This window comes from Frankia canadensis, from assembly GCF_900197875.1.
GTDB lineage: Bacteria > Actinomycetota > Actinomycetes > Frankiales > Frankiaceae > Frankia > Frankia canadensis.
The window spans coordinates 1-115,343 of record NZ_FZMO01000223.1 but is presented as its reverse complement, the minus strand read 5'-3'; the positions used below and the strand labels follow the sequence as shown (position 1 = coordinate 115,343).

General features: G+C 73.8%; 89 protein-coding genes (1 of these 89 running past the window's edge). 55 read left to right on the top strand and 34 right to left on the bottom strand.

The genetic code is table 11. The annotated features are described in order from the left end of the window. The 20 genes from galE to C1A33_RS17960 all read left to right on the top strand — a co-directional run. Window positions 1–754: the 3' portion of a UDP-glucose 4-epimerase GalE gene (gene galE, locus C1A33_RS18055; protein ID WP_101832638.1), read on the top strand. 290 nt of this gene lie to the left of the window's left edge; only the last 754 of its 1,044 coding nucleotides appear in the window; its start codon lies beyond the left edge, outside the window; the stop codon is at window positions 752–754. After that, window positions 754–2,385, top strand: coding sequence for a UDP-glucose dehydrogenase family protein (locus C1A33_RS18050; RefSeq protein WP_243407687.1), 1,632 nt, complete (start codon window positions 754–756; stop codon window positions 2,383–2,385). Before galE ends, C1A33_RS18050 begins: the two co-directional genes overlap by 1 nt. A 250-nt stretch (window positions 2,386–2,635) precedes the next feature. Then, on the top strand, window positions 2,636–3,958 hold the full coding sequence (gene hisS / locus C1A33_RS18045) for a histidine--tRNA ligase (RefSeq protein WP_101832637.1): 1,323 nt from the start codon (window positions 2,636–2,638) through the stop codon (window positions 3,956–3,958). Window positions 3,959–4,655: 697 nt separating this feature from the next. After that, window positions 4,656–5,390, top strand: a complete 735-nt coding sequence (thyX, locus tag C1A33_RS18040; protein ID WP_101832661.1) for an FAD-dependent thymidylate synthase — start codon at window positions 4,656–4,658, stop codon at window positions 5,388–5,390. Between the two features lie 40 nt (window positions 5,391–5,430). After that, entirely contained in the window at window positions 5,431–6,558 is a 1,128-nt protein-coding gene (locus tag C1A33_RS18035; protein ID WP_101832636.1) for an acetate/propionate family kinase, read from the top strand. Window positions 6,559–6,773: 215 nt separating this feature from the next. Then, window positions 6,774–8,297: a hypothetical protein gene (locus C1A33_RS18030; protein WP_243407693.1), complete on the top strand. Its 1,524-nt coding sequence runs from the start codon at window positions 6,774–6,776 to the stop codon at window positions 8,295–8,297. A 21-nt stretch (window positions 8,298–8,318) separates the two neighbouring features. Then, window positions 8,319–8,513, top strand: coding sequence for a hypothetical protein (locus C1A33_RS18025; protein WP_101832635.1), 195 nt, complete (start codon window positions 8,319–8,321; stop codon window positions 8,511–8,513). 479 nt (window positions 8,514–8,992) lie between these two features. Then, the gene (gene dapA / locus C1A33_RS18020) at window positions 8,993–10,000 is read left to right on the top strand and encodes a 4-hydroxy-tetrahydrodipicolinate synthase (RefSeq protein ID WP_101832634.1); all 1,008 of its coding nucleotides are present in this window, start codon (window positions 8,993–8,995) and stop codon (window positions 9,998–10,000) included. Continuing rightward, the gene (locus C1A33_RS18015; RefSeq protein ID WP_101832633.1) at window positions 9,997–11,682 is read left to right on the top strand and encodes a ribonuclease J; all 1,686 of its coding nucleotides are present in this window, start codon (window positions 9,997–9,999) and stop codon (window positions 11,680–11,682) included. Before dapA ends, C1A33_RS18015 begins: the two co-directional genes overlap by 4 nt. A gap of 380 nt (window positions 11,683–12,062) precedes the next feature. Continuing rightward, window positions 12,063–14,741, top strand: a complete 2,679-nt coding sequence (locus tag C1A33_RS18010; protein ID WP_243407685.1) for an FtsK/SpoIIIE family DNA translocase — start codon at window positions 12,063–12,065, stop codon at window positions 14,739–14,741. A gap of 113 nt (window positions 14,742–14,854) precedes the next feature. Further along, window positions 14,855–15,700 carry a helix-turn-helix domain-containing protein gene (locus C1A33_RS18005; RefSeq protein ID WP_101832631.1) on the top strand — a complete coding sequence of 282 codons (846 nt, stop codon included), beginning with the start codon at window positions 14,855–14,857 and terminating at the stop codon, window positions 15,698–15,700. A 38-nt stretch (window positions 15,701–15,738) separates the two neighbouring features. After that, on the top strand, window positions 15,739–17,403 hold the full coding sequence (gene rimO / locus C1A33_RS18000; protein WP_101832630.1) for a 30S ribosomal protein S12 methylthiotransferase RimO: 1,665 nt from the start codon (window positions 15,739–15,741) through the stop codon (window positions 17,401–17,403). Then, complete coding sequence (locus C1A33_RS17995; RefSeq protein WP_243407684.1) at window positions 17,400–18,044, top strand: CDP-alcohol phosphatidyltransferase family protein; 645 nt, start codon at window positions 17,400–17,402, stop codon at window positions 18,042–18,044. The genes rimO and C1A33_RS17995 overlap by 4 nt, the downstream gene beginning before the upstream one ends. Next, window positions 18,034–19,344, top strand: a complete 1,311-nt coding sequence (locus C1A33_RS17990) for a competence/damage-inducible protein A (RefSeq protein WP_101832629.1) — start codon at window positions 18,034–18,036, stop codon at window positions 19,342–19,344. The genes C1A33_RS17995 and C1A33_RS17990 overlap by 11 nt, the downstream gene beginning before the upstream one ends. Before the next feature lie 108 nt (window positions 19,345–19,452). Further along, a complete protein-coding gene (locus C1A33_RS17985; RefSeq protein WP_101832628.1) occupies window positions 19,453–19,767 on the top strand; it encodes a helix-turn-helix domain-containing protein in 315 nt (104 codons plus the stop codon). A 120-nt stretch (window positions 19,768–19,887) separates the two neighbouring features. Then, complete coding sequence (locus C1A33_RS17980) at window positions 19,888–20,355, top strand: Dps family protein (RefSeq protein ID WP_101832627.1); 468 nt, start codon at window positions 19,888–19,890, stop codon at window positions 20,353–20,355. Between the two features lie 194 nt (window positions 20,356–20,549). Beyond that, a complete protein-coding gene (locus tag C1A33_RS17975) occupies window positions 20,550–20,744 on the top strand; it encodes a hypothetical protein (RefSeq protein ID WP_101832626.1) in 195 nt (64 codons plus the stop codon). A gap of 153 nt (window positions 20,745–20,897) precedes the next feature. Then, window positions 20,898–21,860 (top strand): PspA/IM30 family protein, encoded by a 963-nt coding sequence (locus C1A33_RS17970; protein ID WP_101832625.1) that lies wholly within the window; start codon window positions 20,898–20,900, stop codon window positions 21,858–21,860. A 56-nt stretch (window positions 21,861–21,916) separates the two neighbouring features. Beyond that, on the top strand, window positions 21,917–22,741 hold the full coding sequence (gene pspM / locus C1A33_RS17965; RefSeq protein WP_101832624.1) for a phage shock envelope stress response protein PspM: 825 nt from the start codon (window positions 21,917–21,919) through the stop codon (window positions 22,739–22,741). Between the two features lie 542 nt (window positions 22,742–23,283). After that, entirely contained in the window at window positions 23,284–23,781 is a 498-nt protein-coding gene (locus C1A33_RS17960; protein WP_243407683.1) for an RNA polymerase sigma factor, read from the top strand. 5 nt (window positions 23,782–23,786) lie between these two features. On the opposite strand, the gene C1A33_RS17955 is transcribed toward C1A33_RS17960, so the two are convergent. The 3 genes from C1A33_RS17955 to C1A33_RS17945 are packed head-to-tail and all read right to left on the bottom strand — an operon-like array spanning window position 23,787 to window position 31,127. Continuing rightward, window positions 23,787–24,743: a DNA-formamidopyrimidine glycosylase family protein gene (locus C1A33_RS17955; protein ID WP_101832622.1), complete on the bottom strand. Its 957-nt coding sequence runs from the start codon at window positions 24,741–24,743 to the stop codon at window positions 23,787–23,789. Continuing rightward, entirely contained in the window at window positions 24,730–26,367 is a 1,638-nt protein-coding gene (locus tag C1A33_RS17950) for an MFS transporter (protein WP_101832621.1), read from the bottom strand. Before C1A33_RS17950 ends, C1A33_RS17955 begins: the two co-directional genes overlap by 14 nt. Beyond that, window positions 26,364–31,127 carry an ATP-dependent helicase gene (locus C1A33_RS17945; protein ID WP_101832620.1) on the bottom strand — a complete coding sequence of 1,588 codons (4,764 nt, stop codon included), beginning with the start codon at window positions 31,125–31,127 and terminating at the stop codon, window positions 26,364–26,366. Before C1A33_RS17945 ends, C1A33_RS17950 begins: the two co-directional genes overlap by 4 nt. A gap of 211 nt (window positions 31,128–31,338) precedes the next feature. Here C1A33_RS17945 and C1A33_RS17940 point away from each other — a divergent pair, with 211 nt between their 5' ends. The 4 genes from C1A33_RS17940 (at window position 31,339) to rny (ending at window position 35,678) form a co-directional block, all read left to right on the top strand. After that, window positions 31,339–31,533 carry a DUF3046 domain-containing protein gene (locus C1A33_RS17940; RefSeq protein WP_101832658.1) on the top strand — a complete coding sequence of 65 codons (195 nt, stop codon included), beginning with the start codon at window positions 31,339–31,341 and terminating at the stop codon, window positions 31,531–31,533. A 168-nt stretch (window positions 31,534–31,701) separates the two neighbouring features. Continuing rightward, window positions 31,702–32,742: a recombinase RecA gene (recA, locus tag C1A33_RS17935; protein WP_101832619.1), complete on the top strand. Its 1,041-nt coding sequence runs from the start codon at window positions 31,702–31,704 to the stop codon at window positions 32,740–32,742. 3 nt (window positions 32,743–32,745) lie between these two features. Then, complete coding sequence (gene recX, locus C1A33_RS17930; protein ID WP_101832618.1) at window positions 32,746–33,324, top strand: recombination regulator RecX; 579 nt, start codon at window positions 32,746–32,748, stop codon at window positions 33,322–33,324. Between the two features lie 356 nt (window positions 33,325–33,680). Beyond that, on the top strand, window positions 33,681–35,678 hold the full coding sequence (gene rny, locus C1A33_RS17925; protein WP_101832617.1) for a ribonuclease Y: 1,998 nt from the start codon (window positions 33,681–33,683) through the stop codon (window positions 35,676–35,678). A gap of 27 nt (window positions 35,679–35,705) precedes the next feature. On the opposite strand, the gene C1A33_RS17920 is transcribed toward rny, so the two are convergent. The 4 genes from C1A33_RS17920 to C1A33_RS17905 all read right to left on the bottom strand — a co-directional run bounded on the left by C1A33_RS17920 (window position 35,706) and on the right by C1A33_RS17905 (window position 39,381). After that, window positions 35,706–36,593 (bottom strand): amino acid ABC transporter permease, encoded by an 888-nt coding sequence (locus C1A33_RS17920; protein WP_101832616.1) that lies wholly within the window; start codon window positions 36,591–36,593, stop codon window positions 35,706–35,708. After that, entirely contained in the window at window positions 36,590–37,210 is a 621-nt protein-coding gene (locus tag C1A33_RS17915; RefSeq protein ID WP_243407692.1) for an amino acid ABC transporter permease, read from the bottom strand. The genes C1A33_RS17920 and C1A33_RS17915 overlap by 4 nt, the downstream gene beginning before the upstream one ends. A gap of 141 nt (window positions 37,211–37,351) precedes the next feature. Continuing rightward, the gene (locus tag C1A33_RS17910; RefSeq protein WP_165818451.1) at window positions 37,352–38,362 is read right to left on the bottom strand and encodes a glutamate ABC transporter substrate-binding protein; all 1,011 of its coding nucleotides are present in this window, start codon (window positions 38,360–38,362) and stop codon (window positions 37,352–37,354) included. Between the two features lie 284 nt (window positions 38,363–38,646). Next, complete coding sequence (locus tag C1A33_RS17905) at window positions 38,647–39,381, bottom strand: amino acid ABC transporter ATP-binding protein (RefSeq protein ID WP_101832655.1); 735 nt, start codon at window positions 39,379–39,381, stop codon at window positions 38,647–38,649. A gap of 381 nt (window positions 39,382–39,762) precedes the next feature. On the opposite strand from C1A33_RS17905, the gene miaB reads away from it, so the two are divergent. From miaB to C1A33_RS17875, 6 genes are all read left to right on the top strand, one after another. After that, a complete protein-coding gene (gene miaB / locus C1A33_RS17900) occupies window positions 39,763–41,241 on the top strand; it encodes a tRNA (N6-isopentenyl adenosine(37)-C2)-methylthiotransferase MiaB (RefSeq protein WP_243407682.1) in 1,479 nt (492 codons plus the stop codon). Then, window positions 41,238–42,011 (top strand): class III extradiol ring-cleavage dioxygenase family protein, encoded by a 774-nt coding sequence (locus tag C1A33_RS17895; protein ID WP_101832614.1) that lies wholly within the window; start codon window positions 41,238–41,240, stop codon window positions 42,009–42,011. The genes miaB and C1A33_RS17895 overlap by 4 nt, the downstream gene beginning before the upstream one ends. Continuing rightward, the gene (miaA, locus tag C1A33_RS17890; protein WP_101832613.1) at window positions 42,008–42,913 is read left to right on the top strand and encodes a tRNA (adenosine(37)-N6)-dimethylallyltransferase MiaA; all 906 of its coding nucleotides are present in this window, start codon (window positions 42,008–42,010) and stop codon (window positions 42,911–42,913) included. The genes C1A33_RS17895 and miaA overlap by 4 nt, the downstream gene beginning before the upstream one ends. 111 nt (window positions 42,914–43,024) lie before the next feature. Beyond that, the gene (locus tag C1A33_RS17885; protein WP_101832612.1) at window positions 43,025–43,915 is read left to right on the top strand and encodes an EAL domain-containing protein; all 891 of its coding nucleotides are present in this window, start codon (window positions 43,025–43,027) and stop codon (window positions 43,913–43,915) included. A 21-nt stretch (window positions 43,916–43,936) separates the two neighbouring features. Further along, complete coding sequence (gene dapF, locus C1A33_RS17880; RefSeq protein WP_101832611.1) at window positions 43,937–44,965, top strand: diaminopimelate epimerase; 1,029 nt, start codon at window positions 43,937–43,939, stop codon at window positions 44,963–44,965. Window positions 44,966–45,002: 37 nt separating this feature from the next. After that, a complete protein-coding gene (locus C1A33_RS17875) occupies window positions 45,003–45,437 on the top strand; it encodes a VOC family protein (RefSeq protein WP_101832610.1) in 435 nt (144 codons plus the stop codon). Here the strand turns inward: C1A33_RS17875 and C1A33_RS17870 are convergent. Next, window positions 45,338–46,159: an AraC family transcriptional regulator gene (locus C1A33_RS17870; protein ID WP_243407681.1), complete on the bottom strand. Its 822-nt coding sequence runs from the start codon at window positions 46,157–46,159 to the stop codon at window positions 45,338–45,340. The genes C1A33_RS17875 and C1A33_RS17870 overlap by 100 nt on opposite strands. Before the next feature lie 351 nt (window positions 46,160–46,510). Here C1A33_RS17870 and hflX point away from each other — a divergent pair, with 351 nt between their 5' ends. Then, window positions 46,511–47,971 carry a GTPase HflX gene (gene hflX, locus C1A33_RS17865; protein ID WP_101832608.1) on the top strand — a complete coding sequence of 487 codons (1,461 nt, stop codon included), beginning with the start codon at window positions 46,511–46,513 and terminating at the stop codon, window positions 47,969–47,971. A 155-nt stretch (window positions 47,972–48,126) separates the two neighbouring features. Here hflX and lexA read toward each other — a convergent pair whose 3' ends face one another. After that, window positions 48,127–48,882: a transcriptional repressor LexA gene (gene lexA / locus C1A33_RS17860; RefSeq protein ID WP_101832607.1), complete on the bottom strand. Its 756-nt coding sequence runs from the start codon at window positions 48,880–48,882 to the stop codon at window positions 48,127–48,129. 744 nt (window positions 48,883–49,626) lie between these two features. Between lexA and C1A33_RS17855 the strand changes: the two genes are divergently transcribed. The 4 genes from C1A33_RS17855 (at window position 49,627) to C1A33_RS17845 (ending at window position 54,424) form a co-directional block, all read left to right on the top strand. Next, window positions 49,627–49,878 carry a LysM peptidoglycan-binding domain-containing protein gene (locus tag C1A33_RS17855; RefSeq protein ID WP_243407679.1) on the top strand — a complete coding sequence of 84 codons (252 nt, stop codon included), beginning with the start codon at window positions 49,627–49,629 and terminating at the stop codon, window positions 49,876–49,878. 389 nt (window positions 49,879–50,267) lie between these two features. After that, a complete protein-coding gene (gene nrdR / locus C1A33_RS37735; protein WP_480014516.1) occupies window positions 50,268–51,050 on the top strand; it encodes a transcriptional regulator NrdR in 783 nt (260 codons plus the stop codon). Window positions 51,051–51,309: 259 nt separating this feature from the next. Further along, window positions 51,310–51,444 (top strand): hypothetical protein, encoded by a 135-nt coding sequence (locus C1A33_RS37480; protein ID WP_279354648.1) that lies wholly within the window; start codon window positions 51,310–51,312, stop codon window positions 51,442–51,444. Between the two features lie 16 nt (window positions 51,445–51,460). Next, on the top strand, window positions 51,461–54,424 hold the full coding sequence (locus tag C1A33_RS17845; RefSeq protein WP_101832604.1) for a vitamin B12-dependent ribonucleotide reductase: 2,964 nt from the start codon (window positions 51,461–51,463) through the stop codon (window positions 54,422–54,424). A 166-nt stretch (window positions 54,425–54,590) separates the two neighbouring features. Here the strand turns inward: C1A33_RS17845 and C1A33_RS17840 are convergent, their stop codons facing one another. Next, window positions 54,591–54,941, bottom strand: coding sequence for a helix-turn-helix domain-containing protein (locus tag C1A33_RS17840; protein ID WP_243407678.1), 351 nt, complete (start codon window positions 54,939–54,941; stop codon window positions 54,591–54,593). Between the two features lie 7 nt (window positions 54,942–54,948). On the opposite strand from C1A33_RS17840, the gene C1A33_RS17835 reads away from it, so the two are divergent. Both C1A33_RS17835 and C1A33_RS17830 read left to right on the top strand, forming a co-directional pair. Next, window positions 54,949–55,206, top strand: a complete 258-nt coding sequence (locus tag C1A33_RS17835) for a ribbon-helix-helix domain-containing protein (RefSeq protein WP_101832603.1) — start codon at window positions 54,949–54,951, stop codon at window positions 55,204–55,206. After that, complete coding sequence (locus tag C1A33_RS17830; protein ID WP_101832602.1) at window positions 55,194–55,628, top strand: PIN domain-containing protein; 435 nt, start codon at window positions 55,194–55,196, stop codon at window positions 55,626–55,628. The genes C1A33_RS17835 and C1A33_RS17830 overlap by 13 nt, the downstream gene beginning before the upstream one ends. 7 nt (window positions 55,629–55,635) lie before the next feature. Here C1A33_RS17830 and C1A33_RS17825 read toward each other — a convergent pair whose 3' ends face one another. Continuing rightward, window positions 55,636–56,973: an amylo-alpha-1,6-glucosidase gene (locus C1A33_RS17825; protein ID WP_101832601.1), complete on the bottom strand. Its 1,338-nt coding sequence runs from the start codon at window positions 56,971–56,973 to the stop codon at window positions 55,636–55,638. A 586-nt stretch (window positions 56,974–57,559) separates the two neighbouring features. Here C1A33_RS17825 and C1A33_RS17820 point away from each other — a divergent pair. Next, window positions 57,560–58,831: an RNA polymerase sigma factor gene (locus C1A33_RS17820; protein WP_101832600.1), complete on the top strand. Its 1,272-nt coding sequence runs from the start codon at window positions 57,560–57,562 to the stop codon at window positions 58,829–58,831. 101 nt (window positions 58,832–58,932) lie between these two features. Here C1A33_RS17820 and C1A33_RS17815 read toward each other — a convergent pair whose 3' ends face one another. Continuing rightward, the gene (locus tag C1A33_RS17815; RefSeq protein WP_243407691.1) at window positions 58,933–60,999 is read right to left on the bottom strand and encodes an acetoacetate--CoA ligase; all 2,067 of its coding nucleotides are present in this window, start codon (window positions 60,997–60,999) and stop codon (window positions 58,933–58,935) included. A gap of 179 nt (window positions 61,000–61,178) precedes the next feature. Between C1A33_RS17815 and C1A33_RS17810 the strand changes: the two genes are divergently transcribed. The 4 genes from C1A33_RS17810 (at window position 61,179) to C1A33_RS17795 (ending at window position 70,897) form a co-directional block, all read left to right on the top strand. Continuing rightward, on the top strand, window positions 61,179–62,591 hold the full coding sequence (locus tag C1A33_RS17810) for an acetoin utilization protein AcuC (RefSeq protein WP_423748100.1): 1,413 nt from the start codon (window positions 61,179–61,181) through the stop codon (window positions 62,589–62,591). A 10-nt stretch (window positions 62,592–62,601) separates the two neighbouring features. Continuing rightward, window positions 62,602–65,271 (top strand): bifunctional acetate--CoA ligase family protein/GNAT family N-acetyltransferase, encoded by a 2,670-nt coding sequence (locus tag C1A33_RS17805; RefSeq protein WP_101832598.1) that lies wholly within the window; start codon window positions 62,602–62,604, stop codon window positions 65,269–65,271. A gap of 137 nt (window positions 65,272–65,408) precedes the next feature. After that, a complete protein-coding gene (locus C1A33_RS17800; protein ID WP_243407676.1) occupies window positions 65,409–69,941 on the top strand; it encodes a SpoIIE family protein phosphatase in 4,533 nt (1,510 codons plus the stop codon). A 131-nt stretch (window positions 69,942–70,072) separates the two neighbouring features. After that, complete coding sequence (locus tag C1A33_RS17795) at window positions 70,073–70,897, top strand: ABC transporter ATP-binding protein (RefSeq protein ID WP_101832596.1); 825 nt, start codon at window positions 70,073–70,075, stop codon at window positions 70,895–70,897. A 418-nt stretch (window positions 70,898–71,315) separates the two neighbouring features. Here the strand turns inward: C1A33_RS17795 and C1A33_RS17790 are convergent, their stop codons facing one another. Beyond that, the gene (locus C1A33_RS17790) at window positions 71,316–71,759 is read right to left on the bottom strand and encodes a hypothetical protein (RefSeq protein ID WP_243407675.1); all 444 of its coding nucleotides are present in this window, start codon (window positions 71,757–71,759) and stop codon (window positions 71,316–71,318) included. Window positions 71,760–72,280: 521 nt separating this feature from the next. Between C1A33_RS17790 and C1A33_RS17785 the strand changes: the two genes are divergently transcribed. Next, entirely contained in the window at window positions 72,281–72,622 is a 342-nt protein-coding gene (locus C1A33_RS17785) for a histone-like nucleoid-structuring protein Lsr2 (RefSeq protein ID WP_011437876.1), read from the top strand. Between the two features lie 220 nt (window positions 72,623–72,842). Here the strand turns inward: C1A33_RS17785 and C1A33_RS17780 are convergent, their stop codons facing one another. Beyond that, window positions 72,843–74,246, bottom strand: coding sequence for an aminopeptidase P family protein (locus C1A33_RS17780; RefSeq protein WP_101832594.1), 1,404 nt, complete (start codon window positions 74,244–74,246; stop codon window positions 72,843–72,845). Window positions 74,247–75,366: 1,120 nt separating this feature from the next. Between C1A33_RS17780 and C1A33_RS17775 the strand changes: the two genes are divergently transcribed. Continuing rightward, entirely contained in the window at window positions 75,367–76,824 is a 1,458-nt protein-coding gene (locus C1A33_RS17775) for an LCP family protein (protein ID WP_101832593.1), read from the top strand. Between the two features lie 40 nt (window positions 76,825–76,864). Here the strand turns inward: C1A33_RS17775 and C1A33_RS17770 are convergent, their stop codons facing one another. From C1A33_RS17770 to C1A33_RS17755, 4 genes are all read right to left on the bottom strand, one after another. After that, on the bottom strand, window positions 76,865–78,013 hold the full coding sequence (locus tag C1A33_RS17770) for a YihY/virulence factor BrkB family protein (protein WP_243407673.1): 1,149 nt from the start codon (window positions 78,011–78,013) through the stop codon (window positions 76,865–76,867). A gap of 200 nt (window positions 78,014–78,213) precedes the next feature. Further along, window positions 78,214–78,414 (bottom strand): DUF7455 domain-containing protein, encoded by a 201-nt coding sequence (locus C1A33_RS17765; protein WP_009742431.1) that lies wholly within the window; start codon window positions 78,412–78,414, stop codon window positions 78,214–78,216. A gap of 157 nt (window positions 78,415–78,571) precedes the next feature. After that, a complete protein-coding gene (sepH, locus tag C1A33_RS17760) occupies window positions 78,572–80,710 on the bottom strand; it encodes a septation protein SepH (protein ID WP_101832591.1) in 2,139 nt (712 codons plus the stop codon). A gap of 245 nt (window positions 80,711–80,955) precedes the next feature. Next, window positions 80,956–81,825: an ROK family protein gene (locus tag C1A33_RS17755; protein ID WP_101832590.1), complete on the bottom strand. Its 870-nt coding sequence runs from the start codon at window positions 81,823–81,825 to the stop codon at window positions 80,956–80,958. Window positions 81,826–82,117: 292 nt separating this feature from the next. On the opposite strand from C1A33_RS17755, the gene moaA reads away from it, so the two are divergent. Then, window positions 82,118–83,104 carry a GTP 3',8-cyclase MoaA gene (gene moaA / locus C1A33_RS17750; RefSeq protein ID WP_101832589.1) on the top strand — a complete coding sequence of 329 codons (987 nt, stop codon included), beginning with the start codon at window positions 82,118–82,120 and terminating at the stop codon, window positions 83,102–83,104. Beyond that, window positions 83,101–84,264 (top strand): DUF6457 domain-containing protein, encoded by a 1,164-nt coding sequence (locus C1A33_RS36710; RefSeq protein WP_243407672.1) that lies wholly within the window; start codon window positions 83,101–83,103, stop codon window positions 84,262–84,264. Before moaA ends, C1A33_RS36710 begins: the two co-directional genes overlap by 4 nt. On the opposite strand, the gene C1A33_RS17735 is transcribed toward C1A33_RS36710, so the two are convergent. Continuing rightward, window positions 84,228–84,650 (bottom strand): hypothetical protein, encoded by a 423-nt coding sequence (locus C1A33_RS17735; protein ID WP_101832588.1) that lies wholly within the window; start codon window positions 84,648–84,650, stop codon window positions 84,228–84,230. The genes C1A33_RS36710 and C1A33_RS17735 overlap by 37 nt on opposite strands. Before the next feature lie 665 nt (window positions 84,651–85,315). Between C1A33_RS17735 and C1A33_RS17730 the strand changes: the two genes are divergently transcribed. After that, window positions 85,316–85,969 (top strand): hypothetical protein, encoded by a 654-nt coding sequence (locus tag C1A33_RS17730; RefSeq protein ID WP_101832652.1) that lies wholly within the window; start codon window positions 85,316–85,318, stop codon window positions 85,967–85,969. Between the two features lie 11 nt (window positions 85,970–85,980). Next, the gene (locus C1A33_RS17725) at window positions 85,981–88,563 is read left to right on the top strand and encodes an AAA family ATPase (RefSeq protein ID WP_423748098.1); all 2,583 of its coding nucleotides are present in this window, start codon (window positions 85,981–85,983) and stop codon (window positions 88,561–88,563) included. Window positions 88,564–88,791: 228 nt separating this feature from the next. Here the strand turns inward: C1A33_RS17725 and C1A33_RS17720 are convergent, their stop codons facing one another. Beyond that, window positions 88,792–90,126 (bottom strand): MFS transporter, encoded by a 1,335-nt coding sequence (locus C1A33_RS17720; protein ID WP_207770358.1) that lies wholly within the window; start codon window positions 90,124–90,126, stop codon window positions 88,792–88,794. Between the two features lie 191 nt (window positions 90,127–90,317). On the opposite strand from C1A33_RS17720, the gene C1A33_RS17715 reads away from it, so the two are divergent. Next, the gene (locus tag C1A33_RS17715) at window positions 90,318–90,785 is read left to right on the top strand and encodes a DUF222 domain-containing protein (RefSeq protein WP_101832649.1); all 468 of its coding nucleotides are present in this window, start codon (window positions 90,318–90,320) and stop codon (window positions 90,783–90,785) included. A gap of 113 nt (window positions 90,786–90,898) precedes the next feature. On the opposite strand, the gene C1A33_RS17710 is transcribed toward C1A33_RS17715, so the two are convergent. The 6 genes from C1A33_RS17710 to C1A33_RS17685 form a co-directional block, all read right to left on the bottom strand. Beyond that, a complete protein-coding gene (locus C1A33_RS17710; RefSeq protein ID WP_101832587.1) occupies window positions 90,899–92,302 on the bottom strand; it encodes an acyl-CoA carboxylase subunit beta in 1,404 nt (467 codons plus the stop codon). A 351-nt stretch (window positions 92,303–92,653) separates the two neighbouring features. Then, complete coding sequence (gene fabF / locus C1A33_RS17705) at window positions 92,654–93,880, bottom strand: beta-ketoacyl-ACP synthase II (protein ID WP_101832586.1); 1,227 nt, start codon at window positions 93,878–93,880, stop codon at window positions 92,654–92,656. Continuing rightward, window positions 93,877–94,122 carry an acyl carrier protein gene (locus C1A33_RS17700; protein WP_101832585.1) on the bottom strand — a complete coding sequence of 82 codons (246 nt, stop codon included), beginning with the start codon at window positions 94,120–94,122 and terminating at the stop codon, window positions 93,877–93,879. The genes fabF and C1A33_RS17700 overlap by 4 nt, the downstream gene beginning before the upstream one ends. A gap of 109 nt (window positions 94,123–94,231) precedes the next feature. Further along, window positions 94,232–95,176 carry a beta-ketoacyl-ACP synthase III gene (locus C1A33_RS17695; RefSeq protein WP_101832584.1) on the bottom strand — a complete coding sequence of 315 codons (945 nt, stop codon included), beginning with the start codon at window positions 95,174–95,176 and terminating at the stop codon, window positions 94,232–94,234. Then, the gene (locus tag C1A33_RS17690; RefSeq protein WP_101832583.1) at window positions 95,173–96,186 is read right to left on the bottom strand and encodes an ACP S-malonyltransferase; all 1,014 of its coding nucleotides are present in this window, start codon (window positions 96,184–96,186) and stop codon (window positions 95,173–95,175) included. Before C1A33_RS17690 ends, C1A33_RS17695 begins: the two co-directional genes overlap by 4 nt. A gap of 216 nt (window positions 96,187–96,402) precedes the next feature. Next, entirely contained in the window at window positions 96,403–98,025 is a 1,623-nt protein-coding gene (locus C1A33_RS17685) for a PucR family transcriptional regulator (RefSeq protein WP_423748097.1), read from the bottom strand. A 111-nt stretch (window positions 98,026–98,136) separates the two neighbouring features. On the opposite strand from C1A33_RS17685, the gene C1A33_RS17680 reads away from it, so the two are divergent. Continuing rightward, window positions 98,137–98,343 (top strand): RNA-binding S4 domain-containing protein, encoded by a 207-nt coding sequence (locus C1A33_RS17680; protein ID WP_207770357.1) that lies wholly within the window; start codon window positions 98,137–98,139, stop codon window positions 98,341–98,343. A gap of 34 nt (window positions 98,344–98,377) precedes the next feature. On the opposite strand, the gene C1A33_RS17675 is transcribed toward C1A33_RS17680, so the two are convergent. The 3 genes from C1A33_RS17675 to C1A33_RS17665 all read right to left on the bottom strand — a co-directional run bounded on the left by C1A33_RS17675 (window position 98,378) and on the right by C1A33_RS17665 (window position 100,535). Beyond that, a complete protein-coding gene (locus C1A33_RS17675; RefSeq protein ID WP_101832581.1) occupies window positions 98,378–98,902 on the bottom strand; it encodes a lytic transglycosylase domain-containing protein in 525 nt (174 codons plus the stop codon). Window positions 98,903–98,930: 28 nt separating this feature from the next. Then, complete coding sequence (locus tag C1A33_RS17670; RefSeq protein ID WP_423748101.1) at window positions 98,931–99,668, bottom strand: tyrosine-protein phosphatase; 738 nt, start codon at window positions 99,666–99,668, stop codon at window positions 98,931–98,933. Window positions 99,669–99,776: 108 nt separating this feature from the next. Further along, window positions 99,777–100,535: an acetyltransferase gene (locus C1A33_RS17665; RefSeq protein ID WP_101832579.1), complete on the bottom strand. Its 759-nt coding sequence runs from the start codon at window positions 100,533–100,535 to the stop codon at window positions 99,777–99,779. 171 nt (window positions 100,536–100,706) lie between these two features. Between C1A33_RS17665 and C1A33_RS17660 the strand changes: the two genes are divergently transcribed. Next, the gene (locus C1A33_RS17660; RefSeq protein ID WP_101832578.1) at window positions 100,707–101,663 is read left to right on the top strand and encodes an NAD-dependent epimerase/dehydratase family protein; all 957 of its coding nucleotides are present in this window, start codon (window positions 100,707–100,709) and stop codon (window positions 101,661–101,663) included. Here the strand turns inward: C1A33_RS17660 and C1A33_RS17655 are convergent. Next, a complete protein-coding gene (locus C1A33_RS17655; protein ID WP_101832577.1) occupies window positions 101,653–103,584 on the bottom strand; it encodes a polysaccharide biosynthesis protein in 1,932 nt (643 codons plus the stop codon). The two genes, C1A33_RS17660 and C1A33_RS17655, sit on opposite strands and share 11 nt — an antisense overlap. A gap of 117 nt (window positions 103,585–103,701) precedes the next feature. Here C1A33_RS17655 and C1A33_RS17650 point away from each other — a divergent pair, with 117 nt between their 5' ends. The 3 genes from C1A33_RS17650 to C1A33_RS17640 all read left to right on the top strand — a co-directional run bounded on the left by C1A33_RS17650 (window position 103,702) and on the right by C1A33_RS17640 (window position 109,231). After that, entirely contained in the window at window positions 103,702–105,525 is a 1,824-nt protein-coding gene (locus C1A33_RS17650; protein WP_101832576.1) for a tyrosine-protein kinase domain-containing protein, read from the top strand. 23 nt (window positions 105,526–105,548) lie between these two features. After that, window positions 105,549–107,687, top strand: a complete 2,139-nt coding sequence (locus tag C1A33_RS17645) for a DUF4012 domain-containing protein (RefSeq protein ID WP_243407669.1) — start codon at window positions 105,549–105,551, stop codon at window positions 107,685–107,687. A gap of 98 nt (window positions 107,688–107,785) precedes the next feature. Beyond that, complete coding sequence (locus C1A33_RS17640) at window positions 107,786–109,231, top strand: collagen-like domain-containing protein (protein WP_101832575.1); 1,446 nt, start codon at window positions 107,786–107,788, stop codon at window positions 109,229–109,231. A 242-nt stretch (window positions 109,232–109,473) separates the two neighbouring features. Here C1A33_RS17640 and C1A33_RS17635 read toward each other — a convergent pair whose 3' ends face one another. From C1A33_RS17635 to C1A33_RS17620, 4 genes are all read right to left on the bottom strand, one after another. Next, window positions 109,474–110,757: an NAD(P)/FAD-dependent oxidoreductase gene (locus C1A33_RS17635; RefSeq protein WP_243407667.1), complete on the bottom strand. Its 1,284-nt coding sequence runs from the start codon at window positions 110,755–110,757 to the stop codon at window positions 109,474–109,476. Between the two features lie 86 nt (window positions 110,758–110,843). Then, window positions 110,844–111,590: a succinate dehydrogenase/fumarate reductase iron-sulfur subunit gene (locus C1A33_RS17630; RefSeq protein WP_101832573.1), complete on the bottom strand. Its 747-nt coding sequence runs from the start codon at window positions 111,588–111,590 to the stop codon at window positions 110,844–110,846. A gap of 13 nt (window positions 111,591–111,603) precedes the next feature. After that, the gene (locus tag C1A33_RS17625) at window positions 111,604–113,547 is read right to left on the bottom strand and encodes a fumarate reductase/succinate dehydrogenase flavoprotein subunit (protein WP_101832572.1); all 1,944 of its coding nucleotides are present in this window, start codon (window positions 113,545–113,547) and stop codon (window positions 111,604–111,606) included. Window positions 113,548–113,566: 19 nt separating this feature from the next. Continuing rightward, window positions 113,567–114,232, bottom strand: a complete 666-nt coding sequence (locus tag C1A33_RS17620; protein ID WP_101832571.1) for a succinate dehydrogenase cytochrome b subunit — start codon at window positions 114,230–114,232, stop codon at window positions 113,567–113,569. Between the two features lie 167 nt (window positions 114,233–114,399). Between C1A33_RS17620 and C1A33_RS17615 the strand changes: the two genes are divergently transcribed. Beyond that, window positions 114,400–115,343 (top strand): LysR family transcriptional regulator (locus C1A33_RS17615; protein WP_101832570.1); only part of this gene is annotated, 944 nt, incomplete at its 3' end.

Here is a 115,343-nt window from a genome sequence, read left to right as displayed (position 1 = left end):
GATGCCGCTGGAGTACTACGACACGAACGTCAACGCGACGCTCGGCCTGGTGCGCGTGATGGCCGAGCACGACGTCCGGCGGCTGGTCTTCTCCTCGTCCTGCTCCATCTACGGCACGGTCGACAGGGTGCCGATCACCGAGGACACCCCGGCCCGGCCGACGAACCCGTATTCGCGCACCAAGTGGATGTGCGAGCAGATCCTCGCCGACGTCTGCGCGCAGGACCCGGCCTGGCACGCCATCTCGCTGCGGTACTTCAACCCGGTCGGCGCCCACCCGTCGGGGCTGCTCGGTGAGGATCCGCGCGGCGTGCCGAACAACGTGATGCCCTACCTCGCGCAGGTGGCGGTCGGCCGGCGGGCGGAACTGGCCATCTTCGGCGACGACTACCCGACCCCGGACGGCACCGGCGTGCGCGACTACATCCACGTGGTCGACCTGGCCGAGGGGCATCGCCTCGCCCTCGACCACCTCGACGACCAGCCCGGCCACCGGGTCGTCAACCTGGGCACCGGCACGGGCACCTCGGTGCGGGAGCTGCTCGACGCCTTCTCCGCGGCCTGCGGCCGGACGCTGCCCCACCGGGTGGTGCCCCGCCGCCCGGGGGACGTCGCCGCGCTGGTGGCCGACCCGACGCTTGCCCGCGAGGCGCTCGGCTGGACGGCCCGCCACGACATCGCGCGGATGTGCCGGGACGCCTGGGAGTTCCAGCGTCTCAATCCAGCGGGGTACGACGATGAAGAGGGAGCCTGATGAGCACGTCGGACAGCCATGAGGACGCGGCGGACGGGCATCGGCCTCGACTGACGGTCATCGGAACGGGTTATCTCGGCGCCACCCACGCGGTCTGCATGGCCGAGCTGGGCTTCGAGGTGCTCGGCGTGGACGTCGACCAGTCGAAGATCGAGCGGCTGTCCGCCGGCGAGATCCCCTTCTACGAGCCCGACCTCGCCGACCTGCTGCGCGCGAACCTGGCGTCCGGCCGGCTGCGGTTCACGACCTCGTTCGAGGAGATCGCCGAGTTCGGCGACGTGCACTTCGTCTGCGTCGGCACCCCGCAGCGCGCCGACGGCTACGGGGCGGACCTCAGCCACCTCAACTCCGCGGTCGAGCGCCTCGCGCCGCTGCTGCGCCGCCCCTGCCTGGTCGTCGGCAAGTCGACCGTGCCGGCGGGCACCGCGGCCGGGATCGCCCGCACCCTCGCCCGCCTCGCCCCCGCGAACCATCCGACCGGGGCCGCGAGCGCCACGCCCGGCGCCGCCGTGCTGGCCGCGACCGGCACGAACGGGCGCGCCCAGGCCGCCACCCCCGACGCCGCCGGCCAGGGCGGGACCGTCGACGTGGATATCGTCCGCGAGCTCGGCGGCGTCCAGCTCGCCTGGAATCCGGAGTTCCTGCGCGAGGGCTTCGCCGTCGCCGACACCCTGCACCCCGACCGACTCGTGTTCGGAGTGGCCTCCCCGGCCGCGGAGGGCGCGCTGCGGTCGGCGTTCGCCCCGGTGATCGCCCAGGGGGTCCCGGTGATCGTGACAGACTACGCGACCGCCGAGCTTGTCAAGACCGCCGCGAACTCGTTCCTCGCGACGAAGATCTCCTTCATCAACGCGATGGCCGAGGTCTGCGAGGCGGTCGACGCCGACGTGCTCACCCTGGCCGAGGCGCTGTCCCACGACGTGCGCATCGGCGGAAACTTCCTGCGCCCCGGCGTCGGCTTCGGCGGCGGCTGCCTGCCGAAGGACATCCGGGCCTTCCAGGCGCGCGCCGACGAGCTCGGGGTCGGCGCGGCGCTGCGGTTCCTGCGCGAGATCGACGGGATCAACGACCGTCGCCGCGACCGGGTCGTCGAGCTCGTCGCCGCCGCGCTGGACGGCACCCTCGCCCACCGCCGGCTGCTGGTCCTCGGCGCCGCGTTCAAGCCGAACTCCGACGATGTCCGCGACTCGCCCGCGCTGGCTGTCGCCGACCTGCTCACCCGGACCGGCGCCGAGGTGACCGTCGTCGACCCGGTGGCGACGCACAACGCCCGCCGCGCGCTGCCGCAGGTCACCTACAGCGAGTCGGTGGACGAGGTCGCCGCGGGCGCCGACGCGGTCGTGCTGCTCACCGAGTGGCGCCAGTTCGCCGAGCTCGACCCGGTCCGGCTGGGCCAGCTGGTCCGCCGCCGCGTGGTCGTCGACGCCCGGCACGCTCTCGACGGCGACCGCTGGCGCCAGGCCGGCTGGGTCTACCTCGCCCCCGGCCGGCCGACGGGGGTCATCCCCAGCCCGGTGCCGGAGCAGCGGCCGTGGGCGGTCGGGCCCGATGCCGCCGGTTCCGACGGTGTCACGCCCGTGCGCGACCAGTCGATCGCCGGGATCGAGACCTCGGTCGGGCGCCCGTCCTGAGCGGCCGGCAGGCGGTGCTGACGGGCAGCGGCGCCCGGCGGCGCCGCGGGGCTGCAGTGGCGGGCCGGGGCGCCACGCGGTCGGGATCTACGGAGTAGGGTGCACGCATGTCTCCCCTCACGCGCCCCTGGGCGCGGGCCCGCCGTCGGGTGATCAGTCGACATCGGTGAGTACCAGCCCATGGCGCCGCCGTCGGCGTCCGGGCGGCGTGTGCCCACCCGATCGAGATCGATGAGGAGAGCTCCCGGCGATGAGTGACGCGCCGATCGTCCGCCCCCTGCCCGTCAGCGGCTTCCCGGAGTGGTTGCCGGAGGTCCGGATCGTCGAGCAGCGCTGGCTCGACACGATCCGCGTCGTCTTCGAGCGGTATGGGTTCTGCTCCGTGGAGACCCCGTCCGTCGAGGCGCTCGACGTGCTGCTGGCCAAGGGCGAGACCTCCCAGGAGGTCTACACGCTGCGCCGGCTGCAGGCCGACGCCGCCGACGACAGCGCCCGGCTCGGCCTGCACTTCGACCTGACCGTGCCCTTCGCCCGGTACGTGGCCGCGCACTTCAACGAGCTCGTCTTCCCGTTCAAGCGGTACCAGATGCAGCGCGTGTGGCGGGGGGAGCGCCCGCAGGAGGGCCGCTTCCGCGAGTTCACCCAGTGCGACATCGACGTCATCAACGTCGACCGGGTGCCGCTGCACTTCGACGCCGAGCTGCCCCGGATCGTGCACGAGGTGCTCACCACCCTCGGCGTCCCGCCCTGGACCCTCAACATCAACAACCGCAAGGTGCTGCAGGGCTTCTACGAGGGGATCGGGATCGGTGACCCGCTGGAGGTCATCCGGATCGCCGACCGGATGGACAAGATCGGCCCCGCCGGGGTGGCGGATCTGCTCACCACCCGGGCCGGCCTCGACGCCGATCAGGCGCGGGCCTGCCTGGACCTCGCGGCGATCCGCGCCCCGGGTGCCGGCGTCGTCGACGAGGTCCGCCGGCTCGGCGTCAAGGGCGACCTGCTCGACGAGGGCCTGGACGAGCTCGCCACTGTCCTGGACGACCTCGCCGACCTGCCGGCGGGCAGTGTCGTCGCGGACCTGTCGATCGCCCGCGGCCTCGACTACTACACCGGCACCGTCTACGAGGCGAAGTTCGTCGACTGGCCCGACTTCGGCAGCATCTGCTCCGGCGGCCGCTACGAGAACCTGGCCGGCTCGTTCATCCGCCGCAGCCTGCCCGGGGTCGGCATCTCGATCGGCCTGACCCGCATCTTCGCCAAGCTGCTCGCCGAGGGCCTGCTGACGCCCGGGCCGGCGAGCCCCGCCGACGTGCTCGTCGTCGTCCCCACCGCTGAGCGCCGGGCGCAGGCGCTGGCCGCCGCCGCCGCGCTGCGCGCCCGCGGCCTGAAGGTGGAGACCTACCACCAGGCCGACAAGCTGGCCAGGCAGGTCCGCTACGCGGCGCGCAAGGGCATCGGCCACGTGTGGTTCCCGCCGTTCGCGGATGATCGCGATCACGAGGTGAAGGACATGGCCAGCGGCGAGCAGGCCACCGCCGACCTCGACACCTGGTCCCCGCCTCCCGCCTGACGTGACTCGCCCGGATGCGCGCGGCGGGTGGACCGCCGCGCCATCGCGGGAGGGCTGCCCGCCGCGACGTGGCCGGCCGGCCGGGGACTGACGGGGGCGGAGATCCCCGGGCCGGCCGGGCCACGCCGCGAGGGCGGGCGCTGTGACGCCTCGTCGTTGGGGACCGGCGGGGCGTCCATCTCCGGTGTACCACGGGTTCCCGGGGCGCCAATCCCTGTGCGCCGATCGCGTGACCGGACGGGTAAGTGGATGCCGACACCGGCCGCGTTGGGCGATTGCTGGCCCGCTCGGCGGATTGCTGACCGGCTCGACGCATTGCTGGTCCGCTCGCCGGATTGCCGTTCCGCGCGGCGGAATGCGGTCCCGTCCGGCGGGCGCGGTGCGCGGCCGCCGGGGGCCGCTCGGGTGCCCCGCGGCGGGGCCGGTGCGCGGGTGCGCCGCAGCGCGGCGGGTTCGCCGCGTCCGGGCGCATCGCCGGGTCCGGGGTACGCCGCCGGGCCCGGGGCGTCTACCGTGGTCCGGGTCCGCGTCGTGTGCCGGGCCAGCGGGCGCGTCGACGGTGGTGCGCCCAGGGAGGTGCGAGCCGATGGAGGTGGCAGTGTCACAGCCGGCGTCCGATCCGGTGTCCGGGCAGTCCGCGGCGTCCCGGCAGGTGCCCGAGCAGGCGGCGGCGCCCGTGAGGGTCGCGTCGGCCCGGATGCGGGTCCAGGTGATCGCGAAGACGGAGTTCCTGCCGCCGGCGGACGTGCCGTGGAGCACCGACGCCGACGGCGGGCAGGCGCTGGCGGAGTTCGCCGGGCGGGCCTGCTACCAGAGCTGGAACAAGCCGAATCCGGCGACCGCGACGAATTCCGGCTACCTGCGCCACATCCTCGACGTCGGGCACCTGTCCGTCCTCGAGCACGGGACGGTCACGCTCTACATCACCGGCGTGTCCCGCAGCCTGACCCACGAGCTGGTCCGCCACCGGCACTTCTCCTACAGCCAGCTGTCGCAGCGCTACGTGCCCGAACGCGACGCGGCCGTCGTCGAGCCCGAGGTCGTCGCCGCCGACCCGGAGCTGCACGCGCTGTTCCAGGAGGCCGCCGCGGCGTCGCTGGAGGCGTACTCGCGGCTGCTGGAGGGGCTGGAGAAGCGCTTCGCCGACGTCTCCGCGCCCACGTCGCGGCGCAAGCAGGCCCGGCAGGCGGCGCGCAGTGTCCTGCCGAACGCGACCGAGACCCGCATCGTCGTCACCGGCAACTACCGGGCCTGGCGGCACTTCATCGCCATGCGGGCCAGCGAGCACGCCGATGTGGAGATCCGCGGGCTCGCGGTCATGGCTCTGCGGGAGCTGCTCGAGGTGGCACCGAACGTCTTCGCCGACTTCCGCATCTCGACGCTGGACGACGGTACCGAGGTCGCCTCCAGCCCCCTCGTCGGCGAGGGCTGACCGTCCGCCAGGCGAGCTGATCGAGTGCGGGAGTCTGACCGTGCACGTGCTGGTGGTCAACAGCGGGTCGTCGAGCCTGAAGCTGCGCGTCATCGGCCCGGCCGATGACCTGCTCGCCCACGGCGACCTGGACGCGCCGGACGGCCGCCCGCGGCCGGACGAGCTCGACGCCGCCCTGGCCGAGCTCATCCGGGCCGCGGGCGCGCCGCGGGACGGGCTCGCCGCGGTGGGGCATCGGGTCGTGCACGGGGGCACCGAGTTCACCGGGCCGGTGCGCGTCGACGCGGCGGTCGCGGCCCGGCTGCGGGCGCTGACCGCGCTCGCCCCGCTGCACCAGCCCGCCGCGCTCGACGCCTATGACCTGGTCCGCGCCGCGCTGCCGGACCTGCCGCACGTCGCCTGCTTCGACACCGCCTTCCACAGCCGGCTGCCGGCGGCGGCGGCCACCTACGCGCTGCCCGCGGCGTGGCGCGAGCGGCACGGGCTGCGCCGCTTCGGCTTCCACGGCCTGTCGCACGCCCACGCCTCGCGGCGGGCCACCGAGCTCACCGGCGCCCGCCGGGTGGTGACCTGCCATCTGGGCTCGGGGGCGTCGCTCGCCGCCGTCCGCGGCGGGGTGAGCGTCGACACCACGATGGGCTTCACCCCGCTGGAGGGGCTCGTCATGGGCACCCGGTCCGGGACCGTCGACCCGGGCGCGCTGCTGTGGCTGCAGACCGAGGCGGGGATGACGGCGCGCGAGCTCACCGACGGGCTCTTCCATGCCGCCGGGTTACGGGGACTCGCCGGCACCGCCGACATGCGCGCCGTCGAGTCCGGGGCCCGTGCCGGTGACGCGGCCTGCGGGCTGGCGCTCGACGTGTACCTGCACCGCCTGCGCGGGCAGATCGCCGCGATGGCCGCGGCGCTCGGCGGCCTGGACGCCCTGGTGTTCACTGGCGGGGTCGGGGAGAACTCGCCCGGCGTGCGGGCGGGCGCGGCGGCCGGCCTCGGCTTCCTGGGGGTGACGATCGACCCGGAGCGCAACGCGGCGCCGCCGGCCGGCGCGGCGGCCGACCGGGAGATCGGTGCGCCCCGCTCGGCCGTGCGCACGCTGGTCCTGGCCGCCCGGGAGGATCTGGAGATCGCCCGAGGCGTTCGGTCGGTGATTGATCGTCGCGGAGGGTAAGGGGGTGCCTCGGTCTGGCGTCCGGTAATGTCAGGATTTGTGACCGCCGCCTCTCCTCTCGCTGACCACGGTCGGGCGGGGCGGGACGGCGGCGGGTGATCAGCGGGGGCGTCGGTGCCGGGCCTGGCCCGATCGGCCGGCTGCGGCGGTGGACGCGGCGTGACGACGCCGACCACGCGCCCGTCCTCGACCTCACGGACGTCGACGAGGTCACGATGACGCTGCTCGCCCCGCCCGCGCCCTACCAGGGGCTGCGGCGCCGGGTGGTCGACCAGTTCACCATCGTCAGCGCCAACCGGTGCCGGCTCGCCCGATCGGTCAACTGGGGCCCGCTCGACGCCATCCTCAACGAGATCGTCCCGGTCACCGGCACCGGCCGGGTGGACACCGCGGGCCGGCTGCCGCCCGAGGTGCTGGTCCTGCTGCCGGTCTCGACGCTGTCCAAGCGGGCGCTGGTCGCCTTCGACCTGACCGGCCCCGGCGGCTCCGACGCCCATCTGATGCCCTACGGCACCTCCGTCGCCGTCCAGGGCAATCTGATCGCCGGGCTCGCCGATCCGCTCGGCGCGCCGCTGGACGAGACGGCCCGACGCGTCGTCGACGCGATCTCCCGGTTCCGGCCGGGTCGGCTGTCCGGCAACTATCCGCGGCTGGCAGCGACCCGCGGCCGCCCGCTGCGGCTCGGCGCGATCCGCACCTACCTGGAGCGCGAGGCGGACCTGGCGGTCACCGAGGAGCGGTTGCGCCGCTGGCGCGGGCTCGTGGGCGACGCGGAGCGGGCGCTCGCCGCGGCGCTGGGTGAGCCGTTCGACCCGCTCAGCAGCGCCGAGACGCTGCTGCTCGCCGTCGGGGAGCTGTGGCGGGACCCGGACGTGTCCGACGGGCTCGACCCGACGGCGATCGAGGGCTACCTCACCGCCTTCACCAGCTGGATCGACGCGCTGGTCGGCGTGGGCCCGGACGCGGTGCCGGTGCTGTCCACGGTCGCCGAGTACGGCCGGCGCTGGGAGGCCCTGGCCGCCGTCACCGTGGACCCCTACCGGCCGTTCCTGATCAAGTCCAGCGAGGAGCTGCGCACGATCCTGGTCCGCTCGGTGTTCGCCCGCTCGACCTTCGGCGGGTCGGTGCCACTGTGGCGCCAGCTGCTGCACCCGGCGGCGGTGATCGACGTCGACTCGGGCGGCACCGCCAGCCACCACGTCAGCATCGGCACCGACGACACCAGCATCGAGCTCGACACCCCGGTGATGGTCGACCAGTTCGGCGACCCGGTGCGGCGCACCTACATCGAGGACATCCAGCGCAACCGCGAGGTCTACGCCTTCTACACCACCGACGCCCGCAGACCGGCCCGATCCCGGCTGATCGTGGGGCTCAGCGTCTCCGCCGACGTGTCCCGGGTCACCGGCGCCATCAGCGTCCTGATGGCGCTGACGGTCGGGCTGACCGCCCTGCCCGTCAGCCTCGCGCCCGACGCCGTCGCCGTGATCACGCTGCCGTCGTCGTTCGCGGCGACCCTGCTGCTCACCCGGGAGCGCAGCAGCCTCGCGGCCTGGGTCCTCGGACCGGTGAAGACGGTGCTGCTCGCGCTGCTGGTCGCCTTGGCGGTTCTCGCCGGGCTGCGGGCGGCAGGCTGGCACGCCCCGCCTGATTCCGCCCCTGCCAGCACCGTGGGCCGGGGGTGTGCCGTCGTCCCCGTCCCGGACCGGTCCGGTGGCGGTACTCTAAAGGCCGTGTAGCAGCGGACGGGACGGTGGCGGATGCCGAAGAACTACGGCCCGGGTGTTGCCTTCGGCACCCCGCGTGCCGGTGGGCTGCGCTCGCTGGTACGTCTCGGCCGTCGGGAGTTGTGGTTGCGGCTGGACCGCAACATGCTGGTCGCGGGCGATCGCGGGACGACCGCTGGGCTCACCTCGCCCGGCCGGGTGCCCAGGGGGTCCGCTCGCGCGCACTGAGTAGTTCCGTCCCGGGTATCTCGGTCGGCCCGGCTCCCTGCCGGGTGCCGTGGCGTGTCCCGGGCGGGTAGTGGTTGTGTCACCGGGCGGAGGTTCGCCCGGGCAGGTCGGCTCCGCGGGTGTCGGTGCGCGGCCGGAGTGGGCTCGCTCCCGGTGGCGGGCAAGCCCGGTGGTGCCGGTCGCGTGGTGCCGGGCACCGCGATGCCGGCGCTGGCCGTCGGCGTCGCGGTGGCGACGCGGTCGGGCCGTCGGGCGGTGGTGCACCGTCGCGCGGCTCCTCGCGGCGGTACCACGCGGCGCTGACGCGCGAGTGCGGTGAGGTCCGGTCCAGGGCAGCATGTCCACCCGGCGGCTGGTCGACCTGGCCAGGCCGGGCCGCGGGGCGGACGATGGAGTGGCGTGCGTGCACGCGCGGCTCCGGGTGGTGACGGGTGAGTTCGGTTCGATGGCCTGGCGGTAGCCCGCCAGCCGGGAGAGAGATGTCGGAGGTGCGCTCTAGCGTGACCGGTATGTCAGTGTTGCCGCCGGCGCCGTTCGGGCGCATGGCCACGGCGATGATCACGCCATTCCAGGCGGACGGCGCTTTCGACGAGGCGGGCGCGGCGCGCCTCGCCGCGCATCTGGTGGAGGTGGGCAACGACGCGCTCGTGGTCAACGGCACCACCGGGGAGTCGCCGACCACCAGCGACGCGGAGAAGACCCGCCTGGTCCGGGTCGTCGTCGAGGCCGTCGCCGGCCGGGCCCGCGTCGTCGCCGGTGTGGGTACGAACGACACCGCCCACACCGTCGAGCTCGCGCGTGCCGCCGAGGCCGCGGGCGCCGACGGGCTGCTCGTCGTGTCGCCGTACTACAGCAAGCCGCCGCAGGCCGGTCTCGCGCGGCACTTCGCCGCCGTCGCCGACGCCACCGGCCTGCCCGTCATGATCTATGATATTCCGGGTCGTTCGGGGGTGCCGGTCGCCACCGAGACGCTGGTCCGCCTGGCGGAGCACCCGCGCATCGTCGCCGTCAAGGACGCGAAGGACGACCTGGCCGCCTCCTCCTGGGTACTGGCGCGGACCGACCTCGCCTACTACGCCGGCACCGACGTCCTCACGCTGCCCCTGCTGTCGGTCGGCGGCTGCGGGGTCGTGAGCGTCGTCTCGCACGTGGCCACCGGTGCCATGCGGGCGATGATCGAGGCGTTCGCGGCGGGTGATGCCCGGCGGGCGATCGCGCTGCACCGGGGCCTGCTGCCAGCGTTCGAGGGGATCTTCCGCACCCAGGGGGCGATCCTCGCCAAGGCCGCGCTGAAGCTCGCGGGGCTGCCGGCCGGCCCGGTCCGCTCGCCGCTCGTCGACGCGACGCCGGCCGAGATCGCCCAGCTGCGCGCCGACCTCGCGGCGGCGACCCTCGACGTCGTCGATCCACCGGGTCCACCAGGTGGGCCCGCGCACCGGCCCGCCCGGGTCGGGTTCGCCGTCGCCGCGGCGGGGGAGGCCTCATGAGCCACCCGCACCCCGACTACGGACCCCCGCCGCCCCTGCGGGCCGACGGCCTGCGCATCATCCCGCTCGGCGGGGTCGGCGAGATCGGCCGCAACATGACGGTCTTCGAGCACTCCGGCCGGCTGCTGATCGTCGACTGCGGCGTGCTGTTCCCCGAGGATGTCCAACCCGGCATCGACCTGATCCTGCCGGACTTCTCGGCGATCCGGGACCGCCTCGACGACATCGACGCGCTGATCCTCACGCACGCGCACGAGGACCACATCGGCGCCGTGCCCTACCTGCTGCGCGAGCGCCGCGACATCCCGATCGTCGGCACCCGGCTCACCCTCGCCCTGCTGAACGCCAAGCTCACCGAGCACCGGATCAAGGCGGTCACGCAGGAGATCCGGGAGGAGGAGCGGCACACCTACGGCCCGTTCGAGTGCGAGTTCTTCGCGGTCAACCACTCCATCCCGGACGCGGTCGCCGTCGCCATCCGCACCGAGGCCGGCCTGGTGTTGCACACCGGCGACTTCAAGATGGACCAGCTGCCGCTCGACGGCCGGCTCACCGACCTCGGCGGGTTCGCCCGGCTCGGCCGGGAGGGCGTGGACCTGCTGCTGTCCGACTCGACCAACGCCGAGGTCCCCGGGTTCGTCACCTCGGAGCGGGAGATCGCCCCGGTGCTCGACGGGGTGTTCCGGGAGGCGACGCGGCGGATCATCATCGCCTGCTTCGCCAGCCACGTGCACCGCGTGCAGCAGGTGCTCGACTCCGCCGAGGCGCACGGCCGCTCGGTCTGCTTCGTCGGCCGGTCGATGGTGCGCAACATGGGCGTGGCCCGCGATCTGGGTCTGCTGCGGGTGCCGCCGGGCCTCGTCGTCGACGCCCGCGACATCGACTCGCTGCCTGACCGCAACATCTGCCTGATCTCCACCGGATCGCAGGGCGAGCCGCTGTCCGCGCTGTCCCGGATGGCCAACCGCGACCACCAGATCCGCATCCAGGCCGGCGACACCGTGGTGCTCGCCTCCAGCCTCATCCCCGGCAACGAGAACGCGGTCTTCCGCGTGATCAACGGCCTGACCCGCCACGGCGCCAGGGTCGTCCACAAGGGGGTGGCCAAGGTGCACACCTCCGGCCACGCCCCGGCGGGGGAGCTGCTGTACGTCCTCAACGCGACGCGGCCGTCCAACGTCATGCCGGTGCACGGGGAATGGCGTCACCTGCGGGCGCACGCCAAGCTCGCCGAGGCGACCGGCGTGCCCGCCGACCACGTCGTGCTCGCCGAGGACGGTATGGTCATCGACCTGCTCGACGGCCGAGCCCGGATCACCGGGGTGGTCCCGTGCGGCTACGTCTACGTGGACGGCGCCGCGGTCGGGGACGTCGGCGAGCCGAGCCTGAAGGACCGGCGGATCCTCGGCGAGGAGGGCTTCATCACGATCACAGTCGTGGTGGACGCAGCGGCCGGCAAGGTCGTCGTCGGGCCCGATCTGTCCGCGCGCGGGTTCACCGACTCGCCCGGCACCTTCGACGCGGTCGCGAAGCTGGTCAGCGATGCGATGTCCGACGCGATGCGGTCCGGGATGAACGACTCCTCCGCCCTGCAGCAGCTCGTGCGCCGCACGGTCGGCCGCTGGGTCAACGAGAACTACCGCCGCCGACCGATGATCGTCCCGGTGGTCCTGGAGGTCTGAGCCGGTGTCCTACCGCGGCACGCCCGGTTCGTCGGGGTTGCAGCGACTCGGCCCCCGGTCTGTGTAGCGTCTCGATGGTGGCCACACGGACTAGTGGCGCGCGGACGCGTGCGCAGACGGGGACGGCCACGGCCCGGCCGGGGGGCGGTGGACGTCAGGGTGCCGCGCGTGCGCGTGGTGGGTCGAGCGGATCCGGGGGATCCGCCGGCCGGGCAGGTCCCGAGGGCCGTTCGGGCTCGGGTGGCCGGGCCGGCTCGGCCACCAGGACTGGCGCCGGCGGCCGACCCAGGGCTTCGCCGCGCCCGGCGGCACGCGAGCGGCGGGCGCCGCTGTCCCTGCTGATCGGTCAGGCCGTCGTCCGCTCGGTCTACCGGGTGTGGATGGCCGCGGCGACGATGCTCGGCACGGCCCTGCGCCGCACCGGGCGCGGTGCCCGGGATCTGCGCATCGATCCGGCGCACCGCCGCGACGGCCTCGGTCTCGCCGCCCTCGGCGGGGCCCTGCTGTCCGCCGTGGCTGTGTGGTTCTCCGCCGCCGGGCCGGTCGGCTCCTTCATCGCCGCCGCGCTGGAGCTCTGCGTCGGCGCGGGCGCGTGGGTGCTGCCGCTGTTCGGCCTGGGTGCCGCCTGGCGGCTGGTGCGCTCGCCGACCGACCCGGACAGTCGCGGCCGGGTCGTGATCGGCTGGGCGGCGGTCACGGTCGGCCTGCTCGGCGTGGTGCACATCGCCCGCGGGCTGCCGGACTTCAGCGACGGCGCCGGCCGGGTGCGCGGTGCCGGCGGGCTCGTCGGCCTCGTCGGCGGCCTGCCGCTGGCCAGCGCGGTGACGCCCTACCTCGCCGTTCCGCTGTTGCTGCTGCTCTCCGCCTTCGGCCTGCTGGTGATCACGGCGACGCCGATCCGGCAGGTCCCCGAGCGGCTGACCGGCATCCTCGAACGCCTCACCGCCGGGGTCGTGCGCGACTCCACCGCCCGCGACGGCCACGACGACGAGTACGGGTTCGACGAGGACGTGGTCGACGACTACGGCCTCACCGACGACCTGATGGCGGACGAGCGGGCCGGTGGCCGTCCGTCCCGGCGCTCCCGCGGTGCTCGGAACACCGCCGCGGCGGACGACGCCGGGGCGGCCGGGGACCCGGCGGCGCCGGGCGGCCCCGACGTCTACGACGTCGACACGGATGTGGACGAGGGCCGCGGGCGCCGCCGGTCGCGACGCGGGAGAGCCGCCGCGGCCTCGGCGGACAACGCGGCCTCGGCGGACAACGCGGCCTCGGCGGACAACGCGGCCTCGGCGGTCAACGCGGCCTCGGCGGACAACGCGGCGCCCGACGCCGCCGGCGATCTGACCCTCGACCTGTTCGGCGAGGTCGCCGGCCCGGAGGCCGACACCGGCTACGCGGACGACGCGGACGCCGACGAAGCGGCCGCCGGCGCCGCGACGGCTGGGGCGGCCGGGGCCTCGGGGCGCCGCCGCGGCCGGGAGCGGGTGGCGCGGGCGAGCGCCGGTGCCGCCGACACGGCGACCGGCAGCGCCGGCCCGGGCTCCCCGGGCGCCGCCGGCGAGATCGAGCACCTCGTCCCGCCGATCGACGGCGACTACACGCTGCCGTCACCCACACTGCTGCGCTCGGGCACGCCGCCGAAGGTTCGCTCCGCGGCCACCGACGCCGTCATCGCGTCGCTGACCGACGTGTTCAGCCAGTTCAAGGTCGACGCCAAGGTCACCGGCTTCACCCGGGGTCCGACGGTCACCCGCTACGAGGTCGAGCTCGGTGCCGCGGTCAAGGTCGAGCGGATCACGCAGCTCGCGAAGAACATCGCGTACGCGGTGAAGAGCCCCGACGTGCGGATCATCAGCCCGATACCGGGCAAGAGCGCGGTCGGCATCGAGATCCCGAACACCGACCGCGAACTCGTCTCGCTCGGCGACGTGCTGCGCAGCGGCGAGGCGTTCGCGAACGCTCATCCGCTGGTCGTCGGCCTCGGCAAGGACATCGAGGGCGGGTATGTGCTCGCCAACCTGGCGAAGATGCCGCACATCCTCATCGCGGGCGCGACCGGCGCCGGCAAGTCGACGTGCATCAACACCCTGATCACCTCGGTGCTCGCCCGGGCCACCCCGGACCAGGTGCGGATGGTGCTCGTCGACCCCAAGCGGGTGGAGCTGACGAACTACCAGGGCATCCCGCACCTGATCACGCCGATCATCACGAACCCGAAGAAGGCGGCCGACGCGCTGCAGTGGGTCGTGAAGGAGATGGAGAACCGGTACGAGGACCTGGCCGCCTGCGGGGTTCGCCACGTTGACGACTTCAACCGCAAGGTGCGGGCCGGGGAGATCGTCACCCCGCCTGGTTCCGAGCGGGTGTACACGCCGTACCCGTACATCCTGGCGATCGTCGACGAGCTCGCCGACCTGATGATGGTCGCCCCGCGTGACGTGGAGGACGCGATCTGCCGGATCACGGCGATGGCGCGCGCGGTCGGGATCCACCTGGTGCTCGCCACCCAGCGTCCGTCCGTGGATGTCGTGACCGGCCTGATCAAGGCGAACGTGCCGAGCCGGCTGGCGTTCGCGACCGCCTCGCTCGCCGACAGCCGCACGATCCTCGACCAGGCCGGCGCGGAGAAGCTCGTCGGCCTCGGTGACGCGCTGTTCCTCCCGATGGGGGCGAGCAAACCGGCCCGTATTCAGGGTGCGTTCGTCTCCGAGGACGAGATCGCCGCCATCGTCGACCACACGAAGGAACAGTCCCCGCCGGCATTCCGGGAGGACGTGTTCGACGGGGGCGGCGAGGCCAGGAAGGAGATAGACGAGGAGATCGGTGATGATCTGCAGCTTTTCCTGCAGGCGGTCGAGCTCGTCGTGAGCACCCAGTTCGGTTCCACCTCGATGCTGCAGCGCAAGCTGCGGGTCGGGTTCGCCAAGGCCGGCCGGCTGATGGATCTGATGGAAAGCCGCGGCATCGTCGGTGCCAGCGAGGGTTCGAAGGCCCGCGACGTCCTGGTCATGCCGGACGAGCTGGAGGGCCTGCTCACCACTCTGCGCGCGGGATAGGCCGGGCCCCGGACGGGTAGGTCCGCGCTTTCGGGGTCGGGTCGCGGACCGTAAACTTCGGGTGCGTGCCTGCACGGCAGGCAGCGATATATGAACGGGTGCGGAGGTCGGTCATGCAGTCCGTGAACGATCCCCAGCCGGCCAGCGCCGGCGCCCAGCTCGCCGCGGCCCGCCGTGAGCGGGGGCTGACGGTGGACGAGGTCAGCGCGCGCACCAGGGTCCGCGCGAGCCTGATCGAGCAGATCGAGCGGGACGACTACGCGCACTGTGGCGGCACCGTGTACGCGCGGGGTCATCTGCGCAGCATCGCCGGCACCCTCGGGCTCGACCCGGGACCGGTTCTCGCCGCGTATGACGCGTCCCACGAGTCGCTGACCGGGCCGGTCCTCGTCGTGCCGCCGGGCGAGTTCGATCCGCTGCGCGGCGGTGCCGGCGGCGGGGGCGGCCGGGGCGGCTTCCGCTGGGGCACGGCGATGATCGTTTCGCTGGCGGTGGTGTGCGTCGTGGCCGTCGTGCTCCTGCTGCTGCCCGGTGGGTCCGGAAAATCCGGCGACGCGTCCGGTTCGGCCCGCCAGCAGCCGGCGAGCGCGGCGCCGAGCCGCCCGCCGACTCCCGCGTCCGCCGCGCCCACGACGCCGGCCAGCCCCGCCCCGACCGGGGTGAACGTGGTGCTGGCGGCGCGGGACGCACAGAGCTGGCTGGAGGTACGCGACGACGACCGGCACGTCCTGCTCTCCCAGCTGCTGCACACCGGCGACTCGCGGACGGTCACCGCGCCCGGCGCGCTGCACATCCGGATGGGCAACGCCGGCGCGGTCGACGTGTCCTGCAACGGCAGGAGCCTCGGCCCGTCCGGCGGCCCCGGCCAGGTGGTCACGATCACCGTCAGTGTGGGCGCCTCCGGCAGCTGCGAGGTCGGGCCGGATGGGCAGGGCCCGCTGTCCGCCATGTCGGGCTGATGCGGCGCCGCCCAGCGGCGTCCCGGTAGCCTGACCTCGTGTCGACACGCGTCCCCCGCCGGGTAGCCCTGATCACGCTCGGTTGTGCCCGCAACGAGGTGGACTCGGAGGAGCTGGCCGCTCGGCTCGCCACCGAGGGCTTCGAGCTGGTCGACGAGGCCGCCGACGCCGACGCTGTCGTGGTCAACACCTGCGGTTTCGTCGACGCGGCGAAGAAGGACTCCATCGACGCGCTGCTCGCCGCGGACGATCTGCGCGCGCCGTCCGGCGCGGCCGGGGACGACGCCGCGGCTGCTGACGGCGCCGCCGGCCCGCGGGCGGTGGTGGCCGTCGGCTGCCTGGCCGAGCGCTATGGCCGGGACCTGGCGGAGAGCCTGCCCGAGGCGGACGCGGTGCTCGGCTTCGACGCCTACCCGTCCATCGGCGAGCACCTGCGGGCGGTCCTCAGCGGCGCCGCCGTGCCGGCGCACGCCCCGCGCGACCGGCGCACCCTGCTGCCGATCACCCCGGTGGAGCGCGGCGCCGCGGCCGGCGGCCATGCCGGTGCCGGCGTGCACATCCCGGGCCATGGCGCGGCCCCCGCTGCGGCCCCCAGCTCCGGCCCGGGCCCGGGTTCCGTGGCCGGGGCGTCGCCGGTGCGACGGCGGCTGACCACGGGTCCGGTGGCGCCGTTGAAGATCTCCAGCGGCTGCGACCGCCGCTGCGCGTTCTGCGCGATCCCGTCCTTCCGCGGCTCGCACGTCTCCCGACCGGCCGACGACGTGCTCGCCGAGGCCGAGTGGCTGGCCGGCCAGGGCGTGCGCGAGCTGGTGCTCGTCAGCGAGAACTCCACGTCCTACGGCAAGGACCTCGGTGATCTGCGGGCACTGGAGAAGCTGCTGCCGCGGCTCGCCGCCGTGCCCGGCATCGTCCGTGTGCGCACGGTCTACCTCCAGCCGGCCGAGCTGCGGCCCTCCCTGCTGGAGGCGCTGCTGACGACGCCGGGGCTCGCACCCTACCTGGACCTGTCCTTCCAGCACGCGAGCCCGGACGTGCTGCGCCGGATGCGCCGCTTCGGCGGCGCCGAGCACTTCCTCGACCTGCTGCGCCGCGGCCGGCGGCTGCTGCCCGACCTCGGCGCCCGCTCCAACGTCATCGTCGGCTTCCCCGGTGAGACCGCCGCCGACCTCGACATCCTGGCCGACTTCCTGGTCGGCGCCGACCTCGACGCGATCGGCGTGTTCGCCTACTCCGACGAGGAGGGCACCGAGGCCGTCGGGTTGCCCGGCAAGCTCGACGAGGAGGAGGTCGAGCGGCGCCGGGCCCGCATCACCGACCTGGCCGAGCAGCTGACCGCCGCCCGGGCGGAGCAGCGGATCGGCAGCCGCGTCCAGGTGCTCGTCGAGGAGGTCGCGGGCGGGCTGGCCCATGGCCACGCGGGGCACCAGCAGCCCGATGCCGACGGGGCGTGCGTGGTGCGGCTGGGACCCGCCGCGCGCGCCGAGATCGGCGACCTGGTCGAGGCCCGGGTCGTCGCGACAGAGGGGGTGGACCTGATCGCCGAGTTCACCGCGGTGCTCGACCGGGCGCCCCGGCCCGTCGCCGGGCTGGCGGAACCGACCTCCTCGCCGCCGCCCGCGGCGGCCACATCCGCGCCGTCGCCGCGGGGAGTGGGGCGGGTGCTGTCGGCCCTGCCCGCCGGCCGCGGCGCGGCGCGAACGTGACGGCCCCGCCCGCCGGCGCCCCGGGCGACCGGCCGGCCGTGCCGGTGCTCAACGTCGCGAACATCCTGACGATCGCGCGCCTGATCCTGGTACCGGTGTTCGTGGCGTTCCTGTTCGCCGGACCCGACACCGACACATGGCGGTACGCGGCCTTCGGGGCCTACGCCGTGGCCGCGATCACCGACCAGATCGACGGCTCGATCGCCCGCCACTGGCGGCTCGTGACCGACTTCGGGATCCTCGTCGACCCGATCGCCGACAAGGCGCTCACCGGCGCCGCGCTCATCTCGCTGTCGGTGCTCGGCGAGCTGCCCTGGTGGGTGACGGCGCTCATCCTGCTGCGCGAGGTCGGCGTGACGCTGCTGCGGCTGTGGGTGATCCGGTTCGGGGTGATCGCCGCGAGCCGCGGTGGCAAGGCCAAGACGCTGCTGCTGAACGTGGCGATCGGCCTCTACGTCCTGCCGCTGGGCGGTCCCGCCGCGACGTTGCGCGCCGTCATCCTGGCCGCCGGGGTGATCGTGGCCGTCGCCACCGGCATCGACTACATCTACCGGGCGCTCGCGCTGCGCCGGCGGGCGGCCAGTGGCACCGCGGGTGCCGCGACGGCCGACGACGAGGAGGAGTGGGCGGATGCGGGCTGAGTTGCTGGCCGTGGGGGACGAGCTGCTCTACGGCGACATCGTGAACGGGAACGCCGCGTGGCTCGGCCGCCAGCTCGCCGACGTCGGCGTGGACGTCGCGACCTCCACGGTGGTCGGCGACGAGATCGAGACGATCGCCACCGCCATCCGGGCGGCCCTCGCCCGTGCCGACGCCGTCGTCCTCACCGGCGGTCTCGGGCCGACCCAGGACGACCTGACCCGCGAGGGCATCGCCGCGGCGGCGGGTGTGGGGCTGCGCCGCAACGACTTCCTGGAGGCGGAGCTGCGCCGCCGCTTCCAGGCGATGGGCCGCGACGGGTCCGCGCTGCCCGCGATGAACTTCCGCCAGGCGGAGCTGCCGGACGGCGCGCAGCCGCTGCCGAACACGGCCGGGTCCGCCCCGGGCGTGCGGATGGAGATCGGTGCCGGTGTCGTCTACGCGATGCCGGGTGTGCCCTTCGAGATGACGGCGATGTTCACCGCCAGCGTGCTGCCCGATCTGCTGCGCCGCGCCGGGCAGCCGGCGGTGGTCGTGCACCGGGTGCTGCGGACCGCGGGCATGTGGGAGTCGGTGGTCGCCGAGGCGCTCGCGGCCGAGGTCGACCGGCTCGCCCCGATCGGCAACCCGCGCATTGCCTTCCTGGCCAGCGGCGGGCAGACCCGGGTCCGGATCACCGCGCGCGCCCGGGACCGGGCCGAGGCCGAGGCGCTGATCGCCCCGGTGGAGACGGCGGCGCGGGCCGCGCTCGGTGCCGGCGTCTACGGCGGTGACGAGGACTCGCTGGAGAGCGTGGTGCTGGGCCTGCTCGGCGCGCGCGGGGCCACGCTGGCGGTCGCCGAGTCGCTGACCGGTGGGCTGCTCGCCGCGGCGCTGACCGACGTGCCCGGCGCGAGTGCCGTGCTGCGCGGCGGCGTGGTCTCCTACGCGACCGAGGTCAAGGCGTCCGCCCTCGGGGTGGACGCGGACCTGCTCGCCACCGAGGGAGCGGTGTCGGCGCGCACCGCCGCGGCGATGGCCGCCGGCGTGCGTGAGCGGCTCGGCGCCGACTACGGACTGTCGACGACCGGCGTCGCGGGCCCGACCGAGCAGGAGGGCAAGCCGGTCGGCACGGTGCACCTCGGTCTCGCCGGGCCGGACGGCACGATCACCCGATCGGTTCTGCTGCCGGGCGACCGGCCGCGGGTGCGGACGAACGCCGCCGTGGCCGCGCTGGACCTGCTGCGGCGTACCCTGGCGGGACTCCCCGACGGGGATCTCGTCACGGGCGGTGAGCGCACCTCCGGCGGGTCTCGGGACTAATCGCCGGACCCGAGTTGCTTACACAGTTACAGTCCCATCAACGAGGGCCTGTGGGCCGTGGTGGTGGGTATACGGTGAACGCATCCCGCGGACGAAGGAGGAGGCTCGATGGTCCTGCTCCGACGCATGATCGGCGAGGCGTTGCGCCGCCGCCGTCAGGATCAGCACCGCACGCTCCGGGAGGTGTCGTCGGCGGCCAGGGTGTCGCTCGGCTACCTCTCCGAGGTCGAGCGTGGGCAGAAGGAGGCCAGCTCCGAGCTGCTCGCCGCGATCTGCGAGGCTCTGGGAGTACGCCTCGCGGACCTGCTGCGCGAGGTCAGTGAGGACCTGGAGCTCGCCGAGCTCGCGGTGGGAGCGGCGGTCGGTGGCGGCGCCACGGTCGTCGTGCCGGCCCGCCCGACCGTCGTGGAACGCGCGGCCTGAGCTCGTCCGCTCCGGCTGCGGTGTGGCGGCGACGGTGGGAGCGCGCGCCCGGCTTACCGGTCTCATTCCGGGGCACGCCTGTGGAGGCAGGCGGCAATCCGAGAGTGAGAGAGGACGAGCATGAGCGCGATCCGAAGCCCACTGTCCGACGAGGCCCGCACCATCACCGGCGAGGCGCTGCAGGGGGCCCTGATCGATCTGATCGACCTGTCCCTGTTCGCGAAGCAGCTGCACTGGAACGTCACCGGGCGAACCTTCCGCAGCGTCCACCACCAGCTCGACGATGTCGTGGAGCTGGCCCGCCGCTATGCCGACCAGACGGCGGAACGGGCGGTGGCGATCGGGGTGAACCCCGACGGGCAGTCCACGACGGTGGCCCGCGGCACGCACCTGCACGGCGTCGAGGTGGGCTACGTCGCGGACGAGAAGGTGGTCCGACTGGTCACCGAAGTACTCGCGGGCGTCATCACACGGATGCGTACCCGGATGGACGCCACCGAGAAGCCCGATCCGGTCACCCAGGACCTGATCATTGATATCGTCCATGACCTGGAGGAACAGCACTGGATGTTCCAGGCGATGATCTGACGTCTCTCCAAGCCGGGGTGCCATCCGATCGTCGGCGGGTCGACCGCAGCCCGGGAGCCAGGCCCGAACGGGCCAGTTCTGGTGGCGGTGGGCGCGTCGATCTGCCACCCTCGCCGGTTAGCGTTCGTGACGCAGCTTGAGCCCGTCGTCCCGGGCACGGCGCCCGGGTCCGCCCGCAGGGGAAAGAAGGCCACGTGAGCACCGCCTCGCGACCCGAGGAGGATGACGTCACCCCAGGCCAGCTGCCCATCCAGGTATGCAAGGGCTGCAACGGTCTCGGTGAGCAGCTGGTCGTGTTCGCCACCGCCCGCGGTGGCTTCGTCCCGGCCTGCCGGTCGTGCGCGGTATGTGACGGCCGCGGCCGTACCGTCCTGCATCCCCCGGTCTGACCTCGCTGCCGGCCGCCGCCACCAGCCCGTCCTCGCGCCCGCCTGCCGGTCTCGCCTCCGCGAGGGTCGTCCGGGCCCGGTCTGACGTCTTGACGACGCGATTGGGCCGTCCTCGGGCCCACCACCCGGGCCGCGTCGTGCGACGATCGTGGTATGGCGAATGTCGTCCGCAAGATTGCCCGGTATCTTTCGGCGTCGGCGAATCGCAGGTTCGACGAGCGAGCCGATCCGCGCGTGCAGATCGACCAGGCCATCGAGGAGGCCCGCCGTCAGCATGAGGCGCTGGTCCAGCAGGCGGCGCTCGTCGTCGGCAACCAGCGGCAGCTGGAGATGCGCCTGGCCCGGCAGGCGGAGGAGGTCGCGAACCTCACCGAGTCGGCGCGCTCGTCGCTGCTGCTCGCCGACAGCGCCCGGGCCGCCGCAGACCCGGCCCGCGCGGCCGGCTACGAGGAGACGGCGCAGGCCTTCGCCAGCCAGCTGGTCTCCGCCGAGGGTTCCCTGGAGGACCTCAAGAACCTGCACCGCCAGGCGGCGTCCTCGGCGGCCCAGGCGCGCACCGCGGTCGAGGACAACACCGCGCGGATGCAGCGCCACCTGGCCGAACGGGCCCGGCTGCTGACCCAGATCGAGCACGCGGCCATGCAGGAGCAGATGACCCGGGCGATGGAGGGCATGTCCTCGCTCGCGCCGTCCGGTGACACACCGAGCCTTGCCGAGATCCGCGACAAGGTCGAGCAGCGGTACGCCGTCGCGCTCGGCCGCCACGAGCTCGCCTCGCAGGGCATGGATGCGCGGATGGTCGAGGTGCGGCGCGCCACGATGGATGCCCGGGCCCAGAGCCGGCTCGCGGAGCTGCGGGGCGCGCTCGGCACGGACGGTCCGGGTGCTCTGGGCGCTGGTGGCCCCGGTGGCGCGGGCGGCGATCTGGGGGCGCCGGCAGTGACCGGCGGGGCCGATCCGCATCGCCCGTCCCTGGCGAAGGGGCAGGGCGCCGGTGCGAACGGGCATCCCGAGCATGACGCCCAGCAGGGCCTGCCGCCCGGTGCCGGCGGCGCCAGGTCCGCTGGCGCGCCGCCGCCCGGTTCCCCGGCGGGCGGTTCTCCGGTGGCCGGCTGAGCCGGCAGGGACGGGTTTCGCGGCGGCGCCGGCCCGGGACGAGGAGCGACGACGGCATGAGTGGTTCGGGCGGGTGGGACCAGGGACTCGGGCATCTGCGGGCGGTGTTCGACGCCCGCTCAGCGGGTGACGCCAGCATGGCGGCGCGCCGCGCGGCGTCGGCCGCCGGTCCCGCGCTGCCGGACTGGGCTGGTGCCGGCTACGAGCGATGGTCGTTGCGGCGGGCGCAGCGCCGCGCCGGCCGGGGCCGGCGATGGGCGCGCCGTTGGTCGGCGGGCAGCGCCACGCTGTGGGCGGCGGTGGCCGCCCTGTCGACCGTGCCGGCGGTGTTGGACCGGTGGGAGTGGCTGCTGCTCGGCGCGGTGTCCGCGGCCCGCGCGGCTCTCGCCGGGCGCGAGCTGGCCGAGCTCGGCCGGGACGAGGACGCCCTGCCGATGCCGACCGCCGCGGCGCCGGGGCCATGGGAGCTGCGGGGTTCGGCCGCGGCTGAACCTCTGCGGCGCGGCGAGGCGGCGCTGGTCGCCCTCGCCGCGATGACGCGCTCGATCGCCGAGAGTCCCGCCCGCGTGTTGCTGCGGGGTGGGGTCGCCGGTGGCGCCGAGCTGGTCGACGGGCTGCGTGCCGGGGCGGTGCGGGTGGTGGCCTGCGAGTCGGCGGCGCGCGCGGTGGCCCATCCCGATCGGCGGGCCGAGCTGCTGCGGACCCGCGACGGCCTGGTGGCCACGATGACCACGTCGGTGGCGACCTTCGACGATCTGCTCGTGGCGGCGGCCGAGGCGGTCGGCAGTGTGTCGACCGCCGCGCCGGGACTGGAGCGGCTGCGGGCCGACACCGAGGTGCTGCGCGAGTACGCGGCGGCGCTGCGGGCCCTGACCGGCTGAGCCGACCCGCGCGGGTGTTCGGTCCGGTACGAGCGGCCGGGCCGGAGCCATCGTGTCGCCAACGCAACTGGGTGGCACCTTGGGGTGGGAGATCGCCACGTTTACGGTGGGTTCACCGATCACGCTACGTAGTACATGGCGGTTTGGCATGCATGACGGTCGTGCTGATGGCGCGTCTGACGTGGGTTTACTCGTTGTTTGCCACCTTTTGGTGGCTTTAATCCGCCCAGAGATCAACGGCGTAGGGCTTGCCGTGTGTACGGTGCGTACTCGTTGGGCGTTGCGCTCGCGCCGCCGAGTGGGCCGGGGCTGGCCTACCCAGGAGTGGATGTGTAATGTCCGGCTTGTCCAAAGTCCGCTGCTTGGCAGGCAGCGGGCGTACAAGACCAAGGCGTGTCGCGGTTCGACCGGTGCTGGCGCGTACCGGATCCGGCCGTGATGACGCTGGGGGGTGGCGCGGTCCGAGCACGTCTGAGGTGGACTTACCCGTGACCTGCCCTGCCGGGGAAATGCCCCCGGTTGAATCCGCAATCGCACCATCCGTGGCCGAGCTGGACCGGCCCTACAGCGAGCAGCGCTGGTCGCTGATGCTGCCCCACCGGGAGCGGCTGATCCACATCGCCCGCCGTCGGCTGCCCAGCAAGGCGGACGCCGAGGACTGCGTGCACGAGGCGTTCATCCGCGCCGCGGGCTTCCGTGATCTTGATGCGAACCGGGTTGGCCAGTTTCTGACCACCACGGTGCTGCGTCTGTGCGTCGACCATCACCGGGCCCGACAGCGGGCCGAGCGGGCCGTGGTCCGCGGCTACCTGCAGCCGTGGGAGCCGGCGCCGGACGACGCCGTGTGCGACCGGGCGGAGGCTCGCTGGCTGCTGTCCCGGGCGGGAACCCTGCGGGGCCGCGAGCGTCAGGTGATCATGGCTCGTGCCGCCGGGATGAGTACCCGGGAGGCCGCGGCCGACCTGGAGATCAGCCTCAAGGCCGCCGAGGGCGCCTTCACCCGCGGTCGCGCCCGGCTGATCTCCTTCTCCCGAAACTGACCAGCTCAGGCACGACCTCCGCCGGCAGGACGCCGACGGCGGCCGGAGCGGAACTCGCCGCCCCGGCCGGGAGGCTCACGACCGGTGACGGCTCCCGCGGGAGCCGTCGGCCCCGCCTGGCAGCGGGGACACCAGGTGGTACGCCGGCCTTCCTCGCCGATCCGGTCGGTGGTTCGGTCCGGGTCGGCGGTTCGGTTCGGGCCGGCAGGTCGGTGCGGGCCGGGCGAGCGAGCCTGGTCGGCCACGAGGATCCTGCCTGCGCACCGCCGGCAGGTCCGGCCGGCCCTGCCATAGACCCAGTGCTCCTCCCCGGGACGGGTGGAGCCCGTCGTGACCTGATGCCCGCCGTGGGCGCCGGCCTCGATCATCGCCTGGGCTCGACGCACGAGCCCGGCCAGGTCGGGTACGTCGCCCACGGGCGTCCACGGCGAGACACCGGCGAGGAAACACGCCTCGGTCCGCCAGATGTTGCCCAGGCCGGCGAGCAACCGCTGGTCGAGCAGCGCGGCGCCGATCGGCAGGTCAGGCCGCGTGCGCAGCCGGGCGACGGCGGCGGCCAGGTCCCAGTCGGGGCCGAGGACGTCCGGGCCCAGGTGACCGACCGCGTCCTGCTCCCGGCTCGTCGCCAGCAGCTCGACGGTGACCAGCCGGTAGCCGGTCGCTACGCGGGAGCTGGTGGTGAGGATCGCGCGGATCTGCCAGTCGGGACCGCCCGAGGCGGGCGCGCCCGGCCGGTGCAGATACCAGGCGCCCTCCATCCCGAAGTGGGTGTGCAGCGTCAGCCCGCCGTCGAACCTGGTCAGCAGATGTTTGCCGCGCGCCGCCACGGTGCTGATCCGCTGGCCGGACAGGTCGGCCGCAGCCAGCCGGGGCACGCGGAAGTCGCTGCCACGCAGCGTCTCGCCGGCGAGCGCGGCGTTCATGCGCCGGGCCGCCCGCCACACCGTGTCACCCTCCGGCATGGCCGTCCGCCCTCCCGGGCCTGCCCCGCGCGGCGTGCGTGGCGGTCTCGTGCGCCGTGGTGTCGTGCGTGGCGGTCTCGTGCGCGGTGGTGTCGTGGGCGGTGGTCTCGTGCGCGGGCAGCCGGCGCAGGGCCACGAGCGAGCCGAGCAGCCCGAGCAGGACGGTGAGCCCGAACGCGACCGCGAGGCCACCGTCCGGCGCGCCCGTCCGCGCCTGGCTCGCGGCGACCGCCACGCCGCTGACGCCGGCGCCGAACGCGGTGCCCAGATTGTCCGTCAGGGCGACCGCGGTGCTGGCCGCTCCCTGGCGGTGAGGCGGCGTCCGGGCCAGGACCAGCGTGACGATCGTCGAGTACGACATCCCGATGCCGAGCCCGGCGATGCCCCAACCGCCGATCGCCACCGGCAGCGGTACCCGGCCGGGCAGCAGGACGGTGGCGAAGACGGCCGTGCCGAGTGCGACCAGGCCGAGCCCCCAGCCGACCAGGGTGCGCTCCCGGACCCGTTTCGCCAGCCGGGCCTGCGTCCACGCACCCGCGGTCCAGCACAGCGTCGCGCTGGACACGGCGAGCCCGGCCGTCGTCGTCGACGCGTGCCGCACCGCGGTGATCGACAGTGGGACGAAGGTGTCCGCGCCGAAGAAAGCCCAGGTCAACAGGCCTCGGCACGCCACGGCGGCCGGCACGCCCGGGCGCAGCAGCAGGGTGCCGGCGGGCAGCAGGCGGCGCAGTGGGCCCAGGCCGCAGCCGATGCCGGCCGCGACGAGGGGCAGGCCGAGCAACGACCAGCTGGTCAGGCCGGCGAGGATGAGGCCCGCACCGGCACTCACCCGCACCGCGGCCACCACGGGCGCCCGCCCGCCCTCGCGGGGCGCGCCGGCAGCGTCCCTGGGGGCCCGGTCGGCATCGTCCTCGTCGGCATCGTCCCCGTGCAGCCAGCCGGCATTGTCCCCGGGGGCCGCGTCGGGGCCGGTCGCGGGAGGGCCGCCGGGAAGCGCACGCAGGGCCCGCAGCGGGATCAGGCCCGCGACGACCGTCAGCGGCAGCAGGCCGCCGAACACCCAGCGCCAGCCGACATGCGCGGCCACCAGCCCGGACAGCGCCGGACCGCCGAGCCCCGGCACGACCCAGGCCGAGGCGAGAAGCGCGAAGACCCGGGGGCGCAGCGCCGCGGGGTAGACGCGGCCGATCGTCGCGTAGGCGACGGCGGGGATCGCGCCGCCGCCGAGACCCTGCAGGCCACGCGCGGCGACGAGCACCGGCATCGTCGGCGCGACCGTGGCCAGGGCCAGCCCCGCGCCGAACAGCAGCAGTCCGGCGGCGAAGGGCCGAGCCGGGCCCACCCGGTCGGCATCCGACCCGGCGAGCACGATTCCGACCGTCGTGCCCAGGAAGAACGCGCTGGTGGTCCAGCCGTAGAGGCTGACACCGCGCAGCTGCGCGGCCACCTCGGGCAGGACCGTGACCACCGCCAGCGCCTCGAACGCGACCAGCGTGATGATCGTGACCAGGCCGATCGTCAGCGCCCGGATCCGCCGGTCGGTCAGCGTGCTGATCGGCGGATCCGGGCCCCCGACGGCCAGGACGCGGGCCTCGCCCGCCGCCGTCCGCGGACCCTGGCTCATGCCTGCAGCCGCAGGCCGCGGGGCGTGGGACGGAAGCCGGCCCGGGCGAGGGCCGCGCCGACCGCGCTCGACCCGACCGTCGCGCCGTCGGCCTTCTCGACGGTCAGCCGACCCAGCTGACCGTCGACGACCGCCGCCGCCAGCGCGTCCGCGGCGAGCCCGACGACGTGCTCGTCCCCGCTCCACGACAGCAGGGAGCGACCGCCGCGCTCGACGTAGAGGACCAGCTCGCCGCCGACGAGCACGACCAGCGCGCCCGCCTTGCGGCCCGGGCGGTGCCCGGCCGGGTCGGCTCCGGTTCCCGGCTGCGGGCGCGCCGGCCAGGGCAGCGCCGCCCCGAACGGGTTCGCCGGGTCCGTCGCGGCCAACACCACGGCCCCGGCCGGCCCGGCCCCGTCGCCGGTCCTGCCCCGCCGCGAGCCGTCCAGCGGCCCGGCGCCGGGACCAGAGCCGGCGCCGAAACCTGGTCCACCTCGTGGTTCGGCGCCCGGACCGGACCCGGCGACCGAGCCGGGCCGCTCGGCCCAGGCGGGCGTCGCGTGGGCGTCATGCTGGGCCGCGGCGACGGCGCGCAGCCGGTCGACGGCGCCGGGGACGGCGAACTGGGCGGCGCCGAGCGACTCGACGAAGTAACCGCGCCGGGCCCGCCCAGCGTCCTCGAACGCGCTCAGCACCCGGTAGACCGCCGCGAACCCGCCCGGGACGTGCTCGCTGGCCACCGCGCCGCGGGTCACGATGCCGTGCCGATCGAGCAGCGCCTCGGCCTGGGCGTGGCCGCGCCGCGTCGGGTCCTCGTCACGTTCGGGTAGCAGCGACCAGCGTCCGGCCGCGGTCGGCGGGCCGGTCCGGCGGGGCAGCACCGGCCGGCCGGGGCGGGACCGGGCCGATCGGGGCCGCGGGGTGCGCCGCCGCGCCGCGCCGCCGGTCGCGCCGAGCACGACCCGCAGCGGCGCGAGCGTGTCATTGGTGACCAGGCCCGCCCAGACCAGATCCCACAGGAGGGCGGTGAGCGCGGTGTCGTCGTGCGAGCCGACGCGGTCCGACAGCGTGCGGAAGAACAGCGCCGCTCCGTCGGCCAGCGCGTCCAGGACGGACAGATGGGCCGGTCCCGCGGCGGCGTCCGGATCGGGCGGGGGCAGCAGCAGGCCGGCCGCGTCGGCGGTGACCAGGGTGAGCCACCCGTCGCCGCCCGGCAGGCCGCCGGACCCGGCCCAGTGCACCTCGCCGGTCGAGCACAGCTCGTCGAGCATCGCGGGGGAGTAGTCGCCGACCCGCGCCGGCAGCACGAGCGCCTCCCAGGCGCTGGCCGGGATCAGCGCGCCCTGCAGCTGCTCGACCACCCGCAGCACGCCGTCCACCCCGCGGCCACGACCGCTGGTCACCCCCTGCCAGGCCGGCAGGAAGGCGCCGAGCGCGCGGGTCGGGGTGGGCTCGATCTCCCTGCGCAGGGCCGCGAGGCTACGCCGGCGCAGCATCCGCAGGACCTCGGCGTCGCAGAACTGGATGCCGGCGCGGTCGGGATGCAGCTCGCCGCGCACGAGCCGACCTCGCGCGACGAGCGCCTCCAGCACGCCGAGGACCACCGCGGTGCCGAGCCCCAGCCGCCGCGCCGGCTCCTCGGGGTCGAACGGGCCGTGGGTACGGGCGTACCGGGAGATCAGATCGCCGAGCGGATCGCGCACCGGCTCGGTGAAGGCGGCGGGCACGCCCACCGGCAGGGCCACGCCGAGCGCGTCGCGCAGCCGGCCGGCGTCCTCGACCGGCACCCACCGCTGCTGCCCGGCGATGCGCACCCGAAGGATCCGCCGCGCGTGTTCGAGCTCGGCGAGCCACGCCTCGGTGGCGCCGCGGGCGACGGCCTCCTCGGTGGTCAGGTCACCGACGATGCGCAGCAGGTCCGCGACCCCCTCGGCGTCGCGGGCGTGACGATCCGGGGCGAGGCGGGTGAGCTCCGCGCTGACCTGGGCCAGCGCCGCCGGGTCGAGCAGCTCGCGCAGGTCGGCCTCGCCGAGCAGCTCGGCGAGCAGGGAACTGTCCAGCGACAGCACCTGGGCGCGGCGCTCGGCCAGCGGCGCGTCCCCGTCGTAGAGGAAGGCGGCGACATAGCCGAACAGCAGCGCGGAGGCGAACGGCGACGGCGCCGGCGTCTCGACCTCGACGACCCGCAGCGAGCGGGCCGCGATCTCGCGCATCAGGCCGGCGAGCGACGGGGTGTCGAACACGTCCTGCAGGCACTCCCGCATCGTCTCCAGCACGATCGGGAAGTCGTCGAAGGCCGCCGCCACGGACAGCAGCTGGGCGCTGCGCTGGCGCTGCTGCCACAGCGGGGTGCGCCGGCCCGGCGTGCGCCGCGGCAGCAGCAGCGCCCGCCCGGCACACTCACGGAACCTGCTGGCGAACAGGGCACTGCCGCCGATCTCGGCCCGCACGATCGCGTCGACCTCGTCCGGCTCGAACACCGCGAGATCGGCGCCGGGCACCTCGGCCGCGTCCGGGATGCGCGCGACGATGCCGTCGTCGGTGTGCATGACCTGCACCTCTGTGCCGTAGCGGGCGCGCAGGCGGGCGCCGAGCGCGAGCGCCCACGGGGCGTTGACCGGCGCGCCGAACGGCGAGTGCACCGCGAGACGCCAGTCGCCGAGCTCGTCGCGGAAGCGTTCGACCACGAGGGTCCGGTCGTCGCTGAGGTGCCCGACGGCGCCGCGCTGCTCGTCGAGGTAGCGCAACAGGTTCGCGGTGGCCCAGGCGTCGAGCCCGGCGGCCCGCACCCGCTCGCCCGCCGCCGCCGCGTCGAGCCGGCCGAGCTCGCGCAGGAACGCGCCGAGCGCCCGGCCAAGCTCCGCGGGCCTCCCGGGGGCGTCACCGTGCCAGAACGGCAGCCGTCCCGGCCGCCCCGGCGCTGGGGTGACCAGCACCCGGTCGGCCGTGATCTCCTCGATCCGCCAGCTCGACGAGCCGAGCAGCACGACGTCGCCGACCCGCGACTCGTACACCATCTCCTCGTCGAGCTCGCCGACCCGGCTGGCCTTCTCCCCGACGAGGAACACGCCGAACATGCCGCGGTCGGGGATCGTGCCGCCGCTGGTCACCGCGAGCCGCTGCGCGCCGGGACGACCGCGCAGCGCCCCGGTCGCTCGGTCCCAGGTGATGCGGGGACGCAGCTCGGCGAAGGCGTCGGACGGGTAGCGGCCGGCCAGCATGTCGAGCACGCCCTCGAACACGGCCGCCGGCAGCGAGGCGAACGGGGCGGCGCGGCGGACCAGCGCGCCGAGGTCCAGGGCGTCCCAGTCCTCCATCGCCGTCATCGCCACCACCTGCTGGGCGAGCACGTCCAGCGGGTTGCGCGGATAGCGCAGGCCCTCGATCGTGCCGGCCCGCATCCGCTCGGCGACGACCGCGCATTCCAGCAGGTCGGCGCGGTGGCTCGGCAGCACCACGCCCAGGCTCGGCGCGTCCACCTGGTGCCCGGCGCGCCCCACCCGCTGCATGCCGGCGGCGACGCTCGGCGGCGACCCGATCTGTACGACCAGATCCACCGCGCCCATGTCGATGCCCAGCTCCAGGCTGGAGGTCGCCACCACGGCGGGCAGCCGGCCGGCCTTCAGATCCTCCTCGATGAGCTGGCGCTGTTCCCGGCTGACGCTGCCGTGATGCGCGCGGGCCACCTCCGGCCACGCCGGGTCGACGCGCCCCTGGCCGGCCTGGCCCATGGCGGCGGCCGGTGCCGTGCGCGCCGTGCCCCTCTGCGGCGCCGAGTCCCCGCCGTCTGCCTCGAGCAGCGCCGCCAGCCGGTCGGCGTGCAGCTCGTTCAGCCGGGCGCACAGCCGCTCGGCGAGCCGGCGGGAGTTCGCGAACACGATCGTGGACGAGTGCGCCAGCACCAGGCCGAGCACCCGCTCCTCGACCGCCGGCCAGATCGACGCCCTGGGGGTGACCGCCGCGGCGGAGCCGTCGGGGACGTCCTCGGCGCCGGGGCCGGCCAGGTTCGCCATGTCCTCGACCGGGACGACGACCTCCAGCTCCAGGGTCTTGGCCGCGGGCGGGCGCACCACGGTGACCGGGCGCGCACCCCCGAGGAAACGGGCGACCTCCTCGACCGGACGCACCGTCGCCGACAGCCCGACCCGTTGCGCGGGCGCGTCGAGCAGCGCGTCGAGACGCTCCAGGCTCACCGCCAGGTGGGCGCCGCGCTTGGTGCCGGCGACGGCGTGCACCTCGTCGACGATCACCGTGCGCACCCCGCGCAGCGCCTCCCGCGCGGCACTGGTGAGCAGCAGGAACAGCGACTCCGGCGTGGTGATCAGGACGTCGGGCGGTGTGCGGCCGATCTCGCGGCGCTGGGCGGCCGGGGTGTCTCCCGACCGGATGCCGACGGTGACCTCGGGCTGGGGAAGCCCGAGGCGCTGGGCCGCCCCCCGCATTCCCGCCAGCGGCGCCCGCAGGTTGCGCTCGACGTCCACCGCGAGCGCCTTGAGGGGGCTGATGTAGAGCACCCGGCAGCGGCGGGTGGGCTCGGTCGGCGGCTGCGAGCGGGCCAGCGCGTCCAGCGACCAGAGGAAGGCCGCCAGTGTCTTGCCCGATCCGGTGGGCGCGACGACCAGCGCGTTGCCTCCGCCGCGGATGGCCTGCCAGGCCCCGCGCTGGGCCGGCGTCGGCGCGGCGAAGGCCGCGCGGAACCACGCCCGCGTCGGCGCGGAGAACGGCGCGAGCGGATCGGCGGCCTGCTGGTCCGGCTGGTCGGCGGGGCTGTCGGTGGGCACGCAGACCAGTCTGCGTCGCCGCTGCGACAGTTTCCTCCGCTCGCCCGCTTCGTCCCACGCCCGCGCCCCGTGCCTCGGCCTGCTCGTCCCCGTCCTTCGGCCATCGCTGCGCCATGTCACCTCCCTCGCGTCGCGGGGGCTCGCGTCGTGGGGCCTCGCGTCGGTGGGGCGCGTTGGACTCGTCCTCGGCGGCGCGGTGCACACTGGCGGGGTGCGGTTGACCGAGTTCTGGGCAAGGATGAACAGCCAGTTCGGCGCCAGCTACGTGGAGTCGTTCGCGCGGGATCACGTGCTGGCCGGGCTCGGGGGAGCCACGGTGGAGGCGGCGCTGGCCCGGGGCGACGATGCCAAGGCCGTGTGGCGGGCGGTGTGTGAGGAGTTCGACGTGCCCGCGCGGGAGCGCTGAGCGCCCCACTCGGCGTGTCCTGTCGACCGTCGAACGCCTGTTCGGCTAGAGTTGTCCCCATGCGGCTACGTGTCCACAGATCAGCCCCGGCCCTCGAAACTGTCGGACCCACGGCCTAACGTCACCACCGTGGCCAAGAATCGACGACCTCAGCATGGAGTAACTCCAATGGCGGCAGGGCTCGACCGCGAGAAGGCGTTGGAGAACGCCCTCGCTCAGATCGACAAGGCGTTCGGCAAGGGCTCGGTCATGCGGTTGGGGGACGACTCCAGGCCGCCGATCGAGGCCATCCCCACCGGCTCGATCGCGCTCGACGTGGCGCTCGGCATCGGCGGGTACCCACGTGGGCGCATCATCGAGATCTACGGGCCGGAGTCATCCGGAAAGACGACCGTGGCGTTGCACGCCGTCGCGAACGCGCAGGCGGCCGGGGGTATCGCCGCGTTCATCGACGCCGAGCACGCGCTCGACCCGGAGTACGCGGGCAAGCTCGGGGTCGACACCGACAGTCTGCTCGTCTCCCAGCCGGACACCGGCGAACAGGCGCTGGAGATCGCGGACATGCTCGTGCGCTCCGGTGCGCTGAACATCATCGTCATCGACTCGGTCGCGGCCCTCGTCCCGCGCGCCGAGATCGAGGGTGAGATGGGCGACAGCCACGTCGGCCTGCAGGCCCGGCTGATGTCGCAGGCGCTGCGGAAGATGACGGCGGCGCTCGCGAATTCCGGCACGACCGCCATTTTCATCAACCAGCTGCGCGAGAAGATCGGCGTCATGTTCGGCTCGCCGGAGACCACCACCGGTGGAAAGGCACTGAAGTTCTACGCCTCCGTGCGCCTGGACGTGCGTCGTATCGAAACGCTCAAGGACGGCACGGAGGCTGTCGGTAACCGCACCCGGGTCAAGGTCGTGAAGAACAAGATGGCCCCGCCGTTCCGGACCGCCGAATTCGACATCGTCTACGGCGGCGGTATCAGCCGTGAGGGCTCCCTCATCGACATGGGGGTCGAGCACGGCATCATTCGCAAGTCCGGTGCCTGGTACACCTACGATGGCGACCAGCTCGGTCAGGGCAAGGAGAATGCCCGGTCGTTCCTGCGGGACAATCCCGACCTGGCCAACGAGATCGAGAAGAAGATCAAGGAGAAGCTGGGCGTCCTGCCTACTCTCGAGTCCGACGCCGTGGCGCCGGTCCCGGTCGATCTGTAGCCGATGCGGTCCGGTCGGCGTGATGCCGAGCGTCGCCCGGCCGAGGCTCCCGGTGCCGCCGGCGGGTCGGCGGCCGACCCGATCGAGGTCGCCCGCGAGATCTGTCTGCATCAGCTCGCCGCGAGGGCGCGCAGCCGAGCCGAGCTGGCCACGACTCTGCGGCGTCGTGGCGTCGCGGACGAGGTCGCGGAGGTGGTGCTCGATCGGTTGACCGCTGTCGGGCTCGTGGACGACAGTGCCTTCGCCGCTGCCTTCGTGTCGTCCGCGCGCGCCCAGCGCGGGCTGGGGCGGCAGGCCCTCGCCGCGGAGCTGCGCCGCCGTGGTGTGCAGCCCAAGGTCGTCGAGGAGGCCACCGCGGTCGTCGAGGAGTCGGACGAGGAGGAGACCGCCCGTGACCTCGTCCGTCGCCGGCTGGCGTCCATGGGGCGGCTGCCGGTCGAGGTGCGGGCACGGCGCCTGGTCGCGATGCTGGCCCGTCGGGGCTACTCGATCGAGCTCGCGGTCCGGGTCGTGTACGAGCTGGTCGGTGCGACCGACGACGGCGAGGACGAGCCGCCCGAGCTGGACGATCTCGACGGGTAGGGCGTGGCCGGCGGGTAGGGTGAGGGGGATTGCGCCTGCCGTCAATGTGACGAATTTCTTGACCAGGGAATGCGTCCGACCTATTCTTCCTGAAAGGTGACAGGATCCCGCGGTGACGCGGTGCAGATAGCTCGTCCAACTTCACACGGAGGCAGCCGCCGCGCGCGGATGCCCTGGTCGGTGTGTGTGGCAGGTGGTCTCCATTGCCGTCCTGTCCATCGTGCCGGCGTGGGCCTCGTAGCGCCATAGGCCCGTTCACCGCCGCTCTCCACGACTGTTTCGCGCCTGGTCGTGGGTCCTTCGCCGCTCCAAGTCCAGCCCGTTCCGCGGGCCTGGTGACCGCGGAAGGAGCAGCGATGGACAGCGTTCTGGTCATTCTCCTGTCACTCGTTCTCGTCGTGCTCGGCGCTCTTATCCTGATCGTGGCCCGGCTGGCGGGGGTGGACCGGCGTTCCCTGGTCGCGCTGCGCGCGCCGGCTCCGCGGCGGGCCCCGGGCCCCGTCATCGCCGCCGCGGCGGTCGCGACCGGCGGCGACGAGCCCGCGTTGGACGACGATGGCGAGCCCATGGTGCGGGTGCTGCCCGCCGGGACTGCGGGGGCGGCCCCGGCGGCCTCGGACGCTTCGACCGTCGTCGCGGATGCCGGCGGGGCTGAGGCCACGGCGTCCGCGCCGGAGGCGGTCACCGAGCCAGCGCGGGCGTCCGCGCCGGAGGCGGTCCACGAGCCGGATCCGGCGGCACCGGGGGAGGAGGTACGGGCGAAGGAGCGTCCAGGGGTCGCGGCGGAGGCCACGCAGGTGCTGGCCCGCGCCGAGCGGGAGGTGCGGGAGCGGCTCGCCCGGGCCGAGCGGGAGGCCGCCGCGGTCCGCCGTCGCGGCGAGGAGGAGGCCGCCGCGCTGCGCGATCGGGTGCTGGCGCAGGCCAGGGCCGAGGCGGCCCGGGTGGCGTCCGCGGCGCGGGAGGAGCTGGCCGCCGTTCGGGCGCAGGCCGCCGCGTCCCGGGCAGCCGTCGAGGATGATCAGCGGTCCAGGCGTGCTGAGCTGGCGCGCCGTGAGAGCGAGCTTGGCGCCCGGGAGCAGCGGGTCGAGCAGCGCGGCGCCGGGCTGGACGAACAGGCGACCGGACTGGCCGAACGGGAGCGGGAACTGCGGGAGCGGGAGGCCGAGATCGCGCGCCGGGCCGCGGCGGCGGGCGATCTGGAGGCCGCCCGCCAGGCGGCACTGGAGCGGATAGCCGACCTCACCGCGGCCGAGGCGCGCGCCGAGCTGGTCACGGCCATCGAGCACGACGCGAGACGCGAGGCCACGCTGCTGGTCCGCGAGATCGAGGCCCGCGCTGAGGAGGAGGGCGAGCAGCGGGCCCGCCGGATCGTGACCACGGCCATCCAGCGGGTCGCCTCCGAGCAGACCACCGAGTCCGTCGTGACCGTGCTGCACCTGCCGGGCGACGAGATGAAGGGGCGGATCATCGGCCGGGAGGGGCGCAACATCCGGGCCTTCGAGTCGGTCACCGGCGTGAACGTGCTCATCGATGATACGCCGGAGGCCGTGCTGCTCAGCTGCTTCGACCCGGTCCGGCGGGAGATCGGGCGGATCACGCTGGCCGCGCTGGTGTCCGACGGGCGCATCCATCCCCACCGCATCGAGGAGGAGTACGCCCGGGCGCAGGTCGAGGTCGAGGAGCGCTGCGTGCGGGCGGGCGAGGACGCCCTGGTCGAGACCGGGGTCTCCGAGATGCACCCGGAGCTCGTCACCCTGCTCGGCCGGCTGCGTTACCGGACCAGCTACGGCCAGAACGTCCTCGCGCACCTGATCGAGAGCGCGCATCTGGCCGGGATCATGGCCGCCGAACTGCGGATGGCGCTGCCGCTGGCGAAGCGGGCGGCGCTGTTGCACGATCTCGGCAAGGCCCTGACCCACGAGGTGGAGGGCTCGCACGCTCTCATCGGCGCCGACATGGCGCGCCGGCACGGGGAGAGCGAGGAGGTGGTGCACGCCATCGAGGCCCACCACAACGAGGTCGCCCCGCGGTCGCTGTGCGCCGTGCTCACCCAGGCCGCCGACCAGATATCCGGCGGCCGGCCGGGGGCTCGCCGCGACAGCCTGGAGTCGTACGTGAAGCGGCTCGAGCGCATCGAGCAGATCGCCGGCGACCGCCCGGGCGTCGACCGGGTGTTCGCCATGCAGGCCGGCCGCGAGGTGCGGGTCATGGTCGTCCCGGAGCAGGTCGACGACGCGGCCGCCCACCTGCTCGCCCGCGACGTCGCCCGCCAGATCGAGGACGAGCTCACCTACCCCGGCCAGATCCGGGTGACCGTCGTCCGCGAGACCCGCGCGGTCGGAATGGCCCGCTAGGCCCGTCAGGGCCCCAGGCCCGTCAGGTCAGGGCGGCGTCGGTGCCGTCCCGGTCTCCGCCGCCGTGGCCTCGGCCGCGCCCGGTGCGGCCCGTCCGTTGCCGAGGCGGCGGTTCTGCCGGCCCTCCAGCCAGTGCGCGAGAAACGACAGTGCGCCGTTCGTGGCTATGTACAGCACCGCGACGGCGGTGTAGACGGGCACCGCGTAGCGGCTGCCGAGGAACTCGACGGCCCCGCGCCCGGACCGCAGCAGCTCGCTGTAGGCGATCACGAAACCCAGCGAGGTGTCCTTCAGCAGGGTGACGAGCTGGCTCACCAGGGCCGGGCTCATCCGCCGCACCGCCTGGGGAAACAGGACGAGCCGGAAGGTCTGCCCCGGCCGCAGGCCCAGCGCGGCCGCCGCCTCCGACTGGCCTCGGTCGATCGATCCGATGCCCGCCCGGAAGATCTCGCTGAGCACCGCGCCGTTGTAGGCGGTCAGGCCGAGGACGACCGCCCAGAAGGCGGACAGCTTCCAGCCGAGGGCTGGCAGGCCCAGGTAGGCGAACAGCATCAGCATGAGGACCGGCACGCTGCGGAACAGCTCCACCAGGCCGGTCGCCGGAATTCGGACCACCCGCCTGGCCGACATCCGGCCCACCGCCAGCGCGATGCCGACCGCCACGGCGAAGGCCATCGCCGTGAGCGCCGCCCGCAGCGTGGCGAGCAGGCCGTGCCACAGCAGGGTGCGCAGGTCCGGGTGGTCGACGAACACGCTCCACAGCTCGCTGTCGAACTGGCCCCGGTGTGCCAGTCGCAGCGCCGCGAGCGTGACCAGGCCGGCCAGGGCCAGGATCGCGACGAAGCTGGCGATCAGAATTCGCCGCCGTCCCCGCGGCCCCGGCGGATCGGCGAGCACGATCGGTGTGCTGCTCACCGGATCGTCACCGCCCGCCGCTCGGCCAGCGCCAGCGCGCCCGCCAACGCCAGGGTGAGGATCAGGTAGCCGACCATGCCCCCGAGCAGCACGGCGATCACCGAGTCCGGGTTGGCCGTGGTCAGCCGCTGGACGACGCCGGTCAGCTCCTGGACGCCGAAGGCGGCCGCGATGGACGTGTTGCGGATCAGCGCGCTCAGCACACTGCCGAGGGGCTGGAGCACGTTGCGGAACGCCTGCGGCAGCACGATCAGCCGCAGGTTCTGCGAGAAGGTCAGCCCGAGCGCCCGGGCGGCCTCCGCCTGGCCGACGTCGACCCCGTTGATGCCCGACCGCACCGCCTCGCAGACGAGTGCCGCATGGTAGATCGACAGCGCGACCACCGCGAACACGAAGTACGAGAACACGACGCCGACCTGCGGCAGGACGAAGACGACGAAGAAGAACATGACGGTCAGTGGCGTATTGCGCACGGTCTGCACGTAAGCGGTGCCGAACCAGCGCAGCGGCGGGACGGGCGAGACCCGCATCGCCGCCAGCGCGGTGCCGACCAGGAGCGCCGCGACCGCGGCCAGCACGCTCAGCGCGACCGTGCGGCGGAAGCCTTCGGCGAAGATGTCGAGGTTGTCGAGAACGGCGTCGATCGCGGTGCTCCCTTGTCCGGGGTTACGGCCGCTGGGCACCGTCCAGGGCAACGGCTGCGCGGGGCCGGCGGCCGGGGCGTGCGGGCCGGACCCGACCCGCGCGCCCCTGGCCGGTCAGGAGGTGTAGCGGTCGACCGGCGGCGGCGTCGGCGTGTTCGGCACCACCTTGCCGACGGTGGAGGAGAACGCCTTCGCCCAACGGCCGTCCTTGTACGCGGCTTCCAGGGTGTCGTTGATGAACGTCCGGAAAGCGGTGTCACCCTTGTGGATACCGATGCCGTAAGGCTCGCGGGTGAACGTGCCACCGACCAGCTTGAAGGCCTCCGGGTCCTTGTCGATGATGCCGAGGAGGATCACGCTGTCGGTGGTGACCGCGTCCACCTGGCCGTTCTTCAGGGCGTCGGCGCACTTGCTATAGCCGTCGAACAACACCAGCTGCGCGGCGGGGGCCACCTTGCGGATGTTCTCGGCCGGGGTGGAACCGCTGACCGAACATACCTTCTTGCCGGCCAGCGAGTCCTTGCCGGTGATGGTCGTGTTGTTCTTCGCCACCATGATCGACTGCCCGGCGATGAAGTACGGCCCGGCGAAGTCGACAGCCTTCTTGCGCTTGTCGTTGATGGTGTATGTGGCCACCACCATGTCGACGCGGCCCTGCTGGATGAAAGGCTCGCGGTTGGCCGAGACGGTCTCAACGAAGTTCACGTGATCACGCGGGATTCCCAGCCCGTCTGTGATGATCTTGGCGATCTCGACGTCGAAGCCCTCGGGCTTGCCGCTGAGGTTCTTCAGACCGAAGTAGTTCTGGTCGAACTTCGTCCCAATGGTGATCTTTCCTGCGTCGTGTAGGCGGGCCATTGTCGTGCCCGGGGCGAAGCTCGCCGAGTCGCTGGGAGTCGCCGAGTCGCCGTCGTCGCTGCTGCCGCAGGCGGTCAGCCCCAGCGCGGCGAGCATCGCCACGCCGAGCATCAGCGCGCCCCCGCGCCGGCGCGCGTCGCGCCTGGCGCCGCTGCCGAGCCGGGTGCCGCCGGAACGCGCGGAGGGGACCGCCCGGCCGGCAGCCGCGGGCGAGTGGGGGCGAGCTCCGGCGGGCTGCAGCCGGCTGCGGGTAAACGGTACGCGCATGAACATTCCTCTCGGTGCGCTCCGCGTAAGGGGACCGGAGCACGGGTCGGATGACGGTGACGCTGTCCCGGTGGCGCCGATGGTGGTCTTGGTGGTTCCGCTGTTGTCGGTAGACGCGGCCCTGGCGCGGCCGGTGGTCCCGGGGATGAGGACGGATGTCGTGGCACGCCCCCGCCGGCGCGGATCGGTCCGGCCAGGCCGCGGTCGCGTCGGATCACCCGCCTGTGCTGGTGGGGCGTGCCGTGGGTGTGCCGCCCGGACCGTCGGCGCCTGCGCGGGCATGGTCAGTGCCGCAGGATCCGGGCCAGGAAGTCCCTGGCGCGATCCGTCTGGGGGGCGTCGAAAAAGGTGGCGGGCGGGGCGATCTCGAGAATCCGGCCGTCCGCCATGAAGGCGACCCGGTCCGCGGCGGAACGCGCGAAGCCCATTTCGTGCGTCACCACGATCATCGTCATTCCCGACGAGGCCAGCGAGCGCATCACGTCGAGGACCTCGGAAATCATCTCCGGGTCCAGTGCCGAGGTCGGCTCGTCGAAAAGCATCAGGACCGGATCCATGGCGAGCGCGCGGGCGATCGCGGCCCGCTGCTGCTGGCCGCCGGAAAGCTGTCGCGGCAGGCTGTCCGCCTTGTCCGCGATGCCCACGCGCTCCAGGAGTTCCCGAGCCCGGGCCTCGGCCGCCGCCCGTTTCTGCCCCAGTACCTTCACCGGACCCAGGGTCACATTGTCGAGGATCGTGCGATGGGCGAACAGGTTGAAGGACTGGAAGACCATGCCGACCCGGGATCGCATATGGGCGAGTTCCCGGCCTTCGGCCGGAATCGGTCTGTCCTCGAAGAGGATGCGTCCCTCGTCGATCGTCTCGAGCCGGTTGACGCAGCGGCACAGCGTCGACTTGCCCGAGCCGGACGGCCCGATGACGACGACCACCTCGCCCGCGTCGACGGCGAGGTCGATCTCGGTGAGTACTCGATGGTCGCCGAAGGACTTGCTGACACCTTCAAGGGTCACCAGGGGCACGCCGACCTCCGACACGATCGCGAAACAGCGGGGCGATGGGCCGATCATTCCGGCGGAGCGGCGCCGACGCCGCCAGGCGCGCGAGGCAGTCGCCGGCCCGACAGGTCGCGGGGAAGTCTTGTCCGGCGCCGTGCCCGGCGCGTCCCAGGTCGCCGGCCACTCGGCGCATAGTAGCGCGACTGGTGTCATTCAACTGCCAATCTGTATATCTGCTGACATGGGAACCTGGGATGGGTGGGGGCGGCGGGAGGATGACGGAGCCGGCGCCGGGGCGCGGCGGCGGAAGGGTGTCCGTCCACCGCGACCGGCCGGTCCACGCCACGCCGTAGGCTGGGGAGCGTGAAGGGCCGCAGCTACGAGGTACGCACGTTCGGATGCCAGATGAACGTTCATGACTCCGAACGGCTCTCCGGTCTACTCGAGTCCGCCGGCTACGTTCCGGTCGGCCCCGGTGCCGAGGCGGACGTCGTGGTGTTCAACACCTGCGCGGTGCGGGAGAACGCCGACAACCGGCTGTACGGCAACCTCGGCCAGCTCGTCCCGGTCAAGAAGAGCCATCCCGGCATGCAGATCGCCGTCGGCGGCTGCCTCGCGCAGAAGGACCGGTCGACGATCCTCGACCGGGCGCCGTGGGTCGACGTCGTGTTCGGCACGCACAACCTGCACCGGCTGCCGGTACTGCTCGAGCGCGCCCGGCACAACGCCGCCGCGCAGCTCGAGATAGCCGAGGCGCTCGAGGTCTTCCCGAGCTCCCTGCCGACCCGCCGGGCGAGCCACCACGCCGCCTGGGTCAGCATCAGCGTCGGCTGCGACAACACCTGCACCTTCTGCATCGTGCCGAGCCTGCGCGGCCGCGAGCGCGACCGGCGCCCCGGCGACGTGCTCGCCGAGGTCGAGGCGCTGGTCGCGGAGGGCGCGCTGGAGATCACCCTGCTCGGCCAGAACGTGAACTCCTACGGCCGCTCGCTGGGCGACCCGGGCGCGTTCGCCCGCCTGCTCGCCGCCTGTGGCCGCGTCGAGGGCCTGGAGCGGGTGCGCTTCACCTCGCCGCACCCCCGCGACTTCACCGACGACGTCATCGACGCCATGGCGGCGACCTCGAACGTCTGCCACCAGCTGCACATGCCGCTGCAGTCCGGTTCGGACGCGGTGCTGCGCCGGATGCGGCGCTCCTACCGCCAGGAGCGGTACCTCGGCATCATCGATCGGGTGCGGGCCGCGATGCCGGACGCCGCCATCACCACCGACATCATCGTCGGCTTCCCCGGCGAGACCGAGGCCGACTTCGCCGACACCCTAGACGTCGTCCGCCAGGCCCGCTTCTCCGGCGCGTTCACCTTCCAGTACTCGCCGCGGCCGGGTACGCCGGCGGCCACGATGGACGGCCAGATCGACCGCGCGACCGTCGCCGAGCGCTACGCCCGCCTCGTCGCCCTCCAGGACGACATCTCCTGGGAGCAGAACCGCGAGCTGGTCGGGCGTCGGGTCGAGCTGCTGGTCGCGGAGGGCGAGGGCCGCAAGGACGACGCCACCGGTCGGATGACCGGGCGGGCCCGCGACGGCCGGCTGGTCCACTTCCACGCCGGTGCCGGTGGCGACGGTGGTGCGGGGGGACGTCCTCGTCCCGGGGACGTGGTGGAGACGGTGGTGACCCGGGGCGCGCCGCATCACCTGACGGCCGACGGCCCGCTGCTGTCGCATCGGCGCACCCGCGCGGGCGACGCCTGGGAGCACGCCCGCCGCGCCGCCGACGCGGGGCCCGAGCAGCGGCCCGCGGTCGCGCTCGGCATGCCGTCGCTGCGCCCGCCCGAGCCGGCGGCCGAGGCCGGTCCGGTGGTCGCGCTGAGCACCCCCCGATGACCTTCGTCGCCGCGGCGGTCTGCCCGCATCCGCCACTGCTCCTGCCGGAGGTGGGGCGCGGGGAGCCCGTGGCCGCCCGCGCCGTCGCGGTGGACGCCGTGCGCCGCCTGGTCGCCGCGTGCCCGGACCGGATCGTGGTCGTGGGCGAGGCGCCGGCCGAGACCCGGTACGGACCGACGGCGACGGGAACGCTCGCCGGCTTCGGGGTGGATCTGACCGTCCCGCTCGGGCCGCCCACCGCCGCGGCGGCGCGGCCAGGGCCGCCCGAGCTGCCGCTGTCCCTGACGGTGGGCGCCTGGCTGCTCGCCGCCGCCGGGTGGGCGGGCGAGCGCTCGGCGCTCGGCGTACCGGCCGCCCACTCGCCGCGTGAGGCGGCGGATCTCGGTGCCGGGCTGGCCGCGTCGAGCGGGCCGGGGGAGCGGCTCGGGCTGCTGGTGATGGGCGACGGGTCGGCCCGGCGCACGCTGAAGGCGCCCGGCGGTCTCGACGAGCGGGCCGCGGCCTTCGACGCCGCCGCGGCCGCCGCGCTGGCCGGCGCCGACCCGGCCGGCCTGCTCGACCTCGACCCGGGGCTGGCCACCGACCTGCTCGCGGCCGGTCGGGCATCCTGGCAGGTCCTCGCGGGGGCGCTGCGGGCCACGACCCCGTGCGGCGCGCCGCACGTCTCCTGGCAGGGCGACGTGACGTACGACGACGCGCCCTACGGCGTCGGCTACCTGGTCGCCACCTGGACCCGCCGTCCCGCCGAGGGCGGCGCGCCACCGGCATGAGCGGCCGCGGACTGCCCGGGCCGGTGGTGGCCGTGGTCGGGCCGACGGCGGCGGGCAAGAGTGATCTGGGCATCGCCCTCGCCCTCGCGCTCGGCGGCGAGGTCGTCAACGCCGACTCGATGCAGCTCTACCGCGGCATGGACATCGGCACCGCCAAGGTTCCGCTCGACGAGCGCCGGGGGGTGCCCCACCACCTGCTGGACGCCTGGGAGGTGACCCGTGCCGCCGACGTCGCGAGCTACCAGCACGACGCCCGGCGGGTGATCGACGGGCTGCTCGCCGTGGGCCGGGTGCCTGTGCTCGTCGGCGGCTCGGGGCTGTACCTGCGGGCCGCCCTCGACGACCTGACCTTTCCCGGCACCGATCCAGCCGTGCGGGCCCGCTGGGAGGAGGAGCTCGCCCGCCGCGGCGCGCCGGCCCTGCACGAGGAGCTCGCCCGCCGCGCGCCGCGCGCCGCCGCGGCGATCCTGCCGACCAACGGCCGTCGCCTCGTGCGCGCCCTGGAGGTCGTCGATCTGACCGGGACCTTCGAGGCGACCCTGCCCGAGCATCACTACGTGTACGACGTCATCCAGATCGGCGTCGACCGCGACGATCTCGACATCCGCATCGAGCAACGGGTGGAGAGAATGTGGCAGACGGGTTTTCCGGACGAAGTGCGACAGTTGTCGGACAAAGGCCTCCGGGATGGTCGTACGGCATCCCGTGCGCTTGGGTATGCTCAGCTGCTCGCGTGGCTTGACGGCGCAATGGAGTCCGCCGATCAGGCCAAGCTGGCAACAATTACCGCGACCCGCCGCTTCGCGCGGCGGCAAAGATCCTGGTTTCGGCGAGATGAGCGGATAGTCTGGCTTCGCCAACCGGACGTCACCCAGGCGCTACGGCTGGTGGGTTCCCTCTGACGGGTGACCGGTCCTCGGCCGATCGCCGGGGCCACGGTCGGCGCCAGGCCGCGGCGCCGCCGGCACCGGCGCGCCGATGGTCGGTCCCGCTCGGCGTCTGGAGAGATCGATGTGACCGCGCCGCCCGCCGCTGGTGACAGCCCGCCCGACCTCACCCTCGTTCCCGCCCTCTACGCCGCCTTCGACGACGGGTCCCTGCGGCTGCACTTCCAGCCCGAGGTGGACCTGCACAACGGGTCGGTACCCGGCATGGAGGCGCATCCGCGCTGGCAGCATCCCGAGCGCGGGGTGCTCGGCCCGGCCGAGTTCATGCCGATCGCGGCCGCCGCCGGCCTCGTCCACCAGGTCGACCAGTGGGTGCTGCGGATGGCGGTCACCGAGGCCCGCACCTGGCACCGGATGGCCGTCGGCACGCCGACCCGCCCGCCCCGCCTGTGGGTGAACGTCGACGGGCGCCAGCTGACCAGCCCCTCGTTCGTCGCCGAGATCGACCGGCTGCTGTCCGGCCGCCTGCTGCCGGTCGGCGCCCTCGGGCTGGAGTTCAGCGAACGCGCCCTGGTCCTGGCCGCACCGGTCGTGCCGCCGCTGCTCGACCGGTTGCGCGCGCTGGGCGTGGCGATCGCCGTGGAGTCGTTCGGCACCTGGTACGGCTCGCTGACCATGCTGGACCTGTTGCCGCTCGATCTGGTCAAGCTCGACGGGGCGTTCCTGCGCGCGACCATGCGCGACCTGGAGGGCGAGGCGGTGGTGGCGGCGATCGTCCGCCTCGCCCACCAGCGGCGCCTGACCGTCGTCGCCGACGGGGTGGACACCGCCAAGCTCGCCGGCCGGGTGCTCGACCTCGACTGCGACCGGGCGATCGGGCCGGTGTTCTGCCCGCCGGTGCCGGTCGAGGACGCCCGGCTGATCGCGCTCGGCCGCGGCCGTCCCGACCGCTGGTACAAACCCCCGGCCTGGTCCGATGATCGTCTTCGGCCCTGGGTCCAGGCGGCCGCCGGCTGACGCCGCCCGTACGATGAGCGCGTGCGGGACGATCGGGAGCTGCGCTTCGTCAAGGGTCATGGCACGGGCAACGACTTCGTGGTGCTGCCCGATCCGGACGGCGACCTCGAGCTGACCCCGGAACTCGTCCGCGCGCTGTGCGACCGCCGCACCGGCATCGGCGCCGACGGCGTGCTGCGGGTGGTGCTCGCGGCCGCCGCGCCCGAGGCCGCCGCGCCCGCCGGCGCCGGGACAGCCCGCTGGTTCATGGACTACCGCAACGCCGACGGGTCGATCGCCGAGATGTGCGGCAACGGCGCCCGGGTGTTCGCCCGCTACCTGGTCGCGGCGGGCTACGCCCAGCCCGGGCGCTTCCCGATCGCCACCCGGGCCGGGCTGCGGCTGGTGGACGTGCCGGCGGTGGGCGACGTCACCGTCGACATGGGCGTCCCGCGGCCCGGCGCGAGTGCCGGGGCGCCGGTCACCGTCGCCGGGCGCTCGTTCACCGCGGCGCCCGTCTCGATGGGCAACCCGCACGCGGTCTGCTTCGCCGACGACCTCGACGCCGCCGCCCTGGCTCGCCTCGACCTGACCCGCCCCCCCACGTTCTCCCCGGTCGACTTCCCGGACGGCGTGAACGTCGAGATCGTCGTCGACCGGCCGGGCGGCGTGGCCATGCGCGTGTACGAGCGCGGGGTCGGCGAGACCTCCTCCTGCGGCACCGGTGCCTGCGCGGTCGCCGTCGCCTGGGCTCGCCGGCAGGGACTGCGTCCCGACGCTCCTCTCGCCGCGCCCCGGTCCGGCTCCGCTGCCGTATCCGGTCTCGGGCCGGTGGTCGCCGCCGCGGCCGCCGGGTCCGCGGTCGAGGTCGCGGTCGACGTCCCCGGCGGGGGCCTGGTGGTCATCTGGCGGTCGGACACGGTGCTGCTGCGCGGTCCGGCCGAGCTGGTGTTCGACGGCGTGGTGCGCCCGGCGGCGCTCGCGGCGCGCGGTCCGCGGGTGCCGACGGACGCCGCCGGAGTGGCCGACGCCGCCGAGGTCCTCGACGCCGGCGTCGACGTCCGTTTTTGACAAGACCACCCACCACGAGCGGTCCTAGGCTGCGGCCATGCCAGCACCGACCTTCAACCTGATCGGCCTGATCGTCACCGACATGGCCCGCAGCCTGGCCTTCTACCGCGTGCTCGGCCTGGATCCGCCGCCCGGCGCCGACACCGAGCCGCACGTCGAGGTCGCCCTTCCCGGCGGGCTGCGCCTCGCCTTCGACACCGAGGGCACCATCCGCTCCTTCGACCCGGACTGGACGCCGTCCGCCGGCGCCGGCCGGCTGACTCTCGCCTTCGCCTGCGACGATCCGGCCGAGGTCGACGCCCGGTACGCCGAGCTGCTCACCGCCGGCCACCGCGGCCACCTGCCGCCCTGGGACGCCTTCTGGGGCCAGCGCTACGCGACGGTCCTGGACCCCGACGGCAACCACGTCGACCTGTTCGCCGCGCTGGCGGCGGCCGCCGACGTCCCGACACCGCCCGCCGCGGTGTCCTGACCTCCGCCGGACGGGCGCAGCAGATCGGTGAGCGTCACCCCGGTCAGCGCGCGCGTGTCACGGGCGAGATGCGCCTGGTCGGTGTAGCCGGCCTCGAGCGCGACCGTGGCCAGATCGCCGCCGTCGCGCGCCGCCCGCAGGGCGTCCTGCAACCGCAGGATGCGCGCCAGCGTCTTCGGGCCGTAGCCGAACGCCCGGCGCGAGCGGCGCAGCAGCTGGCGCTCGCTGAGCCCGGTCGCGGCGGCGACGCCGGCCATCGACGATCGGCCGCCGATCGCCGCGACGATCGCCGGCACCAGCGGATCCGCGAGCTCCCGGTGACGGGGACGGGCGGCCAGCGCGTCCTCCAACGCCTGGGCGGCCCGCTCGCCGCTCGCCGCGAGCCGGTGCGTGAGGCGGCGCGCGGGGCCGCCGCCCCACAGGTCGGCGAGCTGCGGGCGGGCGTCGCGCAGCTCGCCGGCGTCGACGCCCAGATGGGCCGGCGCGTGCCCGGGGTCGAAGCGCACGCCGACATGGCGCACACCCGGCACCCAGTGGGCCAGCTTCGCGACCGTGTCCGGCCCGGCGACGATCAGCCGCCCGTCGGAGCTCCAGATGACGTCGACGCAGCCGTCCGGCAGGATCCGTCGCACCATCGGGCCCGCTTCCAGCCCACTCGCGCCCGCGAACCAGATCGTCGCCGGCAGGCGGGCGGCCCGGCGCTCGCGATACACCGCGCCCACGCTACGCCCGTCGGCTGATCTCCCGGATCGCCTGCCGTGCCCGGTCACGTGGCGCGGCCGTGAGCGCGTCATGATCCCCGCGGGGATGGCGCCGGGTGCGGCGGAGTCACCACGACGGGCGGGATCGCCGGAACGAGGCGGCTAAACCGTTCGCGATCCTCGTTGGGGCGTGGGACCCTGGCAGGCGACGGGACGATTCCGCCGGGGAACACCGAAGCGGTGCGGCCGGGCTGGCCCGGGCCGGCCCCTTCGATGGCGGGATCGCCCCCGGGTCACCGAGAAGGCGTGTGACCTGGCTAAATGAACCGGCGCGGAATGCCGCGGCAGCGGGCCGCGTTGAGAACGGATGGTATGACACTTCCTGCCGACGCCCTGGACGCGTCCACCCTCGACAGATCCCTCATTGAACTCACCGATGACGATTCGGGCAATCTTTCGGGCTTTTTCGCCGAATCCGGCGACGAGCTCGATCTGGCGGACCGAGCGGCCCTGCGTCGAGTACCGGGCCTTGCCACCGAGCTGGACGACGTCACCGAGGTCGAGTACCGCCAGCTGCGGTTGGAGCGGGTGGTACTGATCGGCGTGTGGACCTCGGGCTCGCTGCGGGCGGCCGAGGCATCGATGGCGGAGCTCGCCGCGCTGTCCACCACCGCCGGCTCGGTCGTCCTCGACGCGCTCGTGCAGCGCCGCGACCGGCCGGACGCGGCGACCTACGTCGGTTCCGGCAAGGCCCGTCAACTCGCCGAGGTCGTCGCCGCGACCGGCGCCGACACGGTGATCTGCGACGGCGAGCTCACCCCCGGCCAGCTGCGCCAGCTGGAGGAGATCGTCAAAGTCAAGGTCATCGACCGGACGGCTCTCATCCTGGACATCTTCGCCCAGCACGCGACCTCCCGAGAGGGTAAGGCGCAGGTCGAGCTGGCCCAGCTCCAGTACATGCTGCCCCGGCTGCGTGGTTGGGGTGAGTCGATGTCGCGCGCCGCGGCCAGTGGTGGCGGGCGCGCTCCCATCGGTACCCGCGGCCCCGGTGAGACGAAGATCGAGACCGATCGGCGCAGGCTGCGCGCCCGGATGGCCCGGCTGCGCCGTGAACTCGCCGGGATGTCCACCGTGCGGGAGACCAAGCGCGCGGCGCGGCGGCGCGGCGAGGTGCCCGCGGTGGCGATCGCCGGCTACACCAACGCCGGCAAGTCCTCGCTGCTCAACCGGCTCACCGGCGCCGGCGTCCTGGTGGAGGACGCGCTGTTCGCCACCCTCGACCCGACGGTGCGCCGGGCGACCCTGCCGGACGGCCGCGCGTTCACCCTGACCGACACGGTGGGTTTCGTACGCCATCTTCCCCACCAGATCGTCGAGGCGTTCCGCTCGACGCTCGAGGAGGTCGCCGACGCGGATCTCCTGCTGCACGTCGTCGACGGCTCCGCGCCCGACCCGGCCGCGCAGATCTCCGCCGTCCGCGAGGTCCTCAACGACATCGACGCGGGCGGCGTGTCCGAACTGATCGTCGTCAACAAGGTCGACGCGGTCGCTCCCACCGTCGTCGCGGAGCTTCGCCAGCTGGCGCCCGAGGCGGTGTTCGTCTCGGCCCGGACGGGGGAGGGGCTCGGCGCGCTCGTTGACGCGCTGTGCCTGCGGGTTCCGCACCCGGACGTCGAGTTGACGGTGCTCGTCCCCTATACCCGGGGTGAGCTCGTCTCGCGGGTCCACGCCCACGGCGAGGTACTCGGGCAGGAGCACACGGCAGACGGAACCCGCCTCACCGCGCGGGTGTCGCCGGCACTCGCCGCCGATCTCGACGCCTTCCGGGCCTGACCCACGCCGCGCCGGGTCCGGACGCCTGACCGGCTCCGCTCTGACCCGGCCGAAGCACGCCCGGATCGGCCTGAGTTCGTCGGACCGCGGATCGCCCAGCGGATCGGGCAGACCACGGATCGGCCGGCCGCCACGCGCGGCCGGCCGTCGCGTGGTCAGACCCTGCGCAGCACGGCGACGATCCGGCCGAGGATCGTCGCCTCCTCGCCCGGGATGTCGTTGAAGGCAGGGTTCTCCGGGTGCAGCCAGATCTTCCCGTCGCGGACGCGTAGGCGCTTCACCGTCGCCTCACCCTCGATCATCGCGGCGACGATCTCGCCGTTGTCCGCGACCGGCTGCTGGCGGACCACCACCCAGTCGCCGTCACAGATCGCGGCGCCCATCATCGACTCGCCGACCACGCGCAGCAGGAACAGCGTGCCCTCGCCGACGATCTCCTTGGGCAGCGGGAAGACATCCTCGATCGCCTGCTCGGCGAGGATCGGGCCGCCGGCCGCGATCCGCCCGAGCACCGGCACGTAGGCCGCTGACGCCTCGCCGCCGGGCGCCGCGGCGGCCTCACCGCCGAACGCGGGAACCACCGCGGCCGGCGCCGCCTGGGCGCGGCGGCGCGGGCGGTCCGGGCTGAGCACCTCCATCGCCCGCGGACGGTTCGGATCCCGCCGCAGGTAGCCCTTCTCCTCCAGCACCTTGAGCTGGTGCGCCACGCTGCTCGTGCTGGTCAGGCCGACCGCCTCACCGATCTCGCGGACGCTTGGCGGGTATCCGCGCCGCTCCACGGCGGCCCGGATGACCTCGAGCACCTTGCGCTGCCGGGGGGTCAGTCCGGCCGCGTCCGCGGGGTTTTCGGGAAAGGCCCGCACGTTGCCGCGGGCCCCGCCCCGGCGTGTACCCCTGCCTTGGGTGGTCATCGCTACCGCTCTCCTCGTCGCGTACGTCGTTCGTCGCGTACGTCGTTCGTCACGTACCTACTCGTCGCGTACGTGGTCACCAGCTGGTCACCCCACGTCCGACGGGTGAGCGCCGCGTCGCGGTCGGGATCGCCCGCGATCCCGACACCCCCACGGCGTGCGTCCGTCCGCGACCCGGAGAATCCACCCGGTGCACACCTGATCGTCTTGACGGTAACCGGACGGTCGCGGAATCTCAAACGCTTGTTCGAGCGTGTCCTCTTGCCAGATCCGCGCCGGGTGCGACAATCGACCAGGAGTTCGATCGAACTGGGGTTCGCCCGCCTGGTGGTCCCGGCCCGCTCGCCACGGGAGGATGTCGTGAGTCCCAGCTGCTCGGCGCAGGTCATCGACCTGGCCGTGGTCCGGGAACGGGTCGCCGGGCGGTCCGCGGGAGCGCCGGCTGGCCGTCCCGGTCCTCGATCGGTGCCCGCCAACGCCGGTCTGTTCCCGTCCCATTCCCGGTCCCGCGAGGCGAGGGCGGCGCCTGGTCGGGTGTCGTCGCCGAGCTGCCAGGGGCCGCGGGGCGGTGCGGCGTCGCGCGGGCCCGTGGCGCGCCGGGACGGTGCGAGGTCGGACGGCACCGCGGCGCCGCACGGGCGGGATCCGATGCCGGCGCCTGGTCGCGGGCCGGCCAGCGGGGTTCCGTCGCGGTCGCGAGTGCGACGGGAGCCGGCGCCTCTTCGGCTGACCAGGCGTGGTCGGGTGGTGGTCACCATGGCCGCGGCGATGCTCATCGCGGCCATGCTGGCGGTGGTGGTGCCACGGGCCTCGCTGGCGTGGTCGGACGAGCCGCCACGCGGCCACCTGGTCGTGGCGGGGGAGTCGCTGTGGGAGATCGCCGCCGTGCTCGAGCCGGACGCCGACACGCGCGTGGTGGTCGATCGGCTGATGCGGATCAACGATCTGTCCTCCGCCCAGCTCACCCCCGGCCAGTTCCTCTTACTGGATGGGTGAGGCCCGGCGGGGGTATGTCGGGAGCCGCCTGATCGGACACCGGCGGTCGCGACGGCGGGTGGTCGATGGTCGCCGCGGTGACGCCTCCGCATCGGGCCGGGTGCGGGCGGTTGAGGCGGCTTCGCCCAGGGTCGTCGGGCCCCCGCGGGCTGATGTCCTCGTGTGGCATGCGGGGGGTCGGTTTTCCCATCCATGGGGTCGTGCGCTAAGTTGGACACAACATCTGGTGCTTACGTAGGTGTAAGTCATCCACAGGTGGATCCACAGGTCTTCCACAGAACGAGGGCCGCTCGTCCACAGGTCCCACCGGATCGGTGCGGCGGTGGGGCCCGCGGTCCGTCCCGGTGCGCCGACGTCGGGACGGTGCGGAAGGGCTGTCGGCCGGCTCGGTGAAGGAGGCGTCTCGCGTGCGGTGCCCGTTCTGCCGGCATCCGGACAGCCGTGTCGTCGACAGCCGAGAGGCCGAGGAAGGCTCAGCGATCCGGCGCCGGCGCTCCTGCCTCTCATGCGGCCGCCGGTTCACCACGATGGAGGAGGCGTCGCTGCGGGTACTCAAGCGCAGCGGTGTGACCGAGCCCTTCAGCCGCGCGAAGGTCATCGCCGGCGTGCGCAAGGCATGCCAGGGCCGCCCGGTGCGCGACGATCATCTCGCCCTGCTCGCGCAGCAGGTCGAGGACGCGGTGCGGTCCGCCGGCTCGGCGGAGATTCCCGCGGAGGCGATCGGCCGGGCGATCCTCGGCCCGCTTCGCGAGCTCGACGAGGTGGCCTATCTCCGGTTCGCCTCGGTGTACCTCGCCTTCGAGTCGCTCGCCGACTTCGAGAGCGCCATCACGGCGCTGCGGTCCGAGACCTCCGGCGCCCGCCGCGGCGCGGAAGCGGCCAGGAACGCCGGCCGCCGCGGTGACGACGACGGCCCGAGCTCGGCGACGGGTGCGTTGGAACGCGCCGGACCTGCCGCGGTGCCGCCGGACGGGGAGCTCGACGGCGAGCCCGCCCCCGCCCGCGGCGGCCGCGCGGCGGACGGTGCCGACTCCGCCGCCCGCCGACGCGCCGGCACCAGCCAGCTGAACGTCGTGGAAGGCGGCCTCGGCCGGGACGGGCTCGTCGCGGGAGAGCACGGTGCGGCCAGGGCGCTCGGCGCGCCTGGCGCCACGCCGGCGCGCCACCCCTGACAGCCCGGCGAGGGCCACAGGCCACGCCCCACCCGGCATCCGGCCCGCCGTTTCCCGTCGAGCCCCACCGTCTCGCCGGCCGGTTCCTCTGATCACCGGGGTGCCCTGCCCGACCGGCGAGCGCCGCCGGTACCGCGCGTCCGCCGCCGGTGCGGCCTGGCCGCGGTGTGCGCGGGCGCGCGCCGCGCTCCGCCGGCGCACACGGGCGAAGCCCTGACCATGCGCTCGCCCACGGCCGGGAACGCTGCGCCCCACCGACATGACACGGCACCACGCGCAGGCACGGCACGGCGCAGAGACACAGCACGACGCGCAGGCACAGCACGACGCGCAGACGCAGGACGACGCGCAGACGCAGGACGACGCGCAGACGCAGGACGACGAGAGATACTGACAGGACGAGGAGCGTCATGACCGAAAGTCGCGGTACCAAGGCGGGCAGGTCGGGGGCCAGGACGGCGACCGGGCTGAAGATCCGCCGCTCGCGCACGACCGCCGGGGTCCACCCCTACGACGAGGTCACCTGGGAGACCCGGGACGTCGTCATGACCAACTGGCGGGATGGCTCGGTCAACTTCGAGCAGCGCGGTGTCGAGTTCCCCGACTTCTGGTCGGTCAACGCCTCGAACATCGTGACCAGCAAGTACTTCCGCGGCGCGCCGGGCACGCCGGCCCGGGAGTCCTCGCTGCGCCAGCTCATCGACCGGGTGGTGCTGACCTACGTCGCCGCCGGCCGCGAGCACGGCTACTTCGCCAGCGACGCCGACGCCGAGGCCTTCGAGCACGAGCTGACCTGGATGCTGCTCCACCAGGTCTTCAGCTTCAACTCCCCGGTCTGGTTCAACGTCGGAACCCCCGCCCCTCAGCAGGTGAGCGCGTGTTTCATTCTTTCAGTTGATGACACCATGGAGTCGATTCTCAACTGGTATCGCGAGGAAGGGCTGATCTTCAAGGGTGGGTCCGGGGCCGGGCTCAACCTGTCGCGGATCCGGTCGTCCAAGGAGCTGCTGTCCTCCGGCGGCACCGCGTCCGGGCCCGTCAGCTTCATGCGCGGCGCCGACGCGTCCGCGGGCACGATCAAGTCCGGCGGTGCCACCCGCCGGGCCGCCAAGATGGTCGTCCTCGACGTCGACCACCCGGACATCGTCGAGTTCGTCGAGACGAAGTCGCGGGAGGAGGAGAAGATCCGCGCCCTGCGTGACGCCGGGTTCGACATGGACCTCGGTGGCCGCGACATCGCCTCCGTGCAGTACCAGAACGCCAACAACTCCGTGCGCGTCACCGACGAGTTCATGACCGCCGTCGTCGACGGCACCGGCTTCGACCTGCGCGCCCGCCTCGACGGCCGGGCGATCGAGACGATCGACGCCAAGGGCCTGTTCCGCACGATCGCCGAGGCCGCCTGGGCCTGCGCCGACCCCGGCATCCAGTACGACGGCACGATCAACGACTGGCACACCTGCCCGGAGAGCGGGCGGATCAGCGCCTCCAATCCGTGCAGCGAGTACGTGCACCTGGACAACTCCAGCTGCAACCTGGCGTCGCTGAACCTGCTGAAGTTCCTGCGCCCGGACCGGACGTTCGACGCCGACGCATTCGTCGCCGCCGTCGAACTGATCATCACCGCGATGGACATCTCGATCTGCTTCGCGGACTTCCCGACCCCGGAGATCACCCGGATCACCCGCGCCTACCGGCAGCTCGGCATCGGCTACGCCAACCTCGGCGCCCTGCTCATGGCCAGCGCCCGCGCCTACGACTCGGATGGCGGCCGGGCACTCGCCGCGGCGATCACTTCGCTGATGAGCGGCACCGCCTACCGCCGTTCCGCCGAACTCGCCGGCATCGTCGGCGCCTACGAGGGCTTCGCGCGCAACGCCGACGCCCACCGCCGGGTCGTGCGCAAGCACGCCGCCGCGAACGACGAGGTGCGCACCGTGGACGCCGAGGACGCCCGCGTCCTGGCCGCCGCCTCGAAGGAATGGTCGAAGGCGCAGGCCGTCGGCGAGAAGCACGGCTGGCGCAACGCCCAGGTCAGCCTGCTCGCCCCCACCGGCACCATCGGCCTCGCGATGGACTGCGACACCACCGGCATCGAGCCGGACCTCGCCCTGGTGAAGATGAAGAAGCTGGTCGGCGGCGCCAGCATGAAGATCGTGAACCAGACGGTCCCGGCGGCGCTGCGCGCGCTCGGCTACCCGGAGGAGACGATGGAGGCGATCGTCGAGTACATCGCCGAGCACGGCCACGTCATCGACGCTCCCGGCCTGCGCCCGGAGCACTACGAGGTGTTCGACTGCGCGATCGGCGAGCGGGCGATCTCGCCGATGGGCCACGTGCGGATGATGGCCGCGGTGCAGCCGTTCCTGTCCGGCGCGATCTCGAAGACGGTGAACATGCCGGCCACGGCGACCGTCGAGGACGTCGAGGAGATCTACCTGGCGGGCTGGCAGCTCGGCCTGAAGGCGCTGGCCATCTACCGGGACAACTGCAAGGTCGGCCAGCCGCTGACCGACGTCAGGGGCGCGAAGCAGGCCGCGGACGCGCGGGCGGCCGCGGCCGCGTCGGCGTCCGCCCCGTCCGCCCCGTCCGCCCCGGTCGCCCCGGTCGCCGTGGCGGCGCTGGCGGAGGTGGAGGTGGAGTACCGTCCGGTCCGCCGGCGACTGCCGAAGACCCGCCCGTCGCAGACGGTGTCGTTCACCGTCGGTGGCGCCGAGGGCTACCTGACCGCCGGCTCCTACCCGGACGATGGTCTCGGCGAGGTCTTCATCAAGATGTCGAAGCAGGGCTCGACCCTGGCCGGCGTCATGGATGCCTTCGCCATCGCCATCTCCATCGGCCTGCAGTACGGGGTGCCGCTGGAGGCGTATGTCAGCAAGTTCATCAACATGCGCTTCGAGCCCGCCGGCATGACCGACGACCCGGACGTCCGGATCGCACAGTCGATCATGGACTACCTGTTCCGCCGGCTCGCCCTCGACTACCTCGACGCCGACCACCGCGCCGAGCTCGGCATCTCCTCCGCGGCCGAGCGCACCCGTGCCGTCGCCAGCCAGTACGCCTCGCCCGCCGACACCACCGCCGCGGTGGACGTGCCGGCGGCCCCGGTGTCGGCGCCAGCCGAGGAAGCAGCGGCGGCGGGCGGCGAGCGGTCCGCGTCACCGGCGGCACCCGCGCCGCGGAGCAACGGCGTGGCGGTTGGTCTCGGCCCGGCGCAGGTCGCCCGCGAGCTACGCTTGGCGCCCCCCGGCGAGACGCTCGTCGCGCAGACCGTGGTGGACGCCCCGCTCTGCTTCACCTGCGGCGTGACGATGCGCCCGGCCGGCAGCTGCTACGTCTGCGAGCAGTGCGGCTCCACCAGCGGCTGCAGCTAGCACTGCGCGTCATTTCCTTAAACGCAAGGCCCTCGAGAGGTGGACGGTCGCCTCTCGAGGGCTGGGGGTGTACTCCGGCAGGCAAAGGTCGGCCTTCGCCAGTCGTGAGTCGGGACAGGTGGTGGCGAAGCGGGTGGCGTCCCGGTGGGGCCGCGAACCGCGGCTGTCAGTCCTGACCGCGTTCGTCCGGGGGGGTGACGGTGGCGCTCAGTTCCATGCCGGTCGCGCGCATGGCGGCGAAGAGTCGGTCCATCAGGATCGATGGCTTGCCGGCCTCCAGCTCCCAGATGTACTTCTGCGTCGTGCCCAGCTGGCGCGCGAGCTCACGCTGGCTCATCCCTGACAGCATTCGCGCCTGCGCCAGGATGCGCCCCAGCGACTCCGCGCTTGTGATCTTACCGGTGTACGCCACGCCCATCCCGCCGATGTCGATATAGCCTTCACGTGTGGTGACTATCATATCGAAGTCAAGCGTCTCGACATCAAGAGCCGCGTCGCGTGGGGTGAGGACTACCATATATGGCATGGCGATGACGCGGACGACCGTGTACCTGTCGCTGGACGCCAAGCGGCGGCTGTCGGCCGCCGCCCACAGGCAGCATCGCAGCGAGGCGGATCTCATCCGGGATGCGATCAACAGGCTGTTGGCGGAGGAGCCCGAGCGCCCCCGGCCGAATCCCCCACGGTTCGATGTGGACCCGTCGTTCGCCGATGATGTGGACGATCATCTGTCCGCCGGGTTCGGAGCCGCGGGGCTGGAGGACGGGCTGTGGGACGCCTGATCGTCGACACGTCGGGCTACCTTGCCGGGACGGCCGCCCGACACCCGTTGTGCGGCGCGATTCAGAGCATCCTGCGTGCGGTCATGGAGCCGCCGGTGATCTCTCCCTTCGTCATTGCCGAGATCGACTACATGGTGTTGGCCAAGGTCGGAGTCGCCCAGGAGTTGGCGGCGATCGATGACCTGACCGGCGGTGCCTACGAGATCGCCGAGGTCGACGCCGACGATGTCCGCTCCGCGCGGAGCCTGGTCGCGCGGCACCGTGATCTGAAGATCGGAATCACCGACGCGTTCAACGCCGTACTGGCGGACCGCTACGACACGAACGAGATCCTGACGACCGACGAGCGTCACTTCCGGGCCATCACTCCGCTGAGCCGGAGATTCGACGCGTTCGCCCTGCTCCCAGCTGATCGCCTCTGAGCGGGGGTCAGCGGGCGGTGGCGAGCAGGTCGAGCAGGAGGGCGGCCGTCCAGGAGAAGCGGTTGCTGCCCGCGCCGGAGCCGTCGAGCGGGGAGTAGTACTCGTACATCGCGCCGGAGGCGGCGATCACGTCGACGGTGTTGCGGCGCAGGTCGTCGGCGGCGTCGAGGCGGCCGTAGCGCTCCAGGCCGTCGGCGATCAGCCAGTTCATGTTCACCCAGACCGGGCCCTGCCAGTAGCAGCGGGGCAGGAAGGCCGGGTCGTCCAGCGGGACGCTCGCGACGCCGAAGCGGGCGCAGTAGCGCGGCGAGGTGAGCGTCTTGACCATGCCGTCGACCCGGTCCTCGGGCACGACGCCCGCGTAGAGCGGCAGCAGGCCGGCGATCGTCTCGTGGCGCAGCAGGGTGCGGGTGCGGAAGTCGCGGCTGTAGTAGACGCCGTCGACGACGAGCTGGCCGATCGCCTCCCGGGAGCGGCGCATCGACCGGCGCAGCCCGGCCGGGATGACCTCGCCGATCTCGGCGGCGATGGCGGTCAGGTGCTCGTTCGCGCGGATGAGGATCGCGTTGAACGCGACGTCCTGCACGAGCGGGACGATGGTGCGCCGGATCTCGCGGAAGTCGTAGTGCGCCCCGCGCAGCTCGCGCACGATCCGGTAGAGCGTGAACAGGTCGCCGGAGGTGAGCCGCTCGTCCGGCGGCACCTCCTTGGAGTCGCGGCGCAGCGCGTCGAGCGCGTCGTCGCCGTTGATCCGCCGCAGCGCCCGCACCGCCAGCGGCGCGGCCGGGCGGGTGATCTCCATCCAGGTCGGGGTGTTGTCCATGCCCGACTCCCAGGAGTGGACCAGGGAGACGAGGCCGTCGTCGTCCGGGTCGCGCTCGGTGTAGAGCCACTGGTGGAAGCGCAGCAGGCCGGGATACAGCTGGCGGTAGAACGCGGCGCGCGCCGAGTCCGTCATCATCTCGCCGACCCGCACCGCCGCCTCGGCGATCATCGGCGGCTGCGTGACGCCCGTGCTCTGCGCGCCACCGGCCGTCGTCGTCACCCGATCGCACCGCCAGCGCTGCGGCCCGGCGTGATAGAAGTCCGTGGTCTCCGCGAAGATCACATGCGGGATCATGCCGCTGGGCCACTGCCCGCGCAGCAGCGAGAGGATCTCGGCCGCGGCCCGCTGCGGGTCGAGGTGGCGCAGCCCGATGGCGATGAAGCAGGAGTCCCACAGCCACTGATGGGGGTACAGCGTCGGCGAGGGGCGGGTGATGTCGCCGAGGTCGTTGCCGCGCAGCACCGAGACCGCGGTCTCGCGAAGCGCCGCCAGCTCTGCGGGGAGGCTGGGGACGGGCATCGTGTGAGAGTAGCGGCGTCCTCGCTCGCGCGCGGGAAGGCCGTGCCGGGTGTGGCCTTCCTAACGGTGCGTGTGTCCCGGAGTCACCCCGCCGCTGCGGCTGGCCCGCGGGTGGGCAGCCGTCGGCCACTGATCGGACACGTACGGTCGCGTCGGGGCGGGTGGTGGCCGTTCAGGTATCGCCGTTCGGGGGCTGCCCGGCACCTCTCGGCGGGCATGCGGCGGGCCCCGGCCCGATGGCGGTAGTGGTCCGACAATGTGGCGCGGATGGCAGTCGACGACAGACTCTTACGCTTGGTAGGCGATCTGACACTCACAGCTGATGGCCGTGGTCGTCGGACGCCGTCTCGCCACGCGAGAAGGTCAAGATAGTTCGCTGAACGCGCCACACGACGGGATCTGACAGGTAGTCTTCGCGACAGCGAGTTCAGCGGCTCGAGGGCTTGGGTCTACACTGCCGGTAGGCCCGGCGATCGCTGATGTCCGGGTGCGCCTGCACGGGGAATGGTTCCGCGACTTCGTTCGTTGCCTCCCATGTGCACGGAAACAGACGTCCCACCCGCACCGACCATCGGATTTGCCACTGATGACGCTGCCTGCCCTGGAACTTGCCGAGCGCGCCGACGAGAACCGCCCGCGTAGCACGCGCCGCTCTCGCCGGCCCGCTTCCACTGCCCGTACCTCCAGCCGCTCGCTGGCCGCGGTCCCTGACGACGGCGACGAGCTCGATGTGAGCGCCGTCGCCGAGGTCATCGCCCGTGGCCGCAAGGACGGCGAGATCAGCCGCGCCGAGCTTCGGGACGCGCTCGAGGCCGCCGACATCGGCCTCGAGTTGCTGCCCGCGCTCATCGCGCGGCTCAACGCCGCCGGCGTCGAACTCCTCGAGGAGGAGGAAGGCGAGAGGACCGACGACGCCACCGCCGTCAGTCGCTCCACCGCCGAGCACGCCGGCACCGCCGACCTCGTGCGCATGTACCTGCGCGAGATCGGCAAGGTGCCGCTGCTCAACGCCGCCCAGGAAGTCGAGCTCTCCAAGCGGGTCGAGGCCGGCCTGTTCGCCGAGCACAAGCTGGAGGCCGTCCCCGACCTGCCCGCCGACCTCCGGCGGGACCTCGGTCTGCTCGTCAAGGACGGTCACGCCGCCAAGCAGCAGCTGGTGTCGGCGAACCTGCGCCTGGTCGTCTCCGTCGCGAAGAAGTACAGCGGCCGCGGGATGACCCTGCTGGACCTGGTCCAGGAGGGCAACCTCGGTCTCATTCGCGCGGTGGAGAAGTTCGACTACGCGAAGGGATACAAGTTCTCGACCTACGCGACCTGGTGGATCCGTCAGGCCATCGGCCGGGCGCTCGCCGACCAGGCGCGGACCATCCGCATCCCGGTGCACGTGGTCGAGCAGATCAACAAGATCACCCGGCTGCAGCGCCAGCTCGTCTCCACGCTCGGTCGTGAGCCGACCGACGAGGAGCTCGCGCTCGAGCTGGACATGCCGATCGAGCAGGTCGTCGAGCTGCGCCGTTACGCGCAGGACACGGTCAGCCTGGAGACCTCCGTCGGTGACGACGGTGACTCCGTGCTCGGTGACTTCATCGAGGACTCGGACGCGACCTCGCCGGCGGACGCCGCCTCCTACGGCGCCATGCAGGACGAGATCGAGAACGTTCTCGGTGGGCTCAACCCGCGGGAGCGGGAGGTGATGCGGCTGCGGTTCGGCCTCGCCGACGGCAAGCAGCACACCCTCGCCGAGGTGGGTAACCGGCTCGGGCTGACCCGGGAGCGGATCCGCCAGATCGAGCGCGACACGCTGCGCGAGCTGCGCAAGCCCGCGGTCGCCGGACGCCTTCGGGAGTTCCTCGACTGACCCCCGGCGGTCTCGACCCCGCCGACGAGGCGGGCACGTGTGCGGTCTCGGGTGGCACCCAGGTGGGAGCGCGGCGCGCCGGTGACGGCGCCGCCGCGTGATCAAAGAGCCGGATCTTCGCTGGTCGACAGCGAAGATCCGGCTTCGTCGTCTACGTCCGGCGTGCGGATCCGTTCCGCCGCGGCCGCGAACGCCACCAGTGCCGCCGGGTTCGCCACCGCGTCCAGGCTCACCACGTCGTCGAGCGCGGCGCCGGTGAGCAGCCGCTTGATCGGCACCTCCAGCTTCTTGCCGGTGAGGGTCCGCGGCACCTCGGCGATTTCGATGATCTTGTCCGGGATGTGCCGTGGGCTGAGTTCCGTACGAAGCGTCTCGCGGATCCGCGCCACCAGCTCCTCCGTCAGACCCGGTTCGGTGAGCGCGACGAACAGCAGCAGCCCCCCGCCGCCGGCGGCGTCCGAGACGTCCACCGCGACGCTGTCGCGCACCTCGGGCAGCTGCTCGACGACGCTGTAGAGCTCCCCCGTGCCGATCCGCACACCGAGGCGGTTGAGCGTCGCGTCGGAGCGACCCTCGACGACGACGGCCCCGTCCTCGGTGATCCGGATCCAGTCGCCGTGGCGCCAGATGCGGGGGTAGGTCGAGAAGTAGCTCTCCCGCAGCCGGCTGCCGTCCGGATCACCCCAGAAGGACAGCGGCATTGACGGCATCGGTTCCGTGACGACGAGCTCACCGACCTCGTCGACGACCTCCTTGCCCTCGGCGTCGAAGGCGGCGACGGCGCACCCCAGCGCCCGGGAGCCGATCTCACCGGCCCGCACCGGCCCGGTCGGCAGCCCCGCGACGAGCGCCGTGCACACGTCCGTGCCGCCGCTGATCGACGAGAGGAACACGTCGGAGCCGACGGCCTCGTACACCCACGCGCAGGTGGCGGCGGGCAGCGGCGACCCGGTGGACCCGAGCGTGCGGACCAGGGACAGGTCGGCCTCCTCCCGGGGAACGAGCCCCGCGTCTCGGCAGGAGGTCAGGTAGGCGGCGGAGGTGCCGAGGCAGGTCACCTCCAGCGCCTCGGCGAGCCCGAACTGGGTGCCGAGCGTCGGGTAACCGGGGGCGCCGTCGTAGAGCACCACCGTGGCGCCGACGAGCAGGCCGGAGACGAGGTAGTTCCACATCATCCAGCCGGTGGTGGTGTACCAGCAGAACCGGTCGTCGGGGCCGAGGTCGAGGTGCAGTGCCAGCGCCTTGAGATGCTCCAGCAGAACGCCGCCGTGCCCGTGGACGATCGGCTTGGGCGGGCCGGTGGTGCCGGATGAGTACAGGATCCACAGCGGCGCGTCGAAGGCGACCCGGGTGAACGCCGCCCCGGTGTCCTCGGTGGCCATCAGCTCGTCCCAGGTGAGCAGACCCGGCAGGCCGGCCTCCCGGGCGCGGGCGAAGGCGTCCGGCGACAGGTACGGCACGATCACCGTCGCCGCGAGCTCGGGCAGGTCCGCGGCGAGCCCGGCGAGCGCGGCCAGGGTGTCGTACCCGCGGCCGCCGTAGGTGTAGCCGTCGACGCCGATGAGGACCTTCGGCGCGATCTGCGCGAAACGTGACGACAGGGCGTGCGCGCCGAGTTCGGGGGAGCAGGACGACCAGACCGCCCCGATGCTCGCGGTGGCGAGCATCGCCACGACGGCGTACACGGTGTTCGGCAGCACCGCGCAGACGTGGTCGCCCTCGGTGACGCCGAGGGCGCGCAGCCCGGCGGCGGCGCGGCCCACCTGCCGGCGCAGCTCGTCCCAGGACACGACGACGGTGGCGCCGTCCTCCCGCACGCCGATCACGGCGGGCGCGGGGCCGCGGCGGGTCAACGCGTTCTCGGCGTAGTTGACCCGCGCGCCGGGGAACCAGGAGGCGCCCGGCATCACACGCTCGGTGAGGGCCGGGCCGCCGCCGCGTTCGCCCTCGACCGCGCAGAACTCCCAGATCGACTCCCAGAAGGCCTCGATCTCGGTGACCGACCACTGCCACAGCGCGGCGTCGTCGTCGAGGTACACGCCTCGCTCGGCGGCGAGCCAGCCGCGGTATGCCGTCACCGCGGCCCGCTGGACGCGCCCGGCGGAGGGCTGCCACAGCGGCGTGCCGGGGCGCGTCCGGGGTGCGCCGGTCGTCGGGGCGCCGCCCACGACGCCCGGCCCGAGAGGCCGCTGTGCGGTTCCGTCTGCTGCCACGGAGACTGACCCTAGGGCATTTCGGGCGGGATGATGGTCAACCTCGGGGGTGCGGTGATCGGCGGTGTTCATTGCTGGGGCTGCCCGTGGGTATCACTTCGGGCTACCGTCAAGAGGTGACAGTGCCGGGTGAGGTGACAGTGCCGGATGAGACGCAGCGCCCCGTCGGGACGCGGCGGGTGGGCGACGCCACGCGGGGCAGCCATGCCGGCCGTCCCGCCGGCCCGCGGGATCCGGCCAGAACGAGTGGGCCCGAGCGGGCTGCCCGCGTCGGCCCGGCCGCGGTGGCCGAACCCGCGCCGCCCGCACCCGACGAGCCCGCCGCCGAACCCACCGTGCTGGCCTGGGACCCGGCGATGGCGCACTACGACTTCGGCCCGCAGCATCCGATGCATCCGGTCCGGCTTGGCCTGACCATGGACCTCGCCAGCCAGCTGGGCGTCCTCGACGCGCCCGGGCTGCGGATGGCGACGCCCAGCCTGGCCGCGGACGAGCTGATCGAGCTCGTCCACGACCCGATCTACCTCAGCGCGGTGCGAGCCGCGCCCGATCCCGCCCGGGCCCGGATGGCCGCCCTGTTCGGCCTCGGTACCAGCGACAATCCGATCTTCACCCGGATGCACGAGGCCGCGGCACTGATCACTGGCGGGACGATCGAGGCGGCCCGGGCGGTCTGGTCGGGGCCGCCCCGGCACGCGGTGTCGCTCGCCGGCGGCCTGCACCACGCGATGGCGGGGATGGCCAGCGGCTTCTGCATCTACAACGACCCGGCGATCGCGATCGCCTGGCTGCTGTCGGCCGGCGCGACCCGCGTCGCCTACGTCGACATCGACGTCCACCACGGTGACGGCGTGCAGGCCGCGTTCTACGATGACCCGCGGGTGCTGACGATCTCGCTGCACCAGTGCGGCCGCTCCCTGTTCCCCGGCACGGGTTACGCCGACGAGTGCGGATCACCGAACGCGCGCGGCACCTCCGTCAACGTCGCGTTACCTCCCGGCACCGATGACGCCGGCTGGTTGCGGGCCTACTCGGGCGTCGTCCCGGTCCTGCTGCGCGCCTTCCGCCCGCAGGTCCTCGTGACCCAGCACGGCTGCGACACCCACCTCCTGGATCCGCTGGCCGACCTGCGGATGTCGGTCGACGGGCAGCGGGCGTCCTACGAGGCGCTGCACGCGCTGTCCCACGAGCTGTGCGACGGCCGCTGGCTGGCCTGCGGCGGCGGTGGCTACGCGCTGGACGCCGTGGTCCCGCGGGCGTGGACCCAGCTGCTGGCCGTCGCCGCCCACCACACCCTGGAACCCGGCACCGAGCTGCCGCCGCAGTGGCGGGCCGCGGCCCCGCAGCGGGTGCGGGCGGCGACCGGCGAGGTCTCCATCGGCGGTACCGTCGGCATGCCACGCACCCTCGGCGACGGTGTCAGCGTGCGCTACCGCCCCTGGGACGCCGGCGAGGGCGACCCCGACAACCCCCTGGACCGGGCGGTCGCCGAGACCCGGCGGGCAGTGCTCCCGCTGCACGGCCTGGACCCGACAGTGGACCGGTGAGCGCGCCGCGGTGAACGCCGAGCGCGATCCGAGCCGGGACCGGTCCGCGCCCACGCGTCCGGCCAGCAGGTATCCGGCCGAGTGGGAGGCCGATGTCATCCTCGCGGACGGCGGCACCGCCCACGTCCGGCCCATTCTGCCCACGGACGGCCCGCTGCTGCGGGTGTTCTGGAGCCGGCTGTCCGCCCAGTCGATCTACTTCCGCTTCTTCACCGCCCGCGGTGCCCTGACCGACGAGGACATCCACCGGATGACGGTCGTCGATCAGCAGCGGCGCGGTGCCCTCGTCGCGATGATCGGCGACGACCTGGTCGCGGTGGCGCACTGGGAGGGCAGCACAGCGGTGGAGGATACGGCGCTGCCGACCCAGGCCGAGGTCGCCTTCCTGGTGGAGGACGCCCAGCAGGGTCGCGGGCTCGGCTCGATCCTGCTCGAGCATCTGGCCGCCGCCGCCTGGGACCGCGGGATCCGACGCTTCGACGCGGACGTCCTCGGTGAGAACCGCCAGATGATCCGGGTCTTCCTCGAGGCCGGCTACACCGTGTCGCGGGCCTGGGACTCCGGCGCCGTGCGGCTGTCGTTCGCGATCACGCCCACGGAGCGCTCGGTCGAGGTGATGCGAGCCCGCGAGCACCGCGCCGAGGCCGCCTCGATCGGCCGGCTGCTGCACCCGCGGGCGATCGCCGTCATCGGCGCCGGCCGCCGCGCCGACTCGGTCGGCAACGCGGTGCTGCGCCACCTGCTCGCCGGTGGCTTCGACGGCCCGGTGTACCCGGTCAACCCGGGGGCGGCCGCGGCGGGCACCGCGGTGGCCTCCATCCGCGCGTACGCCGGCATCGAGGAGGTGCCCCGGCCGGTGGACCTCGCCGTGGTGTGCGTGCCGCCGGCGCGGGTGCCGGCCGTCGTCGCCGCGTGCGGGCGGGCCGGGGTTTGGGGTCTGGTCGTGCTCACCGACCAGCGCGACGACGCCGCCGACGACGCCCTGGCCGCCGAGGCCCGGGCCGACGGCATGCGGGTCGTCGGCCCGGCGAGCATGGGCCTGCAGAACCCGGCGGTGGGGCTCAACGCCTCCATGGTGCCGTGGATGCCGCCGGCCGGGCGGATCGGCTGCTACTCGCAGTCCGGACCGTTCGGCGGCGCGATTCTGGAGGCCGCCGCCGCGCGCGGGGTGGGGCTGTCGGTGTTCGTCTCCGCCGGGGACCGCGCCGACGTGAGCGGCAACGACCTGCTCCAGTACTGGGAGCAGGACGCCGACACCGACGCGGTGATCATGCATCTGGAGACGTTCGGCAATCCGCGCAAGTTCGCCCGGCTCGCCCGCCAGCTCGGCCGCCGCAAGCCGGTCGTGACGGTCTACTCCGGACGCTCGGCCCTCGACGACGCGCTGTTGCGCCAGGCCGGGGTGATCGGGGTGGACCGCATCTCCCAGGCGTTCGACGTGGCGCTGCTGCTCACCTCCCAGCCGCCGCCGACAGGTGGCCGGGTCGCGGTCGTCGGCGACTCGCGGGCGCTGGTCCGGCTCACCGCGCACGCCGCGGACGCCGCCGGGCTCGTCGCCGAGGAGGTGCTGCTGCCCGGCGGCGGCGATCCCGCGGCGTTCACCGCCGCCGTGCTGGCGGCGGCGCGCCGGGCGGACGCGGTGATCGTCACGTTGGTCCGGCTGCCGACCGCCACGCCCCTGCCGGTGTCGGCCGCCGTCGCCGAGGCGGCCCAGCGGATCACGGTGCCGCTGCTGCTCGCCCTGCAGGGCGTCGCGTTGCCGCCCGAGCTGACCGGCGTCCCGGCCTACCCGTCGCCGGAGGCGGCGGTGTCCGCGCTGCGCCGGGCGGTCGGCTACGCGCAGTGGCGAGCCCAGCCGTCCGGCACCGTGCCGCCGTTCATCGTCCGCGGCGGCGACGCCCGCGCCCTCGTCACCGGCCAGTCCGGGCGGCTGCCCGACGAGCAGGCCGCGGCGCTGCTGGACTGCTACGGCATCACCGTGCAGCCGGCCCCGGTCGTGACCTCGGCGAGCCGCGCCGTCGAGGTGGCCGACGGGCTCGGCTATCCGGTCGCGCTCAAGGCCCGGGCCCGGCCCTACCGGCACCGGCCGGACCTGCGAGGCCAGCGGCTCGACCTGCCCGACGCGGCGGCGGTGCGCGCCGCCTGGACGTCGCTGCGCGAGCAGCTCGGGCCGGATCTGCCGATCGCCGTGCAGCGGATGGCGCCGGTCGGCGTGTCCGTGGTCGTCGGCTCGGAGGAGCATCCGCAGTACGGCCCGCTGGTGTCTTTCGGCCTGTCCGGCCCGGCGACCGAGCTGCTGGGGGACCGGGTCCACCACATCCTGCCGCTCACCGACGTCGACGCGGCCCGGCTGGTGCGCTCGGTGCGGGCGGCGCCGCTGCTGCTGGGCTATCACGGGTCGAGCCCGGTCGACGTGGCGGCGCTCGAGGACCTGTTGTTGCGCCTCGGCCGGCTGGCCGACGACCTCCCCGAGGTGGTTCATCTCACTCTTGACCCGGTGGTGGTCTCGACCGGGCGTGTCACCGTCCTGTCCGCGGAGGTGATGGCCGGCCGGTCCACGCCCCGCGCGGACGCCGGTCCGCGGCGGTTCTGGGCTCCCGTCCTGCCAGGCACCGACATGGCGGCGGCGCGGGGCGGTTCGGCACAACATGGTCACACCGGCCACAATCGTCTCCCATGACGTCGCCGTACTCCGAGCAGCCCCCCGCCCGGCCTGCGTCCAGCGCTTTCGGGGGGCCCCAGTTGGATCACGTGGGGCCCGTCCGGGCCATGGGTGTGCCCGGTGCGGGGGCACCCGGCAGGGCGGCGCTGGTGCCGATGTCCGGCCCCGTGGGGCTGCCGACGGCGCCGGGCGCGGTCTCCGACGCCGAGGTGGCGTCCGCCGCCATCACGGCGGCAGCCGCGACGGGCCCGGAGTCGGAGCGGGGCGCCGGGCGGGACGTGCCGGTGCTGCCCGCCGGCTGGCCGATGGTGCCGCGTAGTGAGCCGCTGGGACCCGCGGAGGGGGTGCGCGACGTCATCGACGGCACCGGCCCGCGGCGCGCGTCGGCGGAGCGCCCGACCGGCCCTGGCCAGCCCGGCGTGGGCCGGGGCAGCGCGGCGGCGAGCGGCGCCACCGGGGTCGATCCGGCGGCCGCGGCGTACGCGATGCTCGACGCGCTGTTCGCCCGCGCGCCGGTCGGCCTCGCGCTGCTCGACCGCGCCGGCCGGTTCCTCCGGGTCAACGAGACGCTGGCCCGGCTGGACCGCCGCCCCGCCCGCGACCATCTCGGCCGGACGGTGAGCGAGGTGCTCGGTGACACCGGCCAGGAGCTCGACAACCTGCTCGGCCGGGTCCTGCTCACCGGCGAGCCGGTCGTCGACCTGGAGGTGGGGGTCGCCGGCGCCGTCGGCGCGCCCGCGCGCACCTGGCTGGCCAGCTGGTTCCCGGTGAGCGAGCCGCAGCTCGGCCCGGTGGGCGTCGCCTTCGTCGCACTGGACGTCACCGGGATGCAGGCCGCCGAGCGGGAGCGGGTGCGGGTCGAGGCCCGCTACCGCGCGCTCGTGGACGCCGGCGGCACCGACGTCTTCCACGCCGGCGCCGACGGCGGGCTCGACGTCGACCTGCCTGGCTGGCGGGCGGTGACCGGCCAGCGCCCGGCGGACCTGACCGGCAGCGGCTGGTTGGCGGGCGTACATCCCGACGACCGGGATCGGGTCGCCCGGGCCTGGCACGGGGCGCTGGAACGCGGCGAGGTGTTCGAGGCCGAGTTTCGGCTCGCTGAGCCCACGGCCGGCGGCGGGACCGGCCCGCGGATCGTCGCCGCGCGGGTGCTGCCCGTGCCCGCCGCGACCGGGGCAGGTGCCGGCGGGGACGCGCCGCGCGCCGGCGACGGACGGCCGCCGGAGTGGCTGGGCGTCGTCCGCGATCTCACCGCACAGCGCGGCGCCGACGCCGCCCGGGCCGAGGCGACCGGCCGCGCGGACGCCGCCGAGGCGCGGGCGCTCGCGACGGAGCAGCAGGTCCAGGCCTCCGGCCAGCGCGCCGAGACGGCCGAGCAGCGTGCGGACGCTGCCGAGGCGCGGGCGCGGACGGCCGAGGAACGCCGCGACGCGGCGGAGCAGCGGGTGCGGGCGGCGGAGCAGCAGGCCGAGGCGGTCGGGCAGCAGGCCGAGGCGGTCGAGCAGCGGGCCCAGGCGGCGCAGCGGCTGGTCGAGGCCCTCGGGCAGCAGGTCGAGGCAGCCGAGCAGCGAGCCGGTACCGCCGAGCAGTTGGTCGAGGCGCTCGGGCAGCAGGTCGAGGCAGCCGAGCAGCGAGCCGGTACCGCCGAGCAGTTGATCGGGGCGGCGGAGCAACGGGCGGGTACCGCGGAGCGGTTGATCGAGGCGGCCGAGGCGCGGGCGGGCGCCGCCGAGGCGCGAATCGAGGACGCCGAGCGGCGCGCCGGATCGGCGACGGAGGACGTCGAGGCGGCCGAAGGGCGGATCCGGGCCGCCGAGCGGCGGGCGGAGGTCGCCGACCTGCGCGCCCAGGCGGCCGTCGACCGGGCCGAGGCCGCGGACGCGCGGGCGCAGGAGACGGACGATCGCGCGGAGGCGGCCGAGCGTCAGGTCGAGGCGGCGCGGCGGCAGGCCGAGGAGTCCGCCGAGCAGCTCGAGCAGGCCACGCGGCGGGTCGACGCCGTCGTCGAGCAGGCGGCCGCCGCCGGGCGGCGCGCCGAGGAGGCCAGGGCCCAGGCCCAGGCGGCGGACGGCCGGGTGGAGTCCAGCGGTCGCTTCTCGGCCGCGCTGGCCGCCGCGGGCACGGTCGACGAGGTCGTCGTCGCGCTGCTCGGGACCGGCGGTCAGGCGGCCCGGGCGCTGTCGCGGGGCGTCGCGCTGGTCGACCCGGACCGCGACGAGCTGCGGTTCGTGCGCGTGCCGCAAGGCGCGAGCACGGGCGCGGGCCGGCCGGCGTCCTGGCCGGACGTCGCCCTCGGCGCCGTGCACCCGGTCGCCGAGGTTGTCCGGGGCGGGCGGGCGCTGTTTCTGGCCGACCGGGAGGAGCTGCTCACCCGCTGGCCGATCACCGGCCTCGCGGACACGGTCGCGGCGGCCGGCGAGCAGGCGTGGGCGCTGCTGCCCCTCGTCGGCGCGGACGGCTCCCCGTTCGGAGTGGTGACCTTCGGCTTCCCGGCGTCGCGTGCCTTCGACGCCGCGGAGCGCGCCCACCTGGCCGGCCTCGCCGCGGCGGCCGCCCGCGCGATCGGGCGCGCCACCGACCACGAGCGCCTGCTCGCCGACCTCGCCGAGGGCGAGGACGCGCTGAACGCGGCGCGCGCGCAGCGGGTGGCCCGCGAGCGGGCCGACGCCCGGCTGGACCTGCTCACCCGGGCCACCGCGACCGTCACGGCCGCCGGCGATCCCCACCAGGCACTGCGAGCCTTCGTGAGTCTGCTCGCCGATGAGGTCGCGGATGTGTGCGCGCTGCACCTCGTCGTCGAACCGTCCGGCGCGCCCGGGGCGCCGGCGATCGTCCCCGGCGCGGTGCCGGCGCCGGCCGCCCTGTCCGCGATGGGCGCCGCAGTCAGCCCCGAGACCAGTGTTATCGCCGACGGTGACATTGCGAACACGGATGGCGGGGGAGGCCCCGGCGGCGGCGCGGGCGTCCGTGCCCAGGCCGACGCGGGCGCCGGGTCCGAGGTGGGCGCCGGCTCCGACGGCTCCACCGGCTCCGACGGGGGCGCGCGACCTGACGCGGTTGCCGGCACCGAGCCGCCCGCACAGCCGGCGGCCGAGCCGGCCGGGAGCGGTGACGGGCGGTTCGCGCCGCACCTCGTGCCCTTCGCCGTGGCCGACGCGCCGCGGGCGGGCGCGGTGCGGGAAGCGGGGGTGAGCGCGCCGCCGGCGGCCGCCTGGGCCGCGGCACTCGCCGCGCCGGCCAACCCGTTCCGACAGGTGGCGGTCGACGGCGTCGGCCGGATACTGATCCACGCCGCGGGCGGCTGGGACCCACCGGCCGACGTGGCCCGGTGGCTGCGCCAGGTCGACGCGCACACGACCGCCGTGCTGCCCGTGCCGGGCCCGGGCGGCGTCGCCGCCGTCGTCAGCCTGACCCTGACCGGGGACCGGGCCCCGTTCGGTGCCGACGACGTCGCCTTCCTCACCGAGCTCGCGGCGCGCGCCGGCACCGCCCTGGCCCGGCTCGACCAGGACCGATCCGTCCGCGGCGAGGCCGCCGGACTGCACGAGACGCTGCGCGGCGCGCGGGCCGCCGTGCCCGCCGGCCTGCAGGTCGCGGCCCGCTACCTGCCGGCGGGCGGCGCCGGGGCGGCGGGGGGCGAGTGGTCCGACCTCATCGACCTCGGTGCCGGCCGGGTCGCCCTGGTGATCGGGGAGGCCGGTGGCGGGGGAGTGGCCGCGACGGCCGCGATGGCGCAGCTGCGGGCGGCGGCCCGGGCCTGTGCCCGCCTCGACCTCCCGCCGGGCGACGTGCTGGCGCTGCTCGACAGCGTCGTCGCCGACCTGCCCGGCGAGCAGGGCGCGACCTGCATCTACGCGATCGCCGAACTCGACACCGGGGTGCTGACGCTCGCCAGCGCCGGACATCCGCCGCCCGTGGTCGTCGCCCCCGACGGGCTGGTGTCGCGGCTGTACATGGCGGTCGGCGCGCCGCTGGGGGCGGCCGGCGCGGATGTGGCGGCCCCCGGCGCCGCCACCGAGTACACGGTCCGGCTGGGACCGGGCTATCTCATCGCGCTGTTCACCGACGGCCTGGTCCGTGCCGGCGGCCGGGACTCCGACGCCGGCGTCTCCGACCTCGCGGCGGCCCTCGCCCGTGCGGGCGACGGGCGGGGCGGCGACGGGCGGGGCGGCAGCCTCGACGCGCTGGTCACCGCGGCCTGCGCGGGCCTGGGGCGGGGCGGCGACCCGGCGGCCGACGACGACGCCGTCGCGCTGCTGTTCGCCCGTCTGCCCGACGAGTCGATGGCCGGCCCCGTCCTGCTCGACGTCGCCGTCGAGGGAGCGGCCAGCCTGCGGGCCGTGCGGGCGCAGGGCCGGCTGGCGCTGGAGAACGCCGGACTGCCCGCGGAGATCGTCGACACGATCGTCCTCGTGCTGTCGGAGCTGACCAGCAACGCCGTGCGGCATGGCCGGCCGCCGCTGTCGGTGCGGTTGCGTCGCCTCGGGACACGGGCCGTCGTCGAGGTCGCCGACGGTGGCGGCCGGCTGCCCCGGCGCCGGCACGCCGCCGCGGACGACGAGGCGGGCCGCGGCCTGGACCTGGTGTCCCAGCTCGCCGCGCGGCACGGCATCCGGCCTGTCGTCGACGGAAAGGTCGTCTGGGCGGAGGTCGAGCTCACCGCGCCGCCCGCGCCCGCCGGGGAATGAGGCCGGGCGCACCCGGGCCGCGCGCCAGGGTCCGGCCGGCATCCCCCGGTCGGGCCCCGGTGGCGCCGATGTGGCCCGGTTGGCGGCGACCTGACGCCGCCAACGGGGTGCGGGTCGCGTAACGTGGCGGCATGCCGGACGCGGTGCTGCGCCTCGACAGCGTCAATGTCGTGCGGGACGGATCGTTCCTGATCCAGGACGTGACCTGGGAGGTGTCGCCCGGTCAGCGGTGGGTCGTGCTCGGCCCGAACGGCGCCGGCAAGACGACCCTCCTGCAGGTCGCCTCGGGGCGGCTGTTCCCCACCTCCGGCGCGGTCGATCTGTTCGGCCAGCGGCTCGGCACGGTGAACATCCTCGATCTGCGCTACCGCGTCGGCGTCGTCAGTCCCGCGCTGGTGGAGACGCCGCCGCCGGACGAGCGGGTGCTCGACGCGGTGGTCACCGCGGGCTGGTCGGTGATCGGCCGCGGCGACGAGCCGTACGACGAGGTCGACCTCGCCCGCGCCGCCACCCTGCTCACGCAGTTCGGCTGCCGCGAACTGAGCGACCGGCGCTTCGGCACCCTGTCGGAGGGCGAGCGCAAGCGGGTGCTCATCGCGCGGTCGCTGATGACCGACCCCGAGCTGCTCCTGCTCGACGAGCCCGCCTCCGGCCTCGACCTCGGCGCCAGGGAGGCGCTGCTGCGCCGGCTGACCCGGTTCGCGGCCGATCCGGCGGCGCCTGTCACCGTTCTCGTCAGCCATCACGTCGAGGAGATTCCGGTCGGCGTCACCCACGCCCTGCTGGTGCGCGGCGGTCAGGTGCGGGCGGCCGGGCCGGTCGCGGAGGTGCTCACCGCGCCCCGGCTGTCGGACTGTTTCGGCATTCCCCTTGAGGTCAGCGTCGCCCAGGGCCGGTACGCCGCCCGCCTGGCCGCCGGCCCGCCCCCGCGGCGGCCGGTGTCCGTCGCCGTCTGACGCCCTGCCCGGCGGCGTCGCGGCGCTCGCTGGTCCGGGCGGGAGCAGTGGTCGCCAGGCCGCGGTCGGGACGGTGCCGGATGCGCGCCGGCCGGCCGGTCCTGGGGCGTGGCGCCGTTCCCCTGATTCTGACGGTCCGACCGCGCGGGTGAGCGGAGCCTGACGAAGGCCCCCACGTCGCCGAAAGCGGCGCGTCCTCATCCGTCCACGGCACCACCCGGGTTCGGTGTCCCTGGTTGCCGCGCCCGGGTTAGGCCCGCCAAGCGGCCCAGGGGGCCATGGAGCGGGCGGAGAGCCGATGCCGAGATGTTTTTCCCTGGCCTTCGTTCGGCGGGCCGCCAGAGGGGCAGGGAGACCCGATGGGACCTCGCTGGCCCGCGGGCGCCGCCGGCTGCCGCTCGGGGACACGCGGCGTGGCTCAGCGCCCGACGTGGTCCCACAGCCAGCGCGCCCCGCGCGTGTCGGCGCCCACCGCACGCACCCGGCGCACGAGGTCCCGGTCCGAGGTGATGACGAGCGGGCGGGGCCCGGCCGCCCCGGCGGCCGCGACGATGGCGTCGTCACCGTGCCCGGTGGCATGGGAGACGGTGAGCGTGGGGATGGCCGCACCGCCGCGATTCCCGGCGGCGGTTTCCGGTTCTCCGGCCGTGATCGGTGCCGGGGGTGCCTCGACGATCCCCTCGGGGACTCCGGCCCGCGCCGCTCCCTCCAGAACGACGACGACATGGGCCGGCCGTTCGGCTGGCTCCGGTGGCCGGGTGCCCCCGGCGGAGCCGGCGAGCCATGCCGCTATTGCGGTCACCAGGCGCCGGGCGGCGGCCGGCCGGTCACGCCACCAGCCGTCCGCCTTGGCGCCAATCACGTTGGCACCGTCCACCACCCACGTCCGTGGGTACTCGTCCGTGCGCCGAGGCTTAGGGCCGGCGCCGGAATCAGGCGTACTCATCCGCCGCCACGATCCCCTTTGGCATTCGTACCGGTCGGTTCCGCTCGCGGCGACCGCGTCCCAAAGCACCGGTCGGCTGATGGCGGCCGATTGCCGGGCAATGGCCCGTGGAGTCGGTAGACGAACACGATCGGTGTCCCAAGGTCAGCGGGCATGGCCGCCGGCCGGCCGACGGCGGCCCAACTGTCCGCTTGCGGTCGGCGTTTCGGCGGGGAAGGTGTGATTCGCAGAACATGATCGCCTCCTATCATGCCGGGCTTGGACGCCGTCTTTGGGTTCCGCACTCCGTCAGGTGACCGGCGCGCCTAGACCGCTGTCTTGGTGTTCGGCGGCCCTAGTCCGCGAGTCTGTCGAACCCAGGCGTGACAGTTCCCGGTGTTCTCGTGGTAATACTAGACGCGTGAGTTCTGCGGTCCGCTGACCTGAAGGAGAGTGGCATGGCCCAGAAGACCATCGTCTCGTTGATTGACGATCTCAGTGGAGAAGAGGCCGACGAGACTGTCCGCTTCGGACTCGACGGTGCGCAGTATGAGATCGACCTGTCGGAGAAGAACGCCACGAAGTTGCGTGAGTCGCTGGCGCCGTTCGTGACCGCGGCCCGGCGTTCCGGCGGCCGCGCGGCCGGCGGCCGGCGTGGCGTGCGTGCCGCTTCGCGGCGTACCGGCGGAACCGACCGCACCGCCGACATTCGTGAGTGGGCGCGCAGCAACGGATACACGGTGAGTGACCGTGGCCGTATCGCCTCCAACATCGTCGAGGCGTACGACAAGGCCCACTGATCCTGGCCTTGACGATTTTTCCGGGTCGAGGCTCGAAGCAGTGGACCCCGTAGTACCTGGCGCACCCGCGGTATTCGGCCGCGGGTCGCGCGCCCACCGGCCCGAGGACCTGCTGATCAGGTTTTGCCAGGTTGGGTTCCTGCCACACCGGCCAGGCCGGTGTGGCAGGAACGATTGACACCCACGCCGAAGCGGGCTGTCGCCGACTCTGTGCGTTCCGTCAGTTCGACGGATGTCTGCCCATCCAGTTTTCGACGTCTTCCGGGCTTCGGGGAAGCGCGGCGGACATGTTCCGCCATCCGTCCCTGGTGACCAGGATGTCGTCTTCTATCCGGACGCCGATGCCCCGCAGCTCCGGGGGAACGGTGAGGTCGTCGGGCTGGAAGTACAAACCCGGTTCCACGGTCAGCACCATCCCGGGCTCGAGCGCCGCGTCCCGGTAGGCCGTGTCGCGGGCCTGCGCACAGTCGTGAACGTCCAGGCCGAGCATGTGCGACGTGGAATGCAGGGTGTATCGCCGGTGCAGCCCGGCGCCCGGGGCGTGGGGATCCTCGGACAACGAGGCCTGCGCGCCGTTCGCGAGCAGGCCCCAGTCATCGAGCGCGGTGGCGATGACCCGCATCGCGGCACGGTGCGGGTCCAGGAACGACGCCCCCGGGCGCACCGCCTCGATGCCCGCCTGCTGCGCCCGCAGTACGACGTCGTAGACCTGTCGCTGCAGGTCCGTGAACCGGCCGGTGATCGGTAGCGTGCGAGTGACGTCCGCCGTATACAGCGACCTTCCCTCCACGCCCATGTCGAGCAGGGCCAGCTCACCGGGGCGCACCGGGCCGTCGTCGCGCACCCAGTGCAGGGTCGTGGCGTGGTGTCCGCAGGCGACGATGGAGCCGTATCCGACGTCGTTGCCGTCCACCCTGGCCCGCCGCCAGAAGGTGCCCTCCAACCAGCGTTCACCGTTGGGCAGCCCGATCGCGTGGCCGATTTCTGCCACGCACTCGGTGAAGCCGCGGGCCGTGGCCGCGGCCGCCTCGTCCAGGCGGGCGATCTCGAAGTCATCCTTGACCAGGCGCAGCTCGGAAAGCGTCTGGGCAAGCTGCTGATCCCGGTCGTCGCCGGACCGGCCGGCCGTCCACCGCAGCACCGATCGGTCCACCAGCGGGTCGATTCCGCGCAGCACCCTGGTGTTTCCCGGTGCCAGCCGGGCCAGCATCTCGGGAAGCTCGGTCAGGGGCCGGCACTCGATCTCCAGGGCGGCCTGCGTCTCAGGGACGCCGGGACGGGGACCCACCCACAGTTCCCCGTATCGCCGATCGGCGTAGAACGCCGAGCTGGATCGGTCCGAGCGGCCGGGGACATAGAGGGTCGCCGGGTGCTCCCCGGCCGCGTTCGGTAGCAGAACCAGCACGGCGTCGGGTTCATGACAACCTGTCAACCAGAAGAAGTCACTTCCCGGACGGAACGGATAATCCGTGTCGTTTGCCCGGACCCGCAGAGCCCCGCTCGGCACTACCAGGGCGTCCGTCGGGAACCGCGATCCCAACAAGGCCCGGCGTTTCGCCGCGTAGGGGGCACAGTCATCGCGGGATGGCAGAGCGTCGTCAATCGGCGCCCAGCCGGTGGCCATAAATCGCCGAAACGCGGCATGCGGTTCCTCATCGTGGTTGGCCTGGCCGGGTTCGCGGGCGGAAGTCGCCGCGGGTTCGGGCCCGTCCCCGGCCGAGGTACCACCGTCCCCGGGAGACGAATCAACCTCGGTGCCACCGGAATCACGGACGCCGGCGGGTACATCGGTGCGGGTGCGGACAAGGTCCGCCTCGCCGACTGCGGCGGCGTTCTGGTCACGCTGCGCCGAGGCTCCCTCGGGCGCCCCCGGGGCGGCCGGCTCAGGTGTGCTTTGGTCGGGGTGGGCACTCATACCGTTAACGGTAGGGCGGCCGGGCTTCGACGGGTAGTGCGTCCCCGGGCTGGTGTCCGCCGGCACGATCGGCGGACATCTCGGCGATCGTGCCGGCGAATATTCCGCGCGGCGGGCGCCACGACGATGCCTCGTGTCCGGCTCGGGCCGCATCCCGGCGAATCCGTTAACGACGACGCGCGATCGGTGGTATCGACAGTGTGATAACGCCGGTTTCGTGACCTCGTGTCGTGGCCTGTTGACGGGCGTGCCGAGGTGAGGTGGTGGACGGGGGTCCTCAGGACGCGTCTCGCCGTCGGTTCGGTCCGGGCGCTGACTCCTGCACTGTCGGCAGTACGGTTTTCCGCGCGGCGGACGCCCCCGGCGGCCCGGCTCGCCGGATCGTCCGCGGCCAGAACCTCGGCGAGGGATACCCGAACCGGGGACCCTGGGTGCGAACGGTGATGTCGTGAACGTCACCATCCGTCGGGCTTCGCGTCGACGGCGCCGGCGCCCGGCCGCGCGTGCCCGGCATCGTCGGCCATCCGACACAGACCGGACGCATCTACGGCGTGTCGAAGTGGCCTGGGATGAGAGGCTGTCCAGGACTGTTCCGTTCGTCCGTTGACCGGAACGGCTCCGCTGGCCGGAACTGCTCGGCGGGAACGATCGCGGTGGCGGCGAGGACCAGGCCCGGCGCCGCGGCGAGCGGGGCCGGTCCCGGGCCGCGGTGTGGCCGTGACCCGGCCCTCGGCGCCGGCGGGACGGCTCGCCATGGACGGCGTGCCCGCGACAGGACGGCGCCACCGGAACGGATGATCCCGTCCCGGTGGAGGGAGGGGAGGCTGCCATGACCTGGCCTCCGGATCGGCCGGAGCGGTACGGCCCGCCCGGGGCGGACCGTGGAGAGCCCGGTGGTGGCGCCCGGCGAGATCCACGCCGCGGGTCCGCGGGCGACCAGTGGCCGGCCGGCCAGTGGCAGCGCCGCGACCCGGGAGCCCGCCGGGCCCGCGGCCCAGCCGCCGCGGACGCCCCGCGGGGCCGGCCCACCCCCTACGGTCCGCCGGCGGACGACCGGTACGCACCTCCCCCCGACGACCGCAATGGCAACGACCGCAATGGCGACGACCGCAATGGCGACGGCCGGCATGGCGACGGCGGTGAGGCCCCGGCGGACGCCGCCGTGCTGGCCGCCGTCGTGCTGATCCTCGCGACGACCGGCTGGGCGGTGCTGCGCCACTACGACGGGCGGGTCCGGCACGTGCCACTGACCTTCTCCGCGGGCGTGGACCGGCCGGCGAAGGCCGGCGGCGGCACCCAGAACATCCTGCTCGTCGGCTCGGACTCCCGGGCCGGCACGAACGGTGCGTTCGGCGCGGCCGAGGGCCAGCGCTCGGACACGACGATCCTCGCCCACCTCGACGCCAGCGGCTCGACGACCCTGATCTCGTTTCCCCGGGACCTGTGGGTGCGCATCCCGGCCTACACGGACTCCCGCGGCACCCAGCACGCCGCGCAGCGGTCGAAGCTGAACGCGGCCTACTCCTATGGCGGGCCGTCCCTGCTCGTGTCCACGATCGAGGGACTGACCGGGATCAGGGTCGACCACTACGTGCAGATCGACTTCGTCGGCTTCCAGGGCATGACGGACGCGCTGGGCGGCGTCACGGTCTGCATCAGGGAGCTGCCGCCCGAGCTCAGGGCCCGCGGCTTCGACAACCTGCATGACCACTTCTCCGGATTCTCCGGCCAGGTGGGCGAGAACCGGCTGAACGGCGCGCAGGCGCTGGCGTTCGTGCGCCAGCGGTACGGACTTCCGGAGAGTGACATCGACCGGATCCGCCGTCAGCAGCAGTTCCTCGGCGTCGTGTTCCGGCGCATCTCCGCGACCGACACCCTGCTCAACCCCGCCAAGCTGATCAACGTGGTCGACGCCGCCACCTCCGCACTCACCCTGGACGACCAGACCTCCCTCGCCGACCTGCGGCTGCTCGCGGTGCGCATGCAGGCGATCGGCTCGGGCGGGGTCACCTTCGCGACCGTTCCCGCCACCGGGGGCACTCGGGCCGGGCAGAGCGTCCTGGTCCTTGATCCCGCCCAGCTCGGTGCCTTCCTGAAACCCTTCGGCGGTCGGGTGAGCCAGACGACGGGCGCCGCGGGGGCGCTTGCGGCGGTTCCCGCGACACCCGCCGGGCCGGGCGGCACCGGCGGTGTCGGCATCCCCGTGGCATGGACCCGGCCAGTCGCCGCGCCTGCGGCGACCACGGCCGCGCCGGCCCCGTCGACGAGCGGCTCCTGCACCTACTGACCGGGTCCGCGCGGGCCGTTCGCGGTCCGGGGAGTTCCGCTCAGGGCTCGTGCCCGCGGGGAGGCCGGCCGTCGGATCCCGCCGGCTCCGGTGGCCCTGGTGGCTCCGGTGGCCCTGGTGGCTCGGGCGCGTCCTCGACCATGACGGATCGGGACCGTTCGTCGAGAGCGGCGTTGAGCTCGGCGCCGAGCAGCACCGCGAGCGCCGTTATGTAGAAGAACAGCAGCGCCGCCACGGGGGAGCCCAGCGAGCCGTAGACCAGCTCGTGACTGAACACGAACTCCAGGTAGAGGCGCAGGACGTAGCTGCCGACCAGCCAGCACACCAGCGCGAGCGTCGCCCCGGGCAACGCCCGCCACCACGGTCGGCGCACCGGCAGCGACAGGTGGTATAGCGACGTCAGCATCGTCAGCGCGACCGCGCCGACCACTGGCCAGAACAACGAGGTCAGGAGCCGGTCCACGGACGGGTGCCGGTCCGCGTCGAGGATCCGCGAGATGACGCCGGGGCCCAGGACGAGTGCCGGCAGAATGATCACTCCGCTGGTCAGCTGCGCCAGGAACAGACCGAGGGCGAGGAGCCGGCTGCGCACCGCCGAGCGGAGATCACGCTGGCCGTACGCGATCGTGATGGTGTTGACGAACGTCGCCATCGCCGTCGAGCCGGTCCACAGGGACAGCACGAAACCGATGGAGATGACGTCCGGGCGCCCCCGGGAGAGGATCTCGTCGACGGTAGGCCGGACCGCGTCGTCCACCACCGATTCGGTGAGCAGGTCGCCGGCACCGCGCAGAATGCTGTTGCGGATGGTGCCGAGCGCGTTGTGCCCGATCGACTCGGCGACATAGCCGAGCGCGCCGAGCAGCGACAACAGCAGCGGCGGCAGCGACAGCAGCTGCCAGAACCCGGCCTCGGCGGCGAGGCCCAGGACCCGATGCCGCCAGGCGTTGGCGACGGTCCGGCGAACCAGCCGCAGCGGCGCGCGAGGCACCCGGCGCTGCTCACGGTCGAGGCGGCGGAACACGGCGCTGTGGCGCACCCTGGCCTTGGCCGTCACCCTGCGGCGCCGCAGTCGCGACCGCAGGCCCGGCACCGCGCCGACCACGACTCGTCGTAGTAGTCGAGCCGACCGGCCTCGCGCCGGCCCGCGTGCCACGGGAGTGGACACGTCGTTCCCCGCGGTGGCCACGGATCCCACCGTATGGCCTGGTGAGGCCCATGGAGGTCAACGGCGCCGGACTGGCGCCGAGCACACTGATCCGGGATGGCCCGTCAGTGGATGGTGCGGGCCGCGGCGCGCGGGTCGGTCGGCGCAGGTCCGCCGGCAGCGAGCGGAAGGGGCATGCCACACCTCGGTGACATGCCCCTCCGACTATCGAAACGCGAGGTTCAGGACACGCTGAGCTTGTCGGTCTCGTCGTGGTACTCGACCGCCATCTCGCGCAGCTTGGAGTCGTGCGACTTGGCGTGGTGACGGCAGAACAGAAGATCTCCGCCGCCCGGCAGCACCACCCGCACGTATGCCTGGGCACCGCACCGGTCGCAACGATCGAGGTTGGTCAGCGTCGGCTTCGTGGTAGTCCCTGTCACATCTACTCCAACTGTGTTAGGCGGTCAGACGTTCCACCTGACCATGTGACGGTTTACTCACAGCCGGCTCTCGTGGCGTCATTGCATCCAGAGCGGCGTGGCGTCCGCGGCGTTGTTCGGGCCGCGTACTGTACTCGTCCTGGTCCCGCCGGCCGCTCTAGGTCCGTCGGGCGCCGAAGACGATGTCGTCCCATGCTGGCACTGACTTGCGTCCACGTCGACCGCCTGCGGGACGTTCCCCCCCGCGGGTGCCGGTGTTCTGGCGGCCTCGTGACGCAGCGGGTGCGTTCGACTTCTCTGCGGCAGTGTCGGCGTCGCTGTCCGTAACTTTCTCGTTCTCCTCGGTCGCGGATGCCTTGCCCTTCGCCGCCGTGGTGGCGGCGGCCTGACGGCGCCCACCGGTGGTGGCAGGGGTGCTGGCCGCGGCTGCCGGCTCGGCCACCGCGGCCGGCTCGGGGACCGCGGCGGGCTCGGGAACCGTCGCCGCGGAGGCGGTGGGGGCGGCGGATCCCCCTGCGGCGCGGGCGGCGGCGGCGGCGGCCGCCCGTCCCGAGGTTCGGGCAGCGGGTGCCGCGGGCGTGCGGGCCGGTTTGTCCGCCGGGCTCGCGGCCGAGGGCATGGCGGCGGCGCCGGCCGGCGACGTGGCGGATGTCACGCGCGCCGTGCCGGCCGGCGCGACGGCCGCCCGTGGGGTCTCGCCCGTGCGGGCCGGTGCCGCCGACGCCGCGGATGCCGCCGGGGCGGCCGCGGGCCGGGCGGCGGGGACGCCGCGACCGGGTGTTGCCGCGGCGCCGGGCCGGGCGGCGGTGGTGTTGGTGCCGAGGCGCCGGCCGGTGTTGCGCGGCAGGGCACTGACCCGGGTCGCGGCCGTGCGCCGCGGCGGCTGTGGCTCCGGTCGACGGTTCGCCGCGGCGACCTCGGCCGGTTCGGGCCGGGCCAACTCGGCTGGGGCGGCGGGTTCGCCCGCCTCCGCATCCGCCGCCCAGGTCTGGTCGGCCACGAACTCGTCGCCCGTGCCGCCCGCCGCCTCGCCGGCGAAGGCCGCCGCCTCGCCAGCGAAGGCCGCGGCCACGTCGGCGCCGAGGTCGTCGCCGTCCTCGGCCGCCTGGCCGTCCGCGCTCGCGCTGCCGGGAACAGCGGCCTGCCCGCCGATGGCGGGCGACAGGGCGGGCCCGACGGGCGTCTCGATGCCGGGCTGCCCGCCGTGGGCCGGCGGCGACGCGGGGTGGGAGAGGGCCGGGCCGTCGCCCGGAGCGCCGCTCGAGGCGCCTGCCCCCGGCAGGGCACCGCCGACCGCTGGGGACCCGCCGAAGACGGCGGAGCCGACGGTGGTCTGAGGACGGGCGGGCATGGGCGGCTCGACCGGGAGCCCCGCCGCGGCGGGGGTGGGGGCCGGGCCGGGCTGCGGTGCATGATCCGGCGTGAACTCCGGCGCGTGGGCAGGGTCGAGATCCGGCGCGGGCACCGTCCGGAAGACGCCGGGACGCGCCGGCGGGGCGCCGCTGGGCTGGTTCGCCGCCGGGTAGGGAATGCCGGGGAATGCCGCGGGCTGCGGGTAGGAGCGCGCGGCCGGCCTGTCCGGGAACGCCGGGGGCGGGGCGGCGGTCACCGGGGGATAAGAGGCCAGTGGGGCCTGGTCGGGCACCAGCGTCAGCGCCGGTCCCGCCGGCCGCCCGGCGGGGGGCGCCAGCGCGGCGGGCATGGCCGGCGGCGCCGGGACGGCGGCGGGTTCGGCGCTCTCCGGAGCGACGAGTGCTCGGGCGGCGTCGTCGTGCGGGCGGACCCGGCGCACGACCGGATCCCAGGTCCAGCGGGCGCAACGGCTCTCGGAGGTGAGCTGGACCAGCCAGATGCCGTCCACGCGGCGCCAGGCGTCCCACTGCGCGGCGGCCGGGTTGTCCTGGGCGACGACCAGGCGCGCGTCGACGACCTCGCCCAGTGGCCGGCCGGGCACCCCGCCGGGGTCCTTGGGCAGCAGCGCGGCACGGGCCTCCTGGACGACGCGGGCGCGCTCGGCCAGAACCGGGCCCTCGTACCGCTCCACCCGCTCCACCGGGATCCCGGCGGCGCGGGCGACCTCGGCGGCCGTCTCCCCGGCCCGCAGCCGGGCCTGGATCTCCCGCGGCGTCAGCGCGCTCTCCGTGCGCACCTCGCTGCGGCGCACCCCGCGCAGGGCGGCCCGGAGCCGGTCGTCCACCGGCACTCGGAACTGCTCGCCGTCGGTCCGCCCGGCCGCGTCCGCGAGCACGAGGTAGCCGCCGTCCTCGCTGAGTGCGATCGCCCGCAGCTCACGCATGGCGCCTCCTGTTCTCTCGAAGCCATACCGTGCCCGTCGCCGTGCCGCGCGACGCGCGTGACGCGCTCCGGCGGACGAACCCGCGGGCAGGTTGACATGACGCACCCGAACCCGCCTTCGGTACGTGCGTCCCGGTAGATGACAGCCTGCCATCGATGCGGCCGCTCCGGTGGCTGTCGGCGGACGACACGCGCAGTCTGACCGAGTCGGGCCTGTCCGGTCGGGCCGCGCAAGGCCGGATCGTCCTAGGGACGCCGCCCGCCCGGCGGCCGCGTGGCGGGGCCGCGCCGGCGGGCGGCCCGGGTGGCCGGGCGGGGCCGGCCCTGGTCGCCGAGACCCGCGAGCGCGGCACCGACGATCCCCGCCTCGTTCTGCAGCTGGGCGGGCACCACCCGGGTGCGCACCTCGAGCTGGTCGAGGAACTTGTCGGCCTTCCTGCTGACGCCGCCGCCGATGATGATCAGGTCCGGCCAGAGCAGGGCCTCCAGCGTGCCGAGGTAGCGCGACACCCGCTTGGCCCACTTGTCCCAGGACAGGTCCTCGCGCTCCCGGGCGGCGTCGGACGCCTTCGTCTCGGCGTCGTGTCCGTGCACCTCGAGGTGGCCGAGCTCGGTGTTCGGCACGAGCTGGCCGTGCAGGAACAGGGCGGTGCCGATGCCGGTGCCGAAGGTCGTCATGACCACCAGGCCGGCGACGTCGCGACCGGCACCGAAGGCCAGCTCGGCGAGACCGGCCGCGTCCGCGTCGTTGACGGTCGTGATGTCCGCCGCACTCGGCGCCGCCGCGGGCGGCACCGGCACGGAAGGGACGGCGGGGCCCGGGGCGCCGAGCGCGGCCGACAGCAACGCGACCGTGTCCGTCCCGATCCAGGACGGCGCGATGTTCGCGGCCGTGAGGGCGATCCCGTTCTTCACCACCGCGGGCAGCGCCACCCCGACCGGGCCGGACCAGCCGAAATGGTTCACCACCTCGGCGATGGTGTCGGCGACGGCGGCCGGCTCGGCCGGCTGCGGGGTGGGGATGCGCAGCCGAGGCGCGGCCAGCGAGCCGTCCTCGATGTTGACCGGAGCGCCCTTGATGCCGCTTCCTCCGACGTCAACCCCGAAGACCTGCATGGCCGAAGTCCTCCCCGCGCCGATGTAGCCGCCTGTGCCGTTGGGGCCGGGACACGCGCCCGCGCCGTCGGCCCGCGGTCCGCGCACGGCTCCGTGGCCGCGGCGTGCTCGCGCGACCGGGGCCGGTCCCCTGACCGCCGAGCACTAAGTCTCGCAGGCATGGCGACCCTGGTGGCGCCCACCCGTCCCCGCGGGCGCTCGGCGGCGCGCGACGCCGCCGCCGGGGAGCCTGTCCCGGATGCGGACTCCGGACCCGGATGATGGGAGCCGGTCGGCTCTATACGCTTGGAGGGTGAGTCTGGTTGACACCTACGGGCGGGTCGCGACCGACCTGCGGGTGTCGCTGACCGACCGCTGCAACCTGCGCTGCTCCTACTGCATGCCCCCCGAGGGACTGCCCTGGCTGCCATCGGAACGGCTGCTGACGGACGACGAGGTGGTGCGCCTGGTCGGCATCGCGGTGCGCGCACTCGGCGTCACCGAGGTCCGCCTCACCGGCGGTGAACCCACCCTGCGGCCCGGTCTCGCGGCACTGGTCGCCCGGCTCGCCGCGCTGCGGCCGCGACCGGCGCTGTCACTGACCACCAACGGGCTGTCGCTCGCCCGGCTGGCCGCGCCCCTGCGTGCCGCCGGACTGGACCGGGTCAACGTCTCGCTGGACACGACGGACCCCGAGCGGTTCGCCCGCCTCACCCACCGTGACCGGCTCGGGGATGTGCTGGCCGGGCTGCGGGCCGCCGCCGCCAGCGGGCTGGTGCCGGTCAAGGTCAATGCCGTGCTCCTGCGGGACGTCAACGACGACGAGGCGCCCCGGCTGCTGCGGTGGGCGCTCGGCGAGGGCTACGAGCTGCGGTTCATCGAGCAGATGCCGCTGGACGCCCAGCACGGCTGGCAGCGCTCGTCGATGGTGTCCGCCCCGGAGATCCTCGCCGCGCTGCGGGCCGAGTTCGCCCTGCGAGCGGTGCCCGGGCGGGGCAGCGCGCCGGCCGAGCTGTTCGAGGTCGACGGCGGCCCGGGCCGGGTCGGTGTGATCGGCTCCGTGTCGGCACCGTTCTGCGCGGCGTGCGACCGGGTCCGGCTGACCGCCGACGGCCAGGTGCGGACCTGCCTGTTCGCCCGCGAGGAGAGCGACCTGCGCGCGGCCCTGCGCGCCGGCGCCGGTGACGAGCGGATCGCCGAGCTGTGGCGGACGGCGATGTGGGGCAAACGCGCCGGGCACGGCATCGACGATCCGGCGTTCCGCCAGCCGCGGCGGCCAATGTCGGCGATCGGCGGATGACCGGCCGGCCCGACCCGGCGGCCGGACACCCGCGCTGGAGTGCCCTGGTGCTGGCGGGCGGCGCGGCCCGCCGGCTCGGCGGGCAGGACAAGCCCGCTGTCGTGGTGGGTGGCGTCACCCTGCTGGAACGGGTGCTCGCGGCGACGGCTGGAGCCGAGCGGCGAGTGGTCGTCGGCCCGCGGCGCGCGCTGCCCGCAGGCACGGGCGCAGGCGCGGACGCAGGCGCGGACGCAGGCGTCGGCGCCGTGGCCGCGAGAGGTGCTGACACGCGTGGTGCCGACGCGGCCGGAACCGGTGTGGTGTGGTGGCGGCAGGAGGATCCGCCCGGCGGCGGCCCGGTCGCGGCGATCGCCGCCGGGCTGGACGCGGTGAGCACCGCGTATGTCGCCGTGCTCGCTGCCGACCTGCCATTTCTGGGCCGCCAGGAGATCGACGCGCTGCTCGCGGCCGCCGCGCGCCCGGCGATCGAGGTCGCCGTCCTCGTCGACCCGAGCGGCCGCCGTCAGTATCTCGCCGCGCTCTGGCGCACGTCTCGGCTGCGCGCGGCCCTGCCCGCCGAACCGACCGGGCAGCCGGTGCGGCTGCTGTTCGACGGCAGGGCGGTGGCCGAGGTCCCGGCGGATGCCCGGGCCATCCTGGACTGCGACGAGCCCGGGGACGTGGAGCGGGCGCGCCGGTGGGTCGGCGCGCCGTGGCCCGCCGCGCACGTCGCGGCGTCGGTGAGGGATGCGATCGGGTCACGTGACGCGCCGGGCCCGCCTGCCGGGACGGCGTCGCGTGGCGTGGCGATGGCGCACGATGGGACGGTGCCCTCCGCCGCTGACCCGCCCGTTGATCGTCCGTCGGCGCCGATGGGCCCCGATCCGGCTTCCGCGTCCGGTGCGCCGGCGGGGCCCGGCGGTGTGCTCGACCGCTGGGTCGCCGAGGTCTGCGCCGAGCTGGGTCTGGACTCGTCCGCCCTCGACGTGACCGACCTGCTCGATCTCACCCGCGAGGTCGCCCATGGGGTGGCCCGGCCCGCGGCGCCGCTGACCGCGTTCCTGGTGGGTCTCGGCGCCGGCGGGGACCCGGCGGCCGTGCGCGCGGCGGCGGATGCCGTGCGCGGCCTGCTCGCCCGCCGCGATCAGCCCATCCGGCCGGGCCCGGCCTCGTCGAGGTAGCCGCGCATGTCGATCGCCATCGTGCGCACCGCGTCCTGGTCCGGCTCGTCGTAGGCCTCGTCCTGACCGCTGGCGCGGGCGTAGCCGAAGGTGAGCCGGGGCAGCACCTGGGTCGGGGTGTCGAGCCCGCCATCCCACTCCGGCTCGTCGCCGGTGAAGGCGGCGGGGCCCGAGGGCAGGTCGTCCGCACCGGGGGAGGCGGTCACGATCGCCCAGTCGACCACCCCGAGCACGACGATCACTCCGAGTGCGGGCAGTGCCGCGATCGGGTTCCACGCCGTGAGCCCGACCAGCGAGAAGACCGCGACCACCGTGATGGCGCCGACGAAGTGACGGCGTCCGGGGCGTAGCGCCGGAACCTTGCGACCCCGCCGATAGTGCGCCATACCGACAGTGTGCCCCACGGGGGGCACATCTCCGGGCGTGACGTTGTCCGCGGGTGATCGTCCCGGGTCCCCTGCGCGCCTGCGTACAGACCTGGCTCGTGTCCTGGTGTGGTCGGTGGGCCGCGGCGGTGGTGCGTCCGATCGTTTCGTCCGCGACGATCGAGGTCGCGACGGATCGAGGTCGCCGCGGGATCAGGGACGGACGGCGCCGTCGGTTCGTGAGGCGGGGCGGGGTCGTGGGTGATGCGTGGGGTCGTGTGGGGAGCGGGGTGCTCGCCCGCGAGGGGTGAGAGCGGGCGGGCGATGCCGGGCCGGGTTCGGCGGTCTCCGTCGTGGGTATCGGTGCGGAGATCCGGCTCGGTGGGCGCGGGCTGGTCGTACGGCGCTCGGATGCGGGATCTGGCAGTGCGTTACCGGACGACCGGCGACCTGTCGGTGGCCGACAACGGAGGGTACGGAGCCTCACTCTTTCCGGTGAAGGTTGTGCATGCGGGCCGCCATCTGGGCCACACTTTTCAGGAATGCGATGGACCATGGCCCGACGCCGCACCATGTGTTCGACCTCGCGAGGCTGGAGGTTTGCCGTGGAGGCTCGACGTCGGACGATCCGTCCGCGCCGAAGGTCCGTTCCGGGCACCCTGCTGCTGCTCAGCGTAGTGGCGGTGATGCTTCTGGCGGGCGGCTGCGGCTCGCCCAGTTACGAATATGTGACGAACAAGAAGGACGGCGCCTTCCTGCGGGTTCCGAATGACTGGAATCACCGGGAGATGCCCGGCCCGGCGCTGTTCGGGATCGACGCCCGCACCGTCAGCCCCGAGATGCTGCAGGGGCTGATGTCGCGGGAATGGGTCGTCGGCATCGACGCGGGCACGCGCTTCGACGACACCCGCCTGCTCGTGCCGGACGCGCCCCAGCCCAAGGGGTTCGTGCAGGTCCGCCACCTGCTCCCCGAGGAGGCGAACGCGGTCTCCACGAACGACCTGCGCAACTTCGTGCTGTCCGTGGACGACGCGGCGGCCGCCCAGGAGAAGGCCGTGCGGGAAAACCCGTATGGCGCCCGCCTGGCTCCGAACTTCCTGCTGCTGATGGACGAGACGCTGCGCAAGAAGGACGGCGTGCACGGCGTCCACCTCGTCTACCAGGTGCGGACCGATGCCGGGCTGGTCACCATCGACCAGACCAGCCTGCTCGATACCTCGCAGACAGTCCTGTATCAGCTCATTCTCGCGTGCTCGTCGCTGTGTTACGCCCAGCACGGGCAGCAGATTGGCGATGTGGCGCGGTCCTTCACCATCGAGCCGACCGACCGAGGGCAGTAGGGATGGGCCTGATGAACCACGCGGACGGGATGGCCGACGGCCTCGACCCGATGGGGGACACCGGTTCCGGCGGCGGCCAGGGCAGTGGCGGCGGCCGGGGCAGTGGCGGCGGCCCGGCCCCCGGCACCGGTCCGGCTTCGGATTCCACTGCGACGCGGACCGCGTCACCGCCGCGACGCGGCGGCGGTGACGCCCGCCCGCGCCGCCGGCCGCAGCCGCTGTGGGACCGGGCGAAGTTCCTGCTCCTGCTCGGTGCGGTGTTCCTGTTCGTGGTGGCCGCGGACGTCTCCGGCGATCCGCTGATGACGTGGTCCGACGCCCTGCGCATCCAGTCCCGCAAGAGCGCCTGGGTGCTCGTGCTGCTGGGCCTGGAGGTGGTTCGCCAGCTGCACATGTTCGTCGGCGAGCGCTGGTCGGGCTACCACGTGTTCTGGACCGACCGGGTGTTCGGCCGGGCGGAGCGGCGGATCCTGCGCCTGAACGACTGGAACCGGTATCGGCTCAGCCGCGCCGCCAAGTGGATCGTCGGGCTGGCGCTCGCGCTGTTCGTCTACGCCCGGCTGTCGCACACCTCCGTGTTCGACGCGCTGGTGCAGGTGCCGAGCGACCTGTGGCGGGCCGTCCCGGTGGTGCTGCAGATCGTGCTGCTGATGGTGCTCGTCGTCGGTCAGTTCGTGGTGATGTTCTGGTTCCTGTCCAAGGGCGGCGTCGACACGTACTTTCCCGAGGACATCACCACCCGTTTCGCCGACGTCTGGGGTCAGGACCACGTCGTCAGCCGGGTGAAGGAGAACGTCTTCTACCTGGAGCGCCCGGAGGAGATCGAGAGCCGGGGCGGCTATGTGCCCGGCGGCATCCTGCTGTGGGGCCCGCCCGGGACCGGCAAGACGCTGATCGCCGAGGCGGTCGCCGGCGAGACGGGCAAACCATTCGTCTTCGTCGATCCGGGTGCTTTCTCGGCGATGTTCATCGGCGTCGGCATCCTCAAGGTGAAGTCGTTGTTCCGCAAGCTGCGTAAGCTCGCGCTGCGGTACGGCGGCGTGATCGTCTTTTTCGACGAGGCGGACACGCTGGGCAGCCGCGGCGCGCTCGGGGGCGGTTTCGGCAACGGCCTCGGCGGCAGTGGGGCTGGCGGCAGTGGGGCTGGCGCCAGCGGCGCCGGCGGCAGTGGGATCGGCGGCCGTGGCATCGCCAGGAGTGGCTTCGCCGGCAACGGATTCGCCGAGGCGGACGACCCTTGCAACGGCATGTCCTACCTCAGCGAGGCGGCACGCACGGAGATCCTCCGGGGGCAGGCGCGCGAGCAGTTCGTCGTCGGCGGTGGTGGCGGTGCCGGGTTCGATGGCACCCTGCAGGCCCTGCTGACCGAGATGTCCGGGTTGAAGAAGCCGCGCGGCTTCCTCAACCGGGTGGTGCGCCGCACGCTGGGCATGCGGCCGAAGCCGCCGCCCAAGTACCGGATCCTGGTGATGATGGCGACGAACATGCCGCAGTCGCTGGACGAGGCGCTGCTGCGGCCGGGTCGCATCGACCGTCAGTACAAGGTGGGCTATCCCAGCAAGCAGGGCCGTATCCGCACCTTCGAGGGTTATCTCGCGAAGGTGCGTCACGAGCTGACCCCGGACCAGATCGACCGGCTGGCGGTGATGAGCCCGGAGGCGACCGGCGCGACCATCAAGGACACCGTCAACGAGGCGCTCGTCCAGGCCGTCAAGGACGATCGGGAGATCATCACCTGGAAGGACATGCTGCGCGCACGGGTGATCAAGGAGTACGGCCTGCCGGACGACCATGAGCACATCGAGCGGGAGCGGCACAGCATCGCCCTGCACGAGGCCTGCCATGCCGTGGTCGCCTATCGGATGCAGCGCGGCCGGATGATCGACCTGGCCACCATCGAGCGGCGCGGTGGCGTTGGCGGGTTCGTGGCCCACGTCGCGGTCGAGGACAGCATGTTCATGTGGAAGTCGGAGATCGAGATCCAGGTGATGGTCTCGCTGGCCTCGCTCGTCGGCGAACGGATGTTCTTCGAGGGCGACAACACCGTCGGCGTCGGCGGCGACCTGCGCAGCGCGACGATACTCGTCGCGAACTACATGTCGTCGGCGGCGATCGGCGAGACGCTGGCATCCCGGCTGTTTCTGCTCGAGCAGCAGATGGGCAACCTGTCCCTCGACTCCGACCGCCCCTTCGGGGAGCAGATCGAGGCGAAGCTGCGGGAGCTGTACGAGCGCACCGAGGCCGTGCTGACCGCCAACCGCCGGGAGATCCTCGCGCTCACGCACGCCCTGGAGACCCACAAGACGATCACAGGTGAGGACGTCGAGGCCATCATGGAGGGCACCAGCGGGCCCACCCTGGATGGCAGCCGCTACTACGAGCCCGACTTCCTCCCGCTGGCGGAACGCTTTCACACGGAGGCCATGCGGGCCCATCGAGGCCAGGTCCGCCAGCTGCACACTCTGCCCGATCTCGGCCGCGTCGCGGCGAGGGAGCCGGCCGCGGGCACCCCGCCGGCCGGGGCATCCACGGCCAGCGCGTCCTCGACCCGCGAGACGACCGCGCCCTCCTCCCCGGAACAGCCGGACGACTAGGTCGTGTCTCGAGTTGTGATCTTCGCAGTCGGTTGCCGCGGGGGTCGTGGCAGCGTTCTGGCCACGTCACGGCGGCTCGTGTCGCCAGTCAGGTGACCCCCACGGCACTCGGGCGGCGCGGGTGACAGGCGGGCACGTGGGGGTGGACAGAGTCTCACGAACGCGGCTGGACAGATCGCAACTCCCGATGCGGCCTGGCCCGGAGCCGAAACCGGTTGGACGGGCGGGCTAGGCGGACCGGCGGGGGCTCAGGGCGTAGGCCGCCGCGGCGAGGGCGGCGCCGGCGGCGAGCATGAGGCCGGCACGGGCCCCGAAGGTCTGGGCGACCCAGCCGGCGATGGGCCCGCCGACCGGCGTCGTGCCGAGGAACGCGACCGACCACAGGGCCATCACCCGTCCGCGCATGGCCGGGTCGGCGGCGAGCTGGACGGTCGCGTTTCCGGTGGAGATGAACGCGACGCTCGCCGCGCCGACCAGCACCAGCATCGCGATCTCCAGCGGCAGCGTCGGCGCCGCGGCCGCGGCCAGCAGCACGATGCCGAATCCGGCGGCGATCACCCCGAGCGGGCGCACCCCGAAGCGCCGGCGCCGCGCCACCAGCAGCCCGCCCGCCACCGCGCCGGCGCCCATGGCCGACGTGAGCATGCTGTAGGTCGTCGCCGTGCCCCCGAAGGTGTGCCGGGCGACCAGCGGCAACACGACCTGGAACTCGTAGGACAGCGCCCCGATCACCAGCATCATGAGCAGCGGAACGCGCAGCGCCGGGGTCCGCCAGACGTAGCGGAGGCCCTCTCGCAGCTGGCCGGGTGCCCGCCGGGTCATCGGCCGCGCGTGCAGGGCGGCGGTGTCGATGCGGCGCAGGGCGATCAGCACCGCGCCGAACGACGCCGCGTTGAGCAGGAAGCACCCCGCCGTGCCGACGGCGAGGATGAGCAGGCCGGCGAGGGCGGGGCCGACGATGCGGGCCGCGTTCACCGTCACCGAGTTCAGCGTGATCGCGTTGGGCAGAACGTCCGAGCCGACCATCTCCTGGACGAAGCTCTGCCGAGCCGGGTTGTCCACGGCGTTGCACAGGCCGATGAGCGCGGCGGTCACCGCCACCATCCACAGCCGCGCGGTGCCGGTCAGGTCCAGCACGCCGAGCGCGAGGGCGGCGAGCCCGGAGCCGGTCTGAGTGATCATCAGCAGCTGGCGCCGGTCGGTCCGGTCGGCGATCAGGCCACCGTACGGGCCGAAAAGCAGCACCGGGAGGAACTGGGCGGCCGTCACCAGGCCGAGGGCCGTGCCGGACGCGCCGAGCGACAGGACGAGCCACCCCAGCGCGATTGTCTGCATCCAGGTGCCGCACAGCGACACGATCTGGCCGCTGAGGAACAGGCGGAAGTTGCGGATCCGCAGGGCGGCGAACGTGCCGTCGCCCGGTGCGGGCCGGGGGGTCGTGGATCCGCCGACGGCGACCGGGGCGGGTTCGGGGATGAGGACGGGCGCGGCGGCGGTCGGTGGTGACGGCGGTGTCGTATCGGTCCGGGGAACCGGGGTCGCTTCGTCCGCCTGCAGGGTCATGCATGCACCTCCATCACGTGGAACGCATGGAGGCGGACTGTTATTTCGCCTTGCTAAGGATGACGTTGAGCATGGACGGTCACGCAGGCGAGCCGCGGGTTGGCAGCGGGCTTCACGTGATCTAGTATCCGAACTGGTGTTCGATTCATGTGTCGCCCCGGTACGGCGCATCGGTGCGGGAGGAGCTGATCGTGATCGATGTCGAGTCGTTGCTGGCGGGGGTCGTCGCGCCCGATGTCGACGAGCTGCCCGACGCGGAAGTCGCATTGATGGTCGTCGAGGTCCGCCGCCTGGTGGACGCCACCGACGCGCTGTGGAGCCGGCTGCTCGCCGAGTTCGACCGCCGCGAGCTGTGGCGGCTCGACGGCGCGCGCTCGGCGGCCGCCTGGCTGCGCCGGGAATGCCGGCTGGTGCATCCCACGACGGCCACCGCGCTCGTGGTGGCACGGGCGGCGCGGGCGCTGCCCGCCTCCGGCGCGGCCTTCCGCGCCGGGAACATCAGCTTCGAGCACCTGCGGGCCATCGCGCCCGCGGCCACGCCGCAGCGGCGCGAGGTCGCGCTGCGCGCCGACCCGATCTTCGCCCGTGCCGCAGTGTGGATGAACCCGCGGCAGATGGGCAACGTCGTGCGCACCTGGCTGCAGCTGGCGGGCGAGTGAGGCGGTCCGTCGCCGCGCCGCGACCGGCCCGGGCGGGCTCCCGGCCGCGCCCCGGGGTCGGGGGGCGCGCGGGGCTGTGGAAGGCCGCCCGGGCGGCGGGTCGGTGGTTGCGGCTACAGCGGGATGTTGCCGTGGACGTTCTTGTGCGGGCGGGCCTCGGCGAGCGCGCCGGCGAGCGCCGAGGCGACGGCGGCGCGGGTCGCGGCTGGGGTGACGACGGCGTCGACCACGCCGAGCTCCACCGCACGGTCGATGCCGCCGACGGTGCGGATGTGCTCCTCGGTCAGCTCCGCGAGGACGCTGGGCCGGCGCTGTGCCGGCACCTCGGCGAGCTTGCGGCGGTGCAGGATGCCGACGGCCGCCTCCGCGCCCATGACGGCGACCTGCGCGGTCGGCCAGGCGAAGACGGCGGTGGCGCCCAGCGAGCTGGCGTTCATCGCGATGTACGCGCCGCCGTACGCCTTGCGGGTCACCACGGTCACCCGCGGGACGCTGCACTCCGCGAACGCGTAGAGCAGCTTCGCTCCGCGGCGCACGACGCCCTCCCACTCCTGGCCGACGCCAGGCAGGTAGCCGGGCACGTCCACCAGGACGACGAGCGGCACGCCGAACGAGTCGCACATGCGCACGAAGCGGGACGCCTTCTCCGCGGAGGTCGCGTCGAGGCAGCCGCCGCGCCGCAGCGGGTTGTTCGCGACGACGCCGACGGTGCGCCCGCCGAGGCGGCCGAGCGACGTGACGATGTTCGGCGCCCACTTCGGGTGCAGCTCGATGCCCTCCTCGTCGAGGACGGCGTTCACCAGCGGGCGCACGTCGTAGGCGCGCCGCGGGTTCTCCGGCAGCAGTTCGGCGAGCTCGCGGCTGGCGACCTGGCCGATGTCGCGCTGGTCGGCGAGCAGCACCGTGATCGCCCGGGTCCGCTCCATCGCGGCGTCCTCGGAGTCGCACGTCACGTGCACGACGCCGCTGCGCTTGGAGTGCACCTCGGGGCCGCCGAGGCTGTCGGCGGTGCACTCCTCGCCGGTGACCGAGCGAACCACGTCCGGGCCGGTCACGAAGACCTTCGCCTCGGGGCCCATGATGACGATGTCGGTCAGCGCCGGGCCGTAGGCGGCACCGCCGGCGGCGGCACCGAGGACCAGCGAGAGCTGGGGGACGCGGCCGGAGGCGCGCACAGTCGCGGCGAAGATCCGGCCGACTCCGTCGAGCGAGGCGACACCTTCCTGCAGGCGAGCCCCACCGGAGTGCCAGATGCCGACCACCGGGCAGCCCAGCCGGACGGCCGACTCGATGGCGTGGACGATGCGGGCGCAGCCGTCGCGCCCCATCGCGCCGCCCTGGATGGTCGGATCGGTCGCGAAGGCGACGACCTCGTTGCCGTCGACGAGGCCCTGACCTGCGACGACCCCGGACGTGTCGGCAGCGGCGAACAGGGACAGGGTGTCGTTGTCGAAGAACCGGGCGAGCCGAGCCTCGGGCGTGCGCGGGTCGACTCGGTCGAGTGTGGACAGACTCACCGTGCGTCTCCTTGCCTGAACGGCGTCGGACTGGATCGGCGGGGGTTTGTACGCGTCCCCCGAGGGGGCGCGCCGACTTCCGACCGCGACCCGGTCCGGCGACCACGGGCACCCGCCATGGTTGCGGGCGCGGCCGTGGCGGCGGTGGGGCGGCCGGCGTCACGGCGGTGTGTTGGTGACGTTCCTAGCGGTTCACTGCTGTGGTGTACAGCACTTGTAGTGCCATGGTGCCGATTGGCGCGGGTGCGTCCGGGTGCCACCCGTACCGGTGTCGTGCGCAGCCGGTGTCCGGCCGGTGGGCCGGGTCGGGGCTGGTGCCGGGCGGCGTGCGCCGCCCGGCCGCCTGGGCCGTCAGGAGGTGAAGGCCAGGCACACGTCGTGGCCGCCGAACCCGAACGAGTTCGACAGGGCCGCGCCCGTGCCGATCGTGCGGTTGTCGACCACCGCGACATCGAGCGCGATCTCGTCGTCGAGCGCGTCGAGGTTGCGGGTAGCCGGGACGACGCGCCCGCGCAGCGCGAGGATGCTGGCCACGGCCTCCAGCGCACCGGCGGCACCGAGCAGGTGGCCGGTCATCGACTTCGTCGACGTCACCACGACCTCGTCGAGGTGGTCGCCGAGCGCGTCGCGCAGTGCCACCGCCTCCGCCAGGTCCCCCGCCGGCGTCGAGGTGGCGTGGGCATTGATGTGGATGATGTCCGTCGCCTCCAGGGAGGCGGAGCGCAGGGCCGCTCGTACGGCCCGCGCCGCGCCGGCGCCGCTCGGGTCGGGCGCGGCGACGTGGTAGGCGTCCGAGCTGATTCCGGCGCCGGCCAGCACGCCGTGCACCCGCGCGCCGCGGGCGGCGGCGTGCTCGGCGGCCTCGAGGACCAGGATCGCCGCGCCCTCGCCGAGCACGAAGCCGTCGCGCGCCTTGTCGAACGGGCGGGAGGCCGTCTCCGGCGTGTCGTTGCGGCGGGACAGCGCCTGCATCTGCGCGAAACCGGCGATCGGAAGTGCTGCGATGGCCGCCTCGGTGCCGCCGGCGATCACCACGTCGGCGCGGCCGGCGCGGATGATGTCCAGCGCGAGGGCGATCGCCTCCGAACCGGAGGCGCAGGCGCTCACCGGCGCGTGCACGCCGGCCTTCGCGCCGAACGCCAGGCCCACGGTGCTCGCCGGGCCGTTGGGCATGAGCATGGGCACCAGGTGCGGCGAGACCCGCCGGGGGCCCTTCTCCCGCAGCACGTCGTGCTGGGTGAGAAGGGTGATCACCCCGCCGATCCCGGACGCCACACAGGCCGCGAGGCGTTCCTGGTCGACCTCGGGCGAGCCGGCGTCCGCCCATGCCTCCCGCGCGGCGACCAGTGCCATCTGCTGGCTGCGGTCGAGGGTCCGGGCCTCCACGCGGCCGAGCGGGGGCTCGACCGCGAGGGGAGCGGCGATGTGAACCGGGAGTTGCTCGATCCAGTCCTCGGTGATCCGCCGAACGCCGGAGCGGCCGGAGAGCAGCCCCTCCCACGTCGTGGCGACATCGCCACCGAGGGGAGTGATTGCCCCGAGGCCGGTGACGACAACCTGCCTGGGGGTCGTGGTCACGCGGCCACGCCTGCCCGCTGGATGTACGACACCGCGTCGCCGACGGTCTTGAGCGACTTCACGTCGTCGTCCGGGATCTTGACCGAGAACTTCTCCTCGGCCGCGACGACCACCTCGACCATGGACAGCGAGTCCACGTCCAGGTCGTCGATGAAGGTCTTCTCGGCGGTGACGTCAGCCGGGTCGACGCCCGCGACCTCTTCGAGGATGGCGGCGAGACCGGCGAGGATGTCCTGGGACACTGTGCTTCCTCCTGTGGGAGCTGAGCGGGTGATGGGGATGCCGCGCGCGGTCAGGCGACCGCGGTGGGCCTTCGCCGGGATGCTGGCACCGGGGGCAGGGGAGAGATGGTCACGGGCAGCGCACGACCTGACCGCAGTAGGTCAGCCCGGCGCCGAAGCCGAACAGCAGCACGGGGTCGCCGCGGCGGATCTCGCCGGCGTCGACCAGCCGGGCGAGTCCCAGCGGAATACTCGCGGCGGAGGTGTTGCCCGAGTCGACGACGTCACGGGCGATGACGGCGTTCGTGGCGCCGATGCCCGTGGCGAGTGCCTCGACGATCCGCAGGTTGGCCTGGTGCGGAACGATACCCGCGAGCTCCGCCGGCGCCACGCCGGCCCGCTCGCAGATCTGCCGCACCATCGGCACCAGGGAGATGGCCCACCGGAAGACGGCCTGGCCCTCCATGCGGAACATGTTGTCGCCATAGCCGGCCACGCGGATGACCTCCGGCCGCGAGCCGTCGTGGCCCCAGACAGCCGGCCCGATCTCGTCGGTCTCCGCGGGGCCCACCACGGTCGCTCCCGCGCCGTCGGCGAGCAGGATGCAGGTACCGCGATCGTCCCAGTCGGTGTAGTCGGAGAGTCGTTCGCTGGCCACCACCAGGACGTGCCGCACGCTGCCGGCGCGCACCATGTCGGCGGCCACCGAGACCGCGTAGCTGAAGCCGGCGCAGGCGCCGTTGAGGTCGAACGCCCCGGCCCGGCCAGCGCCGACCCGGTGGGCGATCTGCGGCCCGGCCCCGGGGATCTGCGACGGCGACGTGCACGTGGCGCTGATCACCAGGTCCATCGCGTCGGCCGTCAGGCCCGCGGAGGCGAGTGCCTTCTCCGCGGCCACCGTGCCCATGGCGACGGTGGTCTCCTCGTCGTCGGCGATCCGCCGCGTCGCGATGCCGGTGCGGGACCGGATCCACTCGTCCGACGTGTCGACTCGCTGCGCGATCTCGTCGTTGGTCACGACCCGCGCTGGGCGGTAGACGCCGAGGCCGAGGAGCCTCGCACCCGTGGCGCTCATGCCTGGGCCCCGACGAGGGTCTCGTCATCGGCCGGCCTTCGCTGGGCCGGCCCGGCCGGTGGACGGCGCAGGACCTCGGCGTCGAGGTGCTCGGCGATCAGCTCCCGGGCGGCGGGCAGGTCGTCCGGGCTCTTGACCGGGAGGATCTTGGTGCCGGGCAGCTCGCGGCGGGCGATACCGGCGAGGGTGCCGGCCGGCGGTAGCTCGATGACCGCGCTGACGCCGAGCTCCCGCAGCGTCGCGAGACACAGGTCCCAGCGCACCGGCGCGGCGACCTGGGCGACCAGCCGGCGCAGGAGCTCGGCCGGCTCGTCGATCCGGGCGCCGTCGGCGTTCGACAGCGTGGTCACCAGCGGCGCGGCCGGGCGGATGCCGCCGGCGACGGCCGCCAGCGCGTCGCGGGCGGGAGCCATGTGGTGGGTGTGGAAGGCACCGGCGACGGACAGCGGCCGCAGCCGGACGCCGGCCGGCGGTTCCGCCGCGAGCCGGGCGAGATCCGCCGCGGTGCCGGCGGCGACGATCTGGCCGGCGCCGTTGCGGTTCGCCGCGGTCAGGTCGAGTTCGGCCAGTCGGGCGGCCACGGCCTCGGCGTCCCCGCCGAGCAGCGCGGTCATCCCGGTCGCGGCCCGCGCCGAGGCGTCGGCCATCGCGCGGCCCCGCAGCGCCACCAGGACCAGGGCCTCCTCGGCGGACAGCACGCCGGTGAGCACCGCGGCGGTGATCTCCCCGACGCTGTGCCCGGCCAGGACGAGAGACGCGGTCCCGACGGGTGCGGTCACCGGCAGCCCGAGCTGCTCGGCGGCGATCAGACCGCTTGCCACGATCAGGGGCTGGGCGATCGCCGTGTCCCGGATCGTCTCGGCGGGCGCCTCGCAGCCGACGTCCAACAGGTCGATGCCGGCCGCGGCGGAGAACCAGCGCAGCCTGTCCTCGGCCCCGGGGAGAGCGCGCCATGCGCGAAGCTGTCCGGGCGTCTGGGCACCCTGGCCGGGTGCGAGGATCGCGAGCACGTGACTACCTAACCCTTCGGGAGGTCTCCCTGTCGCTGGCGGCCACTCACCGATGTGTCGACCCGGAGTTGTAGGTGGCCTACAAACCGATCCTTGGTCACCGTGTGTTTGTTCCTGCTGTGCGTATCGACCGGAATTCGACTGACTGGCCAGCGAAGTCGCTGGATGTGACCGGTCTCGCATCGGGGTTGAGCGACTTCGGAGCGATAAAGTCGATCAAGATTTACCTGTAGATAACGTACCGTCCAGCCGTCCGAGGACGAGCGCCACATGGAGGATGAAGCGCTCCCGGTGGTCCGCCGGATCGAGCCCGCAGACCTCGGCGGCCTTGCGGAGGCGGTAGCGCACGGTGTTCGTGTGCAGATACAGCGCCCGGGCGGTCGCCTCCAGCGACGAGCCGAAATCAAGGTACGCCCCGGCGGTCTCCAACAGCGGGGTGCCGGCGTCCCGAAGGGGCACGTACACCTCTTGGACCAGCGCCCGGCGGGCGTCGGCGTCGCCGGCCAGCGCCAGCTCTGCCAGCAGGGCCCGGGCGCGGACCGGGCGGGGAGCCGCCGGCCAGGCGGCCACCACGTCGGTCGCCGCGAGCGCGATGCGGGCGGCGCGCGGCGCGCCGGTCAGATCGGGGACCACGGGGCCGACGACCACCGGGCCCGGCCCGCAGGCCGGCATCAGCGCGCGGGCCGCGTCCAGGGAGGTGCGCACCTCACCCGGCCCGGCACCACGGCGGTCGTCGGCGGGCGCGGCGGCCGAGCGGCCCTCGTCGTCGTCGCCGCCGGCGGCAGCGGTCGCGGCTGCCGGGGTGGCGTCGTCGGGGCGGCCGATGTCCTCCCCCGAGAGCGCGAAGTTGCCGCCGACGACCATCACCAGTCGGTCGTGGTGCACGCCGGCGAGCACCTCCAGGCCGGCGATGCGGGCCAGCCGGTGCGCCTCGTCGACCACGACCTCCGGCGCGTCGCTGCCGGCGCGCCCGACGATCACCGTGACGGCGGGTGGATTGCGCCAGCCCACCGCCGCCGCCCGGGACGGCAGCGCCCGGTCGACCTCGCCGCGCACCACGTGGTCGACGACCAGTGCCTCCAGCCGGGCATCCCAGGCGCCGCGCTCCTCGGCGGCGCGCGCGTACACGACGGCGCCGGCGAACGCGATGTCGCGGGAGTAGCGCAGCACGTCCGCGAGCAGGTGCTGCTCCTGATCCGGTCCGGCCAGGTTGGGCACCTCGGCCTCGATCGCCTCCACCGCGACCCGGACCAGATCGACCAGGCGCCGGAAGGTCACCGCCCGCACGAGCTCGCGCGGCGCCACCCGGAAGACGTCCTCCGACAGCTCCCGCGCGTGCTCCGGCCGCCGGCACCACTCGACGAACGAGGAGATGCCGGCCTGCACCACCAGCTGGATCCCGGCCCGATGGCTCGCCGACATGGTGGGGAACCACGGCAGAACCTCCACCATCCGGGCCGCCGCGCGGGAGGCCAGCATCCCGCTGGACAGTTCGACCCGGCGCACGACCTCCTCGCTCGTCCCGCCGGTGTTGTCGAGCTTCGGGATGCGCTGGTCCGGGAAGTCGTCGGTGGGCGGCAGCTGGCCAGGGGCGGCGGTGCCCAGCGCGGGCGTGCGCACCCCCCGGTGCGTGGCCCGGCCGCGGGCTACCCGTCGCCGCCGGGCGGCCGGGCTGTCCCCGTCGGGCGTCTCCTCCCGATCCGCGGCCTCCCGGCGCGCGGACGGTGCCCGCCCTGGCGCCGGCTCCGGTGCCTGCTCTGACACCGGTTGCGCACCGGCGGCCGGCTGCCGGGGGCCGTCCACCGGTTCCGAGGGGTTACCTGCCACGTCCGCCAGCATGCCTCAGGCACGGGCCGGGGACGGAGATTGAGGGATGGGTCGTCGGCGCGCGGCCCCGGGCGGGCGGGAGGCCCTGCACATCTCGCCGGTGGCAGGGGCGATGCTGAGGGGATGCGAGAGGTGAGCATCCAGGGTGACGCGATCCGGCTGGGCCAGTTCCTCAAGCTCGCCGACGTCGTCGAGGCGGGATCGGACGTCAAGGGGCTGCTGACGGGCGGCATGGTGCGGGTCAACGGTGACGTGGAGAACCGCCGCGGACGCCAGCTCGTGCCGGGTGACGAGGTGCAGGTTCCGGGCGAGCAGCTGCGGGTCGGGTGACGGCGCCGCACTGGTGAGGGCTGGTCGGCGCCAGTCAGAGCTGGTCGGAGAACGTGGCCGCCCAGTCGTGCACCTTCGCCACGTACCGCCGGGTCTCGCCGATGTCGGGGATGCCGCCGGCGGCGCGCACCGCGTCCGGCCCGGCGTTGTAGGCGGCGAGGATCAGCGACACGCGGTCGCCGGGCAGGTGGGCGACGAGCTGGGCGAGCTTCGCCTCGTAGGCCGCGGCGGCCGGGATGGCGTCGCGCGGGTCCATCGGATCGGCGACGCCGTCATGGTTGCCGTCGACGCCGAAATCCGCCCAGGTGGACGGCAGGAACTGCATGATCCCGCGGGCGCCGGCACGCGACACCGCCTTCGGGTTGAACTTGCTCTCCACCCGGGCCTGCGCGGCGAGCTGGGCGGCGGTGAGGGTCCCGTAGGCGGTGGCGGCGGCCTGGAACAGCGGGATCAGCTCGTCCGGCACATGGTGGGGGCGCTGCAGGATCCCGCAGCCGGCGGCCAGGGCGAGCGCGAGCAGGGCGGCCGCGACCGGCCGCGCGGGCACCCGCCGGATCATCGGCCTACCGTCCCTACCCCAGGCCGGCCTAGCCGACGAGTGCTGAGCGCAGTGCCCGCAGGTCGCCGTCGCTGACGCCGGCCTGGCGCGCCCAGGCCGCGGCGCCGCCCCACTCGGCGTCGACGCCTTCGAGGAAGCCGCTCATGACCTCCGGCCGGCAGCTGAGCTGGCCGGGGGTCAGCGGGACCGCCGAGCGGTTGTAGGACGGGCGGTCGGCGAGCCGGGAGTTGACCCGTTCGATCCGCTCGTTGGTCCGGGTGTAGTCGTCGATGATCGCGGCGCGGTCGACCTCGGCGATGCTGAGGATCATCGCGGCGAGCACACCGGTGCGGTCCTTGCCGGCCGCGCAGTGGAACAGCGCGGGGCCCGCGGCCGGATGGGCCAGCACGCGCAGCGCCTGGGCGACGGCGTCCTCGGCCCGGCGCAGGTAGTTCAGGTAGTGCTCGACGCGGTCGGCGGAATCCTGGTCGCGGACGATCGCGGGGTAACGCGGATCGTCCGGCATCACCCACTCGCCCGGCAGGAACGACAGGTGGTGGTAGGCGATGGCCTCGAACTCCAGGGGGCCGCGGCCCTCCCGCAACGCCTCCTCCTTGGCCCGCAGATCGATGACCGTGCGCAGGCCGTAGGTATCCCGCAGCAGGATGACGTCGTCCTCCGTGGCGGTCTGCACCGAGTCGGCGCGCAGGAAGACGCCGTATCGGGTGAGCGAGCCGTCGGCCGTGGGCAGGCCGCCGAGATCGCGAACGTTGTCACAACCCGTCATGGTGAGCCAGCGATCCACGGGTCAGATCCTACGGTCGCGGACCCGCCCACCACAGGCCGATGACGGCGTTTCAATGGACGAATAGCGATTTCGTGGCTGATGGGGCCGCTAGTCGACGCGGGCGTGGCGCTCGGCGGGGACGGCGCCGCGCGGATCGGGCGCGGTGTCGGGCCAGCCCGTGCGGGGCCGTGGCCGGCCGGGTGCGGCGTCGATGGGCCGGGCCGGGACGCCCGCGACGACCTCCGCGGCGCGGATGTCGTCGGTGACCACGGCGCCGGCACCCACGACCGCCCGGTCGCCGACCCGGCGGCGGCCGACGACGCTCGCCTGCGAGCCGATCCACGCCTGGGCACCGACGGCGACGCCGCCGGACAGGCGCGCGCCAGGCGCCATGGTCACGTAGTCGCCGAGCCGGCAGTCGTGCGCCACGCTCGCCGCGACGTCGACGATCACGTGCCGGCCGGTGCGGATGTTCGTCGTGAGGCTGGCCAGAGCGCAGATGACGGTGCCGGGGCCGAGCCGGACGTCGCCGCCGAGGCTCGCCCGCGGATGCACCAGGGTGGCGGGACGGCGGCCGTGCACGGACGCGTGGTGATCGATGCGCGCCCGGGTCGCGGCGTCGCCGTATCCGATGAGGTAGTCGGCGTCGAGCTGGCCGAGCAGGGCCGGGCCGCCAAGCAGCGGTGCGCCGCGGCGGGCGACCGGATCCGGGTCGGCACAGCCGTCGTCGAGGAAGCCGAGGAACGCGTAACGGGCCGGGCCGCCGGCGGCCGCCGCGGCCGCGTTGACCGCCTCTACCACGTCGAGCAGCTCCCGGCCGTGGCCGTCCGCACCCACGATCACCAGGGGACGTGGCTCGTCAGGCACGCGGCGAAACCTAGAACGTCATCTCTATGAGTTCAACTCAACACTCACAGCGGCGGTGCGGCGCCTGAGGTTGATGTGACGTCCGGCGGGTGACGCGGAGTGTGGCGCCACGATTGCGCGTCGCCATCAACTACTATCGGCATCCTTCTGAACTCGAAGGGTGATGAATCGGTGAAGGTAGTCGTGACAGGCGGTGCCGGTTTCATCGGTGCCCACCTGACCAGGGCGCTGCTCGCCGCCGGTGCGGAGGTGGTCGTGATCGACGATCTCAGCACGGGTGCCGTCTCGAACCTCGCGAGCCTGCCCGTCAAGCTGGTCCGGGGCAGCGTGACCGACCGCGAGGTGGTCGAGGAGGCGTGCACGGGGGCGGACAGCATCGTCCACCTGGCCGCGCGGCCCTCGGTGGAACGCTCGCTGCTCGACCCCATGGCGACCCACGCGGTCAACGCGACCGGCACCCTCACGGTGCTCGACGTCGCCCAGCGGGCCGAGACGCACGTCGTCGTCGTCTCCTCCTCGTCGGTGTACGGCGCGGGCGGGACGCTGCCGCGCCCGGAGGACGGGCCCTGCCGGCCGCTGAGCCCGTACGCGGCGTCGAAGCTGGCCGCCGAGGGATACGCGCTGTCCTACCAGGGCGCCTTCGGCCTGCCGGTGCTGGCGGTGCGGCTGTTCAACGTCTTCGGCCCCTACCAGTCGGCCGGGCACGCCTACGCCGCCGTGGTGCCGACGTTCATCGAGGCGGCGCTGGCGGGCCGCCCGCTGACCGTGCACGGCGACGGCCGGCAGACCCGCGACTTCACCTACGTCGCGAGCGTCGCCGAGATGCTCTGCGACGCGGCGAGACGGCGGCTGAGCCATCCCGACCCCGTCAACATCGCCTTCGGTACCAGGACGGACCTGCTCACCGTCATCGGCGAGCTGGAGCGGATCCTCGGCCGGTCGCTCACCGTGCGCCACGACGCGCCGCGCTCCGGTGACGTCCGAGACTCCCAGGCGGCGACAGCGACGATGCGCGCGCTGTTCCCGGACGCCACCGGGATCACTCTCGGCGAGGCACTGGAGGCGACGGTCGCCTGGTACGCGGAGCGGGGGGTGAGCGCGCCGGCCGACCCGCCGGTCAGGACGTGACGCCCCTCGCCGGGTCCGCCGTCGGCTGGCGGGGGATCAGGTCGCGCACGGAGCTGGGGGCGGGTGCGGCGGCGCGGGTGAGGGCGGCCAGCTGGGCCAGCACCGACGCCGGTGCCGCGCCAGGGTCCAGGGCCAGGGTCAGCGCCGGGTCCAGCGCCGGCACCCCCACGTGCGAGATGAGGGGATGATGCGGGCGCCGGTCGGACTCGCCGGTGCCGAACAGCTCCTCGTGCAGCTTCTCGCCGGTGCCGAGCCCGGTGTAGACGATGTCGATCGGCCGTGGCTCGCGGGCGGCGAGCCGGCGGGCGACGTCGGCGATGCGCACCGGCTCGCCCATGTCGAGGACGAGCGCCTCGCCGGGCGCGCCGATGGCGCCGGCCTGCAGGACCAGCTCGACCGCCTCGGGGATCGTCATGAAGTAGCGCGTCACCTCCGGGTGGGTCACGGTGAGCGGCCCACCCGCGGCGAGCTGGCTGGCGAACACGGTGAGCACTGAGCCGTTGCTGCCCAGCACGTTGCCGAAGCGCACGCTGACGAAGGTGCCGTCGGCCTGGCCGGCCAGGTGTGCGGTGAGCCGCTCGGTGATCCGCTTGGAGTAGCCCAGGGCACTGGCGGGGTTCGCGGCCTTGTCGGTGGAGATGTTCACCAGCCGCTCGACGCCGCAGGCGAGCGCGGTGCGCAGGATCGTCAGCGTGCCCCAGACGTTCGTCTTGACCGACTCGCCGGGGAAGCGCTCCAGCAGGGGCAGGTGCTTGAGCGCCGCGGCGTGGAAGACGACCTGCGGGCGGCGCTCGGCGAAGAGCCTGGTCATCAGGTCGAGGTCGCGGATGTCGCCGAGCACGATGGCGTCGTCGTCGAGCATCGCCCGGCCGGAGATCGACAGCTGGACGGCCCGCAGCGCCGACTCGTCCCGGTCCAGCATGATCAGCTCGGCCGGGCCGAAGCGGGCGATCTGGCGGCACAGCTCCGAGCCGATCGACCCGCCGGCACCGGTGACCAGGACCCGGCGGCCCGCCAGGTAGCCCGCGGCGCCGCTCATGTCGGTGCTGATCTGGCGGCGGCCGAGCAGGTCGGCGAGGTCCATGTCGCGGATGTCGCCGACGCCGACCCGGCCGTCGATCAGATCGCCCACCCGCGGCACGACCTTCACGGCGAGCCCGGCGTTCTCGGCGATTCTGCTGATCTCCCGGAGGAGCTCGGCATCGGCGCTCGGGATCGCGACGAGCACCGTCCGGGCGCCGGTGTCGGCCGCGACGGCCCCGATCGCGTCCCGCCCGCCGCGCACCCGCACGCCGGACAGGCGCAGGTTGTACACGTTCGGGTCGTCGTCGAGCAGCGCGACGGGGTAGTAGGGGCTGTCCTGCGAGCGCAGCATCGCCGCGACGACGCTCTCCCCGCCCTGACCGGCGCCGAAGACGAGGATCGGCTCGGCCCGGCTCCGGTCGGGGCGGCGCAGCCGTTCCTCCAGCAGCCGCCACAGGTAGCGGACGCCGAACATGACCACGAGCGTGACGGTGCCGCCCAGCGGGGGCACGCTCAGCGGCATCGGCCGGGGGGAGCCGAACGTGGCGATGACGACGAGCACCCCGACGATCGTCAGCAGCACCGCGACGAGCAGGCCGAGCACCTCCTCGAACCCGCCGAACCGGTAGCGCCCCAGGTACAGGTGCAGCGCGGTGCCCAGGAAGTGGAGCAGGCAGACCGCGAGGGCGCAGATCACCCAGAAGCCGAAGCCGGACAGCGCGCTGAGGGTGTAGTCGAACCGACCGAACTGGGCTGACGTGAGCCCGATGATCATCGCCAGGCTGTCGAGCGCGATGTGCAGCCCCACTCGCTGGCGGAGGTCGAGGCGCGACACGCGCCGTGCGAGGTGCTCAGTCCACCGGCTACCGACCGCGCCGTCTACTCTACGTCTCCACATGAGGCCATAGAGTAAGCGTAACGGAGAGTAAAATAATCGCTACTCATCGGGTATGTTGGGGGGGTCCTCAATGACGGTGAGTGGTCGGGATCTTCATCCCGGGAGGGTGGTCGACGAGTGGAACTGCGCGACTATGTCCGCGTCCTTCGCCGCAGCTGGATGCTCATGCTCGCCTTCGTGGTGCTCGGCGGGCTGCTCGCCGCCGGCTCGACCTGGCGGTCCACGAAGGAGTACGCCGCGTCGGTGACCATGGTCGTCTCCTCGCCGGACAACGCCGACGGTGCCGCCTCCGCCTACCAGGGCGGCCTGCTGTCCCAGCAGAGGGTGAAGTCGTACGCCAACCTGGTGGCGAGCGACCGGGTGGCGATGGCCGTCATCCACCGGCTGCACCTGCGGACCACCCCGGACCAGCTGCGCGGGCAGGTCACCGCGCAGGCCGTCCCGGACACGGTGCTGTTGAAGGCCACCGTGCGCGACCGGGACCCGCGGCAGGCCACGTCGATCGCCGACGCGGTCGGGGAGGAGTTCTCCGACGCCGTCGCCATGATCGAGCGTCCCGCCGACGACAGCCCGCCGTCCGTGCGGGTGAACGTGTGGGAGCGCGCCAAGCTCCCCACCTCGCCGGTCGCCCCGCAGCCGACCCGCAACATGGCGCTCGGCCTGCTGCTCGGCCTGATCCTGGGGATCACCGCGGCGATCGTCCGCTTCCGGCTGGACACCAGCATCTCCGGCCAGGACGACGCCCGTGACGTCACCGACCTGCCGAACCTGGCCATGATCAACTATGACACCGAGTCGGTGCGCCGCCCGCTCATCACCAACGCCCGGCCGCACTCCGCCCGGGCCGAGGCGTTCCGCCAGCTGCGGACCAACCTGCAGTTCGTCGACGTCGACGCCGGACCCCGGTCGATCCTGGTCTCCAGTTCCGTGCCGGGCGAGGGCAAGACGACGACCGTCTGCAACCTCGCGATCAGCCTGGCGCAGGGCGGCCACCGGGTCTGCCTCATCGAGGGCGACCTGCGCCGGCCGTCGTTCTCCGGCTACCTCGGCGTCGAGTCGGCGGCGGGCCTCACCTCGGTGCTCATCGGCGCGGCCGACCTCGACGACGTCCTGCAGCCGTGGGGAGAGGGCCGCGTCGGCGCCGGCAAGATCGAGGTGCTCGCCTCCGGGCCGGTCCCGCCGAACCCGAGCGAGCTGCTCGGCTCGCAGAACATGGCCGACCTCATCGACCTGCTGCACACCCGGTTCGACTTCGTGCTCCTCGACGCCCCGCCGCTGCTGCCCGTCACCGACGCCGCGGTGCTCGCCACCCGCGCCGACGGGGTCCTGCTGGTTGCGCGGGTTGGCCGGACCCGGCGTGAGCAGTTGCGCCGCGCCACAGAGACGCTGCGCGCGGTGGACGCCCGGATGGTCGGCACGGTGCTCAACATGGTCCCGACCAAGGGACCGGACGCCTACTACTTCGGCCAGTACAGCAGCTACGCGCCCCGCGGCCGGCACGCCCGCGCCGCCGCCGCGCGCGCCACGCGGATGCTCGCACCCGACTCCGGCGTGCGCCCCGCCGGCGGCCGCGAGTCCGTCACGGTGCCGGCCGCGCGGGAGTCCGCGGACGCCGATCCGCAGGGAACCGGCGTGCGCCGCGAGGTGGCTGGGCGCGAGGTGGCGGTGCGCGAGGTGGCGGTGCGCGACGCGGCGGTGCGCGACGCGGCCGGACGTGACGCGGCCGGTTCGACCGGCGGCGGCCGCTCCGGCGGTGACCGCTCCGGCGGAGTCCAGGCCCGCTCCCGAGCCGGCTTCCGCCGGCGGGGCCCCGCCCAGCCGGACGGCGGCCGCCAGCCCGGTGACGCCGGCACGGGCGATGCCGGCGCGACGGCCGGTCCTGCCGAGGCCGGGATGGCGCCGGGCGGGCGGCGCGCCATCCGACCGCCGTCCGGTCGGTGACAACCGGGGGATCGGGGAACAGCATGCCGGAGCCGGGGCAACCGGCCCGGCGAGCGGCGACGGGCTCGGATGATCCACCTGTCATCCCGCGCCAGCCGGGCGCGGGATCCGTCCCGGACGGGTCGCCACGGCCCGCCTGGACACAGCTCGGCACCAGGCCCGGTGCCGCCAGCAACGCACTGCCCCTTCCCGGCCGCGTCGGCGAACCCGCCGATCACCGGCCGGGCGATGGCCCACCACGGGCGGACACGCGGCCCAGCGCCGACGCCGACGACAGCGCTGGCGCCAGGGGAGCCGAGAACGGTGACGGCGGCCAACCGTCCCCGGGCGAGGAGGACGAGCGGGACGGTGCCGAACGGGGCTGGCGTCCACGGAAATGGGTCGTCGCGGGGATCGCGCTCTGTTTCGCCCTGATGCTGGGCCTCCTCGGCTGGGTCGGTGTGCGCGGCCTGCTGGCCCGGGAGCAGCTGGAGCAGGCCCGGGCGCGGATCACGTCGCTGCAGCGGCAGATGATGGCGGGGGACTACCCGTCCGAGCGCGACCTGCGTGCGCAGGTGGCGGCGATCGGCCGGCGGGCCCGCGCGGCCCGTTCCCTCACCGGCGACCCGGTGTGGTCGGCGTTCGGCCACGTCCCCTGGGCGGGCTGCCCGCCCCGGTCGGCGGCGGAACTCATCCGGGCGGTGGACGCCCTGTCGGGCACGGGCCTGCCCGCCGTCGCCGATCTCGGCGCCACCCTCGACCCGACGCGGCTGCGGCATCAGATGACCATCGATGTGGCGGCGCTCGCGGCCGCCCGCCAGCCGGCCCAGCGGGCCGCCGCCGCACTGGACGCACTGCGGGCCGCGGCCGAGCGGGTCCCCGACTGCGGCCGGCTCGGCCGGGTCACCGGCGTGGACGGCGCCCGCGCGGAGCTCGTCGACCGCGGCGGGCAGCTCTCCGACGCGCTGGACAACGTCGCGCTCGCGGCTCGGATCGGGCCGGACATGCTCGGCGCCGCCGGCCCGCGCCGCTACCTGCTCATCGTGCAGAACCCGGCCGAGTCCCGGGCCAACGGGGGAATCATCGGCGGGTTCGGCGTGCTGACGGCGGACCGGGGACGGCTGGCCCTGACCGGCATCTCCGGCAACGGCTCACTGCCGGGCGGGCCCACCCAGCCGGATCCGGTCGCCGAGCTGACCGGCTCGTTCGGCGCGCGCTACAGCTCGTTCTGGCCGAACCGGGTGTGGGCCAACGCGAACCTGACCCCGGACTACCCGACCGCCGCCCGCTTCTACACGGCGATGTACCGCACGGGGACGGGCGTCCCGGTGGACGGCACGATCAGCCTCGATCCGACGACGATGGCCTACCTGCTGGCGGGCGGGCGGCCCGCGGTGCTGCCGGGCGGGCAGGTCGTCTCGGCGGGGAACCTGGTGGATCTGGTGGAGTCGCAGGTCTACGCGCGGATCCCGACGGTGTCGGGGCGGGACCGTTTCTTCGCGCAGGTCGGGCAGGCGGTCTACGGGTCGCTGGAATCCGGCGGGGGCAATTCGGCGAAGCTCCTCACCGCTCTGACCCGGGCGGTCCGAGAGGGGCGGTTGACTGTGTCAAGTGACCACGCCGATGAGCAGGAGGTTCTTTCGTCGACGGCGCTGGGTGGCGCGCTGCCCACCGGCACCGGTCCGTATCTCGCCGTCGTCACCCAGAACGCCGCGGCCAGCAAGCTTGACTACTGGCTGCGACGGCGGACCAGCTACAGCGTGCAACGGCTGCCGAACGGCGCGGGTGCGGTGACGATCGTGGTCCGGGTCACCAACACGGCCCCCGACGGCCTGACCGCATACGTGCGCAACCGAGCGGACGAGCCGAACTCCGACGGCAACCCGGGTGCCCAGAACAGCATCTGGCTGTCGGTGTACACGGGTCGGGACAGCCTCTTCGCGGGCGCACGCCTCGACGGTCAGCCCATCGGTCTGACCACCGGCAGTGAGGCTGGCCTGCCGGTCGTCTCGACCTACCTGACCATCGACCGGGGCCAGACGAGGACGCTGGAACTCAAGGTGCTGGAGCCGCAGGCGGGTCCGGCGCTCGCCGTGCGGCCGCAGCCGCTGCCGGTGCCGGAGCGCCTCGACGTCCAGGGGGTGCCGGTCACCTCCCCATGGTCACGTAGAGTTGGAAGTTGACTGCGGAAGGTTGTGGACACGGAGAGTAGTTATCGATACTCTCCGTGTCGTCAATCGTTCATCTGCTTGACCTGATCTTCCGCAGGGAGAGTGCCTGTATGAAGTTCCGACCCCTCGGAGTCGCGCTGGTGGCAGGCGGCGGCATGGCGCTCGCCGCGCTGCCTGCCCTGCCCGCCGCGGCTATCGACGACCCGCCCATTCTCGGTGACACAGCGTATCCGCCCGTCGGTGGTGGCGGCAGCGGCGGCAGCAGCAACTGCTCGGGGCCTATCGGGTCGGGCAGCGTCAGCAAGTCGGTGATCATCGCCGGCGAGAGCGTGGTGTTCAGCGGCTGCGGATTCGTCCCCGGTTCCGCCATTCAGATCGAGGTCAACGGCGTTCTCCGCACCCGCACCTACGCGGGCCGCACCGGTGCGTTCGGCGTTCCCGTGAACCTCACACAGACCGGCTCGCAGCACCTCGCCGCCATCGGCCGGGGCGTGTTCACCACCGGCACGACCGGCGTCGTACCGGGACCTGGCCGCGGCGGCCAGCCGCGGCACAGGCCGGGCAATGGCAGGCCGATCTTCCCGCCGCACGGCGGCCCCTGGGGCCCGGGCGGTCCGGGTGGCCCCGGTGGTCCCGGCGGCCCTGGTGGACCGGGTGGTCCTGGTGGGCCGGGCGGTCCCGGTGGACCGGGTGGTCCGCAGATCGCTGAGCCCGAGGGACTGACGGATGCCGGTGCTCCCGACGCCGGGACCGGCGAGGTCGGCCCGGTCGTGCCGCCGATCAACGTCGGTCTGGCGGCAGCCCTCGACCCGCCGCCGGCCCAGGCCGCGGGTACCCGCATCGTCAACGCCGACGTCCTGGTCGTCGGATTCGGCCAGCACGGCATCGAGGGCCTGCCCTTCGACCCGGGCTGGATCGGCAGCTGGATCGGCGACTGGATCGGCCACGACGGCAAGGACCGCGACGACCGCGACGGCTGCTTCGGGGACGGCTTCGGGGACAAGGACCGCTTCAGGGACGGCAAGGACGGCTTCCGGGACGGCAAGGATGGCTTCCGGGACGGCAAGGACGGCTTCCGGGAGGCCCGGGCCGACGAGCTGTCCGACGGGGACCGCTTCAAGGACGGCCACGACGGCAAGGACGGCTTCCACGACGGCAAGGACGGCTTCCGGGACGACAAGGACGGCTTCCGGGACGACAAGGACGGCTTCCGGGACGGAAAGGACGGCTTCCGGGACGACAAGGACCGGGACGACAAGGACGGCCTGTTCGGCGACAAGGACCGGGACGACAAGGACCGTAGGGACGGCCACGACGGCGTGCCCTGCGTCGTCGCCGGCGTCGGCGTCGGTGTCGTCGGCGGCGGCGGCGGGGTGGGCGCCGGCGGCGCGGCGGCACCGGGGGGCGGGGCACTGCCGTTCACCGGTGTCGAGACCGGTGCGATGGCCTCGATCGCCCTCGCCCTGCTCGGTGGCGGAGCGCTGCTGCGGGTGGCCGCCCGCCGCCGCCGGGTCGCCGCGATGACGACCGCCACCGCCACGCGGACCGAGGCCTGATCGGTTCGGGGCCTGATCGGTTCGGTTCTCCCCGCATCGCCGCTGGCCACGCGCCCGCGGCGGTGCGGGTGCATCGCACTCCACAGGAAACAGCGCACTCCACAGGAAACAGCGCACGACCATCGGTCCCGCCGGGCCGTCCGCCGCCAAGCCGCGGCCACCGGCGGAGGCCGACCCGGCCGCCCCCACCCGCGCGGGGGCGGCCATCCTGGCGTGGGCGCCCGCTCAGCGCCGGGTTCCTGTCAGCGCAGCGGGTCGAAGGGGGCGAGCTCGGGGACGGCACGGCCGGTGACGATCGCGTCCGCGAGCAGGCGGCCGGTGACCGGGCCCAGCGTGATTCCCCACATGCCGTGGCCGCCGGCGGCGAAGACGCGCGGCGACGACGTCCGACCGACCAGCGGCAGGCCGTCCGGTGTGCAGGGCCTGGGCCCGACCCACTCGTGGGTACGCCGGTCGAGGTCCACCCCGCGCAGCAGGCCGCGGGTCGCCGTCACCACCGCCTGGATCCGCCGCGGATCGAGCGGGGCGTCCGGCGCGCGGAACTCCATCATTCCCGCGACCCGCAGCCCGGCGCCGATCGGCGTGCAGGCCACCCGGGAGGCGGGGAAGTAGATCGGCCCGCTCGGCGGCTGCGGGGTCGCGACGTGGAAGCTGTAGCCGCGGCCGGCCTGCACCGGCCGGCGGATCCCGAACGGCCCACCCAGCCGGGGCAGCCAGGCGCCGGTGGCCAGCACCACCGCGTCGACCGCGCAGGCGGCGGACGCGGGTGAGGTGTCCACCTCGACGTGCTCGGCGGCGGGGCGCAGCGCGTCGACCGCCGTCGACTCGTGCAGGACGCCGCCGCGTTCGCGCACGCTGTCGGCGAGCGCGGCGACGAAGCGCCCGGGATCGGTGAACCGCTGCCCGTGCAGCGCCACGACGTAGCGGACGTTCTCGCCGAGCAGGGGTTCGAGGTCGCGCGCGGTGACGGGATCGAGCACGTCGACGTCGGCCCGCTGCCCGGCCGCGCGCACCTCGGCGAGTTCGGCGAGCAGCACGTCGAGGTCGGCGCGCCGCTGGTAGCCGGCGAGCAGCGGTGCCGCTGCGCGGGTCGGCGCGCTCACCCCGCCGGCGGCGAGGTCGTCGAAGGCGCCGAGCGCGCTGCGGGTGAGGGGTGCGAGCGCCCGCATCGCCGCCTGCCAGTGGCGCTGGGTGCTGTGCCGGACGAAGCCGGCGACGAAACGGGCGAGCGCCATGTCGGCGACCGGTGGCACGTACACCGGGGAGTCCGACCGCCACAGCACCCGCAGGCCGTAGCGCAGCACCGCCGGGTCGGGCAGCGGGGTGGTCAGGGAGGGGGTGAGCCAGCCGGCGTTGCCCCAGGAGGAGCCGGCGCCGGCGGGATCCGCGCCACGGGTCAGCCGGTCCCGGTCGAAGACCGTGACGCGTACGCCGTGGTCCTGCAGGAACCAGGCCACACACAGCCCGACCATCCCGCCGCCGACGACGGCCACGTGATCGGGAACGGCCCGCGTCCGATTGTCCATCGGCATGATTGTCCGCCAGTCGGTGCCGGCTCGCCCGAGATCCGGGCGGCGAGCCGGCACCGACCGGCGCCACGGTGGAGCGGGTGTTACTTGCGGCCGAGCGAGGCCCGCAGGTACTCGCGGTTGAGTGTGGCGATGCTGTCCATCGGGATGCCCTTCGGACAGGCCACCGTGCACTCGCCGGTGTTGGTGCAGCCGCCGAAGCCCTCGGCGTCCATGGCCTCGACGAGGTTGAGCACGCGTTCCGCCCGCTCCGGCGCGCCCTGCGGCAGGCTGTTGAGATGCGCCACCTTCGCCGAGGTGAACAGCATCGATGAGCCGTTCGGGCAGGCCGCGACGCACGCGCCGCAGCCGATGCAGGTGGCGTTGTCGAACGCCGTGTCCGCGATCGGCTTCGGCACCGGCGTGGAGTGCGCCTCGGGGGCGCTGCCCGTCGGGGCGCTGATGTAGCCGCCGGCCTGGATGATCCGGTCGAGGCCCGACCGGTCCACCATCAGGTCCTTGATGACGCCGAACGCGACCGAGCGCCAGGGCTCGACGTCGATCACGTCACCGTCGTTGAACTCGCGGATGTGCAGCTGGCAGGTGGTGGTCCGCTCGCGCGGGCCGTGCGCCTGCCCGTTGATGACCACGCCGCAGGCTCCGCAGATGCCCTCCCGGCAGTCGTGGTCGAAGGACACCGGGTCGTCGCCCTCCAGGGTGAGCCGCTCGTTGAGCACGTCGAGCAGTTCGAGGAAGGACATGTCCGGGTTGGCGTCGGGCACCTCGTAGGCCACCATGCGCCCCGGCTCGTCCGGGCTGGCCTGGCGCCAGATCCGCAGGGTGAGCTTCACCGTCGGCTCCTTCTCACGCGTAGTTGCGCTGTGCTAGGTGGACGTAGTCGAAGTTCAGCGGCTCCTTGTGCAGGATCGGCTGGTCGCCGGTGCCGGTGCCGCCGAACTCCCACGCGCCGGCGTAGGCGAACCGGTCGTCGTCGCGGCGGGCCTCGCCGTCCGGGGTCTGGCTCTCGACCCGGAAGTGGCCGCCGCAGGACTCCTCGCGATGCAGCGCGTCGACGCACATGAGCTCGCCGAGCTCGAGGAAGTCCGACACCCGGTTGGCCCGCTCGAGGCTCTGGTTGAGCTGGTCACCGGTGCCGGGCACCTTCACCGAGCGCCAGAACTCCTCACGCAGCTCCGGCAGCCGGCCGAGCGCCTTGCGCAGGCCGTCCTCGCTGCGGGCCATGCCGCACTCCTCCCACATGATCTCGCCGAGCTCGCGGTGGAACGAGTCCACCGTCCGCTCGCCGTCGATCGAGAGCAGCCTGGTGAGCCGGCCGGTCGCCTCGTTGACCGTGTCGACCACGGCCGGGTGGCTGGCGTCCACCTTCTCGAGCTTGGTGGACGCGATGTAGTTGCCGAGCATCGGCGGCAGCACGAAGTAGCCGTCGGCCAGACCCTGCATCAGGGCGCTGGCGCCGAGGCGGTTGGCGCCGTGGTCGGAGAAGTTCGCCTCACCGACGACGAAGCAGCCCGGGATGGTGCTCTGCAGGTCGTAGTCCACCCACAGGCCGCCCATCGTGTAGTGGACGGCCGGGTAGATCCGCATCGGGACCTTGTACGGGTCCTCGCCGGTGATGCGGTCGTACATCTCGAACAGGTTGCCGTACTTCTCGCGGACCTTGTCCTCGCCCATCCGGCGGATGGCGTCGGCGAAGTCGAGGTAGACGCCCAGGCCCCCGGGCCCGACGCCGCGGCCGAGGTCGCACTGGTTCTTCGCGGCGCGCGAGGCGATGTCGCGGGGGACCAGGTTGCCGAAGCCCGGGTAGATGCGCTCGAGGTAGTAGTCGCGCTCCGCCTCGGGGATCTGGTCCGGGGAGCGGGTGTCGCCGGGGTTCTTCGGCACCCAGATCCGGCCGTCGTTGCGCAGCGACTCGCTCATCAGGGTGAGCTTGCCCTGGTAGTCGCCGGAACGCGGGATGCAGGTCGGGTGGATCTGCGTGTAGCACGGGTTGGCGAAGTACGCGCCGCGCCGGTGCGCCCGCCAGATCGCGCTCGCGTTGGAGTTCTTGGCGTTCGTCGACAGGTAGAAGACGTTGCCGTAGCCGCCGGTGGCGAGCACGACCGCGTCGGCCAGGTAGGTGGAGACCTGCCCGGTGATCAGGTCGCGGGCGACGATGCCGCGGGCGCGGCCGTCGATCACGATCAGGTCGAGCATCTCGGTGCGGGCGTGCATCTCCACGTTGCCGGCGTCGATCTGCCGCGACAGCGCCTGGTAGGCGCCGATCAGCAGCTGCTGGCCCGTCTGGCCGCGGGCGTAGAACGTCCGCGCGACCTGCACACCGCCGAACGAGCGGGTGTCGAGCAGACCGCCGTACTCGCGGGCGAACGGCACGCCCTGCGCGACGCACTGGTCGATGATCTGCGTCGACGTCTGCGCCAGCCGGTAGACGTTGGACTCCCGCGCGCGGAAGTCGCCGCCCTTCACCGTGTCGTAGAACAGCCGGTAGACCGAGTCACCGTCGTTGCGGTAGTTCTTCGCCGCGTTGATGCCGCCCTGGGCGGCGATCGAGTGCGCGCGCCGCGGCGAGTCCTGGTAGCAGAACTGGATGACACGGTAGCCCTGCTCGGCCAGGGTCGCCCCAGCCGCGCCGCCGGCGAGGCCCGTGCCGACGACGATCACGGAGTGGCGGCGGCGGTTCGCCGGGTTGACGAGCTTGGCGTCGAAGCGGCGCTTGTCCCAGCGCTGCTCGATCGGGACGTCCGGCGCGGTGGTGTCGGCGATGTCGTCGCCGATTTTGTAGAACGTCATGTCAGCCTTCTTCGCGTCTTCAGTCCACGAGCCCGGCGAGGACCGCCACCGGAACCACGATGAATCCGGCCGTGAGGAGAACGGCGAGTGTCGTCGCGGTCGCCTTGAGTGCTCGGTCGCGGCTCGGCCGGTTCACCCCGAGCGTCTGGGCGGCGCTCCAGAAACCGTGCTGGATGTGGAGTCCCAGGCTGAGCATGGCGACGATGTAGATGACAGTGACCCACCACACACTGAAACTCGACACGACGTTGTCGTAGGCCGCGCCTTCGACCCCGTGCCGGTTGAGGGTGAGGGTCGTGAAGTCCAGGAGGTGGTAAACGATGAACAGCGCCAGGGTGATGCCGCCGTAACGCATGATGTGCGTCGCGTAGCTGGCTCTGGCCCGTTGGTGGTGGACGTACTTGGTCGGCCGCGCCTTCAGGTCACGCCGGCTGAGCTGGTACGCGGAGACGACGTGCAGGATCACCGCCAGACCCAGGCCGACCCGCATAATCCACAGAAACCATGCTCCGTGCAGGACCGGTTCCCCGATCGTGCGCAGCCAGTGGGCGTAGTGGTCGAAGTCGGTCGGGCCGAAGAAGATCTTCAGGTTGCCGAGCATGTGCACGATCAGGAACAGCAGCATGAGTGCGCCCGTGACGGCCATCACGGTCTTCTTGCCGATCGTTGAACGCCAGAAGTTCAACGGGGCGGAGGAGGACCGCTTGGGGCGCGGGGGGCGCGCGGCGGGCGCCGGTCGCGTTGGGGTTGTTACAGCCACGCACGCACCCTAGAACCACGCTGTCCAGTGGTCCAAGACATGATAAGGCTGGACTCCATAGCCGACCCCTATGGAGGTCTACGCTGGCGGGCGTGCAGCTCCACCAGCTCGCCTATTTCGTCGCCGTCGCGGAGACCCGGCATTTCACCCGGGCCGCGCAGCGGATGCATGTGGCGCAACCCTCGTTGTCCCAACAGGTCCGGGCGCTCGAACAGGAGTTGGGAGCACCACTGTTCAACCGGGCCCGCGGCAACATCAGCCTGACCGCCGCCGGCGAGACCCTGCTGCCGCTCGCCCGCCGTATCCTCGCCGACACGGAGACGGCCCGCCAGCGTGTCACCGAGCTGCTCGACCTGCGCCACGGCACGGTCCGTCTCGGCGCCACCCCCAGCCTGTGTACCGGCTTCCTGCCCGACGTGCTGCGCCTGTTCCACCAGCGCTACCCCGGCATCCGCCTGCTCGTCGAGGAGGGCGGCTCCCGCGACCTGGTCCGCGACCTCGCCGGCGGCGGCCTCGACCTCGCGCTGATCATCCTGCCGCTGCACAGCTCCGACCCCGCCCTCGCGACCTCCCCCCTGATCCGGGAGAGCCTCGTCCTCGTCTCCTCCCTGGACGAGCCGCCGGTGGTCACCGGCCGTCCGCTGGCCGTCCCCGACCTGCGTGACCATCCGCTGGTGATGTTCCGCCGCGGCTACGACCTGCGCGAGGCGACGGTCGGAGCCTGCCGCGAGGCCGGCTTCGAGCCGACGTTCGCCATCGAGGGCGGCGAGATGGACGCCGTCCTCGGCTTCGTCACCGCCGGCCTCGGAAGTGCCGTCATTCCCAGCATGGTGGCCCGCCGTCTGGGTATGCGCGTCACCCCGTTCGTGCCCCCCGGCCTGCAACGCACCATCGGCCTGGCGCGTCGCCGCGACGTCGAGCCCACCCGCGCCGCCGTCGAACTCCAACGCGCCCTGTGGGAGTACCTCCGCGACGCCTCCGCCACCGGCAACCTCCCCGACGGCACCCGCCTGCTCACCCCCCACCCGCCCACAAC

What these genes read in the sequence shown, in the direction of transcription:
- C1A33_RS18050 (WP_243407687.1), top strand. Translation starts at nt 754, where the DNA reads ATGAGCACGTCGGACAGCCATGAGGACGCGGCGGACGGGCATCGGCCT.
- hisS (WP_101832637.1), top strand. Translation starts at nt 2,636, where the DNA reads ATGAGTGACGCGCCGATCGTCCGCCCCCTGCCCGTCAGCGGCTTCCCG.
- thyX (WP_101832661.1), top strand. Translation starts at nt 4,656, where the DNA reads ATGCGGGTCCAGGTGATCGCGAAGACGGAGTTCCTGCCGCCGGCGGAC.
- C1A33_RS18030 (WP_243407693.1), top strand. Translation starts at nt 6,774, where the DNA reads ATGACGCTGCTCGCCCCGCCCGCGCCCTACCAGGGGCTGCGGCGCCGG.
- C1A33_RS18025 (WP_101832635.1), top strand. Translation starts at nt 8,319, where the DNA reads ATGCCGAAGAACTACGGCCCGGGTGTTGCCTTCGGCACCCCGCGTGCC.
- dapA (WP_101832634.1), top strand. Translation starts at nt 8,993, where the DNA reads ATGTCGGAGGTGCGCTCTAGCGTGACCGGTATGTCAGTGTTGCCGCCG.
- C1A33_RS18015 (WP_101832633.1), top strand. Translation starts at nt 9,997, where the DNA reads ATGAGCCACCCGCACCCCGACTACGGACCCCCGCCGCCCCTGCGGGCC.
- C1A33_RS18010 (WP_243407685.1), top strand. Translation starts at nt 12,063, where the DNA reads ATGGCCGCGGCGACGATGCTCGGCACGGCCCTGCGCCGCACCGGGCGC.
- C1A33_RS18005 (WP_101832631.1), top strand. Translation starts at nt 14,855, where the DNA reads ATGCAGTCCGTGAACGATCCCCAGCCGGCCAGCGCCGGCGCCCAGCTC.
- C1A33_RS17990 (WP_101832629.1), top strand. Translation starts at nt 18,034, where the DNA reads ATGCGGGCTGAGTTGCTGGCCGTGGGGGACGAGCTGCTCTACGGCGAC.
- C1A33_RS17985 (WP_101832628.1), top strand. Translation starts at nt 19,453, where the DNA reads ATGGTCCTGCTCCGACGCATGATCGGCGAGGCGTTGCGCCGCCGCCGT.
- C1A33_RS17980 (WP_101832627.1), top strand. Translation starts at nt 19,888, where the DNA reads ATGAGCGCGATCCGAAGCCCACTGTCCGACGAGGCCCGCACCATCACC.
- C1A33_RS17970 (WP_101832625.1), top strand. Translation starts at nt 20,898, where the DNA reads ATGGCGAATGTCGTCCGCAAGATTGCCCGGTATCTTTCGGCGTCGGCG.
- pspM (WP_101832624.1), top strand. Translation starts at nt 21,917, where the DNA reads ATGAGTGGTTCGGGCGGGTGGGACCAGGGACTCGGGCATCTGCGGGCG.
- C1A33_RS17955 (WP_101832622.1), bottom strand. Translation starts at nt 24,743, where the DNA reads ATGCCGGAGGGTGACACGGTGTGGCGGGCGGCCCGGCGCATGAACGCC.
- C1A33_RS17950 (WP_101832621.1), bottom strand. Translation starts at nt 26,367, where the DNA reads ATGAGCCAGGGTCCGCGGACGGCGGCGGGCGAGGCCCGCGTCCTGGCC.
- recA (WP_101832619.1), top strand. Translation starts at nt 31,702, where the DNA reads ATGGCGGCAGGGCTCGACCGCGAGAAGGCGTTGGAGAACGCCCTCGCT.
- recX (WP_101832618.1), top strand. Translation starts at nt 32,746, where the DNA reads ATGCGGTCCGGTCGGCGTGATGCCGAGCGTCGCCCGGCCGAGGCTCCC.
- rny (WP_101832617.1), top strand. Translation starts at nt 33,681, where the DNA reads ATGGACAGCGTTCTGGTCATTCTCCTGTCACTCGTTCTCGTCGTGCTC.
- C1A33_RS17910 (WP_165818451.1), bottom strand. Translation starts at nt 38,362, where the DNA reads ATGCGCGTACCGTTTACCCGCAGCCGGCTGCAGCCCGCCGGAGCTCGC.
- miaB (WP_243407682.1), top strand. Translation starts at nt 39,763, where the DNA reads ATGAACGTTCATGACTCCGAACGGCTCTCCGGTCTACTCGAGTCCGCC.
- C1A33_RS17895 (WP_101832614.1), top strand. Translation starts at nt 41,238, where the DNA reads ATGACCTTCGTCGCCGCGGCGGTCTGCCCGCATCCGCCACTGCTCCTG.
- miaA (WP_101832613.1), top strand. Translation starts at nt 42,008, where the DNA reads ATGAGCGGCCGCGGACTGCCCGGGCCGGTGGTGGCCGTGGTCGGGCCG.
- C1A33_RS17875 (WP_101832610.1), top strand. Translation starts at nt 45,003, where the DNA reads ATGCCAGCACCGACCTTCAACCTGATCGGCCTGATCGTCACCGACATG.
- hflX (WP_101832608.1), top strand. Translation starts at nt 46,511, where the DNA reads ATGACACTTCCTGCCGACGCCCTGGACGCGTCCACCCTCGACAGATCC.
- lexA (WP_101832607.1), bottom strand. Translation starts at nt 48,882, where the DNA reads ATGACCACCCAAGGCAGGGGTACACGCCGGGGCGGGGCCCGCGGCAAC.
- C1A33_RS37480 (WP_279354648.1), top strand. Translation starts at nt 51,310, where the DNA reads ATGACACGGCACCACGCGCAGGCACGGCACGGCGCAGAGACACAGCAC.
- C1A33_RS17845 (WP_101832604.1), top strand. Translation starts at nt 51,461, where the DNA reads ATGACCGAAAGTCGCGGTACCAAGGCGGGCAGGTCGGGGGCCAGGACG.
- C1A33_RS17840 (WP_243407678.1), bottom strand. Translation starts at nt 54,941, where the DNA reads ATGGTAGTCCTCACCCCACGCGACGCGGCTCTTGATGTCGAGACGCTT.
- C1A33_RS17835 (WP_101832603.1), top strand. Translation starts at nt 54,949, where the DNA reads ATGGCGATGACGCGGACGACCGTGTACCTGTCGCTGGACGCCAAGCGG.
- C1A33_RS17825 (WP_101832601.1), bottom strand. Translation starts at nt 56,973, where the DNA reads ATGCCCGTCCCCAGCCTCCCCGCAGAGCTGGCGGCGCTTCGCGAGACC.
- C1A33_RS17820 (WP_101832600.1), top strand. Translation starts at nt 57,560, where the DNA reads ATGACGCTGCCTGCCCTGGAACTTGCCGAGCGCGCCGACGAGAACCGC.
- C1A33_RS17800 (WP_243407676.1), top strand. Translation starts at nt 65,409, where the DNA reads ATGTCCGGCCCCGTGGGGCTGCCGACGGCGCCGGGCGCGGTCTCCGAC.
- C1A33_RS17795 (WP_101832596.1), top strand. Translation starts at nt 70,073, where the DNA reads ATGCCGGACGCGGTGCTGCGCCTCGACAGCGTCAATGTCGTGCGGGAC.
- C1A33_RS17785 (WP_011437876.1), top strand. Translation starts at nt 72,281, where the DNA reads ATGGCCCAGAAGACCATCGTCTCGTTGATTGACGATCTCAGTGGAGAA.
- C1A33_RS17780 (WP_101832594.1), bottom strand. Translation starts at nt 74,246, where the DNA reads ATGGCCACCGGCTGGGCGCCGATTGACGACGCTCTGCCATCCCGCGAT.
- C1A33_RS17775 (WP_101832593.1), top strand. Translation starts at nt 75,367, where the DNA reads ATGACCTGGCCTCCGGATCGGCCGGAGCGGTACGGCCCGCCCGGGGCG.
- sepH (WP_101832591.1), bottom strand. Translation starts at nt 80,710, where the DNA reads ATGCGTGAGCTGCGGGCGATCGCACTCAGCGAGGACGGCGGCTACCTC.
- C1A33_RS17755 (WP_101832590.1), bottom strand. Translation starts at nt 81,825, where the DNA reads ATGCAGGTCTTCGGGGTTGACGTCGGAGGAAGCGGCATCAAGGGCGCT.
- C1A33_RS36710 (WP_243407672.1), top strand. Translation starts at nt 83,101, where the DNA reads ATGACCGGCCGGCCCGACCCGGCGGCCGGACACCCGCGCTGGAGTGCC.
- C1A33_RS17735 (WP_101832588.1), bottom strand. Translation starts at nt 84,650, where the DNA reads ATGGCGCACTATCGGCGGGGTCGCAAGGTTCCGGCGCTACGCCCCGGA.
- C1A33_RS17730 (WP_101832652.1), top strand. Translation starts at nt 85,316, where the DNA reads ATGCTTCTGGCGGGCGGCTGCGGCTCGCCCAGTTACGAATATGTGACG.
- C1A33_RS17725 (WP_423748098.1), top strand. Translation starts at nt 85,981, where the DNA reads ATGAACCACGCGGACGGGATGGCCGACGGCCTCGACCCGATGGGGGAC.
- C1A33_RS17720 (WP_207770358.1), bottom strand. Translation starts at nt 90,126, where the DNA reads ATGACCCTGCAGGCGGACGAAGCGACCCCGGTTCCCCGGACCGATACG.
- C1A33_RS17695 (WP_101832584.1), bottom strand. Translation starts at nt 95,176, where the DNA reads ATGAGCGCCACGGGTGCGAGGCTCCTCGGCCTCGGCGTCTACCGCCCA.
- C1A33_RS17685 (WP_423748097.1), bottom strand. Translation starts at nt 98,025, where the DNA reads ATGCTGGCGGACGTGGCAGGTAACCCCTCGGAACCGGTGGACGGCCCC.
- C1A33_RS17680 (WP_207770357.1), top strand. Translation starts at nt 98,137, where the DNA reads ATGCGAGAGGTGAGCATCCAGGGTGACGCGATCCGGCTGGGCCAGTTC.
- C1A33_RS17675 (WP_101832581.1), bottom strand. Translation starts at nt 98,902, where the DNA reads ATGATCCGGCGGGTGCCCGCGCGGCCGGTCGCGGCCGCCCTGCTCGCG.
- C1A33_RS17670 (WP_423748101.1), bottom strand. Translation starts at nt 99,668, where the DNA reads ATGACGGGTTGTGACAACGTTCGCGATCTCGGCGGCCTGCCCACGGCC.
- C1A33_RS17655 (WP_101832577.1), bottom strand. Translation starts at nt 103,584, where the DNA reads ATGTGGAGACGTAGAGTAGACGGCGCGGTCGGTAGCCGGTGGACTGAG.
- C1A33_RS17645 (WP_243407669.1), top strand. Translation starts at nt 105,549, where the DNA reads ATGCCGGAGCCGGGGCAACCGGCCCGGCGAGCGGCGACGGGCTCGGAT.
- C1A33_RS17640 (WP_101832575.1), top strand. Translation starts at nt 107,786, where the DNA reads ATGAAGTTCCGACCCCTCGGAGTCGCGCTGGTGGCAGGCGGCGGCATG.
- C1A33_RS17635 (WP_243407667.1), bottom strand. Translation starts at nt 110,757, where the DNA reads ATGGACAATCGGACGCGGGCCGTTCCCGATCACGTGGCCGTCGTCGGC.
- C1A33_RS17625 (WP_101832572.1), bottom strand. Translation starts at nt 113,547, where the DNA reads ATGACGTTCTACAAAATCGGCGACGACATCGCCGACACCACCGCGCCG.